Source organism: Burkholderia sp. MSMB2157WGS, from assembly GCF_001532755.1.
GTDB lineage: Bacteria > Pseudomonadota > Gammaproteobacteria > Burkholderiales > Burkholderiaceae > Burkholderia.
Genome location: NZ_LPJG01000030.1, coordinates 917,387 through 1,032,084, shown reverse-complemented (window position 1 = coordinate 1,032,084; position 114,698 = coordinate 917,387). Strand labels below are relative to the sequence as shown.

Sequence of the window (114,698 nt, the reverse complement as noted above, 5' to 3'; positions counted from 1 at the left end):
GCCACTACGCGGGGCCGTTCTTCCACACGCGCGACGATCCGTTGCAGGCCGCGCCGCTCGCGCTCGACCATCCGGAAGTCTGCGATTTCTTCTGCGACAACGCGCTGTACTGGATCGACGAATACCGCTGCGACGGGCTGCGCCTGCGCGAAGCCGACCGGATCGGCGTGTCGTGGCTGCGCGAGATCGCGGATCGCGTGCGCGCCGCCGTGCCGGCCGACCGGCTGATCCACCTCGTACTCGGCAGCGAGCGGCATCCGGCCCATCTCGCCGATACCCATTTCGATGCGCAGTGGAACGGCTGCGGCGAACGCGCGCTGCACCGGCTCACGGGGCGCGACACGTCGGCGCATGAAGGCATTTCGATGCACCAGTCGATTCACACGCTCGCCCGCGCGCTGACCGCGGCCGGCGCGGCGTACCGGCCGGCCGCGCCGGCTGACGGCATGGCCGCCGACGGCGGCCTGTCGCTGACGTCACTTGTCCTGTCCGATGGCGCATGGCGCGACGGCGGCCCGGGCGATCACGACGGGCAGGCGGCCGGTCTGGCCGGGCTGGCGCTGTCGCTGCTCACGCCGCAGATCCCGCTGATCTTCGACGAGACCGCGCGCGACATCGACCGCGCGCATTTCGTGCAGTCGGCGCTCGCGGTGCGCGCGAAGCTGATCGCGCCAAGGCTGTCCGATTGCCGGCCGCAGGACGCACGTGCGCTGAAAGCGGATGGCGACGGCGATGCCGACGCGCTGTGCGCATCATGGCGGCTCGCCGACGACGAAACGTTGACGATCGCGTTGAACCTGTCGCCCGAGGCGGTGCCGTTCGACGCGCCGCGAGGGCGCGTGGTGTTCGAGACGCCGGCGCGTGCGCGCGACCGGGTCGATGAAGGGGAGTTGCCGCCGTATTCGCTCGTCGCGTGGCTGACGGGCGACGTCAATCGCTACGCGCTGACGCACGATGTGCGTCGCATCGACGACGGTTCGTGGCGCGGGATGCGTCCGAACCTGAACGCGTGAGGCAGAGCGCGTGACGCGTCGGAGCCGGGCGCGGCCCGGCCCGCAACGCTGCCGGAAGGCGCCGAATTACCAGAACCCGCGGATGCCCGCGATGCCGTATGCGCCGTGACGGCGCGCCTCGTCGAGATGCGCGCGCGTCATGCCGCCGAGCGCGAACACGGGCATCGCGGCCTGGGCGGCCAGCGTGTCGAATTGCGCCCAGCCGAGCGTCGGCGCGCCGGGGTGGCTGAGCGTCGGCAGCACCGGCGACAGCGTGACGAAATCCGCGCCCGCACGCGCGGCCAGCAGCAGATCGTCGCGCGAGTGGCACGCGGCGGACACGCGGCGGCCGGCCGGCAGCGGCCGTTGCGCGACGGCGCGCAGGGCGGCGCCGTCGAGATGCCAGCCGGCGCCGTCGAGCCGCATCACGCCGGCTGCATCGATCGGCCCGTTCAGCATCAGGGACGCGCCGGCTGCGTCGCAGCGGGCGAGCGCCGCGGCGGCCAGTGATGCGAACGCGGCCGCGTCGAGCGATTTCACGCGCAGTTGCACGAGCGTTTCGCCGCGCGCGAGCACGGCCGACAGCCGGTGGAGAAACGCGGCCCGATCGGCAGCCGACGCGGACGCCGGTTCCGGCGTGATCACGCAGCAGCGCGGCAGCGGCGCGTTCATCGTGCGACGACGCGACGCGCGGCCGTCATTCGTCGGCCTCTTTCGCGATCTTCGGATAGACGCGCACGAGTACGATGCGCGGCCCGTTCATCTTCTTCACGACGACGTCGAAGCGGTCGAACGACACGCGCTGCCCTTCGGTCGGCAGGTCGCTGAGCGCCTGGATCACGAGGCCGCCGACCGATTCCGCGCGGCCTTCGTCGATGTCGATGCCGAGCGCCTGTTCGAGCGAGACGACGGGCAGGCTGCCCTTGCCCATCAACGTGCCGTCGTCGAGACGGCTCCAGTCGGCATCGCCCTGGCGGAACTCGTCGTGGATCTGGCCGACCAGCGCGCCGAGCAGGTTATCGAGCGTCAGGAAGCCGATCGGCTTCTCGCCCTTGTTGCCCACCAGCGCGAAGTGCGGAGCGCCCTTGCGGAAGCGGCGGAACAGTTCGAGCGCCGGCGTGTCGGGCTTCACGTACTGGACCGGGCGCACGTAGTCGGACAGGTCGTCGAGCGCGGCGCCCGCGTGACGGGCGAGCAACAGGTCCTTCAGGTGGATCAGCCCGCTCACCTGTTCGCGCGACGCATCCTCGAACAGCGGATAGCGGCTGAAGCGGTGCCGCGCGACGATCTCCATGTTGTCGGGCAGCGGCAGGTCGCGCCGCAGGCCGATCATTTCATGGGCCGGCCGCATCAGGTCCGACACGGTCATCGACGAAAAATCGAGCGAGTGCGCGAGCGTGTTCCACTCGTCGTTGCTGTACGTGCCGCGCGCCGGCTGTGCCGCATTGCCGGCCGCGCTGCGGCGGCTGCGCAGGATCAGCTTCAGCTCGTCGGTCGAATAGTGCGCGTCGCCGCCGTGGTCGGCCGACAGCCCCGCGAGCCGCAGGACCGCGTTGGCGCTGGTATTGAGCACCCAGATCGCCGGATACATCGCCCAGTAGAACGCGTAGAGCGGCAGCGCGACCCACAGGCCGACCTTCTCCGACTGGCGGATCGCCATCGATTTCGGCGCCAGTTCGCCGACGACGATGTGCAGGAACGAGATCAGCGAGAACGCGAACACGAGCGAGATCAGGTGCACGACGCGTTCGGAGTGGACGCCGACGAGGTCGAGCAGCGGACCGATCAGTTGCGCGAACGCCGGTTCGCCGACCCAGCCGAGGCCGAGCGACGCGAGCGTGATGCCGAGCTGGCACGCGGAAAGATACGCGTCGAGCCGGCCATGCACGATGCCGAGGATGCGCCCGCGCAAGCCGTGCTTGCGGGCGAGGGTCTTGACGCGCGTTGCGCGGAGTTTGACGAGGCCGAATTCGGCCGCAACGAAGAACCCGTTCAGGGCCACCAGGAACAACGCGCCGATGAGCGCGAAGATCTGTAACAAAGAATCGCTCCGGTTATGACAGGCCCATCAGTATAGAGCCGGAAAGGAATTTGTAATGTATCGACCGGCCGCTTGCTTACACCGGCGCCTCGCAGGGAATCGAGAACGTGAGCGTGGCGGCGGCGCCGTCGGCGAACACGTCGTGCGTGAACGTGCCGCCGTGCGCGAGCGCGACGCGCTGGCACAGCGCGAGCGTCCACGCGCTGCGCTTTGCATCGCGCTCGCGCAGCATCTCGCGCCGGGCGAACGATTCGAACGCGTGCGGCTGCGCGGGATCGACGAGCGCGCCGGCGTTAACGGTGCAGGTGGCGCGCGCGGTGAATTGCGCGCCGTCGCGCGTGCAGGCGAACGCGACGCGGCTGCCCGCGGCACTGGCCTCGACGGCCGTCATCAGCATGGTCCAGAGCGCCTGCGCGACGCGTTCGCGATCGACGGCGAGCGACGGTTCGCCGTCCGGCAGCGTCGTGTCGAGCGCAACCTGCCGTGCGTCGGCGAGCGCGAACCGCACGAGCGCGACCGTTTCGTCGAGCAGCGCGCGCAGCGCGAACGGCCGCGGCGCGAGCGTGAGCATGCGCGTTTCCGCGCGCGGCGCGTCGAGCACGCCGTCGATCAGCGCGACCTGTTGGTCGATGCCCGTGCGGATGCCCGCGAGCGCGCGCTGCAGGTTCGGATCGGCATGGGCGAGCTGGCGCTCGAGCACGTAGGCCCAGCTGTGCATCGCATTCAGCGGGCTGCGCAGGTCGTGCGACGCGATGGAGAGCGCCTGGTCGCGCAGGAATAGCGCCGCCTGGGCGGCGTAGTGCGCTGCGCGTTCGCGCAGCAGGTCGGCGGCGGGATCGACGGAAGTGGACGTCACGGAGCAGGCCTGTCGGAAGCGGTTGGCGTGGAAGTCACGCGAATCGCCATTATAGGGACGGTGGGCGTCACGCCGGCAGCGCGTCCTCGTCCTTTTTCCGTGCGTCGCCGTTCGGCAGCAACTGGCATGCGAGCAGGCCGGCCAGCATCAGCGCGCAGCCGACGAGCGCGCGCAGCGTCAGCGTTTCGCCGAGCGCGGCCCAGCCGGCGATCGCCGCGAACACGCCTTCCATGCTGAAGATCACGGCCGCGTGTGCGGGCGCCGCGTCGCGTTGCGCGACGACCTGCAGCGTATAGCCGACCCCGACCGACAGCAGCCCGCCGTACAGCAGCGTCGGCAGCGCGCCGCGCAGCATCGCGACGCTGACCGGTTCGACCGCCAGGCCGACCGCGAGACACGCGATGCCGCACACGGCGAATTGCAGGAACGCGAGCACGAGCGGATCGTGGCGTTTCGCGAGATGGCCGACCGCCATCACGTGCGCGGCGATGATGACGGCGCCCGCGAGCTGGAACCAGTCGCCGTCGAGCACCGCGAAGTGTTCGTCGATGCTGAGGAAATACAGACCGACCGCGGCCAGCATCGCGCCGAACCACGTGCCCGCGCCGATCCGGTGGCGCGCGAACACGCCCATCAGCGGCACGATCACGACGTACAGCGAACTGATGAAGCCGGCGTTGGCGATCCGCGTGTATTGGAGGCCGAACTGCTGCAGCGAGATCGACACGGCGAGCAGACCGCCGAGCGCGACGCCCGGCAGCAGCAGTGCCGGTTCGCGCCGGATGGCCGCGAGCTGCGCGCGCGACGCCGTATTCATCATCAGCAGCGGCACGAGCACGAGCGCGCCGAGCAGAAAGCGCAGCCCGGTGAACAGGAACGGCCCGATCACGTCGAGGCTCAGGCGTTGCGCGACGAAAGCGGAGCCCCAGATCGCGGCGGCGGCGAGCATCAGCAGATTGGCGCGGAGGTGCTTGCGGGCGTCGGGCTTCATCGGCATTCGTCTGGAGATTGCGGGCGGTGGAGCCCGCTAGTTTACGCCGAGATTGCAAGGCTGTCGGCAAACCTGCGCAGCGCGGCGGCGGCCCGGGCGTCGCGTACGCGCGAATACAGCACGACCTGCGATTGCGGCAGCGGCGGCAGCCCGAATTTCGCGCCGACGTCGACCAGCGTGCGCGGGGCGACGCGGCGCGCGAGCGGGCAGACGGCCAGCCCCGCCGCGGCCGCCGCCGTGACCGCCGCGACCCCGCCGCCCGTGAAGCGCTCGCGCCATGGCAGCCCCGCACGGTCGAGCGCGCGCAGCGCGGCGGCCCGCACGCCGCAGGGGCCGGCCAGCACCGCGAGCGGCAGCGGCTCGCCGGCGCGCGGCGTCCAGTCGGGCGCGGCGAGCCAGGCGAGCGGCTCGGTGAACAGCGGCGTGCCGTCGTCGCGCGGCGGATCCTCGCCCGGCTCGTGACGGACGATCACCGCGTCGAACCGCCGTTCGTCGTATTGCGGAAGCAGGCTCGTCGACGCGCCGAGATGCATTTCCAGCGACAGCCCCGGATCCTGCCGGTGCAGGCTCGTGAGCACGGCCGGCAGGTCGGGCACCGCGACGTGCTCGCTGACGCCGAGCGACAGGCGGACCGTGCCGGTCGAGATCGCGCCGAGCGCATGCTCGTGCGCGTCGAGCAGCGCACGGGCGGCCGGCAGAAAATGCTCGCCGTCGGCGGCCAGCTTGACGACGCGCGGCGTGCGCGCGAGCAGCGGCTTGCCGAGATGGGTTTCCAGCCGCTTCAGCTTCAGGCTGACGGCCGATTGCGTGGTGCCGAGCGCATCGGCGGCGCGCGTGAAGCTGGCGAGGTCGGCGACCAGCACGAACGCGCGGACGGCATCGAGATCGAGTACTTTCATTTCAAATGAAAATGGATGAAATATTCATCAATGACTGTTCATTATAGGTTGGCGCGCCTAACCTGACGCTGTGTTTTCGTTCTTCAACGTCACTCACCGACAGGAGCAAGACCATGCCATTCACCCGTATCGCCGTACGCGAAGGCAAACCGGCCGCCTACCGCAGGGCCCTCGTCGACGGCGTGCACCGCGCGCTGATGCAGACGTTCAACGTACCCGAGGACGACATCTTCATGGTCGTGACCGAGCACGCGGCCGAGAATTTCGTGTTCGGCCGTCATTACTACGATATCGAGCGCAGCGACGATCTCGTGATGATCCAGATCACCGCGAACAACACGCGCACGCTCGAGCAGAAGCGGGCGCTGTACCGGACGATCGTCGAGAACCTCGCGCAGCAGCCCGGCGTGCGGCGGGAAGACGTATTCATCAGTCTCGTCGAGGTGCTGAAGGAGAACTGGTCGTTCGGCAACGGCATCGCGCAATACGCCGTCTGACGTGCCGGCTTGACCCGCCACAGGGAGACAGGGCCGGATCGTCGCCTGCGCGCTTTTGGGGCGTGTACTATGGAAGTTGCTTCACGAACGACGCCGGCGCGGTCGATGCGCCGGCGATCCTTCATGTGCAGGAGCCTCCATGTCGCGTGTGCTGGAAATCGTGCTGTCGTTGTCGCTGGAAGGGTGGCCGGTCAAGGGCGCAAGCCGCGCCCGGGGCGCGCAGCGCGACTTCGGCGCCGAGCTCGTGCGTGCGTGGCGGATCTGCCCGCAGGTCCGGATGCGGCGCGGCCACGAGCGCGTGACGATCGCACCGTGCCAGATCGAGGAGGCCGAGCGGAGTCCCGGCGCGAACTGGTGGACCTGGGTCGAATCGAACGCGCATGGCACGCGGGTCGTCGCCTCGCGCACCGCGACGTTCGCCCCCGGCGTCACGCAGCGCGAACTGTTCGACGCGGAGCACGCGGGGATCGCGGTCGCCACGCCGCTGCCGATACCCGCGCCGAGCGCCGCAGCCGGTGCCGACGCACGGGCCGCCGTCGGCGGCGATGCACCGGACACCGACGAAGCGCGGTCCCAGGCGTCGGCGCTGCGCGTCGTCAGCGAACGGCGGCGCGGGCGCTGGGCCGACGACAGCGGCGTCGTGGTCGAAATGACGCTCGACGACATCACGCTGCACGGCGGCGGCGAGCCGCCGCGCCGCCACGTCGAGCTGCGCCTGGCCGCGCCGGACTGGGAAACCGTGGCCGCGCGCACGGCCGCGCTGCGCGCGTTGTTTGCCGCGGCGCGCGAACTGAGCGGCGCGTGGCCCGCCTTCGTGCAACTGACGAGCGTGATCGACCGCGCCTGTGCGGGCGGCCCGCTGGCGCCCGCGCTGGTCAAGGCGCAAACCGTCGACCTGACCGGCATCCGCACCCAGCGCGCCGCGCTGTTCGCGCTGTCCGGCGACATCACCGCGCAGTGGCTCGGCAACGAATGCGGCGTCCTCGATCGCGACGATCCCGAATTCGTGCACCAGATGCGCGTCGCGCTGCGCCGCCTGCGCACGCTGATGCGCTTCTTCCCGCGTTTCACCGACCGTCAATGGAAGGACACGCTCGGCGTCGACCTGCGCTGGCTCGCCGCGCTGCTCGGCACGGTGCGCGACTGGGACGTGTTCGCGACCGAGAGCCTGCCCGCGCTGATCGCGGCCGACGGCGGCGGCAGCGACTGGGACGGCACGCTCGACGCCGCCCGCGCGCAGTCGATGGCCGCGCGCGTCGAGCTGCGGCAGGCGCTGCATTCGGCCCGCTATGCGCGGCTGACGCTCGGCTGGCTCGAATGGCTGAGCGCGCTCGCGCTGCCGGCGGCCGACGGCGACGACGCGCCGTCGCTGCGGCGTCACGCGTCCAGGCGTGTGCGGCGGCTGTTCGGTCATCTCTACGCATCGCCGTCGCTCACGTCGCTGGACACCGCGGCCCGCCATCGGGTGCGGATCGATGCGAAGCGGCTGCGCTATGCCCTCGAATTCTTCGCGTCGCTCGCGTCGCGCCGCACGCGCAACGAGACGGTCAAGACGCTGGCGCGCGTGCAGAGCGTGCTCGGCGAGGCGAACGACGCGATGGTCGCGCTGCATCATCTCGAGCAACTGGCGGCGCCGCCGTACCAGATCGGTTTCGTGCGCGGCTACGGCGCCGCGCTCGAACAGCGGGCGGCGCGCGACGCCGAGGCGCTACTGGCCAGCCTGCGGGCGCCGAAGCTCGGCGGCAAGCCGGGCTGAGCGCCGTGCGCCGACCCTATAATGGCCGCCCGTATCCCGCACGCATGCCGATGACGACCGACGCACCGCATTCCTCCTCGACCGCCGGACCGCTCGAATTGGGCGGCGAGCTGTGGCTGCGCGCCGGCGACCAGACGCTCGGCGGCGCGACGCGCATCGCGCTGCTCGCGGCGATCGGCGACACCGGTTCGATCACGCGCGCGGCGAAGGCCGTCGGCCTCAGCTACAAGGCCGCGTGGGACGCGGTCGACACGATGAACAATCTTGCCGGCGAGCCGCTCGTCGCGCGCTCGACGGGCGGCAAGGGCGGCGGCGGCACGACGCTGACGCCGCGCGCGACGTCGCTGATCGCCGCATTCCGCACGATCGAGCGCGAGCATCGCCGCTTCATCGAGGCCGCGAGCGCGGCCGTGGCCGGCTTCGACGTCGACTGGGCGCTGATCGGCCGGATCGGGATGAAGACGAGCGCGCGCAACCAGTGGTTCGGCAAGGTCGCGTCGATCGTGCGCGGCACCGTCAACGACGAGGTGACGCTTGCGCTGCCGGGCGGGCAATCCGTCGTCGCCGTGCTGACCCACGAAAGCGCCGAGGCGCTCGGGCTGCGGGAAGGCGCGAGCGCGTGCGCGCTGGTGAAGGCGTCGTGGGTCGTGCTCGCGGTCGACGATGGCGGGTCCGAGCTGAAGGTGTCCGCGCGGAACCGGCTGTGCGGCAGCGTCGAAGCCGTCGCGGCGGGTGCGATAAACAGTGAGGTGACGCTCGCGCTCGACGGCGGCGGGACGCTGACGGCCGTCGTGACCAACGACAGCGTCGACGCGTTGCAGCTCGACGTCGGCCGGCGCGCGATCGCGCTGTTCAAGGCGTCGAGCGTGATACTGGCGGTGACGGGCTGACCGGGCAGTGCGGCTTGCCGCGGGGGCGGGGCGAAGCCGGCGCCGCACCCGTTTGCATCGCACCGGCTTCGTTTTCCGCTTTCAGCATGTGCCGCGACGCGGCGTCTCTCAGGTTTCAACGTGGCGGCCAGCGCCACGGTCACGACCACGGCGTCGCGCGTTCAGACGACGCGCGTCGGCCACTCGGCGTGCGGCGCGCTCGCCAGCACGCGTCCTTCGCTCAACTGCACGACCTGGTCGCCGAAGGCGGCGACGTCGTCGGGGTCGTGCGAGATCAGCACCATCGGGATGTCGAGTCGCGCCTGCAGTTCGGCGAGCTCATGACGCATGCGCTGGCGCATCGCGCCGTCGAGCGCCGCGAACGGTTCGTCGAGCAGCAGGATGCGTGGCTGCGCGACCAGCGCGCGCGCGAGCGCCACGCGTTGCTTCTGCCCACCCGACAACTGCGACGGATACTGCCCGGCGAGCGATTCGAGGTCGAACGCGCGCAGCCAGTACGCGACCTCCGGCGGCACCGTTTTCGCGCGCGGGTTGCGCAGTCCGGACGTGAGCCCGAACGCGATGTTCTGCCGCACGTTCAGATGCGGAAACAGCGCGTAGTCCTGGAACAGATACGCGACCCGGCGTTCGCGGGTCGGCACGTCGATGCGGCGTGCAGCGTCGAACAGCGGCTCGCCGTTCAGCGCGATCGTGCCTTCGTCGGGCGTCAGCAGTCCGGCGATCGCCTGCAGCGTCATGCTCTTGCCCGCGCCGGACGGCCCGAACAGCACGACGCGCTGCGTCGTCGCCGTGAACGACATGTCGAGCGTGAAGCGGCGCTCGGCGTTCGCGTAGGTCTTGCGGATATCGACGACGAGGCTCATTCGACCCTCCGCCGAAGCGGGCCGGCTACCGCACGGCGCCGGCGATACGGGCGGGACGGGCGCTTCATGTCAGTTGGCTCCGCCGGGCGCGCGACGGCACGAGCCAGCCGGTCGCGAGCAGCACGAGCACGCAGGTGATCGACGTCACCAGCACGAGGAAGTTGGCCGTGGCGTCGTCGCCGGCCTGCACGGCCGCGTAGATCGCGACCGACAGCGTCTGCGTGCGGCCGGGCAGGTTGCCGGCGATCATCAGCGTCGCGCCGAATTCGCCGAGCGCGCGCGCGAACGCGAGCAGCGCCCCCGCGAGGATCCCGCGGGCGGCGAGCGGCAGCGTCACGCGGAAGAACACCGCCCCTTCGCCGAGCCCGAGCGTGCGCGCGGCGCGCTCCAGATGCGGATCGACGCCCTCGAACGCCGCGCGCGCCGATTTCAGGATCAGCGGAAACGCGACGACCATCGACGCGATCACCGCACCCTGCCACGTGAACACCAGCGCGATGCCGAGCGTGTCGAGCCACGCGCCGAACACGCCGCGCCGGCCGAGCAGCACGAGCAGGTAATAGCCGAGCACCGTCGGCGGCAGCACGAGCGGCAGCGTCAGCACGGAATCGACGACGTCGCGCAGCGGCGAGCGCCAGCGCGCGAGCACGAACGCCGCCGCGACGCCGAGCACGATGTCGAGCGCGGTCGCCCAGCCGGCCACCTTCAGCGACAGCAGGAGCGGGACCCAGGCGTCATGCATCGCGATACGCTCACTTGGCGGGCTTGAAGCCGAACGTCGACAGCACGGCCTGGCCCTGCGGCGACGCGACGAAATCGATGAACGACTGCGCCTGCGCGGCGTGGCGACTGTCCTTGACCACGGCGATCGGGTAGGTGATGGCCGTCTGCGTCGGCACCGTCAGCGCGACCTTCACGCGGCCCGGCATGATCGCGGCGTCGGTGCCGAACACGAAGCCCGCGTCGACCTCGCCGCGCGCGACGTAGTCGAGGCTCTGGCGCACGTTGGCGGCGAGCACGCCCTTCGCGCTGACGGCGTCCCACACGCCGGCCGCGCGCAGCGCGCCCTCGGTGTAGCGGCCGACCGGCACCGAGGCCGGGTCGCCGTACGCGATGCGCTTCACGCCGGGCGCGGTCAGGTCGTTCAGCGACGTCGGCGCGGCCGCGTGACTGTCCGCCGGCACGATCAGCACGAGCGAGTTCGCGGCGAAATCGCGGCGCGTGCCGGGCACGATCACCTTCTCGCTCACCGCGCGATCCATCGCCTTCTGGTCGGCCGACGCGAACACGTCGGCCGGCGCGCCCTTGGCGATCTGCTGCATCAGCACGTCCGACGCGCCGAAGTTGAACAGCACCTTGGTGTCGGGATGCTGCTTCTCGTACGCGTCGCCGACGGCCTTGAATGCATTCGTCAGGCTGGCGGCCGCCGACACGACCAGTTCGTCGGCGGCGGAAGCGGGCGCGCTGAACGCGACCCCGGCGGCAAGCGTGGCGATCGGCAGCAGGCGAAGCAGGCCGCGGCGAAGCGGACGGACGGTTGAGCGCATGGAGATTCGTTTCGAATGGGTGGAAACCGTAATCGTAATATAGGGCAGGTTATAACGCTCGACATACTGCTCATGCGGCGGTGCGCATGAAATGGTCAGACGTAAAAAGGGGCGCCCGTCACGCGTGAAGCGTATGCGGCGCCGATTCGGTGCGCTGCAGCGACGACGGCTGCGACGCGGGACGGTAGTTCGGGTTGGCCTTCCAGCGCGCGCGGACGAACGGGCGCTCGTGGCCCGACAGTTGCAGCGCGACCTTGGTGACCCAGCGGTGCGACGGCACCGTGAGGCCGTGCAGCGCCACGGTGACGAGCGCGAGGCTCGCGACGACCGCCGGCACCGACCAGCGGTGCGGCGCCGCGCGCCACGAGCCGGCGATGAACGCGAGCGCGGCGATCGCGCCGACGATGCAGCCGGTGATCGATTCGGACGGCGAATGCGCGGCGAGTGCGACCCGCGACACGCCGACCGCGACGCCGGCCGCGAGCCCGAGCGCGATGCCGGCGATCCGCACCGGCGTGCGCGTGCGGATCAGCGCGAGGAACATCGCGACCGGATACACCGACGTCGACAGCATCGCATGCCCGCTGAATCCGGTGAAATCCCACGCGCGGATGCCGATGCCCCAGCCGAGGAACGCGATCTTCGTGAGCGCCACCACGCCGATCGCGGCCGCGAGCACGCCGAGCCACGCGGCCGCACGCTGCCACGAGTAGCCGAGCGCGAGCCAGACGGCGATCGTGATCGCGAGCGGCAAGGTCAGGCCGGCGCCGCCGAACGCGGTGATCATGATCCACAGGTGAGCGGGCAGGTCGAACATCGGGAAGGGAGCGGACGAAGGCGGGACAATGCTTAAATCAACGCGCGAGCCGGGAAGAACGACTACAACGGATACAAGCGACGAAGCCCCAGTATAGCGCCGCGTCCACATGAGGCCCGTTTTTTGCGCTACCGGCAACGATCGGCGTGCAGGAAAAATCCCGGAAACAATGCTATGGTGCATTGCACAAAGTCGAACGATGCATCCGTTGCGGTGCTCTGATGGCGCCCCTATTTTCCTGACTGCGAGCCCGATCGATGACCAAAAGTCTGACCAAGATGTGGCTGGGCGGCATGAAACGCATGCTGTCTCCGGCCGCCAAGCGAGCGGCGCGCGATGCGCAGCGCCTCACTCGCGATGCACTTGAGGCCGTGGCCTCGCCTGCCGTGCCCGATCCGTCCCAGCCGCGCGAATCGCGCGTGCGGCCGCGCGCGGCCGCTTGGGCGGCGGGCGAATGGACGCGCGGCGAACATCCGATGGCGCCGGCGCTCGGCCGCCTCGTCCAGAATCTCGCGTACGGGCTTTATGTGCCGCCCGGCCGCCGGCGTGGTGCGATACCGCTCGTCGTGATGCTGCACGGCTGCCGGCAGTCGGTCGACGAATTCGCGCAGGGCACGCGGATGAACCTGCTGGCCGACAAGCACGGTTTCGCTGTGCTGTATCCGGAGCAGTCGCTGCGCGCGCATTCGCATGGCTGCTGGCACTGGTACGAGGACACCGACCGCGCGGGGCGAGGCGAGGCGGACGCGGTGGCGTCGCTGGTCGACGCGCTGGTCGACGAGCACGGCTTCGACGCGTCGCGCGTCTACGTCGCGGGGCTGTCGGCCGGCGCGGGCCTCGCGTCGCTTCTTGCGCTGCACCATCCGGACCGCTTCGCGGCGGTCGCGTTGCACTCCGGCCCCGCGCTCGGCGAGGCGAATTCCGGCATCACTGCGATGGACGTGATGCGGCGCGGCCTGCGGCAGAACCCGGCTGCGGCTCTCGATACGCTGGTCGACGCCGGCGCGTATCCGGGCATGCCCGCCTTGATCGTCCAGGGCGACGGCGACCGGGTCGTCGCGCCGAAGAATGCCGACCAACTGGCCGTGCAGTTCATGCGCCTGAACGGGCTCGCCGATAGCCGGGGCGCGTTGCGCGGCGGCGAACGCGTCGAGTCGCGCGAAACGGGCGCCCGAGTGACCGACGTATGCCGCGACGGCGAGCCGGTCGTGCGGCTTTGCCACGTGAAAGGGCTCGATCACGCATGGGCCGGCGGCGACGAAGCCGTGCCGTTTCACGCGGCAGTCGGCCCCGACGCAAGCGCGATGATCTGGGCCTTTTTCGAAGCTCATCGTCGCACTGTGGCGACCGAACGACGCACCGTTTGATCGACGCTGGCCAAAGGCTAGGGGTTTTCCCTATAATTCGGGAAAACCCTAGTCCAGACCTTTGCGAGATCGAACATGTACCTGCTGAGCCACCTCTTCCTGATGCTGACCAAGAACGCCGAAAAGGCCGCGAAAGAGCGCGCCGACGCGTACCTGGCCGAAGCCACCGACATCTACGATCTCGAATTCCGCATGCGCAAGATCGATCGCGACGCGGCACTGAACCGCCCGTATTCGTTCGGCGCGCGCTAAGCGGCGCACGCGGGCCTGCCGGCCCGCCATTTCGACGATTCGCGCAAAAGGGCGCGTGCGGCACCATGCCGCACGTGCCCTTTTTGCATTCTGCCGAACCTACGTCGCGTCAGACGACCGTCAGGCGCACCGGCACGTTGTTGCGCGTGGCGTTCGAATACGGGCACACGTGGTGCGCCTTGTCGACCAGCGCCTGCGCGTCGGTCTTGTCGAGCCCCGGCAGCGATACGCGCAGTTCGATGTCGAGCCCGAAGCCGCCGGCGTCGTTCGGGCCGATGCCCACTTCCGCCGTGACTTGCGTATCGGCCGGCAGCGTCTGCTTGTTCTGGCCCGCGACGAATTTCATCGCGCTCAGGAAACAGGCCGAGTAACCTGCGGCAAACAGTTGCTCCGGATTCGTGCCTTCCGCACCCGTGCCGCCGAGTTCGCGCGGCGCGGCCAGCTTCACTTCCAGCTTGTGGTCGGCGGATACCGCGCGGCCGTCGCGGCCGCCCGTGCTCGTGGCGCTGGTCTTGTACAGAATGTTCATCGTGCAACTCCTGTCGGGAAAAGGGAGAAAAGAGGTCCGGTGAGACGGGGCGTCGCCGGCCACGAGGAAAATATAGAACACAAATTGTTAGTGTGCAAATGAAATTTGCAAGAAAATCTTGGAGCCAGTTTCTGGTCGGTCCGATGGGCTCTGAAAGCTCATGCCTCCTACGCTCCCGTGCTCCGTACGCGATCCTTGCGCAATTGGTTATAGTAGCGTCGTCGCTTTCACCTTTCTGTCGCGCCACTTTTTGCGAAGGTTGCTTAGCGGCACAGCGAAAAAATCTCATCGCCCAAATTGAACACAAGAATCAAGATGGCAATCTCTTTCTCGATTAAGACCCCGTCTGGGACCAGAAATGTCCAAGTTGAACCGGGAACCTCCATGTATTTCGTTGGTGCTAATGGAGGCGGCAAGACTAGACTTGCAGTCCAAATTGAAACCGAACTTGGCGATAAGTGTCATCGTATATCGGCTCACCGCGCACTTAGCTTGAATCCTGAGGTCGCCAAGGTTAGCGAAAAATCTGCACTAAATGCGTTGAGATATGGCTATGCCGGCGCGGAATCGCAGATAGGGTATCGCAACGTAAATCGTTGGCAGCAGAAAGCCGCGACGAACTTGTTGAATGATTACGACTTCCTGGTTCAGGCTCTGTTCGCTGAACAATCAAACACTGCACTTGAAAGCCATAAGAATGCGAGAGCGGGCAATGGTATGCCTGCGGCGCAAACGAAGTTCGAAAAGCTCGTCGAAATCTGGGACAGGCTGCTCCCACACCGGAAACTCAACATTTCTGGCGACAACATCACCGTCACGGTAGCGGGTTCAACTGGTCACTATCCGGCTCCCGAGATGAGCGACGGAGAGCGGGCAGTTTTCTATCTCATCGGGCAAACTCTAATGTCGGCTCAGGACAGCCTAATAATTTTCGATGAGCCCGAGCTACACATCCATCGCTCCATTGTTGCTGGTCTATGGGACGAGCTGGAAGCAGCACGGCCAGATTGCAGTACAGTTATTATTTCGCATGATCTTGAATTTGTTGCATCAAGAAAGGGCCAGAAGTTTGTACTGCGGGCCTACCATCCCGACACTGGATGGATAATCGAAGACATTCCCGAAGAGAGCGCATTCTCGGAGGAAGTTACGACACTTATTCTCGGTAGCCGCAGACCCGTACTTTTTGTCGAAGGTGGTACCCGCAGCATTGATAAAGCCGTCTTCCGAGCATGTTATCCAGACTGGACAATTATCCCGAGAGGATCTTGCGAGGAAGTACTGCACGCCGTCGTCACCATGCGAGCAAACGCGGCCCTCACTCGAGTTAGCTGCGCCGGCATTGTCGACGCCGATGCCTACACCGTAGAAGAAGCCGAAGCCTTTCGCGCCAGAGGAATTGAGATACTGCCGGTCTCGGAAATTGAGAATCTCTTCCTGCTTCCAGATGTGGTGAAGGCAATCGCCAAGTCAGATGGCTATGACCAGAATGAAGTAAGCCAACGGGCGGCACAAGTTCATGACGACCTGTTTGCGCACGCTACAGAGCAAAAAAATCAGCTCGACATCATATTGCGATACTGCCGTCGCAGAATTGACAGAATGCTGAAGAAAGTTGACTTAAGTGCAGCTTCCGACGTGGATGCGCTGGCGGCAACCTACGCGGAGAAAACCGGCTCGCTCGATGTTAACTCTCTCGCGAAACTCGCTCGTGATGCGATGCAAGACGCAATTGCCAAGCAAGACGTCGCCGAACTGCTCCGGTGGTACGACAACAAAGGAATTCTGACCCTCGTGGCAAAGGTGAAGGGCGTGACGAAGGACAAGTTCGAGCAATGGGTCGTCCGTGTCATGCGTAGCGGCACCGTCCCCGAAATGACCGCTGCGCTCAAGGCCAATTTGCCAATTCCCACTGCGGCCTGAACCTGGGCCTACGGCGGAAACCGCAAAACGCTCACAGAATGAGCATTCAAAGCCCAGACTAACAGCCTAAGTTGTCTCAGGCGATAAGTTAGCTAGCGGCCAATCCAGCACTTTAACCCGACAAGCCTGTAATGCCGTGCGGGTCAATGAAAAGCTGGTGTGCTGACGGTCTTGAGAACTGCACCCCAAGGCGCCCAGAAATAGGGTGAGCGGTAGATTTTTCGCGTCACACTGTCCGTCTAGCCTCCGCCGGGCGCGATGTCCGGCTGGCAGCAACACAAGCAGCCAGCGAGGCAAAGCTGCAAGTGAAACCGCCCGGTGGCGCAGGCAAGGTCGCTCGGCGCTCGAGCGTCACCGTTCGTTGGCCACCGACAACGCGTCGCGCAATTGCTGGAGGTCGGCGCGCAGCCTGATCAGGAACTCGGGGGTTTGCTGCATCGTGCAAAAGAGATCGGCGGGCACCGAGCGCGCGCGATCCTTCAGCGCACGGCCTTCCGGCGTCACGCGCACGTTGACGACGCGCTCGTCGGCCGCGCTACGCACGCGTTCGACGTAGCCGAGCGCTTCCAGCCGCTTGAGCAGCGGCGTGACCGTGGCCGGATCGAGGTCGAGCCGCGCGGCGATGTCCTTCACGGCCATGTCGTCGCGTTCCCACAGCACGAGCATCGCGAGATATTGGGGATAGGTCAGCGACAGCTTGTCGAGCAGCGGCTTGTACGCCTTCGTCATCGCGTGCGAAGTCGAGTAAAGCGCGAAGCACAGTTGCTCGTCGAGCGTCTGGGGCAGCGGAGGCAGGCGATCCATGATTCGGGGAAGCGCGGCGGATGCGCGAACGATTTGTACGCAAATTATTTTGCGCGCAAAAGACCGGATTGAACAGAGGCGACCGGATGCGGATCGTTAGAGGAAAAAGGGGAGGTCAAGGCGCGCCGGGCGACGAGCCGGCGCGAGAAACGGCGAGACGGCCGGCGACATGCGCCGGCCGGGAGAAGGGTCAGCGACCCGACATCGTCGTGGTCGCGCCCGGTTCCTGCACGCCGAAGCAGCCGCGATAGGTCGCGTAGAACGAGCAGTACAGCATCGTGACGATGATGATCGTCACCGGCATCATGATCGTCAGCGCATACGCGCCGGCGCCGAGCGCCTGCAGCAGCAGCGACAGCGCGAGCGACGTGCCGAGCGCGACGCCGAACCATAGCGCGCCGTACACGACGAACGCGCCGCGATTGCGCCAGCAGCTGACGATGCTGAAGAACAGCGCCTTCGCGGGCGGGACGTCGTGCCACGCGACCAGCACCGGCGCGAACCAGAACAGCATCGCGACCGGCAGATAGAGCAGCGTCGCGAAGAACAGCGCGCCGAGCGTGCCTTGCGCGGCCAGCGTCTCGGGCGTCGTGTTCGCTTCGTCGGCCGCGCCCATCATCACGTGGAACAGCGCGCCGCCGTCCACGAACGACGAAGCGGCGAACACCAGCACCATCGACGCGACGTAGATCGCGCCGAGCGCGAGCAGCCGCTGGGTCGCGACGGTGCCGTACGAGCGAAAGCCGTCGACGAGGATCGTCGGCATCACCGTCTTGCCGGCCACCGTGTCGCGGCACGCGGCCATGAACCCGACCGCGATGCCGGGAATGAACACCAGCGGCAGCGCCGAGCCGATCACGGGCACCATCGACACCAGCGTAATGGCGAGCAGATACGTGAAGAACAGCGTGATGAACGCGAGCGGATTCCGGCGGAACAGCCAGATGCCTTGACGGAACCAGACATAGCCCGTTTTCGCGGGCACTTCGATCAGTTGCATGCGGTTTGGATCTCGGGAAGCGCGGGCGTATGCGCGATACGCTCCCGCAGGATGCGTTCGAAATGGCCGGGGTCGTGCGGCTTGAGCATCTCGGCCGCGCGCGGCAGGTAGAAGTCGTACAGGCGCGACACCCAGAAGCGGTACGCGCCGGCGCGCAGCATGTCGCTCCAGTGGCGCCGCTCCTCGGCCGTGAACGGCCGGACCGTCTGGTAGGCGCGCAGCAGCGCATCGGCGCGCGCGACGTCGAGCACGCCGCTCGCGAGGTCGACGCACCAGTCGTTGACGGTCACCGCGACGTCGAACAGCCACTTGTCGCAGCCCGCGAAGTAGAAGTCGAAGAAGCCGCCGAGGCGCACGTCGTGACCGGTGCCGGGCGCCGCATGGGCGAACAGCACGTTGTCGCGGAACAGGTCGCAATGGCACGGCCCGCCCGGCAGCGCCGCATAGTCGTCCGACGCGAAGAAGCCGGCCTGGTGCGCGAGTTCGCCTTCGAGCAGCGTGCGTTGCGCGTCCGTGATGAACGGCACGATGGCCGGCACGTTCTCCTGCCACCACGGCAGGCTGCGCAGGTTCGGCTGGCTGCGCGGATAGTCGCGCCCGGCGAGGTGCAGACGCGCGAGCATCTGCCCGACCTCGATGCAGTGTTCGACCCCCGGCGCGAGTTCGGCTGCCCCGTCGAGCTTCGTGACGATCGCGGCCGGCTTGCCGTGCAGTTCGCCGAACAACGCGCCGTCGTCGCGCGGGACCGGGTCCGGCACCGGCACGCCGTGGGCGGCCAGATGGCGCATCAGGTCGAGATAGAACGGCAGTTGCTGCGCCGTGAGCTTTTCGAAGATCGTGAGGACGTATTCGCCGCGTGTCGTCGTCAGGAAGAAATTGCTGTTTTCGATACCGGACGGAATGCCGCGGAACGCAAGCACGTCGCCCAGTTCGTAGTGGCGCATCCATTGCGCGAGATCGGAGTCGGAAACAGCGGTGAAAACGGCCATGCGGGATGCGTCAGGTCAGGGTGTCGGCACGCGGGCGGCGTGCATCGCGACAGCAGGTGAAGGGGCGGCGCGGCGCGATCGGTGCGCGGCGCCACGGAATCAGTAGCGCAGGTTCAGCGACGGCAGGCGCGTGATCGGGATGCCCGCGTCGTGCGGCTTCGGCGACGTGTCGGGCGTCGAGCTCATCTGGTAGCGCGTGCCGAAGTTCGACTTCACGTCGATCTCGACCGGCTTGCCGCGGTCGCGGTACTCGGTGACTTCGGTGCCGTTCTTGCTCTTTTCGTGGAAGCTCGGCGTGCGGCGGATGTCGGCGAAGTCCACTTTCGACGTGACTTCGGCGCCCGGCCGGTTGATCTTGCGGAGATCGGGCAGGCCGGCGGCTTCGTTGGCCTCGGCCCGGGCCTGCGCGTCGGCGTCGGGCGTGCCGCCGGCGGCGTGAGCGACGCTGGCGGCGGCAAACGCGACGGCAGCGGCGACGAAAATGAGCGGCTTCATGATGAGTCTCCAGTGAACCTACCGATTTTAGCAAATACTGAGCGCCATCCGGCCCTTGCGCGCGCAGGGGCAGCCATAAAGGCGACGGGGTTCCGTGGTAATGTCGTCGGATCAGACGAGGTGATGAAAATGAAGAACGATTTGAGCCGCCGGCACCGTGTGCTGTCGCCCGAAAGCCCGTCGGTCGAGGCTTTCGACGATCCGATCGCCGCCGTCGCGCGGCTGTCCGCCATTTACGACACGAATACGGGCTTCCTGCGCGATGCGTTTGCGCGCTATCGCCGCCACGAACCGATCACCGAGCACGTGCGCGCGTGCTACCCGTTCGTGCGGATCCGCACCGACGTCAACACGCACGTCGATTCGCGCCGCTCGTACGGCTTCGTCGCGGGCCCCGGCGTATTCGAGACGACGGTCACGCGCCCCGATCTCTTCGCGAACTACTACCGCGAGCAACTGCGCCTGCTGTCGAAGAACCACCATGTGAAGATCGAGATCGGCGTGTCGTCGCAGCCGATTCCGATTCATTTCGCGTTTCCGGAAGGCATTCATCTCGAGGGCGAACTCGATCGCGACCGCCTGCTCGCGATGCGCGACATCTTCGACACGCCCGATCTGTCGTATCTCGACGATCGCATCGTCAACGGCACGTTCGAACCGGCGCCGGGCGAGCCGCATCCGCTCGCGCTGTTCACGGCCGCACGCGTCGACTTCTCGCTGCACCGGCTGCGCCACTACACGGCGACGTCGCCCACGCACTTCCAGAACTACGTGCTGTACACGAACTACCAGTTCTACATCGACGAGTTCGTGAAGCTCGGCCGTACGCTGATGACGGAAAGCGACGACCCCGAGGTGCGCGCGTACCGCAGCGAGTACAGCGCGTTCGTCGAGCCGGGCGACGTCGTCACGTACAACGCGAACCTCGGCGGCGAACCGGCCGAGGGCACCGCGCCGCCGCGCCTGCCGCAGATGCCCGCGTATCACCTGAAGCGCGCGGACGGCAGCGGGATCACGATGGTCAACATCGGCGTCGGCCCGTCGAACGCGAAGACGATCACCGATCACATCGCGGTACTGCGTCCGCACGCGTGGGTGATGCTCGGTCACTGCGCGGGGCTGCGCAACACGCAGCGTCTCGGCGACTACGTGCTCGCGCACGGTTACGTGCGGGAGGATCACGTGCTCGACGCCGACCTGCCGCTGTGGGTGCCGATTCCGGCGCTGGCCGAAGTGCAGCTCGCGCTCGAGCGCGGTGTGGCCGAGGTCACGCGGCTCGAAGGTGCGGAACTGAAGCGCGTGATGCGCACCGGCACGGTCGCGAGCGTCGACAACCGCAACTGGGAGCTACGCGACCATCGCGAGCCCGTGCAGCGGCTGTCGCAGAGCCGCGCGATCGCACTCGACATGGAAAGCGCGACGATCGCCGCGAACGGCTTCCGCTTCCGGGTGCCGTACGGCACGCTGCTGTGTGTATCGGACAAGCCGCTGCACGGCGAACTGAAGCTGCCGGGCATGGCCGACACGTTCTATCGCGGGCAGGTCGATCAACACCTGCAGATCGGCGTGAAGGCGATGGAGATCCTGCGCACGAACGGGCTCGACAAGCTGCATAGCCGCAAGCTGAGAAGCTTCGCGGAAGTGGCGTTTCAGTAACGACACGGCGCAACGGCGTCCGTCACGACAAAGGCCGCACGCGAACCCGGGTTCGCGTGCGGCCTCGTTCTTTTCGTTTCGATACGAAGGCCGGATGGCCTCGTGCTCAGGCGCTCAGCACTCGCCCTTCTTCGCGTGCCCCGGCGGGCAGTGATAGCCGCCATGACCGCGATGACGCTCGTGATCTTCCCACTCGCGGCGTTCCCAGTAGCGGCGGCCGTCCCAGTAGCGGTCGCCGTGCCAGCCGACGATCACCGGCGCCGGTGCGACCACGACGGGCGCGGGTGCGACGACGACCGGCGGGGGCGTGCCGATGTTGACGTCGACGTTGACGGCGTGAGCGAGGCCGGACAGCGAAAGGCCGAGGCCGGCGAAGGCGAGGGCGATCAGCGAGCGTTGCATGTTCTTTTCCGTGGTGGGGTGATGAATGGGTCGGCGCGACGCGATGGAAGCGAGGGGGACCGTTCCACCGGGGGATCGCCGCGCCGACACGATGAAGTGTGCTGGCGTGCGACGGAAAAGGCGAGTCGTGATTATTACGGAGGATTGGCGGTGCGCAGGCGCGCGACGGGCCATCCATTTGACAGTGACGGGCCGTCGGTGTGGGCGATCCCGCGACATCGCGCAGCGCCGACGGCGGGGATTTGACATTCGACCGCGCGCAGCGGCGAACGAGTATTAACAGCGCGTTACAAAGTCACGCCCGGCGGGCCGCCGGATCGCGATGCCCATGGCGTCGAAGCGCGACAGCCGGCCATCGGGCCGGCTGTCGTCATTGACCGGTTACAGATAGAACATCCGGTCTTCTTCCGGGCGCGGCGGATGATCTTCGTCCGAGCCTTCTTCCTCGCCGCTGTCCTCGTAGAACGCGAGCACCGCGTCGAGCACCTGGTCGGGGTCGTCGATCACCTGCATCAGGTCCATGTCTTCCGGGTTGATCAGGCCGTTCGGAATCAGCTGATCGCGGAACCATTGCAGCAGTCCCTGCCAGAACTCGCTGCCGACGAGAATGATCGGCACGAGGCGCGACTTCTTCGTCTGGATCAGCGTGAGCACTTCGGACAGCTCGTCGAGCGTGCCGAAGCCGCCCGGCATCACGATCACCGCATCGGAGTTCTTTACGAACGTGACCTTGCGCGTGAAGAAATGGCGGAAGCGCAGCGAGATGTCCTGATAGTGATTGCCCGCCTGCTCGTGCGGCAGCTCGATGTTCAGGCCGACCGACGGCGCCTTGCCGGCGTGCGCACCCTTGTTCGCGGCTTCCATGATGCCGGGGCCGCCGCCGGAGATCACGGCGAAGCCGGCGTCCGACAGCTTGCGCGCGATCTGCACCGCGAGCTTGTAGTGCGGCGTATCGGGTTTGAGGCGGGCAGAACCGTAGATGCTGACGGCCGGGCGGATCTCCGACAGGTACTCGGTCGCCTCGATAAACTCTGCCATAATCGTGAACATCTGCCACGATGCGCGCGCCTTCTTGGCCGTCGCGCGTTCTTGATCTGCGAGCGAACGCAGACTCGGAATCACTTTTCTCTTGTTCATAATGCCTGAAGAACGAAATCTGGAAGGTAAGACCCTGCTATTGGTTGACGGTTCGAGCTATCTGTATCGGGCTTACCATGCGATGCCTGATTTGCGTGGCCCTGGCGGGGAGCCGACCGGAGCGCTCTACGGAATCATCAACATGCTGCGCCGTATGCGCAAGGAAGTCAGTGCAGAGTATAGCGCTTGCGTGTTCGATGCAAAGGGCAAGACGTTCCGCGACGACCTTTATGCCGACTATAAGGCAAACCGCCCGTCGATGCCGCCCGACCTCGCATTGCAGGTCGAGCCGATCCACGGCGCCGTGCGCGCGCTCGGCTGGCCGCTGCTGATGGTCGAAGGCGTCGAGGCCGACGACGTGATCGGCACGCTCGCGCGCGAAGCGGAGCAGCACGGGATGAACGTGATCGTGTCGACCGGCGACAAGGATCTCGCGCAACTCGTGACCGAGCGCGTCACGCTCGTCAACACGATGACCAACGAGACGCTCGATCGCGACGGCGTGATCGCCAAGTTCGGCGTGCCGCCCGAGCGGATCATCGACTACCTCGCGCTGATCGGCGATACCGTCGACAACGTGCCGGGCGTCGAGAAATGCGGGCCGAAGACGGCCGTGAAATGGCTGTCGCAATACGACAGCCTCGACGGCGTGATCGAACACGCGGCCGAGATCAAGGGCGTGGTCGGCGACAACCTGCGCCGCGCGCTCGATTTCCTGCCGCTCGGTCGCAAGCTCGTGACGGTCGAGACGGCCTGCGATCTCGCGCCGCATCTCGAATCGATCGAGGCATCGCTGAAGAGCGACGGCGAGGCGCGCGAGCTGCTGCGCGACATCTTCGCGCGCTACGGCTTCAAGACCTGGCTGCGCGAAGTCGACAGCGCACCCGCGGAAGGTGGCGGCGCCGATGCGCCGGAAGGCGAGCCGGCCCCGGTGATCGCGACCGACGTCGTGCGCGAATACGACACGATCCAGACGTGGGAGCAGTTCGACGCGTGGTTCGCGAAGATCGATGCGGCCGCGCTGACCGCGTTCGACACCGAGACCACCGCGCTCGACCCGATGCTCGCGCGGCTCGTCGGCCTGTCGTTCTCGGTCGAGCCGGGCAAGGCGGCCTACCTGCCGGTCGCGCACCGCGGCCCCGACATGCCCGAGCAGCTTCCGCTCGACGAGGTGCTCGCGCGCCTGAAGCCGTGGCTCGAGTCGGCCGATCGCAAGAAGGTCGGCCAGCACCTGAAGTACGACGCACAGGTGCTCGCGAACTACGGCATCGAACTGAACGGCATCGAGCACGACACGCTGCTCGAGTCGTACGTGCTCGAATCGCACCGCACGCACGACATGGACAGCCTCGCGCTGCGTCATCTGGGCGTCAAGACGATCAAGTACGAGGACGTGGCCGGCAAGGGCGCGAAGCAGATCGGTTTCGACGAAGTGGCGCTCGCGCAGGCCGCCGAATACGCAGCCGAGGACGCCGACATCACGCTGCAGCTTCATCACGCGCTGTATCCGCAGGTCGCGCGCGAGCCGGGCCTCGAGCGCGTGTATCGCGAGATCGAGATGCCGGTGTCGCTCGTGCTGCGCAAGATGGAGCGTACGGGCGTGCTGATCGACGATGCGCGTCTGCAGGCGCAGAGCACCGAAATTGCGACGCGTCTGATCGAGCTCGAAGGGCAGGCGTACGAACTGGCGGGCGGCGAATTCAATCTCGGGTCGCCGAAGCAGATCGGGCAGATCTTCTTCGAGAAGCTGCAGTTGCCGGTCGTGAAGAAGACGCCGAGCGGCGCGCCGTCGACCGACGAGGAAGTGCTGCAGAAGCTGGCCGAGGACTACCCGCTGCCGAAGCTGCTGCTCGAGCATCGCGGGCTGTCGAAACTGAAGTCGACCTATACCGACAAGCTGCCGCGCATGGTGAACCCCACCACCGGCCGCGTGCACACGAACTATGCGCAAGCGGTCGCGGTGACGGGCCGTCTTGCGTCGAACGACCCCAATCTTCAGAACATTCCGGTGCGCACGGCCGAAGGCCGGCGCATCCGCGAGGCGTTCATCGCCGCGCCGGGCCACCGGATCGTGTCGGCCGACTATTCGCAGATCGAATTGCGGATCATGGCCCATATCTCGGGCGACGCGTCGTTGCTGCGCGCGTTCTCGCAGGGCGAGGACATCCACCGCGCGACGGCCGCCGAAGTGTTCGGCGTGACGCCGCTGGAGGTCAATTCCGACCAGCGCCGGATCGCGAAGGTGATCAACTTCGGGCTCATCTACGGGATGAGCGCGTTCGGGCTCGCGTCGAACCTCGGCATCACGCGCGATGCGGCGAAGCTCTATATCGACCGCTATTTCGCCCGCTACCCGGGCGTCGCGCAGTACATGGAAGACACGCGCGCGACCGCGAAGGAGAAGGGCTACGTCGAAACCGTTTTCGGTCGCCGCCTGTGGCTGCCCGAGATCAACGGCGGCAACGGCCCGCGCCGCCAGGCGGCCGAGCGCGCGGCCATCAATGCACCGATGCAGGGCACGGCGGCCGACCTGATCAAGCTGTCGATGATCGCGGTGGACGACTGGCTCACGCGTGACCGGCTCGCGTCGCGGATGATCATGCAGGTGCACGATGAACTGGTGCTCGAGGTGCCCGAAAGCGAGCTGTCGCTGGTGCGCGAGAAATTGCCGGAAATGATGTGCGGCGTCGCGAAGCTGAAGGTGCCGCTGGTCGCCGAAGTGGGCGCCGGTGCGAACTGGGAAGAGGCACACTGACGCACCCCCGGGCGCTCCCCGTTCCCCGCGGCATATTGTTGCAGGGATGCCAAATATCGAGATGGTTTGCTTGTGGTCAACGCGCAAGCTCCCGGACAATGCATGTCAGTCATGTCATTGATGCGGGGCGGCGCGCCCCGCGTTCCGGATCGGCCGCATCGAAGTGCTTCGAACTGCACATCGATGATGTCCGAACCGGTTAATCCACCGGACGGCGCGAATGCATCGCGTTTGCTTCGTCCGGCGGCAGCAGTTTCGAATCGCAAAGGGGGAATCGGATGCATCGGATCATCATCGTAGGCGGAGGCGCGGGCGGCCTGGAACTGGCGACGCGGCTCGGCGATCGTTACGGCGCGCGCGGCAATCGTCCCGCGCGTGCGCTTGTCACGCTCGTCGACCGCAATCCGACGCACATCTGGAAACCGCTGCTGCACGAGGTCGCGGCCGGCAGCATGGACCCGTTCACGCAGGAGCTCGAATATGCGGCGCAGGCGCGCTGGCACGGCTTCGAGTTCCAGCAGGGCGAGCTGTCCGGGCTCGACCGCGCGGCGAAACGTCTCATGCTGGCGCCCCTGAACGACAGCGACGGCGCGGAACTGTTGCCGGCGCGCGAGCTGGAATACGACACGCTCGTGATCGCGATCGGCAGCACGACCCACTTCTTCGGCGTGCAGGGCGCACCGGAAAACGCGATCGCGCTCGATACGGTCGGGGAGGCCGAACGCTTCCGCAAGCGGCTGATCGCGGCATGCATGCGTGCCGAGCACCAGACGCCGGCGCCGACGGCGCCGGGTGGGGCGGCCGAGCCGCGCATCCAGGTCGTGATCGTCGGCGGCGGCGCGACGGGCGTCGAGCTGTCGGCGGAACTGCGCAATACCGCGCAGGTGCTGTCCGCGTACGGGCTGCACAAGCTCGATCCGCGCAACGACGTCGGCATCGTGCTGATCGAATCGGGGCCGCGGATTCTGCCGGCACTGCAGGAGCGCGTGTCGGCGGCGACGGCCGAACTGCTCGAGAAGCTCGGCGTGCGGCTGATGCTCGGCGAGCGCGTGACCGAGGTGGCGCCCGGGTTCGTGCATACCGCGAGCGGCAAGGTGGTGCGCGCGGACCTGACGGTCTGGGCGGCCGGCATCAAGGCGCCGTCCGTGCTGTCGCACCTCGACGGCCTCCAGGTCAACAAGCTCGGGCAGCTCGACGTGCGCCGCACGTTGCAGACCTTCACCGACGACAACGTGTTCGCACTCGGCGATTGCGCGGCCTGCGCATGGCCCGGCAACGAGCGCAACGTGCCGCCGCGCGCGCAGGCTGCGCACCAGCAGGCGAGCTTCCTGCTGAAGGCGATCGGCTGCCGGCTCGAGGGGCGCCCGCTGCCCGAGTTCACGTATCGCGATTTCGGGTCGCTCGTGTCGCTCGGTCACTTCAGCGCGGTCGGCAATCTGATGGGCGGGCTGATCGGCGGCAACATGCTGATCGAAGGGCTGTTCGCACGCTTCATGTACATGTCGTTGTACCGGCTGCACATCGCGGCGCTGCACGGTTATCCGCGGATGATGCTCGACACGGTCGCGCACTGGCTGCGGCGCACGACGCTGCCGCGCGTGAAGCTGCACTGATCGCGTACTCGTCTGCTCGTGTACTCGCGTGCGGAGCGGGTGGAGAATGCGCACGTCGTGCGTGTTCGCCGCCCGTTTTTCTTTTCGATTCGCAAGGATTCGGTCGCGCGATGCACGTCGATAGGCGCAACCGCGCGGTGATTCGGCGGGCCGTCGGCAGGTTGCCACGCGATGTCGATTCGATCGCCGCCACGCGCCGTAATCGAGTCTTACACATCCGACAGTTGACGCGACAACGGATTATTGGGCATCTTGTCCGGGTTTTCGTTTGCGGCGGAGTGCCAACCGCCGCGACATCCGCGCCGCGCGCCGGTGCGATGCCCCGTCATGGCGTATCCGCGATCGTGACGGCGGCGCCCAATCGAGGAGTGCATTCATGTTGAAACCCGAAGTCGACAGCCTGGTCCCCCATGTCCCGTTCTCGCGCCGCAAGTTCATGCAGGCCGCGCTGGGCGGCACCTTCGCGGCGGCCGTGCTGCCCGTGTCGGCGCAGACGGTCACGACCGACAGCGCTGGGCTGGACGTCGACACCATCGAGATCCGCTCCGGCGATGCGAGCGTGCCGGCTTATCGCGCCCAGCCGGTCGACAAGACGAACCTGCCGGTCGTCATCGTGATTCACGAAATTTTCGGCGTGCACGCGCATATCGCCGACGTGTGCCGGCGCTTCGCGAAGCTCGGCTATCTCGCGATCGCGCCCGACCTGTTCGCCCGGCAGGGCAACGCGGCGAAGTATCCGACGATGAAGGAGCTTTACGACCACATCATCAGCAAGGTGCCGGACCGGCAGGTCACCGAGGATCTCGATGCGACCGTCGCGTGGGCCGGCAAGAACGGCGGCGACCTGACGCGTGTCGGCGTGACCGGGTTCTGCTGGGGCGGCCGCCAGGCGTGGCTGTACGCGGAACACAATCCGCACGTGCGGGCCGCCGTGGCCTGGTACGGATTCGTCGAAGGCAAGACCGACGAGATGACGCCGTTCAACCCGGTCGACCACGCGTCGTTGCTGAAGGTGCCCGTGCTCGGGCTGTACGGCGAGAAGGATCAGAACATCACGCAGGCGTCGCTCGCGGACATGCGCAAGGCGATCCAGGCGAGCGATTCGAAGCTCGCGCGCGAATCGGAGATCGTCGTGTATCCGGATGCCGGTCACGCGTTCTTCGCCGACTACCGGCCGAGTTACGTGAAAGGCGATGCCGAGGACGGCTGGAAGCGCGCGATCGAGTGGTTCCACAAGTACGGCGTGATGTAAACGGCAAGCGGCGGCAACTGCCGCCGCGGCATCGGTCGGCGCAGCACCGGCCGCGGCTTCACCGACCGCCGCGGCACCGGCCGCCGCGGCACCGGCCGCCGCTTCATCCTCGTCGCGCCGCGCGGGGGCTCAAGGATTCGGGCCGGTCGCGATCGGTCGCGACGGATCGGCGCTCCACTCGCTCCACGAGCCGGGGTACAGCGACGCGCCGTGCAGGCCCGCTACTTCCAGCGCCAGCGCGTTGTGGCATGCGGTGACGCCGGAGCCGCATTGCAGGATCGCGCGATTCGGCTCGGTGCCGGCCAGCACGGCAGCGAATGCTTCTCGCAATTCGTGGCCGCTCTTGAAGCGGCCGTCGGCGGCCAGATTGTCCTTGAAGAAGCGGTTGCGCGCGCCCGGAATGTGGCCGCCCACCCGATCGATCGTTTCATTTTCGCCGCGATAGCGATCCGGTGCGCGCGCATCGATCACGACGCGCGAGGGCGACGACACGTTCGCGAGCACGGCGGCTGCATCGACCGTCGATTCGAGCGGCGCGGCTGAGCGGAAGTCGCCGGCGGCCGGTTGCGGCACGTCGGTCGTCAGCGGCTGGCCGGCCGCTTCCCAGGCCTGCAGGCCGCCGTCGAGCACGGCAACCGAATCGTGGCCGAGCCAGCGCAGCAGCCACCACAGGCGCGCCGCGTACGCGCCGCCTTGCGCGTCGTACGCGACGACCTGCTGACCCTGCTTGAGGCCGCGGCTGGCGAGCAGCGTGGCGAGCGCGTCGCGGGTCGGCAGCGGATGGCGGCCGTTGGTGCCCGTCTTGCGGCCCGACAGGTCGCGGTCCAGGTGAAGATAGTGCGCGCCGGGGAGGTGGCCGGCTGCGTACGCGGCTTCGCCGGCGCCGGGGTCGGCGAGATCGAAGCGGCAGTCGAACAGCGCGACGCTGCCGGGCGCCGCGGCCAGGCGCTCGGCGAGATTGGCGGCGGAGATGAGCGTGGTGTAGTGAGTGTGCGGCATGACGGCTCCCTGGAGTGCAAATGGCCTGACACTCCAAGTCTAAACAAAAAAAGACGGGCCGAAGCCCGTCTTTTCGTTTGCCGGCGGCCGCGCGGCGTCGACGCGCCGCACCCGCATCACAGGTCGCCGAGGTGGCGGCGCAGGAACTCGTGGAAGTGCTGCATGCCGTCTTCCATCGGGCTCTGGTACGGGCCCACCTGCGACTCGCCGCGGGCCATCAGCGCGCGGCGGCCCGCATCCATCCGCATCGCGATCTCGTCGTCCTCGACGGCCGTTTCCATATACGCGGCACGCTCGGCCTCGACGAATTCGCGTTCGAACAGCGCGATTTCCTCGGGGTAATAGAACTCGACGATGTTGGTCGTCTTCTGCGGCCCGCGCGGAATCAGCCACGACACGACCAGCACGTGCGGATACCACTCGATCATCAGGCCCGGGTAGTAGACCATCCAGATCGCGCCGAACTCCGGCGGCACGCCGTTGCGGAACTTCAGCACCTGCTCGTGCCACTTCTGGTAGGTCGCGCTGCCCGGTTTCGCGAGGGCGTTGTGCACGCCGACCGTCTGCACGCTGTACCAGTCGCCGAACTCCCATTTGAGATCGTCGCACGACACGAAGCTGCCGAGGCCCGGATGGAACGGGACGACGTGATAATCCTCGAGGTAGACCTCGATGAACGTCTTCCAGTTGTAATCGCACTCGTGCACTTCGACGTGATCGAACTGGTACTCGGAGAAGTCGAAGTGATGCTTCGTGCCGAGATGGGCGAGGTCGCGCGCGACGTTGCGGCCCTCCGCCTCGAACAGCAGCCCCTGCCAGTTCTGCAGCGGGCTCTTGCCGAGGTTCAGGCACGGCTTGTCGGGGAAGTGCGGCGCGCCGAGCAGCTGGCCTTCCAGATCGTACGTCCAGCGGTGCAGCGGGCACACGATGTTCTGCGCATGGCCGCGCCCGTTGAGCATGATCGCCTGCCGGTGGCGGCACACGTTCGACAGCAGTTCGATCTGGTTCGTCTGGTTACGGACCAGCACGCGGCCTTCCTTCTCGGACGGCAGCGCAAAATAGTCTCCCGCCTCGGGCACCATCAACTCGTGCCCGACGTAACGAGGTCCTTTCTTGAAGAGGGTTTCGATCTCGCGCTCGAGTAGCGCCTCATCGAAATATGCAGTGACTGGAAGCTGGCTGTGAGCCGACTTCAACTGAAGCGCATCGCTCAGATTGGACATTCCCACTCCCGGTGTTAGCGTGAAAGCAGTGAACAACCCAACCATCGAAAAATCGATTTAGGGAAACGGAGAATTATACCCGGTTCGCCTCGCAAGGCTAGGATTAAGTGCCTGATTTGTGTCAATTTTTTGTCGGGCGACCGTCGAAAGGCGCACACTGTGTGCCGGAGATGGGGCCGGAATTGTGCGCGGGCGCCCACGACGGCAGGTCGGAAAATTCTCTTTTGCCGTAGAATGTCCGACTTGTTTTGAAATTTGACACCTCGTCCATGGCGAAAACCGCATCCCCAGGCGCCACGCCGCCCGGCAATGGCACCGAACCGTTGCCGGACAATTACGAGATGGCGCTCGCGGAGCTCGAGACGCTGGTTGCCCGGATGGAAGGCGGCGCGTTGAGCCTCGAGGATTCGCTGGCGGCGTATCGTCGCGGTGCGACCCTCGTTGCGTTTTGCCAACAGCAGCTCGAGAAAGTGGAGCAGCAGGTTCGCGTGCTCGACGGCGCGACGCTGAAGCCGCTTTCGTCCGGAACGGCCGCCACGGACGGCGAAGACGACGATCTATGACATTCGAACAATGGATGCGGTCCGTGCTTGACCGTGTCGAGGACGCACTCGGCCACTATCTGCCGGCTGAAACGGCGACGCCCGCGAAACTTCACGAGGCGATGCGCTACGCGGTCCTCGGTGGCGGCAAACGCGTTCGCCCGCTGCTGTGCCATGCAGCGGGCGAGCTGACCGGGGCGACGGAGGCGGCGCGCAACGCCGCGGCGGCGGCGCTGGAGATGATCCACGTCTACTCGCTCGTGCACGACGACATGCCGTGCATGGACGACGACGCGCTGCGTCGCGGCAAGCCGACCGTGCACGTGCAGTACGACGAGCCGACGGCGCTGCTGGTCGGCGACGCGCTGCAGTCGCAGGCGTTCGTGGCGCTGACCGACGCCGCTGCGCTGTCGCCGGTGCAGCAGGCGGCGCTCGTGCGCGAGCTGGCGCTCGCGAGCGGCTCGATCGGCATGGCCGGCGGGCAGGCGATCGATCTGGCGAGCGTCGGCCTGAAGCTGACGCGCGAGCAGCTCGAGACGATGCACCGGATGAAGACGGGCGCATTGCTGCGCGCGGCCGTGCGGATGGGCGCGCTGGCCGGCGAGACGCCGTCGGCGGAAACGATGGCCGCGCTGGATGTTTACGCGGGGGCCGTGGGTCTGGCCTTCCAGGTCGTCGACGACATTCTCGACGTCACGACCGATTCGGCGACGCTCGGCAAGACGGCCGGCAAGGACGCGGCGAACGACAAGCCGACCTATGTATCGATCCTCGGTCTCGAGGCGTCGCGCGAGCTGGCAGCGCAGCTGCGCGCCGAAGCGCATGACGCGCTGAAACCGTTCGGCGCACGCGCACAGCGTCTCGCCGAACTTGCCGACCTGGTAGTGAACCGGGTCAGCTGACGCGAAAGCCCGCCGCCGCGCACATGCCACGGTGCGCGCAAAAGAATGCGGGCGCGTTTGATTTCCTACAATGGAACGACGATGTACGACTTGCTGAAAACCATCGACGACCCGGCGGATTTGCGCCGCCTCGATCGTCGCCAACTGCAACCGCTCGCGGATGAACTGCGCGCGTTCGTGCTCGACAGCGTGTCGAAGACGGGCGGCCACTTGTCGTCCAACCTCGGGACGGTCGAGCTGACGATCGCGTTGCACTACGTGTTCAACACGCCGAACGATCGCATCGTCTGGGACGTGGGTCACCAGACCTACCCGCACAAGATCCTGACGGGTCGCCGCGACCAGATGCATTCGCTGCGTCAGTACGACGGCATCTCGGGCTTCCCGCGCCGCAGCGAATCCGAATACGACACGTTCGGCACCGCGCACTCGAGCACGTCGATCTCGGCCGCGCTCGGCATGGCGATCGGCAGCCAGCTGAACGGCGACGACCGCTTCTCGATCGCGGTGATCGGCGACGGCGCGATGACGGCCGGCATGGCGTTCGAGGCGATGAACAACGCGGGCGTGTCGGAAGATGCGAAGCTGCTCGTGATCCTGAACGACAACGACATGTCGATCTCGCCGCCGGTCGGCGCGCTGAACCGCCATCTCGCCCGCCTGATGTCGGGCCGCTTCTATGCGGCTGCGCGTGCAGGCGTCGAGCGCGTGCTGAGCGTCGCGCCCCCGGTGCTCGAACTCGCGCGCAAGCTCGAGGAGCATGCGAAGGGCATGGTCGTGCCGGCGACGCTGTTCGAGGAATTCGGCTTCAACTACATCGGCCCGATCGACGGTCACGATCTCGATTCGCTGATCCCGACGCTGCAGAACATCCGCGAACTGCGCGGCCCGCAATTCCTGCACGTGGTGACGAAGAAGGGCCAGGGCTACAAGCTCGCCGAAGCCGATCCGGTGCTCTATCACGGCCCCGGCAAGTTCAACCCGGCCGAAGGCATCAAGCCGTCGACCACGCCCGCGAAGAAGACCTACACGCAGGTGTTCGGCGAGTGGCTGTGCGACGAAGCCGAGCGCGATACGCGCGTGGTCGGCATCACGCCCGCGATGCGCGAAGGCTCGGGCATGGTCGAATTCGAGAAGCGTTTCAAGGATCGCTACTACGACGTCGGCATCGCCGAGCAGCACGCGGTGACGTTCGCGGGCGGTCTCGCGACCGAGGGGCTGAAGCCCGTCGTCGCGATCTACTCGACGTTCCTGCAGCGTGCGTACGACCAACTGATCCACGACGTCGCGCTGCAGAATCTGCCGGTCGTGTTCGCGATCGACCGCGCGGGCCTCGTCGGCGCGGACGGCGCGACGCATGCGGGCGCGTACGATCTCGCGTTCATGCGCTGCATCCCGAACATGACGATCATGGCCGCATCCGACGAAAACGAATGCCGCCAGATGCTGCACACGGCGCTGCAGCAACCGAACCCGACCGCGGTGCGCTATCCGCGCGGCGCGGGCACGGGCGTGGCGACGGTGAAGGAATTCACCGAGATCCCGCTCGGCAAGGGTGAAGTGCGTCGCCGGACGTCGCAGCCGGAAGGCAAGCGCGTCGCGATCCTCGCGTTCGGCACGATGGTCGCACCGTCGCTCGCCGCTGCCGAGGAGCTCGATGCAACGGTCGCGAACATGCGCTTCGTGAAGCCGATCGATGCGGCGCTCGTGCGCGAGCTGGCCGAAACGCACGATTACCTCGTCACGGTCGAGGAAGGCTGCGTGATGGGTGGCGCGGGTTCGGCCTGCGTCGAAGCCCTGATGGAGAGTGGGGTTATCCGACCCGTAATACAATTGGGCCTCCCTGACCAGTTCATCGATCACGGCGACCCCGCGAAGCTGCTGTCGCAATGCGGCCTCGACGGCGCGGGCATCGCGAAATCGATTCGCGAACGCTTTCTGAGCCCGGCGGCCGATGTCGCCGATCAGGCGAAGCGCGTCGCATGAGGCGGCGCCGCCTGCGGGCGGCGCCGGCGCGACTGGCGCAACCGGTCTTCATTGATGCGGAAAACATGGGCCTGCGGGCCCATGTTGCTTTTCCGGCTGCCGCGTGACGCGGCGTGCGCGTCGTCGGACGCGCGGCTTACAAGGATTGAACCAAGATGAACCAGATGAACCCCGCTTTCGTGATGCCCGACGTGCAGAGCACGGTGGATACCCGTCAGATCCCGATTCAGCGCGTGGGCGTGAAGGCGGTCCGGCATCCGTTGACGGTGTGTACCGAAAGCGGCGACGTGCAACCGACCGTCGGCGTCTGGAACCTCGACGTCCGTCTGCCTGCCGATCAGAAGGGCACGCACATGTCGCGCTTCGTCGCGCTGCTCGAAGAGAATCGCGCGCCGCTGACGGTCGAGCGCTTCCGCGCGATGCTCGCGTCGATGCTCGTGAAGCTCGAGGCCGAGGCCGGCCGCATCGAAGTGACGTTCCCGTATTTCGTGAACAAGACGGCGCCGGTGTCGGGCGTGCAGAGCCTGCTCGACTATGAAGTGACGCTCGCGGGCGAAAGCCGCAACGGCGACACGCGCCTGTTCCTGAAGGTGCTCGTGCCGGTGACGAGCCTGTGCCCGTGCTCGAAGAAGATCTCGCAATACGGCGCGCACAACCAGCGCTCGCACGTGACGATCGATGCGGAGCTGGCCGCCGATATGCCGGTCGAGGCGCTGATCCGCATCGCCGAGGAAGAAGCGTCGTGCGAACTGTGGGGGCTGCTGAAGCGTCCGGACGAGAAGTTCGTCACCGAGCGTGCGTACGAGAACCCGAAGTTCGTCGAGGATCTCGTGCGCGATGTCGCGCAGCGTCTCGATGCGGACGAGCGGGTGGTCGCCTACGTGCTCGAAGCCGAGAACTTCGAGTCGATCCACAATCACAGCGCGTATGCGCTGATCGAGCGCGACAAGCGGCACGTTGCATAAGCGCCGCGACGTTTCGTCGCACCAATGAGAAAGGCAGCTCGGAATCGAGCTGCCTTTTCGTTTTCCGGCTGGCGGCGTTGCGTTGCGGATTCAGCGTGCGAGCGACGCGAGATCCCAGCGCGGCTTCACCGTGAACGCGTAGTCGGCATTCGCCTGTTCGGGCCAGCGGCCGAGGCGCAGCGCGCCCGCGAGCGCGATCATCGCGCCGTTGTCGGTGCAGAGCGCGAGATCGGGATAGTGCACGTCGAAGCCGCGCTTGGCCGCGGCCGCCGACAGGGCCGCGCGCAACTGGCGGTTCGCGCCGACGCCGCCCGCGACCACGAGGCGCTTGAGCTTCGTCTTCTTCAGCGCGGCAAGCGACTTCGCGACGAGCACGTCGACGGCCGCATCGACGAAGCCGCGCGCGAGGTCGGCCTTCGCCCGTTCGAGCGCTTCGCCGTCGAGCTGCGCCGCTTCGAATTTCTTCATCTGCGTGAGCACGGCCGTCTTCAAGCCGCTGAAGCTGAAGTCGAGATCGCCCGAATGCAGCATCGGGCGCGGCAGCACGACCGCGCCCGGCGTGCCCGTTTCCGCGAGTTTCGAGACTTCGGGGCCGCCCGGATAGCCGAGGCCGATCAGCTTCGCCGTCTTGTCGAACGCTTCGCCGGCCGCGTCGTCGAGCGTTTCGCCGAGCGTCTCGTAGACGCCGACGTCGGTCACGCGCATCAGTTGCGTGTGGCCGCCGGAAACCAGCAGCGCGACGAACGGGAACGGCGGCGGCTCGTCGACCAGCAACGGCGACAGCAGATGGCCTTCGAGGTGGTGGATGCCGACGGTCGGCTTGTTCCAGGCGAGCGCGAGCGCATTCGCGATGCTCGCGCCGACCAGCAGCGCGCCGGCGAGGCCGGGGCCCTGCGTGAACGCGATCGCGTCGATGTCCTCGCGGCGCGTGCCGCTTTGCGCCATCACGTCCTCGAGCAGCGGCAGCGCGCGGCGGATGTGGTCGCGCGACGCGAGTTCGGGCACGACGCCGCCGTAGTCGCGGTGCATCGCGATCTGCGAATGGAGCGCGTGCGCGAGCAGGCCGCGCTGCGTGTCGTAGAGCGCGAGGCCGGTTTCGTCGCAGGAGCTTTCGATGCCGAGAACGAGCATGGGTACGGGCAGGGCGCGCCGTTTCGGACGCGCCGCAGATAGGTCGACGTAACCGGAAAGTATAGCAGGCGAGGGCGGGCCGGCGCTGGCGGCGGCCCGGCCCCGATGCCGGGCAGGTACAATCCGCGCCATGGAAACTTATGACATCGCCGTGATCGGCGCGGGCGCCGCCGGCATGATGAGCGCCGCGGTCGCCGGGCAGCTCGGCCGCCGCGTCGTGCTGATCGATCACGCGCCGCGGCTCGCCGAGAAAATCCGCATCTCGGGCGGCGGCCGCTGCAACTTCACGAACCTGTATGCCGGGCCCGACAATTACCTGTCGTCGAATCCGCATTTCGCGCGCTCGGCGCTGGCGCGCTATACGCCGCGCGACTTCCTCGGACTGCTCAAGCGCCATCGCGTGACCTGGCACGAAAAGCACAAGGGTCAGCTCTTTTGCGACCACGGCAGCGACGCGATCATCGACGTGCTGAAGCACGAGTGCGACGCGGGCGGCATCGCGTGGCGCCGGCCCGTCGTCGTCGACGCGGTGCGCCATGCGCCGTCGGACGGCTTCACGCTCGATACGCAGCAGGCCGGCCCGATCGCTGCGCGTGCACTGATCGTCGCGACCGGCGGCCTGTCCATCCCGAAGATCGGTGCGACCGACTTCGGCTATCGGCTCGCGAAGCAGTTCGGCCACAAGCTCGTCGATACGCGGCCCGCCCTCGTGCCGCTGACGTTCGCGCCGCAGGACTGGGCGCCGTTCGCGCCGCTGTCCGGCGTATCGCTCGAAGTGCGCGTATCGACCGGCGACAAAAAGCGCGGCGGCGAATTCGTCGAGGATCTGCTGCTGACCCATCGCGGGCTCTCCGGGCCGGGCATCCTGCAGATCTCGAGCTACTGGCAGCCCGGCGACCCGATCCGCGTCGACCTGCTGCCGCAGCGCGACACGGTGGCCGACCTGCTCGACGCGAAACGCACGTCGAAGCGCCAGATCGGTTCGCTGCTCGCCGACTGGGTGCCGTCGCGCCTCGCACACGCGTGGCTCGACACGCATCGCGTCGCGGCCGACGCGCGGCTCGCGGACCTGCCCGACAAGACGCTGCGCCAGATCGGCGACGCGCTGTCCGGCTGGACGCTCACGCCGAACGGCACCGAAGGCTACAAGAAGGCCGAAGTGACGAAAGGCGGGGTCGATACGCGCGAGCTGTCGTCGGCGACGATGATGAGCGCGCGCGTGCCGGGGCTGTTCTTCGTCGGCGAGGCGGTGGACGTGACGGGCTGGCTCGGCGGCTACAACTTCCAGTGGGCGTGGGCGTCCGGCACGGCGGCCGGGCAGGCCGCGGCCGAGTACGCGCGCGGCGCCTGACGCACCGGCCCGCGCCGTTGCGCCCGGGGGCGGCCCCGTGCCTTTGGGCATGCGCTCTGCTATACTCGGTAGTCTTTCCCTGCAAACCTTTATTCGTGTCGGATCATGACGATCATTCGCGTTAAAGAGAACGAGCCGTTCGAAGTTGCCATGCGTCGCTTCAAGCGCACGATCGAGAAGAACGGTCTGCTGACCGAGCTTCGTGCGCGCGAGTTTTACGAGAAGCCGACCGCGGAACGCAAGCGCAAGAAGGCCGCGGCGGTGAAGCGTCACTACAAGCGTATTCGCAGCCAGACGCTGCCGAAGAAGCTGTACTGAACGATTGGGCGCCGCGCGGTTCGCTGAGCGGCGCACCGGCGACTCCGCGCGGTCGGATGCGGTCGCGCAGCCGATCAGGCGGCGAGTCGCCGATGCCGGATTCGAGCAACCCGCTTGAGACACTGTCCCAAGCGGGTTTTTGTGTTGACGTCCGTTCGCGGGCGTCGGATTCACGTTTCCATCCCGGGTGAAAGATGAGTTTGAAAGAGCAGATCAGCGAAGACATGAAGGCCGCGATGCGCGCGAAGGAAAGCGAGCGTCTGGCAACGATTCGCCTGCTGATGGCCGCGATCAAGCAGCGCGAAGTCGATGATCGGGTCACGCTCGACGACGCGGGCATCACGGCCGTGATCGACAAAATGATCAAGCAGCGCAAGGATTCGATCAGCCAGTTCCAGGCGGCCGGCCGCGACGATCTCGTCGCGAAGGAGCAGGCCGAGCTGACCGTGCTGGGCGGCTACATGCCCGCGCAACTGTCGGACGCCGAAGTGGCGGCCGAAGTCCAGGCGGCCGTCGCGCAAACCGGTGCAGCCGGCCCGCAGGACATGGGCAAGGTGATGGGCGTGCTGAAGGGCAAGCTCGCCGGCCGTGCCGACATGACGGCCGTTTCCGCGCAGGTCAAGGCCGCGCTCACGAAGTAAGACCCGTTCCCGGCGCGCCCAGCGATGCGTGCGCCGGGCGCCGTATCCTCTTTTTTCGTTCGATCCCACGGTGATTCCGCATTCGTTCCTGCAGGATTTGCTGAACCGCGTCGATATCGTCGACGTGGTGGGCCGGTACGTGCAGCTCAAGAAGGGCGGCGCCAATTTCATGGGGCTGTGCCCGTTCCATAACGAGAAGAGCCCGTCGTTTACCGTCAGCCCGACCAAGCAGTTCTATCACTGCTTCGGTTGCGGCGCGCACGGCACCGCGATCGGCTTCCTGATGGAACACGCGGGGCTCACGTTCCCGGAAGCCGTGCAGGAACTCGCGCAATCCGTCGGCCTGACCGTGCCGCACGAGCCGTCGATGCGCGGCGGCGGTGGGGGCGCAGGCGGGGGCGGCGACCATCCGGCGCCCGTGTCGAAATCGGTGGCGACCGCGCTGTCCGACGCGATGACGGCCGCGTGCGACTACTACCGCAAGCAGTTGCGCGGCGCGACCGACGCGATCCAGTACTTGAAGAACCGCGGGCTGACCGGCGAGATCGCCGCACGCTTCGGTCTCGGCTATGCGCCGGACGGCTGGCAGAACCTCGAGGCCGCGTTCCCCGACTATCGCGACGAGTCGCTCGTCGAGGCGGGGCTCGTGATCGTCAGCGAGAAAACCGATGCGCAGGGCGTCGCGCGCCGCTACGACCGGTTCCGCGAGCGGATCATGTTCCCGATCCGCAATGTGAAGGGGCAGGTGATCGGTTTCGGCGGCCGCGTGCTCGGCAGCGGCGAACCGAAGTACCTGAACTCGCCGGAAACGCCGCTGTTCAACAAGGGCAGCGAGCTGTACGGGCTGTTCGAGGCGCGGCTCGCGATTCGCGAGCGCAAGTACGTGCTGGTCGTCGAGGGTTACATGGACGTCGTCGCGCTCGCGCAGCTCGGGTTTCCGAACGCGGTCGCGACGCTCGGCACCGCGTGCACGCCGATTCACGTGCAGAAGCTGCTGCGTCAGACCGACACGGTCATTTTCAGTTTCGACGGCGATTCGGCCGGGCGGCGCGCGGCCCGGCGCGCGCTCGAGGCATGCCTGCCGCATGCGGGCGACAACCGCACGATCCGGTTCCTTTTCCTGCCGACCGAGCACGATCCGGACAGCTACGTGCGCGAGTTCGGCGCGGACGCGTTCTCCGAGCAGGTCGAGCGCGCGATGCCGCTGTCCCAATTTCTGTTGAACGAAGCAATCGCCGGCAAGGCGCTCGATCAGCCGGAAGGCCGCGCGAAGGCGCTGTTCGATGCGAAGCCGCTGTTGCAGGCGCTGCCCGCGAACGCATTGCGTGCGCAGATCATGCACATGTTCGCCGATCGCCTCGACATCCCGTTCGAAGAGGTCGCGGCGCTGTCGGACGTCGATACGCGTATCGCGGCGGCGCCGCGCCAGGCGCCCGCGCGCAGCGAGCGGCGCCGCGTGACGGACAGCGAAAAGCGCGCGTTGCGCACGCTGGTGATGCATCCGCGCGTCGCATCGCAGCTCGACGACGAACAGATTGCGACCCTGCGTGCGCTGCCGCGCATCGGCGAGTTGTTCGCGGAAGTCGTCGATCATGCGCGTGCGCTGGGGGACGGCGCGGAGTTCCGGCTGCTGTCGGATGTCCTGAGGACGTCCTCGAACGCGGCGACTTACGAGGAAATCTTCCGCGAAATTCTGGACTATGATGAAAACGTCCGCGATTTGCTGTTACAGAATCCGGAAGACGAGACGGTGCCCGAGCGGCAGCGTGAGCAGGAGCGGATTGCGGGGGAGGAGCTGCAGGCAGCGGTGCTCAAGATGCGCTACGACGCCTGCTGCGACCGGCTGGACAGGCTGGCGCGGCAATCCACCTTCACCCCCGAGGAATTGACCGAATTGACGGAATTGAACCAGCAGCGAACCGACATGAAGCGTCGGCTCGGGCTGTAGGCGGCTGGGGCGCTTAGAGAGGGTTCCCCAGCGTGCTATAATATAAGGTTTCCAGCGGTTTGTTTTCCAAGCAGAGGCGAGAATCGCGATGGCAAAGACGACAGGCGGAAAGAAAGCAACAGGCAAGGGCTCGACGGAGCCGACCAAGAAGGTCACAGCGGCCAAGTCTGCTTCTTCCGCCAGGACAACGTCTTCAGCCACGTCAGCTCCTGCGGGAAAGAAAACCGCGGCCGGCACTGCTCAGGCTGCGCCGGCGCCGGCAGCCAGAACACGGGCTGCCGCCAGACCCGACTCCGGGCCGGCCAAGCCGGCGGCGAAGCGGGCAAGTGCGAAAAGCGCAAGGGACACGACTGCCGACGCGGACGAAACGGCAGTACGTACTACTCATGCACCCACGGTTCAACCGGCTGTCGTCCAGCAGCCGCGAGTCGATATAGCCGGTACGGCGAACTCCATGACCAAAAAGCTGAACGAAGTATCCGTCGAAGACGACGCAAATCAGAGCGACGAGCAGCCCGCAGCCGCGGCTGCACCGGGCAAATCCAAGGTGCGCGATCGTCGCGCCAAGGAAAAGGCGCTGCTGAAGGAAGCGTTCGCGACGAGCACGCCGGGCACGGCCGAGGAGCTCGAAGAGCGCCGCGTGAAGCTGCGCGCGCTGATCAAGCTCGGCAAGGAGCGCGGCTTCCTCACGTACGCCGAAATCAACGACCACCTGCCGGACAACTTCACCGAGACCGAAGCCCTCGAGGGCATCATCGGCACGTTCAACGACATGGGCGTGGCGGTATACGAGCAGGCGCCGGACGCGGAAACGCTGCTCCTGAACGACAACGCGCCCGCCGCGTCGTCGGACGATGAAGTCGAAGAGGAAGCGGAAGTCGCGCTGTCCACCGTCGATTCGGAATTCGGCCGCACGACCGACCCGGTCCGGATGTACATGCGCGAGATGGGCACCGTCGAGCTGCTCACGCGCGAAGGCGAAATCGAGATCGCGAAGCGGATCGAGGACGGCCTGCGCCACATGGTGATGGCCATCTCCGCGTGCCCGACCACGATCGCCGACATCCTCGCGATGGCCGAACGCGTCGCGAACGAAGAGATCCGCGTCGACGAGCTCGTCGACGGCCTGCTCGATCCGAATGCTTCGGACTCCACCGATACGGACGGCTTCTCCGCGAAGGAAGCGGAAGCCATCGAGAACGAGGACGAGGAAGCCGAAGAGGAAGAGGAAGAAGAGGAAGAGGAGGAAGACGACGGTGCCGCGCAGGCATCGGCCAACGCCGCCCAACTCGAAGCCCTCAAGCGCGCGTCGCTCGAGAAGTTCGCGCAGATCAGCGAGTGGTTCGACAAGATGCGCCGCGCGTTCGAGAAGGAAGGCTACAAGTCGAAGGCCTACCTGAAGGCGCAGGAAACGATCCAGAGCGAGCTGATGACGATCCGCTTCACCGCGCGTACCGTCGAACGCCTGTGCGACACGCTGCGTGCGCAGGTGGACGAAGTGCGCCAGGTCGAGCGTCAGATCCTGCACATCGTCGTCGACAAGTGCGGCATGCCGCGCTCGGAATTCATCGCGCGCTTCCCCGGCAACGAGACGGATCTCGACTGGGCCGAGAAGATCGCCGCGGAAGGCCATCCGTACAGCGCGGTGCTGTCGCGCAACGTTCCGGCGATCCGCGAACAGCAGCAGCGTCTGCTCGACCTGCAGGCGCGCGTCGTGCTGCCGCTGAAGGACCTGAAGGAAACCAACCGCCAGATGGCGGCCGGCGAACTGAAGGCGCGTCAGGCGAAGCGCGAAATGACCGAGGCCAACCTGCGTCTCGTGATCTCGATCGCGAAGAAGTACACGAACCGCGGCCTGCAGTTCCTCGACCTGATCCAGGAAGGCAACATCGGCCTGATGAAGGCGGTGGACAAGTTCGAATACCGTCGCGGCTACAAGTTCTCGACCTATGCGACGTGGTGGATCCGTCAGGCCATCACGCGCTCGATCGCCGACCAGGCGCGCACGATCCGTATTCCGGTTCACATGATCGAGACGATCAACAAGATGAACCGCATCTCGCGGCAGATCCTGCAGGAAACCGGCCTCGAGCCGGATCCGGCCACGCTCGCCGAAAAGATGGAGATGCCGGAAGACAAGATCCGCAAGATCATGAAGATCGCGAAGGAGCCGATCTCGATGGAAACGCCGATCGGCGACGACGACGATTCCCATCTCGGCGACTTCATCGAGGACACCAACACGGTCGCGCCGGCGGATGCCGCGCTGCATGCGAGCATGCGCGACGTCGTGAAGGACGTGCTCGATTCGCTGACGCCGCGCGAGGCGAAAGTGCTGCGGATGCGTTTCGGTATCGAGATGAGTACCGATCACACGCTCGAGGAAGTCGGCAAGCAGTTCGACGTCACGCGCGAGCGCATCCGTCAGATCGAGGCCAAGGCGCTGCGCAAACTGCGTCACCCGAGCCGTTCCGACAAGCTGAAGTCGTTCCTCGAAGGGAACTGATTTCCAGCATCCGTGCCGCGAACGCCGCCAGTATCCGCATGATGCCGGTGGCGTTCGTTCCCTTTGTCGTCTTTGTTGTTACAATGCCGGCCCGGCCTCGTTGTCGGGGCAGCGTGTAGCACGCTTTGCTTCTCGTCTGGGCCCCTAGCTCATGCTTGGTTAGAGCAGCGAACTCATAATTCGTTGGTGCCGGGTTCGACTCCCGGGGGGCCCACCAGATTCGCTTCCACGGTCGTCCGGGGAAGCTCGAAACCCGCGATTGCCGCACGGCGTCGCGGGTTTTTCTTTGGTGCGCCGCCCGAATGTGTCGAACGTATTGAACGCGTTCGTGCCGGCGCCGCGTGTCGCATCTTCGCCACCGCGGAAACACCGAAAGCGTGCCGCCGCGATATCAATCGAAGTATGCTGTAGCGCGATCCGGTCGCACGCTGGTCCGTCGCGCGCGTACCGTGGACCCGTGCCGCGCTCCGTCCGGCAGCCAGCCAGAACAAACACAATCCGACTTCGCCCGACATTGGGGGGCGGCCAACATGATCATGCTGCGTTCGTGGGGTGCGATTCTGTCGTTGCTGATGCTCGTCGCGTGCGCGAGCCTGCCGCCGCTGGCCGATCGCACGCCGACGCATGCATTCACCGATACGGACGATACGCGGCTGGGCGTCGCGTTCCAGCAGCAGGCCGCCGCTCATCCGGGGCAGGACGCGTTCCATTTGCTGACCGATCCGGTCGATGCGCTGGATGCGCGCGTGCTGCTCGCCGACCGTGCCGACCGCTCGCTCGACCTGCAGTACTACATCTGGCACGACGACCTGACCGGGCACGAACTGGCCGATGCGATCATTCGCGCGGCCGATCGCGGCGTGCGCGTGCGCGCGCTGCTCGACGATCTCGGCACCAATGCGGACGACCGCAAGCTGCTCGAGATCAGCTCGCATCCGAACATCGAGATCCGGTTGTTCAATCCGGTGGCCACGCGCCGCTTCAAGAAGATCGGCACCGTGTTCGAGTTCTCGCGCGTCAACCGGCGCATGCACAACAAGGCGATGATCGCGGACAACCAGGCGGCGATCGTCGGCGGCCGCAATATCGGCGACGAATATTTCGGCGCATCGTCGATGCTGGAGTTCGGCGATCTCGACGTCGTCGTTCACGGCCCGGTCGTGAAGGACATCTCGACGGAATTCGATACGTTCTGGAATTCGCCGTATGCGTATCCGATCGATACGCTGGTCGGGCACGACGCGGCGCCGGGCGGGCTCGATCGCGAACGCGAGCGATTGCGCGACTACCTGAGGGCGATGGAGGACAATCCGTACGTGCTCGAGGCACGGCAGCGGCTCGACCGGATCGTCCACGGGCAGGGCACGGAGCTGTCGTGGGGGCATGCGACGGTGCTGTACGACGATCCGTCGAAGATCGCGCACGCGCCGAAGGACAGCGACGGGCACCTGATGCCGCAGTTGCGCGCGCTTGCGTTGCAGCCCCGGCACGACCTGCTGATCGTGTCGCCGTATTTCGTGCCGGGCAAGGAGGTGGTCGAGCGGCTGCGCGCGCTCACGGCGCGCGGCGTGCGCGTGACGGTGCTGACCAATTCGCTCGCGTCGACCGACGTGGCGGCCGTGCATGCCGGCTACCGGCGCTATCGAAGCGATCTGGTGAACGCGGGCGTGCGGCTTTACGAGCGTCGGCCATCGGGCGACAAGAGCATTTCGAAGCAGGTCATCGTCGGCTCGTCGCGCGCGTCGCTGCACGCGAAGACCTACGTGTTCGATCACACGAGCATCTTCATCGGGTCGATGAATCTCGATCCGCGCTCGCTGAACCTCAATACGGAGATCGGCGTTTACTGCGAGAGCCCGGCGATTGCGTCGCAGGTCGCCGACGATCTGGAGGCGCGGCTCGATCGGATCGCATGGCGTGTCGAGGCGAGAACCGATCCGGCCGGAAAAGGGCGGCTCAAGTGGATTCAGACGGACGCGGACGGGAAGATCACCGAGATCGATCACGAGCCGGAGGTGTCCGCCCCGCGGCGCATGGAAGTGTGGTTTCTCGGGCTGTTTCCGATCGAATCGCAACTGTGAGCGGCATTCAGCGCCGCGCGCGGCGCTGCCGGTCGATGACGTCGGCGAATTGCATTGCCGCCGTCTCGATCGTCGCGTCGCTCAGCCCCGAATAGCCGAGGACGAAGCCGTTGTATCGGCGGCCGTCGCCGATGCAGTAGTGGCTCAACGGTTGCAGCAGCAAGCCGTGGGCGCTTGCGGCACGCGCGACGTCGGTATCGCGCAGCGGCACCGCGAGATCCGCGGAAAGATGCATGCCGCCCGGGCTTTCCCGCACGCTCAGCGACGTGCCGAGATGGCGCGCGAGCGCCGTTTCGAGGCTGCTGCGCCGGGCGGCGTAGAGCGCTCGCATCTTCCGCAGGTGCCGCGCAAAGAGGCCGCTGTCGATGAATTCGGCCATCGCCAGCTGGTCGGCCGAGTGACCGCGATGGACGAGTTCGCGCAGCGTGCGGGTGAAGTGTTCGACGAGCACCGGCGGCACCACCATGAAACCGAGCCGCAGGGCGGGAAACATCGTCTTGCTGAACGTGCCGAGATAGCACACCGGGGCATCGGCATGCAGGCCCTGAATCGCGGGCAGCGGCTGGCCGCCGTGGCGGAATTCGCTGTCGTAGTCGTCCTCGATGATCCACGCGCCGCATGCGCGGGCGCGCTCGACGAGCGCCGCGCGTCGCCGGGGGCTCATCAGCGCGCCGAGCGGGTACTGGTGCGACGGTGTCGTGTAGATCAACCGGGGCGGGCGGGTGCGCCACTGCTCGTCGGTCGGCGCCATGCCTTCGCGATCGACCTCGATCGGCACGGGATTCAGGCCGGTCGACCGGAATGCGGTCTTCGCGCCGTTGTAGCACGGGTTCTCGAGCCAGCCGTAGTCGCCGGGATTCGCGAGCATGCGCGCACAGAGCTCGAGGCTGCTCTGCGTGCCGTCGGTGATGAATACCTGGCCCGTGTCGCAGCGCACGCCGCGCGAGACGCGAATGTACGCGGCCACCGCGCGCCGCAGTTCGGGTAGTCCTTCGACCGGCCCGTACGCGAGCCGGGCTGGCGTGATGGTCTTCCATGCACGCTCGATGCACCGGCGCCACTGGGCAACCGGGAATTCGTCGAGGGACGGGAGGCCGGGAACGAACGGCAGCATGCGTTCGGGCTCGGGATCGGTATTCTCCAGCCCGTGCACGCGCGCCGACAGGTGAACCGGTGCGGGGCTGTTCCCATGGCCGGCGCTCGGCCGGCTGCATCCGTCCCATAACGTGATCGTGCCGTTGCGCGTGGCCGCGACGAAGCCTTCCTCGGCGAGGCGCTCGTATGCATAGACCGCGGAATTGCGCGCGATGCCCAGTTCGGCCGCGAGCACGCGCGTCGACGCGAGCCGCGTGCCGGGCGGCAGGTGCCCGTCCAGCAGCATGTCGCGCAGGCTCCGGTAGAGGGCTTCTTGCTGGCTATGTGTTGTCGCGCCGTCCTGTCTGGAAAGCGACGAGATGAGCAGCGCGAGATCCATGGCTGGTTCCAGAAATTTTCCTTGTGCTGGTTCTTTCGAAGATGCCGCGCGCATCGTATCGTTCATGTTCTCGCGGGGCAGGCCGGTGCACGCGCATTCCTGGCGATCGGCGCGGCTTTGCGATACGCGCGTATTTTGCTCGATTCGGCAAGCGACTGTCGATGGGCCGGGCAACCGCGCGCTCACGCCCGGATACGGCACGATGCCGACACAATTCATTTCGCACTGCAGATCTATGAACGACTGGACCACGCTCTCTTCCACGCCACGTACCACGGTTCGCCGCCTGCCCGAGCTGGCGAGCCACGATCGCACGATGCTCTACCGCATCGTGGACGACGCGTACGTCTGTCACATCGCGTTCGGCGACGGGCGGAACACGCACTGCATCCCGGCCGCGCACTGGAGAAAGGGCGACGCGCTCTATATCCACGGGTCCAACGGCAGCCGGATGATCAAGGCGCTGTCGGCCGGCGCGCAGGCTTGCGTCGCGATGACGCTGCTGGACGGCCTCGTGCTGGCCAGGTCCGCGTTCAATCATTCGATGAATTATCGATCCGCGGTGATCTACGGGCAGTTCGACGTGGTGGAAGGCAGCGAGGAAAAACTCGCCGCGCTGGATGCGTTGATGGACAAGATCGCGCCGGGCCGCAAGCACGAAGCGCGGCCGGGCAATTCGAAGGAAATCAATGCGACCGGCGTGCTGCGGATTTCGATGGCGGAAGCGGCCGTGAAGATCAGCGATTCGCTGCCCTCCGACAAGGAAGAGGATCTCGGGCTGGCGGTCTGGGCCGGGATCTTGCCGTTGAAGACGACGCGCGGCGCGCCGGTTCATGCCGACGGTCACGTGCCGGTGCCGGATTATGTCCGGAACTGGGCCGATTGAGCGGCGCGACGAGGCCGCATCGGAAGCGGCGAGACGACACGGCTTGCAGAGGACCCGCGAAGGCTGCGTAGCCTTCGCGGGTCGGCGGACGCGGTTGCATACGAGACGTCGCGCTTGCGCATCCGGTTCGGTCAATGGCTCGTCAGCGCGCGAAATCCGACGTGCTCTGGATGAACGCGTTCAGCTTCGAGATGTTCACGCTGCCGAAGCCCGTCGTCGCATCCCAGCCGGCCTTTGCCTTGTAGCCGTACGTGCCGCTGCCGTTGTTGCCGGACGTGACGTCGTGCAGCAGCGCCGCGTTGCTCGGGAAGTACTTGTAGATGCTCGACGCCGGGAACCCGAGCGTATTGTTGTTGGCCGACTGCAGCCGCGCCCAGATGCCCGTGAAGATCGGCGCGGCGAGGCTCGTGCCGCCTTCGTTGTTCAGGTAGCCCGAACCCCACAGCGTGTCGGACGTCTGGCCGTTCACGACGAGAATCGCGCCCGTGCGCAGGTCGGCGTCGAAGCCGACGTCGGGTAGCGCGCGCTTGGTCGAGCCGGTCAGGGTCGACGACTGCCACGTCGGCGCGGCCTCGTACTTGCTGTAGCCGCCGCCCGTCGACCACACGGTGCCCGGCTGCCAGCTCGGATCGTTCCAGACGATTTCGCTGTTGTACGCATTGGTCGACGTATTGGTGAACAGCGTCGTGCCGCCCACCGCGATCACGTACGGCGACGTGGCCGGCTCGCTCACCGTGTAGGTCGAGCGCGACGGCGTGCCGCTCGCGCATTCGTACGCGCCGTGGTCGCCGGCGGACACCGAGAAGGTTTGCCCTTGCGCGACCGCCTGCTTGAAGATGGTGTCGTCGGTGGCCTGCGAGCCGGTGCTGTACGCGGACGATTCGCATACGCCGAGCGATACGTTGATCACTTTCGCGACGTTGTCGGTCACGGCCTTGTTGTACGCGGCCGTGATCGCGGTGAGCGTCATCGACGGCGCGGTATAGAACACGACCTGCTTCACGCTGCCGCCGGCCGTGCCGACGATCGACTGGCTGTCGAGGTTCCATTCGACGGTGCCGTCGGTGTCGGTGTACGAACTGCCGGCCGGGCCCGTCTTCACGATGCTGCTGCTGATCGTGCCGAGGCCGTTGTTCGCGGCGAACGTATTGAGGTCGCTCACCGTCTGCGACAGGTCGCCTTCGGAGATGATGCCGACCGTGGTCTGCGAGGCCGTCGGCGTGCCGTCGCCGCCGTAGATCGACGAGAACTCGGTCGGGTTGTGCGGCACCGCCGACGCGCCGGCCGGGATCGTCAGGTTGCTGGTGTTGCCTTGCGGCTTGCCGCCCGCGCCCGTATGCATGAGCTCGACGTTCTGCAGGCCGAGCACCGCGCCGACGATGTTGCCGATCGCATTCGGCACTTGCGCGGCGTCGGTGTTCGCATACACGCTACGGCCGTTGCGCGTGAAGCGCTTGAGGGTCGTGCGGAACGCGGACTGGACGGTTCCCGCGGTGCCGGACGCGGAGACCAGCAGCCGGTTCGGCGCGACCACGATATTCACGAAGCCGGCCTTGCGCAGATGCGCGACGACGGACGCGACCTGCTGGTCGGTCGGCGCATATTGCGCGGCGAATTGCGCGGGCGTCAGAAACTGCCGGTAGTGCGGCGAACCGGGCGTATGCAGGTCGCGTAGGTACTGGTCGAGCTGTGCTTCGTTGCGCAGGTTCAGCCCGAGCACGATGTCCACCGATTCGCCGGGCGCCATGTCGATCGCGGCGGCCGCCGCGGCAGCCGTGCTCGCCGCGGGCGCGCCGGCCGTGCCGGCTTCGTTCTGCTGCACGAGCGGCAGGAAGCCCTTGGTGCGCGTTTCCGTCCAGCCGGCCGCGGGTGCGGCATGGGCGGTCGCCATGCCGAACGACGCGGCTGCGGCCGCGGCGGCGAGTGCGAGATTGACGGCGCGAATGTGCTTTTGTTTCTTGTTTGCAACCTGATTCATTTGAATTACCCCTCCGGTTGAACAACGAACGGCACGAACAACGATGGTCGACAGCGGTGCGGGTCATGCACCGCCGCTTTCTGTCGCATGCGGGCGGGTGGCACGGACGCGACAGGGCCTTTCGCCCGATCCGGAAAGCGGTTTTTCTCCGGGGGCGAAATACGGAAAACGCGGTAACGGAAAGGCTGCGCCACAGGGCGGCGCAGTCGCGCCGGATTCGGCGCGGGCGGGATTGCTAGAGCAACAGCTTCGTTGTCCTGCTCATTTGATTCGATCCTTCGGCCCGCTGCCGGATGGCAGCCGTCCAGTGAAATGCATCGGGATGCTGCACGCGCCGGCGGGCGAACCCATCATTCGGCGGCGCGTACTTCGGTGCAGCGGAAGCGAAAAACGTGGAACGGAATCGTTTGCGTGGCAGGCAATCCGTCGGATTGCTTGCATCGGACGGTATCAAGAACGAAAGTATGATGTCAAACTTTTTTTGATTATATGAAACAAAGTTAAAGCTAATAAAGCGCAATGATTTTGAAAAGATCGGTAGTGTTTTGTAATGTTCGAAACCGGCAACGCAGGTAATGCGGAAAGAGGCTCGCCGATCCTTTCCGATGCGTGTTGCAATGGCCAATCGTTATCGAGGAAATGCTCGAATCGACGGGGCCTGTCGTTCGGTGACCTGAAGGTCGTCGACGATCCGGAACAGCGCGTCGACATGCCGAAGCAGCGCGTCGCGAGAGGAAGCGTCGCCATTGTCGGCGAGCGTCCTGATGGCGTCGAGCCGAGTTTCGAGTTCGGCGAGCCGTGTGCGCGTGACGCGACTGTTGCCGACGGCGGTGGCCGTCGCATCGGATGGGTTTGCAGGTTTCGTTGGATGAGTCATCGCATTGAAATGCTCGATGAAGCGCGACAAGTCGGCCGGACAGCCGTCGCGGGAGACCGTGCGCGCCGACGGGTCGCCGGCGACGGTCCGTGCGGCGGTGTCCGCCATGGCGTCGAGCGTCGCGAGCATATGGTGGATCAGCCTGAGCAGGTCGAACGCAGCGGCCAGCAGGCAGACGAACAGCGCCGTTGCCGGCACCAGGTAAGTGGATGCACTGTGGAGCATGACGTCGGCCGTCGCGTCGCGCGGCAACGCGGCCGGCGCATGCAGTGCGTGGACGAAGAACGCGACGGTGCAGGCGAGCAGTACGGCGACGCTCGCGGCGAGGCTGAACGTCCGCCCGATCTGCCGGCCGGGCCGTGCCGACAGCGTCACCGCACGCCTCGCAGCCGGTAGCCGACGCCGCGCATCACTTCCGGCATGCCAGGCGCGCCGGCCTGTTCGAGTTTCTTGCGCAGCCGGCAGATGTGGCTGTCGACCGTGCGCTCCAGCGCGCTCACGTCGGCCATGCACGCATCGAGCAACTCGCCGCGCGTGAACACGCGGCTCGGCGATCTCGCGAGATGCGCGAGGAGCCGGAACTCCGTCAGCGTCAGCGTGATCGGCACCTCGGTACCCGCCGTGCGCACGCGGGCCAGATAGCTGTCGGTGTCGATCTCGAGGTCGCCGACGCGCAGTATGCGCATGGTCGGCGGCGCGGCGGCGCGGCGCAGGATCGCGCGCAACCGCGCGACGACTTCGGCCGGGTTGAACGGCTTGACGATGTAGTCGTCCGCGCCGGCGTGCAGGGCCTGAAGCCGGTCGAGGTCGCGATCGAACGCGGTGACGACGACGACGGGTGTATTGTCGCGCCGTCGCAGCTCGGCGAGCACGTCCCAGCCGTTTTTCTGCGGCATCTTCACGTCGAGCAGGATCAGGTCGGGCTTCAGGCGCGGCTGCACGTCGAGCGCCGCTTGCCCGTCGGCGACGCGGTAGGTGCGAAAGCCGTCGCGCTTCAGGTATGCGTCGAGGATGTCCGAGATGTCGGGCTCGTCTTCCGCAATCAGTATCAGGGAATGGGTCATGGAGTGTACCGTGCGATGTCGAACAGTCGGGGCGGCCCGTGGCCGGGCCGGGGCACGCCGTTGCGCCACGCTGCCGCACGGGGCGCAACGGCGTCGTTCGTTCAGTTCTGCGCCACGCGCTTCGACGGTGCGACGTCCTGGTCCGTCAGGCCGCCGCCGAGCGCCTTGTACAGCGCAACGGCATTGCCGAGCTCGTCGCGGCGCAGGTCGAGCAGCGCCTGCCGTGCCGCATAGAGCTGCCGCTGCGAATCGAGCAACTCCAGCCGTCCCTCGACACCCGCGCGATAGCGCAGGTTCGACAGGTCGGTGCGGCGTTCGGCCGAAGCGACCACGCGCGTCTGCGCGTCGATCTGGCGGCCGAACGTTTCGCGCCCGGCGATGCCGTCGGCGACTTCGCGGAACGCGGCCTGGATCGCGCGTTCGTATTCGGCGATCGCGCTGGACTTGCGCACTTGCGCGAGACGCAGCTCGGAACGCAGCCGGCCACCCTGGAAGATCGGCACCGTGACCTGCGGCGCGAAGTTCCACACGCGCTGACCGCCGTCGAACAGGCTGCCCATCGCGGGACTGAGGAAGCCGATCGACGACGTCAACGACAGGCGCGGAAAGAACGCGGCGCGCGCGGCGCCGATGTCCGCATTCGCGGCGACGAGATTTTGTTCGGCCTGCTGGATATCCGGGCGACGAAACAGCAGCTCGGACGGGAGACCCGCCGGCAATTGCGTGATCACCGGTTGCTGCTGAAGCGGCAGCGGCTCGGGCAGATCCTTCGGCAGCTCGGTGCCGACCAGCAGGCGAAGCGCGTTGCGCGCCTGCTCGACGGCGCGCGTGCGTGCTTCGAGATCGGCCGTCGCGCTCGCGACCTGGCCTTCGGCCTGCGCGATGTCGACGCCGCTCGCCTGGTGCGCTTCCTTCAGGCGGCGCGCGAGATCGAGCGATTGTCGCCAGTCGGCGAGCGTGCGCTCGGACAACTGGCGCTGCTCGTGCGCGAGGCGTTCGGCGAAGTACGCGTTGGCCACGCCGCCGACGAGCGAGATCTGCACCGCGCGGCGGCCGTGATCGGTTGCCAGGTAGCGCGCGAACGCGGCATCCGATTGCGACTTCACGCGGCCGAACAGGTCGATCTCGAACGCGCTGATGCCGACGTTTACGCCGTACTGGTTCTGCGTCGTGCCGAACAGCGGCGGATTCGACTGGGTGTCGTCCGACGTGCGCTGGCGCGTGAAGTTCGCGCCGGCGCCGATCGACGGCAGACGCGCGGCGCGCTGGATGCCGTACTGCGCTTCGGCGGCCTCGACGTTCAGCGCCGCCACGCGCAGGTCGCGGTTGTTGTCGAGCGCGAGCTCGATCAGGCGCTGCAGGCGGCGGTCGCCGAACATCGTGCGCCAGCCGAGATCGGCGGCGTTCGCGTGGAGATCGGCGGCAGCGGCGGCCGTGTAGGCCGTCGGCACCGGCATCGAGGGTTTGACCAGCGTCGGCGCGAGCGAGCAGGCCGACAGCGCGAGGACGAGGGGAAGAACAAGCAATCGCATGGTATCAACCTTCCTGTCCGTGAGTCGGGGCCGCCGGCTGTTTGCGGGAAGCCCGCCATGCGCCGATGCGCTCCTGGATGCTCATCACGAACACAAAGAAAACAGGGACGAAGAAAATGGCCAGCACCGTGGCGGTCACCATGCCGCCGAACACGCCGGTGCCGATCGCGTGCTGCGTCTCGGCGCTGGCGCCGGTCGCGATCATCAGCGGCACGACGCCGAGGCCGAATGCGAGCGAGGTCATCAGGATCGGGCGCAGGCGCAGCTTCGACGCCTGGACGGCTGCCTCGATCAATCCCTTGCCTTCCTCGCGCAATTGCTTCGCGAACTCGACGATCAGGATCGCGTTCTTCGCGGACAGGCCGATCACGGTGATCATCCCGACCTTGAAGAACACGTCGTTCGGCAAGCCGCGCAGCAGCACCGCACCGATCGCGCCGATCAGGCCGAGCGGCACCACCAGCATCACCGACAGCGGAATCGACCAGCTCTCGTACAGCGCGGCAAGCACGAGGAACACGACGATCATCGACAGCACCATCAGCATCGGCGCCTGCGACGCCGACTGGCGTTCCTGCAGCGACTGGCCGGTCCACTCGACCGCGAAGCCCGGCGGCAACTGCGCGGCGAGACGTTCCATCTCGGCCATTGCCGCGCCGCTCGACTGGCCGGGAGCGGCGGTGCCCGAGATCCGCGCGGACGGGTAGCCCTTGAAGCGCACCATCTGCAGCGGCGTGTCGGCCCACACCGGGCGCACCACCTCGGACAGCGGCACCATGCCGCCGGCCGCGTTGCGCACGTACAGCTTCATCACGTTGTCGATCTGCATGCGCGCCGGCGCGTCGGCCTGGATGATCACCTGCTGCATGCGGCCGGCGTTCGGGAAGTCGTTCACGTAGGTGGAACCCATCGCGGTCGACAGCGTGTCGCTGAGCGTCGCGAACGACACGCCGAGCGCCTGCGCCTTCGCGCGATCGATCTCGAGGCGGATGCTCGTGCCGGCGGGCAGGCTGTCCGGGTACACGCCGGTCACGACCTTGCTTTGCGCGGCGAGTTCGAGCAGCCTGGCTTCCGCGGCCTTGAGCGCGGCCGTGCCCTGGTTGGCGCGGTCTTCCAGGCGCATCGAGAAGCCCGAGCTGTTGCCGAGTTCGTCGATCGCAGGCGGCAGCAGGCTCATCACCGTGCCTTCGGTCACGCCGGCCATCGCCTGCTGCGCGAGCATGCCTTCCTCGAGCGTCGATGCGCCGCCGCGATTCTTCCAGTCCTTCATCACGGACCAGTTGATCGCCGCGTTCGGACCCTGGCCCGAGAAGCCGTAGCCGATCACGGAAATGCTCGACTGGATGGCCGGACGCGAAGCAAGATGCTTCTCCAGCGTCTTGACCACGTCGTGCGTGCGCTCGGCGGTCGCGTCCGCGGGCAGCAGGAAGCTGGTGATGAAGTAGCCCTGATCCTCGTCCGGCAGGAACGACGACGGCAGGCTGCGGAAGCCGAACGCCAGCGCGCCCGCAATCGCGACGAACACCAGCATCACGCGGCCCGTGCGACCGACCAGGCGGCCGACGCGCGTCTCGTACCATTTCGTCAGGCGATCGAAGCGGCGGTTGAACCAGCCGAAGAAGCCGCGCTTCTCGTGATGGCCCGGCGCGAGCGGCTTGAGCATCGTCGCGCACAGGGCCGGCGTGAGCGTCAGCGCCAGCAGCGCGGAGAACAGGATCGACACGGCCATCGACAGCGTGAACTGCTTGTAGATCACGCCGACCGAGCCGCTCGCCATCGCCATCGGCAGGAACACCGCGGTCAGCACCAGCGTGATGCCGACGATCGCGCCCGTGATTTCCTTCATCGCCTTCGACGTCGCGTCCTTCGGCGACAGTCCTTCCTCGGCCATCAGGCGCTCGACGTTCTCGACGACGACGATCGCGTCGTCGACGATGATGCCGATCGCGAGCACCATGCCGAACATCGTCAGCACGTTGATCGAGAAGCCGGTCAGCAGCATCACCGCGAAGGTGCCGAGCATCGCGACCGGCGCGACGATGGCCGGGATCAGCGTATAGCGCACGTTCTGCAGGAACAGGTACATCACGAGGAACACGAGCACCATCGCCTCGAACAGCGTGGCCAGCACTTTCTCGATCGAGATCTTGACGAACGGCGACGTGTCGAGCGGGATCGAGTAGGTCATGCCCGACGGCATCGACTTGCTCAGTTCGGCCATGCGCGTGCGGATCGCGTCCGCCGTCTTCACGGCATTGGCGCCCGGCGCGAGCTGCACGCCGGCGAGCGTGGCCGGCCGGTTGTTCTCGCGGCTCACGAACATGTAGTTTTGCGAACCGAGTTCGACGCGCGCGACGTCGCCGAGCACGACCTTCGAGCCGTCCGCGTTCGCGCGCAGCACGACCTTCGCGAATTCCTCCGGCGTGGTGAGCTGGCCCTGCGCGGTGAGCGGCACGGTCACGCGCTGGCCTGGCAGCGCGGGCAGCGCACCGAGGCTGCCCGGCGCGATCTGCACGTTCTGCTGACCGATCGCGGTCGTCAGATCGCTCATCGACAGACCGAAATTGATCAGCTTCTGCGGATCGACCCAGATGCGCATCGCGCGTTCGGAGCCGAACTGCAGCACACGCCCGACACCGTCGATGCGCCGCAATTCCTCGGACACGCTGCGCGCCATGTAGTCGGCGAGCGCGCCTTCGTCGAAGCGGCCGCTGTCGGAGCGCAGGCCGATCAGCATCAGGAAGCCGGACGACGCGGATTCGACGATCAGCCCGTTCTGGCGCACGGCGGCAGGCAGGCGCGGCTCGATCGACTTGATCTTGTTCTGCACGTCGACCTGCGCCATCTCCGGATCGGTGCCGGGCTTGAACGTGACGGTGATCTGCGCGCTGCCGGACGTGTCGGCCGACGATTCGAAGTACAGCAGGTTCTTGACGCCGGACAGCTCGCGCTCGATGAGGCTCAGCACGCCGTCGTTCATCGTCTGGGGCGTGGCGCCCGGATAGTTCGCGGTGATCGTGACGGACGGCGGTGCGACCGACGGGTAGCGTGCGACCGGCAGCTGCGGGATCGCGATCAGCCCCATCAGGATGATGAAGAGGGCGATCACCCACGCGAACACCGGGCGGCGGATAAAGAATTCAGCCATGACGGGAGGCTCCTCGTGACTCAGTGCGCGGACGCGGCGGCCGCGTCAGGCGACTTCCAGTCGGTTGCGGCAGCCGGCGCGCCGTCGGTCAGGCGTTCCATGCCTTCGACGACGATCTTCTGGCCGGCCTGCAGGCCCGACTTGATGCGGTAGCTGCGGTTCGTGAGCTCGCCGACTTCGACGGCCTTCAGATGCGCGTTGCCCTTCGCGTCGAGCACCCATACCTGCGGCTTGCCGCCGGCGCGCACGACGGCCTGTTGCGGCACCATCACGGCGTTCGCGTAGTGGGCGCGCGGAATGCGGGCACGCACGTACATGCCCGGCAGCAACTGGCGCTTCGGGTTGTCGACCAGCACGCGCAGCAGCACGTCGCCGGTGCCCGGATCGACGTTGACGCCCGAAAACAGCATGCGGCCCTTGACGTCGTAGCGCGTGTCGTCGTCGCGCAGCACGTCGACCGGCAGGCCGTTGCCGTCGGACGCTTGCGGTTGAGCCGCGAGCGCGCCGCGCAGCGCGTCGAGCGAGGCGGCCGGCTGGCGCACGTCCACGTATACCTGGTCGATCTGCTGGATGCGCGCCATCGGCTGACTGTCGCTGCTCGACACGAGCGCACCTTCGGTCACGAGCGCCTGGTCGATGCGGCCGGCGATCGGCGCTTCCACGGTTGCGAATTTCAGGTCGAGCTGGCGGCGCGCAAGCGTCGCGCGGGCCTGCGCGACGTCGGCCGCGGCCTGGTCGCGTTGCGATACGGCGTCGTCGTACACCTGGCGGCTGATCGCATCGGCCTCGACGAGCGGCTTGAAGCGCGCGGCCTGCACCTTCGCGCGCTCGAGTGCGGCCTGCGCGCGCTGCAGCGATGCGGCGGCCGTGTCCATCTCCGCCTTGAACGGCGCCGGGTTGATCTGGAACAGCGGCTGGCCCGGACGGACTTCGGTGCCTTGTTCGAACAGCCGGCGTTGCACGATGCCGCTCACCTGCGGCCGGATCTCGGCCACGCGCACGGCCGCGACGCGGCCCGGCAGGTCTTCGGTCACGTCGACGCGCGTGGCGGCCACGGTCATGGCCGCCACCGGTGTGGCCGGCGCGGCGGCCTGCTGTTCGGACGGCCCGCAACCCGCCAGCATTGCCGCCACGAGCGCGCATACGGCGCCGTGGCAGCATCGTTTCTGATTCTTCATAGCGACTCCAGGAAGCGCAGGCAGCCCACTGCCTGCTTTGACGGACCGGAGTCTGACGCGCGTAGTTGGCGTCTTTGATGCGGAAAGATGGAGATTCGATGGAGGCGGCGAATGGCGCCGAAAAACGATGGCGGCGGGGGGGCGGACGGCGCTTGGCGGAACGCTGGTTGGGGACGGCGGGCTTGCCGGGTGCGCGGGTGCCCGGCGTCGTGTCGACGTCGTGTGGGCGGCGGGGCGCGCGTGGATGCTGCCGAGAGCGGTGCGTGGCGACGAGCGCGCCATTGGCCTTGGCCGATCGCTATCGGGATCCGGCGCAGGCATCGCGCGATATCGAAGCGGACCCGGGCAGCGAATGGGCTGCGCCTTTCTTCAGGCGGTACGGGATCGCTCATCCCGATCCGGAGCGGATCGCGTTCTATCGTCTGCTCGACGAGTTTTGTCGAGTCGGAACGTGGGCTCGGACGACGCACGGGTCGATTTTCCCGTGCCGTACGTCACCCGAATTCCGTAGTACTCCTGCTGTTTTCGTGCGAATTTCCGCATTCGCTACGAAGTCCCGGCGTCAGTCGCGATCCCGCCACGCGTACGCGAGACGAAGGCCGTCGCCGAGCGTGCACTGGAAAACCTGCGCGGGCGCGACGGGCTGGTACGTGGTGGGCGAAAGCGAGCGTACCGTCACCGTCGCGCTTTCGTCCTGCATCACGCGATACTGGATCAGCTCGAGTACGGTCGCGCCGCTCGGCTGGACGGTGAGGTGCTGGTTGGCGAACGCGAGCGTATTGCCGCCGACTTCCATGAAGTCGCGTATCGCGAAGCCGCCGGACACGGTAGGCGCCGCTGCCGGGGTGACCGCCTGCTGCGCATGCTGGCACTGGTTCGGCGAAAAGATCGCGGTGACCGTCGCACCGGCAAAGAGCCGCGTGCGCAACTGACGATACGAATCGGCGCTGTCCGGTTGGGTGCTCGCGGCGGCGGCAGCGAGACTGGTTGTCGCGCCGGCAGCAACCAGAACAATGGCGAAGCGATTCAGCATTTTCCCGTCTCCGTGCGATGAAACCAACGGCACGATAGCACGGTGCATCCGCATCGTTCGGACGGTCGATTCGTAGTCGCACTACCGTTTGGCGCCGACATCCCGCAGTGCGTCCGCGGCATACGTGTTGTCGTGCGTCAGCGCGAGTTGCAGCAGCGATTGGCCGCGCCGGTCGACATGGTTCGGATTCGCGCCATGCGCGACGAGCAGCGGAATCAGCTCGAAGCGGTTGAACAGCGTCGCGAATCCGAGCGCGGTTTCGCCGGCGCCGTTCGTCTGGTCGATCGGGCAGTGTGTGTCGATCAGGCGTCGCGCGATGTCGGGTTCGTTCCTGAAGAGGGCGCCCATCAGCGCCGTATTGCCGTGGCGATCGCCAATGCACGCATCGGCGCCGGCCGACAACAGGTAGTCGAGCGCCGCGGGCTGGCCGTCGTACGACGCGAGGATCACGGCCGTATAGCCGTGGCTGTCGGTGGCGTCGAGGGGATAGCCGGCGTCGTGCAACGCGCGCAGGATATCGACGCGGCCGACGCGCGCGGCATCGAACCAGTCGTCGTCATAGCGGCGCAGCGCGGCAGGGTCGGCCTTGCCGTATGCAGGCCGGTCGGGCAGATGCGCGCAACCGGCGAGCGCGGCCAGCGCGAGCGCCGCCGCGGCCGCGCGGATCGCGTGGGTGAAGCGTTCGGATCGCATGAGGATGTCCTGATGAGGTGGCCGGCCGACGTGCGCGGTGCGAGCGCACACGTCGGCAGCGACCGTCGTCGCGGGATCAGTCGTCGCTCAGCTTCGCCGCGAGCGATTGCACTTGCTGGACGTTCGCGTGAACGGCCTGCGCGAGACGCGTACCGTAATCGGCGTCGGCCTTGTAGAAGTACGACAGCATCGCGTACTGGTTGTGCGCGTTCTTCACCTGGCCGAGATCGCCGGACAGTGCGGTGACGAGGTCGTCCTTGTCCTGCTGCGACAGGCTACGGTAGTACTCGCCCGCCTGACGGAACGGCAGCTTCTTGCGGATCGCCTCCTGCTGCGTCGTGCCGCTGAGCGCCGTGCGGACCGACCTGTACTGCGGATCCTGCGCGAGTTCATTCAGCGTCGACGGTTCGTAATTCACCTCGCCCTTGCGGTCGCCGGCATTCATCTTGCCGTCCTGGTTGTTGTTGACGACCGGCACGACCGGGCGGTTGATCGGCAGATCCATGTAGTTCGCGCCGAGCCGGTACATCTGCGTGTCGGCGTATGCGAACAGGCGATCCTGCAGCATCCGGTCTTCGGACGGCTCGATCCCCGGCACGAGCCGCGACGGCGCGAACGCCGATTCCTCGGTCGACTGGAAATAGTTGTCGGGCACGCGGTTGAGCGTCATCGTGCCGATCTTGCGTTCGGGCACGCCGGTCCACACCTTCGTATCGTCGAGCGCGTCGAAGTCGAAGCGGTTCAGGTCCTTCGGCGCGAGCACCTGCACGTACAGATCCCACTTCGGGAAATCGCCCTGTTTCAGCGCGCCGTACAGGTCGTTCGTCATCATGTTCCAGTCGCGGCCGATCGATGCGGGGATCTCCTGCGGGCGCAGGCCGTGCACGCCTTGCTGGCTCTTCCAGTGGAACTTCACGTAGTGCACGTCGCCCTGCGCATTGACGAACTTGAACGCGTGCACCGCGAAGCCGTCCATGCGGCGATACGAATCGGGCATGCCCTCGTCCGTGTACAGCCTCGTCAGCATGTGGGTCGCTTCGGGCGTGTGTGCGAAGAAGTCGAACGCGAGGTTCGGATCCTGCACGCCGGTCACCGCGCTCGGTTTGTTCGCATGCACGAAGTCGGGGAACTTGATGCCGTCGCGAATGAAGAACACCGGCCAGTTGATGCCGACCATGTCCCAGTTGCCCTGCTGCGTATAGAACTTCACCGCGAAGCCGCGCGGGTCGCGCGCCTGCTCGGGCGAGCCGCGATAGCCCATCACGGTGGAGAAGCGCACGAACACGGGCGTGCGGGTGCCGGGCGTGAAGACCTTCGCTTTCGTCAGGTCGGAGATGTCGGCGCTCGGCACGAACTCGCCGAATGCGCCGGTGCCGCGTGCATGCACGACGCGCTCCGGAATGCGCTCGCGATCGAAGCGCTGCAGTTTCTCGATGAGTGCGGAGTCCTGCAGCAGCACCGGGCCGGCGGGGCCCGCCGTTTGCGAATTCTGGTTGTCGCCCACGGGCGCGCCGGTGTCGCGCGTGAGTTCGGCGGCATGCGGGGCAGCGGAGAGCGCCACGCAGATCGCGGCGACTGCGTGCCGCAGCACGCGATGGGAGGATGAGGACATGACGATGGAACTCCTTGAATCCGATCGGTGGTGGGGAAGCCGACTGAATTAGAAGAGATCGTCAGACGATTGGCTAATTGATATTCGATATGTTTTCGATAGCCGTGGGGGCGATGCAGCGCGAACCGTCCGTTGTGCACGAAACGAAGCCGTATCGTTGCGCGCGCAAGGAGTCGTTGCGGCGCGCATGATGTATCGGTCGTGCATGATTTCTGGCGGCGCCGTCAACCGGCGCTCGTTTGCCATCCGAGCCCGAGGCTCTTTTGTATCGACACGTAGTTCTTGATCAGTTCGGCTTGCCCGGCGATCACGTTCTGCTGCGCGGACAGCGCTTCGCGTTGCGTATCGAGCAGGTCGATCATCGACGCGACGCCCGCGCGATAGCGCTGGTCCATCAGCGCGCGCGAATGCACGGCCGACGTCTGCACCTTCGTCAACGCGACGACGTGCTCGCGCTGATGCCCGTAACGCTGCAGCGCGGTGTTGGCATCCTGTAATGCGCCGAGCACGGCCTTCTGATAATTCGCTTCCGCTTCGTCGCGCGATGCTTCGGCCGCACGTACCGCGCCGCGCGTTCGTCCGAAGTCGAGAATGTTCCATTGCAGGTACGGCGCACCGATCCACGTGAAATTCTGCTTGCGGAACAGGTGGCCGGGGTCGGTCGCGCTGAAACCGAGATCGCCGAGCAACGTCACTTTCGGGAAATAGTCGGCGATGTGCTCGCCGATCTGCGCATGACTCGACGCGAGCCGGCGTTCGGCCGCGCGGATGTCGGGGCGCTGTTTCAGCAACGTGGCCGGATCGCCGATCGCGACGCTGCCGGGCAGCGTCGGCAACGCTGCGTCCGGCGTCGACAGCACGGCGTCGAGCGCGCCCGGCGCGCGGCCCGTCAGGATCGCGAGGCGGTCGAGCGATTCGGTCACCTGCGCATCGAGCGGGATCAGCGATGCGCGCGTGTTTTCGACCTGCGTCGTCAGCCGCTCGATGTCCGCATCGGCCGCGACGCCGCGCGCGCGGCGCTGCTGCGTGAGTTCGAGCATCTGCTGCTGCAATTGCGCGGTGCGCCGCGACAACGCGAGCCGTTGCTGCTGGTCGCGCAGGTCGACATACGCATTCGCGACTTCGGCCGCGATCGACACCTGCGTGTCGGCGAGATCGGCATCGACGGCTTCGGCCTGCGCGGAAGCGGCTTCGACCGCGCGGCGCGTGCCGCCGAACAAGTCGATTTCCCAGGTCGCGTCGAAGCCCGCCGAATAGAGTTGCAGCGGCCCCGTGCCGCCGAGCGACGGCGACGTGTCGCCCGACTGGCCCGAGCCGTTCGACGGCAGCAGCGAGCCGAGCGCGCCGACGTCCGGTTCGCGCATGCGGATGGCCGCGACGGTGGCCGACGATTTCGGCATCTGCGCCGCGCGCTGCTGCGAGAGCTGCGCGCGCGCCGCGCGCAAGCGTGCCTGCGCGGCGTGCAGATCGGGGTTGTACACGAGCGCCGCGGTGATCAGCTCGTCGAGCTGGCGATCGTTCAGTGCGTGCCACCACGCGCTCGGCGCGGGCGCCTCTGTGTCGACGCCGGTGGCCGGCGCACGCACGAAGGTCGGTGCATCGGGTGCGGCGGGCGCGCCGCGGTAGTCGGGGCCGACCGTGCAGCCGGCGAGCAGGCACGCGGCCGCGCACAGAGTGAGCGCGGGGCGGCGGGGCAGGGAGAAGGGTTTCATCGCGTATGACGGGTCAATGGCCGGACGACATCGGTTGCGGCCCGCGCGGCGTTCTCAGCAGCAGCGCGAGCGGCACGCAGGCGAGCAGCGCGAGGCCCAGCAGATAGAAGGTTTCGGAATAGGTCATCACGACGGCCTGGATCTGGATCTGCTGTGCCAATTGGCCGAGCGCGCGCATGTTCGAATACGCGAGATCGCCGGTGTGCGCGAACCAGTTGGCCGCATAGGCCGACAGTCGATCCTGACCGATCGGCGAGTTCGCGCTCACCGATTCGCGCAGCGCGGCCGTATGGAAGGTCGTGCGCCGATCGATCACGGTGCCGATGATCGCGAGCCCGATCGAGCCGCCGAGGTTGCGCGCCATGTTGTAGAGCCCGGCCGCATCGCCCGAGTCTTCGCGCGCGACGGCCGCCATCGACGCCTGGTTGAGCGGCATCATCGCGAGCATCTGCGCGAGGCCGCGGATCAGTTGCGACCACACGAAATCGTGGCCGACGCTCTGCGCGGTCAGGTCGATGTCGAGCATGCAGCTCAGGCAGAACAGCAGCAACCCCGCGATCACGAGAATGCGGAAATCGACCTTGCCGAGCAGACGCGGGAGGATCGGCATCACGAGAAAGGCGGGCAGCCCCGACAGCAGCATGATCGCGCCGGCCTGTTCCGCGTTGTAGCCGGCGACGATCGCGAGGAACTGCGGCAGCAGGTAGGACACGCCATACAGCCCGGCGCCGACCGCGGACACGATCACGATCACGCTCGCGTAGCGCGGGTTGCGCATCAGCGACAGCCGCATGATCGGCCGTTTCGCGAAGCGCTGCGACAACGCGATCAGGATCATCCCGACCAACGACACGATGCTCAGCGTGACGATCATCTGCGATTCGAACCAGCGTTCGCGCTGGCCTTCCTCGAGCACGACGGTCAGCGAGCTCAGGCCGATCGCGAGGCCGAGGATACCGAGCCAGTCCGCGTTGAAGAACGCACTCCATTGCGGGCGGTCCGACGGCAGGCCGAACACCAGCAGCGCCATCAGCAGCAGGCAGACGGGCAGGTTCAGGAAGAAGCACCAGCTCCAGTTCACGTTCTCCGCGAGCCAGCCGCCGAGCACGGGGCCGAACAACGGCCCGAGCAGCACGATCAGGCCGAACATCGTCATCCCGACCGGCAACTGCGACAGCGGCAGGCGCGTGCGGATGATCGTCTGCGCGGTCGGGATCAGCGCGCCGCCGGTGAAGCCCTGGCCGATCCGGCCGGCGATCATCGTCGGCAGCGAATGCGACCAGCCGCACATCATCGAGAACGCGATGAACAGCGCGGAGTTCGTCAGCAGGAAATTGCGCAGCCCGAACACGCGCGTGAGCCATGCGGCGAGCGGGATCATCACGATTTCCGACATCAGGTAGCCGGTCGAGATCCACGTGCCTTCGGTGCCGGTCGCGCCGATTTCGCCCTGGATCTGCGGCAGCGCGGAGTTCGTGATCGAGATGTCGAGCGTCGCCATCAGCGCGCCGAGCGCACCGGCCGCGACCGCGATCCAGTCGGTCACGCTCGCGCGGCCTTCGTGCGGCGGCGTGGGTGTCGTGGCGGGCGTATCAGCCATGATGCTGCTCGTCGCGGGCCGAGCGCGTATCGACGTCGACCGTCACCGACAGCCCGGGCAACAGCATGCGTTGCGCGCGGGCATTCGCGGCGAGACGGATGCGCACGGGCACGCGCTGGACGATCTTCGTGAAATTGCCGGTCGCGTTCTCGGGCGGCAGCAGCGCGAACTGCGCGCCGGTGCCGGGCGCGAAGCTGTCCACGACGCCGGACAGCGGGCCGTCCGGCAGCGCGTCGACATGCAGCTCGACGGGCTGGCCGACGCGCATGTTGCCGATTTGCGTTTCCTTGAAGTTCGCGACGAGATAGATCGAGTCGACCGGCACGACGGTCAGCAGGCGCGTGCCGGGTTGCACGTATTGCCCGACGCGCACCGTGCGGTCGCCGACGCGGCCTGCGAGCGTGCTGCGCACGATCGTGTTGTCGAGGTCGAGCTGCGCCTGGGCGGCGCTGGCCTGCGCGGCCTCGAGCTGCGCCCGTGCCTGCTGGAGCTGCGCGGTGAACGACGCGATCTGCGTGCGGGCGGCGGCGATCGACGCGTCGTTCGCGGCGAGCGTCGCGCGCGCCTGGTCGCGCGTGCTTTTCAGGTCGGCCACGCGTTCGTGCGTTTCGGCGCCGGTCGCCGCGAGCGGCGCATAGCGCGCGTACTCGTCGCTCGCGTGCTGCGCGTTGATTTGTGACACCTTCGCCTGTGCGTCGGCCTGTTCGAGATTCGCGCGCTGCTGGCTGATGTCGGCTTCGGCGCGCGCGATATCGGCGCGGCGGGCGTCGACGGTCGCCAGCGCCTGCGCGAGCGCCACCTGGTACTGGCGGACGTCGAGCCGCACGAGCGGATCGCCGGCCTTGACGGGCTGGTTGTCGCGCACGTAGACGTCGGTCACGTAGCCGGCGACCTTCGGCGCGGCAGTCATGCTGTCCGCCTGCAGGTACGCATCGTTGGTGCTCTCGATGAAGCGGCCGACCGTCCACCAGCGACCGAGCCACACCGCGCCGCCGACGGCCGCGAGCACGGCGACCGCGAGCAGGATGCGTCGCTTCGTTCCGCCGTTGCCGTTGCGCGGCGTTGTTCCGTTTTCCTGACGATCTGCTTTCTGTGGCGGGTCTTGTGGTGTCGACATGCGGGATCCAATTTATTCCAAGTGGAAGAATTATTCCAGTTGATAAAATTGTGTCAAGTAGAATGTCGATCGATCGAATGACGAGGAAGGCATGAACGAAGCGAAGAAGCTGCGCCGCACGTCGGCGGGCGGCTACGCGCGCGGCGACGAAACGCGCCAGCGGATCATCGAGGCGGCGATCGAACTGTTCGGCGATCGCGGGTTCGCGGGCGCGTCGACGCGCGAGATCGCCGCGAGGGCGGGTGTGAACGCGCCGGCGCTCCAGTACTACTTCGAGAACAAGGAAGGCGTGTACCGCGCGTGCGTCGAGACGATCGCCGAGAACGGCTGGCAGGTGTTCGCGCCGGCGGTCGGCCATGCGCGGGCGATGCTCGACGCCGACGCGAGCGTCGACGCGCTGATCGATGCGTTCATCGGGCTGCTGCGCGCGTTGTCGGACCGGATGTTCACCGCGCCGAAGACGATGAACCAGCGGATGTTCTTCGCGCGCGAGCAGGGCGGCCAGGAACCGGCGAGCGCGAGCGAAATCCTGATGAAGCGCATGCGCAAGCCGCTGAACGACGTGAGCGCCGAGTTGATCGCCCGCATCACGGGGCGGCCGGTCGACGATCCCGTCACGCGGTTGCGCGCGCTGAGCCTGTTCGGGCAGATCACGGTGTTCCACATCGCGCAGCGTTCGGCGCTGCAGTTGCTCGAATGGGACGCGTTCGACGGCGCGCGCGCGGCGCTCGTGACCGAGACGATCGCCGGCCAGACGCGCGTGCTGCTCGAGCAATGGCATGCGCAGCGCGATGCGGGGGCCGCCGATGCGGGATCCGCGCCGAAGCGCGGGCAGGGTGCCGCGGCGAAGCGCGCGACGAAGCGAGTGGCGGCGCCTCCCGCCGCGAAAAGCACGGCCCGCGTGAAGAAGCCTGCCGCGCGTTGAGCGCGGCAGGTCACGTGCTCCCGACGATCAATCCGGCTTGCGCGCCTCTGCGTCGGGCGACGGCGGCCGGGCTGCCGTATCGGCGGCATTGCGCGTATCGGCGCGCAGGTCGTTTTCATCGTGGCCGACCGGCCGCGATCCGTCCGCATAGGCCACGACGCTGCGCTGCGGATTGGCGATCCGGATTCCGCGTTCGCGAAACGTCTCCGCGATGCGCCGGTTGAATTCGCGCTGCACGCTCCAGCGCGCCGAGTCCGTGCATTGCATCTGTCCGGCCAGCGCGAGCGCCGCGCCGTCGACCTGGTCGATGCCCCAGTAGCTGAAGTCCGACAGAATGCCGTCGCGGTACTTCGGGTCGTCGCGCAACGCGGCGCCGATTTCCTTCAGCGTCGCGATCGCGCGGTCGATGTCCTCGTCGTACGCGATGCTGACCTTGACCGCCGCGTTGCCGAGCCCTCGATTCGTATTGTTGACGGTCGTCACCGAGCTGAACGGGATCGTGTACAGCGACCCATCGCCGGCGCGCAGCCGCACGGTGCGGATCGACAGGTATTCGACCGTCCCCGACACGCCGGCGAGCGTGACCCAGTCGCCGACCTGCATCGCGTTTTCCATCAGCAGGAAGATCCCGGTGATGAAATCCTGCACGAGCTTCTGCGAGCCGAAACCGAGCGCGACGCCGAAGATGCTGGCGCCGGCCAGCAGCGGGCCGACGTTCACGCCGAGTTCGCTGAGGCCCGTCAGCACGACGACGAGCGCGATCATCACGAACAGCAGCGAGCGCAGCATCGGCAGCAGCGTGCGCAGCCGCGCGGCCCGCACCAGGTTGCCTTCGCGCGTCCAGCGTTGCAGGCGGCGCTCGATCGCGATGTTGGCCGCTTCCCACACGACGAGCGCGACGATTGCCGCGATCGCGATCGTCACCAGCGCGGAGGCGAGCCGGTGGCCGATCGTGCCCGTCTCGAACGCGCGGAAGATCGGCACGCCCCAGATCTGCAGCAGCAGCAAGAGGGTCACGATGCCGAGCGCGCCCGACACGATCCGGCGCAGCAGCGGGTAGTAGCGGTACGCGTGCAGATGAACGAGCGTGCGGTCGTCCTCGCGGCGCTGGAACAGCCGCGCGAGCGCGCCGAACACGACGATCGACACCATCCGCATCGCGATCATCGCGGCGATCGAGCGGCCGCCGAGCGTGATCAGCACGCGGTAGCCGTTGTGGACGTCGAGCGCCCACACGAACCACAGCGCCATCACGATGAAGACCGAGACGGGCGCCCATGCGTCGGCGAGCGCGTTGCCGACGACCGTGAAGGTCGGACGATCCGCGCCGGCGGCACGGATCCGTGCCGCGACCGGCCGGCGACACCGCAGGATCAGCACCGAGATCATCACGTGCCCGACGAGCGCGACGGCCTTCAGCAACGCGACATGGCCGGCTTCGGTCAGGCCGAAGTTCGCGGCGATCTCGACGGCCGCCGTGCACGCGCCGACCACGATCACGATCCGCGCGATCGAGCGTTGCGCGAACCCGGCCCATGCGTCGCTGATATGCAGCAGCCGCAACTGCCGCGCGTCGGGCTGGAAGAACAGCCGGCTGACGATCGTGACGAGCCGGCAGATCACGTAGGTGTCGATCAATGCTTCGAGCGCGGATTCGATCGGCGTATCTGTCTCGACGAGCAACGACATCGTCAGGCTCGCGACGCCGACGAACACGAGCAGCGGCACCGCGCGCAGCGCGAGACTGACGAGTGCGCGCGGCATCCGGTGCAGCAGAGTGGTGTGTCGGCGCGCCTGGCCCCGGCTGGGGGAGGGCGAGGGCGCGGTGTCCGCAGCGTCGGTATCCGCGGCGTCGGCGGCCGCGGTGTCGGGCGGAGTGGACGTGTCGGGCGGCGGCGCGTGATCCTCGTCCGATGCGGCGGAATCGGGCGTGGGGCCGCGCGATGCATCGGCGCGGCGCGCGGCCACCGTCGCCAGCGCGCGTCGCAGCAGCCGCTTCGCGAGCCATTCGACGACGAGCGCTGGCAGAAGCACCGCGAGGAGGATCCCGAGCGTGCGTGTCAGGTCCGCACGCTGGTCGGCGCGCGCGAGCTTGTCGTGCCACCAGCTTCCCACCGAACCGATGTCGAGCAGCGAGCGCAGCGATTCCTGCAGCGCGTTGCCGATCTGCGCGGCCCAGCGCGATCCCTGGCGGACGAGCATCGATGCGAGCCCGTTCGACGTGAGCGCGGCCGGTGCCGCGGCAGCCGATGCGCCGCTGGCCGCGGACGCCGCGCTTGCCGGCACGGCGGGCGCGCTCAATGCGCCGACGGCTGCGATGGCGCGCAGCGTCGTTTCGACCTGCGCGCGCTCGCGCGGGTTTTCCAGCACATTCAGTGCCTGCCGCGCCTCTTGCGGCGTCAGCGCGGGCGCGGCGTCGGAGGTGGCCGACGCGGCGGCCGGGGCAGGAGCGGCCGCGTGGGCGGCCGAGACGACGGCGGCGAGCAGCCAGCCGAGGAGGATATGGCGCATGGCGTAGGCATGCGGGTGCGTCTCGTCACGCGGCCCGCGAGGCTGAATGATGGACGGAAGTTAACATGATCGCGATCGGAACCGAATAGTTCCGTCGCCGGCTATTCGAGCGGGCATGAATGATGCGGCGCGGGCGTTGGCGGGGCATGCGCGCAAGCCGTGTGCCGGCTGCCGTCCGTCCGATATCGGCGGGAACGTCCTGCTTGCGTGGCCGTAAGGCGTCTGTAACGCGTGCGTGCCGGTGCAGATCGGCGATGCGCCGCTGCGCCGCTGCGCGGGCGTTCGTCCGGCCACGACCGACGCTTGCACCGCATCGTATGAATTGGGATTCCTGATGAATCAGGCTGGCTCGTCGTGAAATACCGGCAAGACATGCTCGGCGATTTCCTCGATGACGTCGCGCACGGGTCGGTCCGATCCAGGGTTCAGCGTGACGTGGTGCGTCCCCGCCGCGCGCATCTCATGCAGGATGTCGACCAGCGCGCGCCGTCCGGTTGCATAGCCGAGCGGCAGCGCGGTGGCAGGCGTATCGGGATGCGCGGCGAGATCGAGCCGCATCGATACGCCGAATGCGCGAAATTCCGGCGACGCGAGCCGGTCGACCGCCGCGCGCCACATCGAATAGCGGGCACGCTGCGTATCCGGATCGCGGTGATACGTCATCCAGCCGATCGCATGCCGGGCGATCCAGTCGACGCTCTGTCCGCCCGAGCCGACCGCGAGCATCGGCACCGCGTCGCCGCCGCGCGGCAGCAGCGTGAATTCGGGCGCATCGGGCGGCGCGTGGTCGGGCAGCACGCGCGACGGCACGCCGAGCGCGGCCGCGACGACGTCCCAGTGCGCGCGATAGCGGTCGCGTCGGGTGTCCGCGTCGACGCCGAACGCCGCATATTCGGGCGGCCGGTCGCCCGAGCCGAGCCCGAGGATGAAGCGCCCGCTCGACAGCGTCGCGACCGACAGCGCGCCTTTCGCGATATGCAGCGGATGACGCAGCGGCAGCACGATCGCGCCGCTGGCGAGCGCGATCCGGCGGGTGCGCGACGCCAGCGCGCCGAGCAATACCCACGGGTCGAGGTGGCCGACCGGGTCGGGATAGTCGGCGCTGTTCAGCGGCACGTCGCGAATCCACAGCGCGCGAAAGCCGAGCGAATCGGCCAACGCCGCGAGTTCGAGCTGTTCGTTGAAGTCCGCGACGATGCGGCCGCTGCGAAGCAGCGGAAGCGTGAGGCCGATCGACAGCCGTCCGGCCGAGAACACACGATGCGCGATGTCGGGGCGGGCGGGAGTGGGGATGGTCATGGCGAATCCTTGGCGGCGAGGCAGCGGGAATGCGCGGCGTTCAGTGTTCGAATGCTAGCGTGTTTGCGCGATGCACGAGCGGGACGGCCAGGCCTCGCGCTACCCGACCCGCAGCGTCGCGCTGAGCGGCGCGAGCCGCGGGCGTGACGCCACGCACTGCGGCGCGCGGTCGTCGCGACCGCAGCGGCAGGCCGGCGTGCGGGAGCCGATATCGAACCGGTGCTTCGTATCGGACATGCGGCGCGTGCGGGGTGCAGCCGGCCGGTGGCGGGCGGCGGGAACGGGCGAGGCCGGCCGCTCGCGTCCGATCGCGACACCGGCCGCGCGGCGATCGTCAGGCGGCCGGCCGCTGCGCACAGCGACGACGCGACGATGCCGGCGGTGCGTTTCAGTTTCGAAACGTTCGCGCTTTCCGACGGGGTGCGATGCCTGCCCGCGGCCCGCGAGGCCTTGCGGCATGAAGCATGGTGCGCTCCTTGCATGGTTGTATGGGCCGTGAGTGCGATCGCGGGTGCAGTCGGCTCGGCAATCGCTTCAGTGGGTCGGACATATCGAAGACGGGGACAAGAGAATGAAAAAAGACCGAAACGCAACGTGTCGTGTTGCAAACATGAATCGCCGACCTGCCAGGGTATTCGCTTCGCCGTTGATTGCGGTGACGTGAGCGCGCGGCTTTACGTTCCATCCGAGTAATCGGGTTCGTTCCGAACGACGGCGTGCATGCGTGACGCACGAGTCCGACCGGTGCCGGTCGGCCGTCGCGGGCGAACCGCGTGCAGGCGGATGGCCCCGGCCCGGATCCCGGAATCGTCATGCCTTGGCGCAACGCACGTCGTCGCGCGGCGCATGCGTTTGCACGCCGCGCATTGCGCGGGCATGACGAGCGCACCGAGCGGGATCGGGTCGGGAAAGCCGGCGACGCGCCAACGTGCGCGACCGGGCGGAACACGCGGAGTCCAGGGGAGCGTCCGTCGATCGCGGCATGACGGACGTCGCAACATTGTGCTGTCAGTTGATCCACTACCCCGATGGATCAATTGTTGAAGCGCCCGTCGCCGAGCGGCGACGGGCGTCTTTTTGTCCGCGCCCGCGTGCCGTGGCGGCGGCCGGCCCGATCGCACGGCGTTCTGTATCATGTGCTGGCGTGCGTGGCGGCCCGTGCGGGCGCACGGCCTGCCGGCGCGACCGATCACGTTGCCAACATGAACGATAACGCCTTGCCCGATTCTTCCATCGACGACGCCGATCCGGCCGCGCTCGATGCGCTGCAGACGTTCGTCGAGCGTCATCCTCGCCTGCTCGTGCTGACCGGCGCGGGCATCAGCACCGATTCCGGCATTCCCGGTTACCGTGACCGCAATGGCCAATGGATGCGCTCGCCGCCGATTCAGCTTCACGAATTCCTCAGCTCCGACGCCGCGCGGCGCCGCTACTGGGCGCGCAGCATGATCGGCTGGCCGGTCGTCGGCCGCGCGCGGCCGAACGGGTCGCATGTCGCGCTGGCGCGGCTCGGCGGCGCGGGCCGGATCGAGCGCCTCGTCACGCAGAACGTCGACGGCCTGCATCAGCGCGCGGGCAGCGGCGACGTGATCGAACTGCACGGCGGCATCGACGGCGTGACCTGCCTCGACTGCGGCGCGCATCATGCGCGGGCCGCGATCCAGACCGTGCTCGAAGCCGACAATCCCGAGCTGCTGGGCGCGCAGGCCGAGCCGGCCGCGGACGGCGACGCGCACCTCGAATGGGCCGCGCTCGATACGTTCCGCATTCCGGCGTGCCCCGCGTGCGGCGGCCTGCTGAAGCCGGCGGTCGTGTTCTTCGGCGAGAACGTTCCGCGCGAGCGCGTGGCGCTGGCGTCGCAGGCGCTCGAGGCGGCCGACGCGTTGCTCGTCGTCGGTTCGTCGCTGATGGTGTATTCCGGCTACCGCTTCTGCGTGTGGGCGCAGGCGCAGCACAAGCCGGTCGCCGCACTCAATCTCGGCCGTACGCGCGCCGACCCGATGCTGACGCTGAAGGTCGAGGCGCGCTGCGCCCCCGCGCTCGACGCACTCGTGGCGCGGCTGGGGCTCGGGCGCAACGGCGACACGAAGGAGCATGCATCGTGACCGGCGCCGCTACTTCGCCCGATCCGTCCGCGCGGCTGTCGGCGCCGGCGGCCGAACGCAATCGCGGCCCGATCCTCGACGTGCTGCGCCGCGTGCTGCCCGCGAGCGGCAACGTGCTCGAAATCGCGAGCGGCACCGGGCAGCACGTCGTGCACTTCGCTCAGGAGCTGCCGGGCCTGCACTGGCAGCCGAGCGATCCCGATGCGCACGCGCGGCGTTCGATCGCCGCGTGGGTCGCGCATGCGGCCCTCGAGAACGTCGCCGGGCCGCTGGCGTTCGACGTGCGCGACACGCCGTGGCCGGTCGCGGCGCTCGACGCGATCGTCTGCATCAACATGATTCATATCTCGCCGTGGGCCTGCACCGACGCGCTGTTCGCGGGGGCGTCGCGCGTGCTGCGGCCGGGCGGCGTGCTGTTCCTGTACGGCCCGTACCGTCGCGAAGGCCGGCATACGGCGCCGTCGAACGAAGCCTTCGACCGGCAGTTGCGCAGCCGCGACCCATCGTGGGGCGTGCGCGATCTCGAGACCGTGGTCGCGCTCGGCCTCGATCGCGGGCTCGATTGCATCGAGGTCGTCGAGATGCCGGCGAACAACCTGAGCGTCGTGTTCCGGCGCCTGCCGCACGCGGAGCAATGACACGCAAGCGCGCAGCGCCGCCGGGTTTCCACTATCCTTTCGCCTGTGCGCGCGGCCCGGCTCGGGTCGCGCCCCGTTTTTTCCGGAGAATTGACTAATGGGCAAACAAGCAATCGGTGTGATCGGGCTCGCGGTGATGGGCCGCAATCTCGCACTCAATATCGAGAGCCGCGGTTACGCGGTGTCGGTGTACAACCGCAGCCGCGAGAAAACCGACGAACTGATCGCCGAATTCCCCGGCCGCAATCTGGTGCCGACCTATACGCTCGAGGAATTCGTCGCGTCGCTCGAAACGCCGCGCCGGATCCTGATGATGGTGAAGGCCGGGGAAGCGACCGATGCGACGATCGCATCGCTCAAGCCGCTGCTCGAGAAGGGCGACGTGCTGATCGACGGCGGCAACACGCACTTCACCGACACGATCCGCCGCAACCAGGAACTCGCGCAGTCGGGCCTGCATTTCATCGGCACCGGCGTGTCGGGCGGCGAAGAGGGCGCGCTGCGCGGCCCGTCGATCATGCCCGGCGGCCAGCGCGACGCGTACGATCTCGTCGAGCCGATCCTCAAGCAGATCGCCGCGAAGGCGCCGTCGGACGGCGAGCCGTGCGTCGCGTACATGGGCCCGGACGGGGCGGGCCACTACGTGAAGATGGTCCACAACGGCATCGAATACGGCGACATGCAGCTGATCGCCGAAAGCTACTCGGTGCTGAAGGACGTCGCGGGCCTGACCAACGACGAACTCGGCGCGGTGTACACCGAATGGAACCAGGGCGAGCTCGACAGCTACCTGATCGAAATTACGTCGAAGATCTTCGGCAAGAAGGACGAGGAGACCGGCAAGCATCTCGTCGACGTGATCCTCGATCGCGCCGCGCAGAAGGGCACCGGCAAGTGGACGAGCCAGAATGCGCTGGATCTCGGCGTGCCGCTGCCGCTCATCACGGAGTCGGTGTTCGCGCGCGTGCTGTCGTCGCTGAAGACCGAGCGCGTCGCGGCCAGCAAGATCCTGTCGGGCCCGGCCGCCGCGCCGTTCGACGGCGATCGTGCCGCGTTCGTCGAAGCGGTGCGCCGCGCGCTGTACCTGAGCAAGGTGATCTCGTACGCGCAGGGCTTCGCGCAACTGCGCACGGCGTCGGAAGAGTACGGCTGGAACCTCGATCTCGGGACGATCGCGAAGATCTTCCGCGCCGGCTGCATCATCCGCGCGCGCTTCCTGCAGAAGATCACCGACGCGTACGCGAAGGATCCGGCGCTCGCGAACCTGCTGCTCGACCCGTACTTCAAGGACATCGCCGCGAACTACCAGGCATCGCTGCGCGACGTCGTGGTGGCCGCGGTGAAGGCCGGCGTGCCGGTCCCGGCGTTCGCATCGGCGGTCGCGTACTTCGACAGCTACCGTTCGGAGCGGCTGCCGGCGAACCTTGTGCAGGCGCAGCGAGACTTCTTCGGCGCGCATACGTTCGAGCGCACCGACAAGCCGGGCAGCTTCCACGCGAACTGGTCGTAACCGGCTGGCGGCGGCCGCATTGTTGCGAAAATCTATTCTTTGAATAGGGTTTTTCTATCCCGGATGTCGACATTGTTGGCTCCGGGGAAACAGTGTTTTCGCTCTTTCATGGTTTTCCCTAGGTGCTGACGGGACTAAACTTTGTTCCATCGCTGCAGACATGGTGTGTGCGGCGGAGCAAAAAAATCCCGGAGGTAATCATGAAATCGCTGATCGCAACGTTCGCTGCTGCTGCTGTCCTCGCCGTTCCCGCCGTCTCGTTCGCCCAACAGAACGCGCCCGTCACCCGTGCACAGGTGAAGGCCGAGCTGGTCCAGCTGCAACAGGCCGGCTACAAGCTGGGCAGCGACCGGACCAACTACCCGGAAGGCATCCAGGCTGCCGAAGCCCGTGTGAACCCGCAACAGAACGTCGCTGCGGCCGACACGACCGGCTACGGTGCGCAACCGGCCGCCGGCCAGGAATCGGGCGCACCGGCTGCGGCCAAGACCGGCTGGCAAGTCAAGCGCATCTCGGACGGCGCACCGGTCTACAAGGGTCGTTAATGGTACGGCCGCGCTGGCGACCGGATCCGACCCCCTGTAGTACAACAGCCCGTCGTACCGCTAGTGCGGTACGACGGGCTGTTTTCATTGGCGGCGCGCGATGCGCCGCCGTTCAGTGCAGCGGGCGTCTGCCGCGCCCGATATCGCGAAACAGCGCTTCGGCCGGTTCCAGTACCTGCAGCCACGTTTCGTCGTAACCGCTCAGCGTATCGAGTGCGTCGCGCAGCCGTTCGATCGCGAGGACCGGCAACTCGACGCTGTGGCGCGTGGCGCCGGTCAGGTGCGTGACGCTCGCCAGCTGGACGAGCGCGTCGGCCGCTTCGGCGACGTCGGTCGCGAACAGCAGGTGCCGGTTGAGCAATTCGACCAGACCGCTGGAACCGGCGAAATCGTCGGCGTCGAGCTGCACGGAGAGAAACGTCGCGTTATTCATTGTCATGCTCCTCGTTGTCGTTGGATCGCGCTGCGCATCACCGAGTATAGGCGGCGATCGAAGCGGAGAATATGACGGGGCCGATACGGGCGGCGAGGGTGGCGGCACGCCGCAGGGAAATCTCCGAAGCCCCGGCCGGGCGGCCCGCCCGGCACGGCTCGCGGCCCGCCGGCGCGCCCGCGCGACGCCGCAAGATTGTTTCCGGATCCGCCAACTGTCGGAGCCTCGACCGCCACAAATGGTATCTTTGCCGATCGGGACGCGCGAAAAAGGGGCCGGTGAGCTCATTCGCGCCGACGTCCCGCTGTGGAAACTGACGGCCGCGACAGCGGTCGGATACTGGTTGATCCGGCCGTTCGGCCGGACATCGTGCGTTGCGTGCCGGGGGGCGGTGGGCGGCGCAACGACGGCAAATCCGGGAGGACCCTTGAGAGAAACTATTCCCATCCACGACGCGCTCACGCGCTGGCTGCCGCAGGCGGCGCTCGTTGCCGCGGCCATCGCGCTTGCGGGCTGCACGATGACGCCGTGGACCGACAGTTGGCAACCCACGCGTCAACCGGCGCCTACGTCGGCGGCGACGCCGGGCGTGATCGCCGGCTATTACCGCGTGAACCCGGGCGATACGCTGGCGGGCATCGCGAGCGCCTACGGGCAGCGCGTGCAGGACGTGGCCAGCTGGAACCACATGGCGCCCACCGACGCCGTGTCGCCGGGCCAGGTGCTGCGGGTCGCGCCGCCGCCGGCCGCGACCTCGTACGGACAGCCGCCCGCGGCGGCCGCCCAGCCGGGCTCGCTCGCATGGCCGGCCACGGGCGTCGTCGCGACACCGTTCTCGGCCGGCAAGACGCGCGGCGTCGTGATCGCCGCGTCCGGGCCCGACCATTCGGTGCGGGCCGCGGCAAACGGGCGCGTGGTGTACGCGGGCTCCGGCGTCAAGGCGTACGGTCCGCTCGTGATCCTGAAGCACGACAACGGGCTCATCACGGCCTACGGGCACAACGGCAAGCTGCTCGTCAACGAGGGCGACGCGGTGCGCCAGGGGCAGCCGGTCGCCGAAATGGGCACCGACGCGAGCGGTCGTTCGACGTTCGAGTTCGAGGTCCGTCAGAACGGCAAGGTCGTCGATCCGATGAACTTCCTGCCGCGCAACGGCGGCTGATCGTCGGCATCGCCACGTGTGCGCCGGGTGGCGCACACGTTCCCGCCCCCTTTCATCTTTTCCACCTTCATCCTTTCTCGAGCGTCGCGGCGCCGGACTGTCTCGCACGATTGCCGAGCCAGCAAATGCCCAATGCGAGCGCCGCCGCGCCGAACGCGATCAGCGAACACTGGATCGCGACGGGCAGGTAGCCGTGCGGCCGCGGATCGACGAACGGGTAGGGGTACCAGTTCTCCACCGCGCCGCGCACGAGCGTATAGCCGAGATAGACGACCGGAAAGCAGAGCCATGCGAATGCGCTGCGGCGCGGAATCGGCAAGCGCGGTTCGACATACAGCCAGTCGCACAGCATCACGAGCGGCACGATCCGGTGCAGTACCCAGTTGTTGAACGCCGGCGTGACGTGGCGCAGCGCATCGAGCCGCGCGAGCAGGAGCTCGTAGACGATCGCGGTGATCAGCACGTACAGCACCGCCGCGCCGCGCATCGATTCGTAGCGGGCCGAGCCGGGGCGTGCGATGCGCCATAGCCCCGCGGCCAGCATCGCGGCCGCGTAGAGGCTGCTCAGTTGCGTGAAGTAGCTGAGGTAGTTGCCGAGATGGAAGTTCGGCAGGCGCCAGTAGTCGGCGACGCTGTGCAGCGTGGTGGACACCGCGAGCAACGCGGCGATCAGCCGGTAGGCCGCAACGAAGAACGCTTTGCTCATGATGCCCGCGCGCCGTCGCACCAAAGCTTCATCGTGCCACAGCCGCCTGCGTGCGCGATGCGGATTTTCCATAGGGCGGCCCTGCGCGGCGCGCGTCGACGATACGTCGGATATTTGATCGCGTCGTGTAAAACCGGGCGCCCGTGCGGCTACAATCGCCACAGCATTGCCAGGCGTCGTCCGGTTGCAACTGGCGCCTTCCCCGAATACAAAACGAGACGAAGCATGAAAAACATCCTCGCGAAACAGACGCGCTACAGCTCGCCCGCGATCTTCTTCCACTGGGCCATCTTCGTGCTGGTCGCGCTGGCCTACCTGGCCATCGAGATTCGCGGACCGAAAGGCAGCGACAGCCGTGCGTTCTGGATGAACGTGCATCTGACGGCCGGTACGTTCGTCCTCGTGCTGTCGGTACTGCGCGTGCTGTGGCGAGTCGTCAGCCGCGTGCCGGAAGCGATTCCGCAGGCGGCGCTGTTGCGCTGGCTGTCGAAGCTCGCGCATGTCGCGCTCTACGTGTTCATCATCGCGCAGCCGCTGCTCGGCATCATGATGATCAACATGGGCGGCAAGCCGGTGTCGCTCGACTGGCTTAGCGTGTCGTTCACGCTGTTCGGCCCCGACAAGGCGCTGCGGCCGACGATCAAGGAAGCGCACGAGCTGATCGGCAACGCGTTCTATTTCGTGATCGGCCTGCATGCGCTGGCCGCGCTCTACCATCACTTCATCCGGCGCGACGACGTGCTGCGGCGCATGGCGCCCTGATCGTCCCGTTTCCGGCGCGCGAAGCACGCGGGGGCGCATGGTTGCGTTGACAACCATGCGCCCCCCGCTCGTTTACCGTCGCCCGCACTGTTCACCACGTCGAACATTCTGTAACATCTCGGCTGCCTTTACATTCCGCTTACTCGTCGCCGCGCATGCTGCACCGACATCGTCACCTGACTGCCTGGCTTGGCCTGCTCGCGATCTGGATCGCGATCGCGGCGCCGCTGGTGTCGCAGTGGCGTATCGCGCAAGCGGCGACGCCCGATGCGATCGTCTGCAGTACCGATCATGGTGCGCATCGTTCGTCCGATACGGGCGGCATGCACGGTCATGCGTTGCATCTCGACGCGTGCGGCTACTGCGGTTTCTTCGCGCATAGCCCGGCCATCGGCGCGCCTGCCGCCGCATCGGTCGACTCCATTCCCGTCGTTTCCGTTTCCGCTGCCGCATCGCCTGCCGTCGTGGCGCGCAGCGACCGCTATCCGCGCGCGTATCCGCGCGCACCGCCCGAGCGCGCCTGACGCGTTTCCCGCCGTTCCTACTTCCGCCGATATCCGTGCGGCCCGTCGAGGCCGCGTGGAGGGCGCCACTCGGGCTTTCGATCATGATCAATTTCCAGTTGCGTGCGCCGTGTGCGTCGCGCAATACCGGTGCGCGACCGCTGCCGCGCATGCTGAAACTTACCGTTCCCGCGCTGGCCGCCAGCGCGCTGGCCGCGAGCGCTACCGCGGCCGATACCCCGCATGCGGCCGGCGCGCCGGCGGACGCCGCCGCCGTGCTGTTGCCGCCCGTCGAAGTCGTCGCGTCGCCGCTGTCGACGCCGCTCGTCGTCGTCACGGATCCGAAGGCGCCGCGCCAGCCGCTGCCGGCGAGCGACGGCGCCGATTACCTGAAGACGATCCCCGGCTTCACGTCGATCCGCAGCGGCGGCACGAACGGCGACCCCGTGCTGCGCGGGATGTTCGGGTCGCGGCTGAACATCCTGGCGAACGGGATGCCGACGCTGGGCGCGTGCCCGAACCGGATGGACGCGCCGACGTCGTATATCGCGCCGGAAAGCTATGACAAGGTCACCGTCGTGAAGGGGCCGCAGACCGTGTTGTACGGTCCGGGCGCGTCGGCCGGCACCGTGCTGTTCGAGCGTGTGACGCCGCGTTTCGAGCGCCCCGGCATGCGCTTCGACGGCAGTCTCGTCGGCGGGTCGTTCGGCCGCAACGACCAGAACCTCGACCTGAGCGCCGGCACGCCGGACGTCTACGGCCGCGTGACCGCGAACCACGCGCATTCGCAGGACTACGAGGATGGCAACGGCAACACCGTGCCGTCGCAGTGGGACAAGTGGAACGCCGATGCGGCGCTCGGCTGGACCCCCGACGACCATACGCGCGTCGAGCTGACCGCCGGCACCGGCGACGGCTATGCGCGCTACGCGGGCCGCGGGATGGACGGCGCGCATTTCCGCCGCGAGACGTTCGGCCTGTCGTTCGACAAGCGGCATCTCGGCGACGTGCTCGACCGGATCGAGGCGCGCGTGTACTACAACGAAGCCGATCATGTGATGGACAACTACACGTTGCGGCAACCCGACCCGACGAGCAGCATGCCGATGCGGATGGCCGCGGACGTGCGACGCCGCACGGTCGGCGCACGGGCGGCCGCGACGTTCCGCTTCGGCGACGACTTCAAGCTCGTCACGGGCGTCGATGCGCAATCGAACCGGCTCGATTCGCGGTCGTCGATGGGGCAGCAGAACTACCGCGACCAGCCGTGGGATGCGCAGGCGACGATGTGGAACGCGGGCGTGTTCGGCGAGCTGACGTGGTATGCGAGCGACGTATCGCGCGTGATCGGCGGCGCGCGCGTCGACTATGCGAGCGCACGCGACAAGCGTGCGATGCAGCGCGGCATGATGACGAGCAAGCCGAACCCGACCTTCGACGACGATCGGACGAAAGTGCTGCCGAGCGGCTTCGTGCGCTACGAGCGCGATCTCGCGTCGCTGCCCGTCACGTGGTATGCGGGGATCGGCCACGCGGAGCGTTATCCGGACTACTGGGAACTGTTCTCGGCGACGCGCGGGCCGGCCGGCTCGGTCAACGCGTTCTCGGCGGTGCAGCCGGAGAAGACCACCCAGCTCGATATCGGCGCGCAATACAGGAGCGACCGGTTCGATGCATGGGTGGCGGCGTACGCGGGCTACGTACAGGACTTCATCCTGTTCAACTATGCGGCCGGCATGATGGGGCCGACCACGCAGGCAACCAACGTCAACGCGCAGATCATGGGCGGCGAAGCGGGCGTGTCGTGGCGGCCGGTCGCGCCGCTGCGCGTCGAGACGTCGCTTGCGTATGCGTGGGGGCGCAACGTGGCGAGCGGCGATCCGCTGCCGCAGATGCCGCCGCTCGAAGCGCGCATCGGGGTCGAATACACGCGCGGCGCATGGTCGGCGGGCGGCCTGTGGCGCATCGTTGCGCCGCAGCATCGCTACGCGCTGAACGAGGGTAACGTGGTCGGCAAGGACTTCGGCCCGAGCGCCGGATTCGGCGTGCTGTCGCTGCATGCGCAGTACAACGTCAGCAAGACCGTGCAGATCTCGGTGGGCGTCGACAACGTGCTCGACAAGGCCTACACCGAGCATCTGAACCTCGCCGGCAACGCGGGCTTCGGCTATCCGGCGAACGCGCCGGTGATGGAGCCGGGGCGGACCGCGTGGGTGCGCGTGAGCGCGAAGCTGTAGCGCGCATCGCGCATGTGCGTCGCAGCATGCGCATGCATGAACGCCGCACCGCCCGAACGGGCGGTGCGCGTCAACCGATTAGAGAACCGTATCTAGTCGGGGCGCAAACGTTCGCGAGTCGTGCTTCACTCCCGCAGTCGACACACACGGTGCGCGCGATGCGGCATGCGTGTCGATCCGGTGTCATTCGCACCGGCAGCACAATAATCAGGAGAACATGCATGGCCAGATCGATGCGTTCCAGGGTAATGGCAGGGGCAGTGGCATGCGCGATGAGCGTCGCGCCGTTCGCGGGGACGGCCGCGCTGACGACGCTCGCGACGACGCGCACGGCGATGGCGGCAAGCGCGCCCGTCGACGACTATGCGACGACGCGCTATCCGATCATTCTCGTGCACGGGCTGACCGGCACCGACAAGTATGCGGGCGTACTCGAGTACTGGTACGGCATCCAGGAAGACCTGCAGCAGCATGGCGCGACCGTCTACGTCGCGAACCTGTCGGGCTTCCAGAGCGACGACGGCCCGAACGGGCGCGGCGAACAGTTGCTGGCTTACGTGAAGACGGTGCTCGCCGCGACCGGCGCGACCAAGGTCAATCTCGTCGGTCACAGCCAGGGCGGGTTGACGTCGCGCTATGTCGCGGCCGTCGCACCCGATCTCGTCGCGTCGGTGACGACGATCGGCACGCCGCATCGCGGCTCCGAGTTCGCCGACTTCGTGCAGGGCGTGCTCGCGTACGATCCGACCGGATTGTCGTCGACGGTGATCGCCGCATTCGTCAATGTATTCGGCATCCTGACGAGCAGCAGCCACAACACGAACCAGGACGCGCTCGCGTCGTTGAAGACGCTGACCACCGCGCAGGCCGCCACCTACAACCAGAACTATCCGAGCGCGGGCCTCGGCGCGCCCGGAAGCTGCCAGACCGGCGCGTCGACGGAAACCGTCGGCGGCAACACGCATCTGCTGTATTCGTGGGCCGGCACGGCGATCCAGCCGACGCTTTCCGTGCTCGGCGTGACGGGGGCGACGGACACGAGCACCGTTCCGGTCGTCGATCCGGCGAACGCGCTCGACCTGTCGACGTTGGCGCTGTATGGCACGGGCACGGTGATGATCAACCGCGGCTCGGGCCAGAACGACGGGCTCGTGTCGAAGTGCAGCGCACTGTACGGCAAGGTGCTGAGCACGAGCTACAAGTGGAACCATCTCGACGAGATCAACCAGTTGCTGGGCGTGCGCGGCGCGTATGCGGAAGATCCGGTCGCCGTGATCCGCACGCATGCGAACCGGTTGAAGCTCGCGGGCGTGTGATCGATGGCGGAACGTGAAGGGCGCGCGCCGCTGACGCGGCGCGTGGCGATCTACGGTGTCGCGGGGCTGGCGGCGATCGCCGGCGTCGCGATGTGGAGCGGTGCGGGATCGCATCGCGGCACGGGCGTCGCGAGCGACACGCCGGATACAGCCGCGGTGGGCGGCGTGGCGGCTGCCGCGCCGCAGCCCGCCGTGCCGGCGAGTGCGGGCCTGCCGCCGTCGCTCGCCGGTTCCAGCGCACCACGGTTGCCGCTCGATGCGGGCGGGCATCTCGCGAAGTCGCGCGCGGTGCGCGATTTCTTCGACTATTGCCTGAGTGCGCAGAGCGACCTGAGCGCGGCCGCGCTCGATGCGTTGGTCGTACGCGAGATCGCCGCGCAGCTCGACGGCACGGTCGCGCAGGCCGAGGCGCTCGACGTATGGCACCGGTATCGCGCGTATCTCGATGCGCTCGCGACGTTGCGCGATGCCGGAGCGGTCGACAAGTCGGACCTGGGCGCGCTGCAGGTCGCACTGGATCAGCGCGCGTCGATCGCGTACCGCACGCTCGGCGACTGGAGCCAGCCGTTCTTCGGCGCGGAGCAGTGGCGGCAGCGCTACGACCTGGCGCGATTGAAGATCGTTCAGGATCGCTCACTGACGGATGCGCAGAAGGCCGAGCGACTCGCGGCGCTCGAACAGCAGATGCCGGCCGACGAACGCGACGCGCAGCAGCGGGTGGATCGGCAGCGCGCCGCGATCGACCGGATCGCGCAATTGCAGAAGAGCGGCGCGACGCCCGATGCGATGCGCGCGCAACTGACGCAGACGCTCGGCCCCGAGGCGGCGGCACGCGTCGCGCAGATGCAGCAGGACGATGCGTCGTGGCAGAGCCGTTACGCGGATTATGCGGCGCAGCGTGCGCAGATCGAATCGGCCGGCCTGTCGCCGCGGGATCGCGACGCGCAGATTGCCGCGCTGCGGCAGCGCGTGTTCACGAAGCCCGGCGAAGCCGTGCGCGCGGCATCGCTCGATCGTGGAGCGGGCAGCGCGCATTGACGAATCGGGTGCCGCCGTATGCGGCGGGCTTCATGCCGCGCGCGTGATGTCCCGCGGCAGATGGTGCTCGATGGTATCGGCGAGCGTGTCGAACGCGGGGCGGATGCCTTCGTGCGCGACGCATGCATAGCCGAGCAGCAGGCCCTGCCGCGCGGTGTCGAGGTTGCTGTAGTAGCTGGTGAGCGGGCGCACGATCACGCCCGCGTCGAATGCGCTCTGCGTGACCGCGCGATCGTCGCACGCGCCGGGCAGGCCGAGCACCAGATGCAGGCCGGCCTCGTCGCCCATCACCGGCAGCGCGTCGCCGAAGCGCGCGCGGATCGCGTCGATCATCAGTTGCCGGCGCTCGCCGTACAGCGTGCGCATTCGTCTGACGTGCGAAGTGAGATGGCCGTCCATGATGAATTCGGCGAGCACGGCCTGCTGCATCAACTGGCCTTCGCGATACAGCTCCGACAGCCCGGTGCGGAAGGTGTCGACCAGATGCTCGGGCACGACCATGTAGCCCATCCGCAGCCCCGGGAACAGCATCTTGCCGAGACTGCCGACGTAGATCACGCGGCCGCCGTCGTCGAGCCCCTGCAGCGACGCGAGCGGGCGGCTGCCGTAGCGGAATTCGCTGTCGTAGTCGTCCTCGATGATCCAGCAGCGGTGCTGGCGCGCATATTCGAGCAGCATGCGGCGCCGCGCGAGACTCATCACCATCCCGAGCGGGTACTGATGCGACGGCGTGACGAGCACGAGCCGCGGCGGATGCTGCATGTCGCTCGCGCGCGGGTCGAGCCCTTCCTGGTCGACCGGCACCGGCGCGAGCGCGAGGCCGGCCGCCTGCAGCACGCTGCGCACGCCCCAGTAGCAGGGCTCCTCGACCCACGCGCGATCGCCGATGTCGGACAGCAGCCGCACCGCGAGATCGATCGATTGATGGATGCCCGTCGTGATGATCACCTGGTCCGGCGAGCATTTGACCGAGCGCGCGACGCGCAGGTAATCGGCGAGCGCGCGCCGCAGCGGCCGGTAGCCGCCGCCCGGCGCATAGGTCAGCAACTCCGGATTGGCTTCCTTCCACAGCCGCGCCTGCAGGCGGCTCCACGTGCGGCTCGGGAATTCCGACACGTCCGGCACGCCCGGCATGAACGCTCCCCACTGGCGCCGCGAGACGCCCGCATGCTCGATCAACCGCCGCCCCCGCATCGACAGGCTGCCCTGCGCGTCGGGCGGCGGCGGTTCGTCCGCGACCGAAGGCGGCGCGGCGCCCGGCACCCGGATCGCGGCGGCGTCCGGCCGCGTGTCGGCCACGTAGGTGCCGCTGCCGGTCGTCGTCAGCACGTAGCCTTCGGCCGTCAGCTGGTCGTACACGTGCAGGACCGTATTGCGCGCGATCGACAGGTCGCCCGCGAGCGTGCGCGAACTCGGCAGCTTTGTTCCTGGCCCCAATTCTCCGGTCAGGATGGCCTGCTGCATCAGTTGCAGCAGTTGCCGGTACATCGGTTCGGGCGAGCTGCGGTCGATGCGGGCGGAGAGCCAGTCGGCGACGATCACGGTATCCAAAGTGGTCCTACTTGGAATATTGAAATGGTTCCCTATTGTAGAACCGTGCGCACCGTATAGTGACTCGCATCTCAAAATCAATTGTCGCGGAGCCAGGGGGACAGCACGATGAAGTCCGATGATGTGATCGTCAGTTTTCGCGGCGTGCGGAAGACCTACGACGGCGAGGCGCTCGTCGTCAAATCGCTCGACCTCGACATCCGCCGCGGGGAATTCCTGACGCTGCTCGGGCCGTCCGGCTCGGGCAAGACGACCTGCCTGATGATGCTCGCCGGCTTCGAATTCCCGACCGGCGGGGAGATCCGCCTCGACGGCGAGCTGCTGAACAACGTGCCGCCGCACAAGCGCAACATCGGCATGGTGTTCCAGAACTACGCGCTGTTTCCGCACCTGACGGTCGAGCAGAACGTCGCGTATCCGCTGACGGTGCGCAAGCTGCCCGCCGCCGAGCGCGCGGAGCGCGTCGCGCATGCGCTGAGGATGGTGCAGATGGAGCGCTTCGCGAAACGCTATCCGGCGCAACTGTCGGGCGGCCAGCAGCAGCGCATCGCGCTGGCGCGCGCGCTCGTGTTCGAGCCGAAGCTGGTGCTGATGGACGAGCCGCTCGGCGCGCTCGACAAGCAGTTGCGCGAACACATGCAGTACGAACTGAAGGCGCTGCACGAAAAGCTCGGCGTGACCTTCGTGTACGTGACGCACGACCAGGGCGAGGCGCTGACGATGTCCGATCGCGTCGCCGTGTTCGACAAGGGCATCGTGCAGCAGCTCGACACCGTCGACCGCCTGTACGAATCGCCGTGCAACGAATTCGTCGCGAACTTCATCGGCGACAGCAACCGGCTGCGCGGCACCATCGCGCGCGTCGACGGCGAATTCTGCGAATTCCGGCTCGACGACGGCACGAAGATCGTCGGCCGCCATATCGGCGAAGCCGCCGAGGGCGCATCGGCCGTCGCGTGCATCCGCCCCGAGCGCATGAGCCTCGCGGCGCACGGCGCGAACGGCGCGAACGGCGCGAACGGCGCGAACGGCGCGAACGGCACCGCCAATTGCGTGAGCGGCGAGGCGCGCAGCCTCATCTATTTCGGCGATCACGTGCGCATGCGCTGCGTGCTGCCGGGGCAGGACGAATGCTTCGTGAAGGTGCCGCTCGGCACCGGCGCGCTCGACGCGTTCTCGCCCGGCGCGCCCGTCTCGCTTGCGTTCTCGCCCGAACATTTGCGCGTATTCGCGTGAGCATGGCTAACCCGGTTTTCCGCAGCACGTCGTCAACAACAAAGCCCACTTCCACCACGAGAGGAGAGGAACCATCATGAAACGAGCAAGCTTCACCGCGCGCCGCACGGCGCTTGCGCTGGCACTGGTCGCGTTCGGCGCATCGGCCACGGCTGCCGAGCTCACGGTCGTCAACTTCGGCGGCGCGAACGGCGACGCGCAGAAGGTCGCGTTCAACCAGCCGTTCGAGAAGGCCACCGGCAACAAGGTCACGGCCGTCGAATACAACGGCGAGCAGGCGAAGGTGAAGGCGATGGTCGAGGCGAAGCACGTCAACTGGGACGTGGTCGAAGTCGAATCGGGCGACCTGAACCGCGGCTGCGACGAAGGGCTGTACGAGAAGCTCGACTGGTCGAAGATCGCGAAGAAATCCGACCTGATCCCGGAATCGCCGCAGGTGTGCGGCGTCGGCTTCTTCGTGTGGTCGACGGCGCTGTCGTACAACGCCGACAAGCTGAAATCGGCGCCGACCGGCTGGGCCGATTTCTGGAACGTGAAGAAATTCCCCGGCAAGCGCGGGATGCGCAAGGGCGCGCGCTACAACCTCGAATTCGCGCTGATGGCCGACGGCGTCGCGACGAAGGACGTCTACAAGGTGCTCGGCACGAAGGCCGGCCAGGATCGCGCGTTCAAGAAGCTCGACGAGCTGAAGCCGTACATCCAGTGGTGGGAAGCGGGTGCGCAGCCGCCGCAGTTCCTCGTCGCCGGCGACGTCGTGATGTCGACCGCGTACAACGGCCGCATCGACGCCGCGCAGAAGGAAGGCAAGAACCTGAAGGTCGTGTGGAACGGCAGCATCTACGACCTCGACTACTGGGCGATTCCGAAGGGCTCGCCGAACAAGGCGCTCGCCGAGCAGTACATCGCGTACACGCTGACGCCGAAGCCGCAGCAGGCGTATGCGCAGCACATCGCGTACGGCCCGGCGAACATCGCGGCGATCAAGTCGCTCGACGCGAAGACGCTCGCGAACCTGCCGAACTCGCCGGCCAACGGCAAGAACGCGGTGCTGGAGGACATCGGCTTCTGGACCGACCACAGCGACGAGCTCGAACAGCGCTTCGCCGCGTGGGCAACGAAGTAACCGGTCGGGCATCCTCACGGATGTCGTGATGCAACCGGCCGCGCGACGCGTCGATCGCGTCGCGCGGCATTCCGCCGGAGCGTGCCCGGCCGGAGAGAACCGTTGAATACGATGACGATTGCGCCTTCCTCGCCGTCGACCGCCGCACTCAAGCGCGAGCTGAAGGCTGCCGAGGCCCGCAAGCGCACGATGGCGCTGCTGCTGGTGGCGCCGCTCGCGATTTTCCTGCTGCTGATTTTCGTCGTGCCGATCGGCACGCTGCTCACGCGCGCGGTGCAGAACCCGGAGATCGCGACCGCGTTGCCGAACACGGTCGCCGCGCTGTCGGGCTGGGACCGCAAGACGCCGCCGGCGGACGCCGCGTATGTCGCGCTCGCGGCCGACATGACGAAGGTGGCCGACAGCGAGGCGATGGGTGCGCTCGCACGACGGCTGAACACCGAGATTCCCGGCTATCGCTCGCTCGTCGCGAAGACGGCGCGTGCGATGCCGCTGAAGGGCGACGGCGACGCGGTGCTGACGCCCGCGCAGACGCGCGCGAAGTTCGTCGACCTCGATGCGCGCTGGGGCGAACTCGCGTACTGGCAGGCGATCGCGAAGAACGGCAGCCAGGTGTCGCCGTTCTACCTGCTCGCGGCGCTCGACCACAAGCAAGACGGTTTCGGTCACATCGTGCAGGCCGATCCCGACCAGTCGATCTACCTCGCGATCTTCGGGCGCACGTTCGTGATCGGCATCGCCGTCACGCTGTTCGCGCTGCTGCTCGGCTATCCGCTCGCATACTGGATCTCGACGCTGTCGGAGCGGCGCGCGAACCTCGCGATGATCCTCGTGCTGATTCCGTTCTGGACCTCGGTGCTCGTGCGCGTCGCCGCATGGATCGTGCTGCTGCAGAGCGAGGGGCTCGTCAACAAGGCGCTGCTCGGCAGCGGGCTGATCTCGCATCCGCTGACGTTGCTGTTCAACCGCGTCGGCGTGTACATCTCGATGACGCACATCCTGCTGCCGTTCATGATCCTGCCGCTCTACAGCGTGATGAAGTCGATTCCGCCGACCTACCAGCGCGCGGCCGTATCGCTCGGCAGCCATCCGTTCGCCGCGTTCTGGCGCGTGTACGTGCCGCAGACCTATCCGGGCGTCGGCGCGGGCGCGCTGCTCGTGTTCATCCTTGCAATCGGCTACTACATCACGCCCGCGCTGCTCGGCGGGCCGAACGACCAGATGGTCAGCTACTACGTCGCGTATTTCACGAACGTGACGATCAACTGGGGCATGGCGTGTGCGCTCGGCGGGCTGCTGCTGGCGGCGACGCTCGTGCTGTACGCGGTGTACGGGCGCTTCACGCGCACCAACGTGAGCCTCGGCTGAGCGCCGGGCACAGGGAAACGGGAAGGGGATGCCCACCATGAAACTCGCCAGGCCGCTGTTCGCGCCGCACATGTCGTTCGTCGAGCGCGCGTGGTACGTCGCGTTGCGCGTGCTCGTCGTGCTGACGCTGCTGTACCTGATCCTGCCGGTGCTCGCGATCGTGCCGCTGTCGTTCTCGTCGAGCACGTTCCTCGTCTATCCGATTCCGGGTTTCTCCACGCGCTGGTACGAGAACCTGATCGCATCGGACGAGTGGCGGATGGCCGCGAAGAACAGCTTCATCGTCGCGCCGTCGGCGACCGTCGTCGCGACCGTGCTCGGCACGCTCGCGGCCATCGGCCTGACGAAGGCCGACTTCCGCGGCAAGGGGCTGCTGATGGCCGTGCTGCTGTCGCCGATGATCGTGCCGGTCGTCGTGGTCGGCGTCGGCATGTACCTGTTCTTCGCGCCGCTCGGCCTCGCGAATACCTACACGGGGCTGATCGCCGCGCACGCGGCGCTCGGCGTGCCGTTCGTCGTGACGACGGTGGCCGCGACGCTGCAGGGCTTCAACCAGAACCTCGTGCGCGCGAGCCTGTCGCTCGGCGCGAATCCGGTCACGACGTTCTTCCGCGTGACGCTGCCGGTGATCGCGCCGGGCGTGATGTCGGGCGCGCTGTTCGCATTCGCGACGTCGTTCGACGAAGTCGTCGTCACGCTGTTCCTCGCGGGCGCGGACCAGACGACGCTGCCGCGCCAGATGTTCACGGGCATCCGCGAGAACATCAGCCCGACGATCGCCGCGCTCGCGACGATCCTGATCGTCTTCTCGACGAGCCTGCTGCTGGCGCTCGAATGGCTGCGCGGACGCAATGCGCGGCGCGCGGTGTCGTAAATAGCGGCGCCGGCCGCACCGTTCGGCGGGCCGCGAGGCTACCGGTCGTTGCATCTTCAACGATGCCGCGCGCCCGACGCGGCATCGTGAAGCTTTCGTTTTGCCGACTGACGAGGCGGCCGCCTGCACGTTCGATGTGGCTCTGCAACAATACGGCTCGCGGCGCCGCGCGCTCCGTTGCCGTTGCACGGAGGATGCGGTGTCGCGCCACTTAATCCGCGACGCCGCGCGTCGCTCGTCAGCCGAGCCCATCTTGTCCGAATTCGCTTCCCCCGCCGGCGCGCACGAGCCGGCCGTCAACTGGCGCGCGATGTCCGCCGTGCTGCTGGCCGTCGCGCTCGCGACGCTCGACACCGCGATCGCGAACACCGCGCTGCCTGCCATCGCGACCGACCTGCATGCGTCGCCGGCCGCGTCCGTGTGGATCATCAACGCCTACCAGCTCGCGATGGTCGCGACGCTGCTGCCGTTCGCGTCGCTCGGCGACATCGTCGGCCACAAGCGCGTGTATGTCGCCGGGCTCGCGGTGTTCACGCTGGCGTCGCTCGGCTGCTCGCTCGCGTCGACGCTGCCGACGCTGACGGCCGCGCGCATCGTGCAGGGCTTCGGCGCGAGCGCGATCATGAGCGTGAACGTCGCGCTGATCCGCGGCCTGTTTCCCGCGCACCGGCTCGGGCGCGGCGTCGGTTTCAACGCGCTCGTCGTCGGCGTGTCGTTCGCGGTGGGGCCGACGATCGCGTCGCTGATCCTGTCGGTGGCCGCGTGGCCGTGGCTGTTCGCGGTGAACGTGCCGCTCGGCGTGTTCGCGCTCGCCGTGGCGATTCCGTCGCTGCCGCAGATGGCGCGCGGCAAGCATGCGTTCGATCCGGTTGCCGCGCTGTTCAACGTGATCACGTTCGCGTCGCTGATCTTCGCGCTCGGCGAATTCGCGCAGCGCGGGCCGCTGACGGTCGTGTTCGCGGCGGCCGCGGTGGCCTTCTCGTTCGGCTGGCTGCTGATCCGCCGCCAGGCCGGGCATCCGGCGCCGATGCTGCCGGTCGACCTGTTCCGCCGGCCCGTGTTCACGCTGTCCGCGCTGACCGCCGTGTGCGCGTTCGCCGCGCAGGGGCTCGCATTCGTGTCGCTGCCGTTCTATTTCGAAACCGTCCTGCATCGCAACGCGGTCGAGACGGGGTTCCTGATGACGCCGTGGTCGGCGATCGTCGCGCTTGCCGCGCCGATCGCGGGGCGGCTGTCGGATCGTTATCCGCCCGGGCTGCTCGGTGCGATCGGCCTGGCGTTGCTGAGTGCGGGCATGGTGTCGCTCGCCGCGCTGCCGGTGTCGCCGGGCGTCGTCGACATCGGCTGGCGGATGATGCTGTGCGGCGCGGGCTTCGGCTTTTTCCAGTCGCCGAACCTGAAAGCGCTGATGTCGAGCGCGCCGCCCGAGCGCAGTGGCGGCGCGAGCGGGATCATCGCGACCGCGCGGCTGATCGGGCAGGCGACGGGCGCGGCGCTGGTTGCACTGTCGTTCGGGATCGCGGGGCGCCATGGGCCGACGCTTGCGTTGATGCTCGGGGCGGGCTTCGCGGGCGCGGCGAGCGTCGCGAGCGGGCTGCGGCTGTTCGCGCCGTCGCATCGGGCCGGCGCACCGGTCGTGTCGGAGCGCGCGAAGGAACCGGCGGCGGAGTAGGGCACGGCACGATCAAGACCGGCGCACGGCAACCATCGCCGCGCGCCGGCCTTCATGCATCGCTCAGAACCCGCCCGACTTGATCAGCTGGTTGAGGTTCGCGATGTTCAGGCTGCCGAAGCCGGTCGTCGGATCCCACCCGGTGCCGGCCTTGTAGCCATACCCCTGATAGCCGTTGTTGCCCGACACGACGTCATAGCGCACGAGCGACGGATGCGACGGAATGTCCGCATAGAAATTGGCGGCGGGGAAGCCGAGGCCCGTGCCGTTCGCCGCGAGCAGCCGCGCCCAGAAGCCCGTGAAGATCGGGGCGGCGAGGCTCGTGCCGCCGATCTGCTGCAACTGGCCGTAGTTGTAGATGTACGCGCCCGTGCTTTGGGCGGCATCGAACGCGACGTCCGGCAACTGGCGATTGCTGCCCGACTGCCACGAGGGCGCGGGCAGGATCGTGCTGACGCCGCCGCCCGTCGCCCACAGCTTGCCGTTCGAATCGAGCCCTTCGTTCCACACCGTCTCGTTCGAGAACGCGCCGGCCGACGTCGTGTAGAGCGTCGTGCCGCCGATCGCGAGCACGTGCGGCGACGAAGCCGGCCACGACACCGTGTAGTTCGCGCCGTCCGGGTAGCCGCGGTTGTTGCACTCGTACACGCCTTCGTCGCCGGACGATACCGAGAACGTCTGGCCTTGCGCGGCCGCCGTCGTGAAGATCTGTTCCTCGGCGTCGAGCGTGCCGTCCGCGTTCGCGTCGGTTTCGCACCAGCCGAGCGAGACGTTGATCACCTTCGCGGTGTTGTCCGACACCGCGCGGTTGAACGCCTGCGTGAGCCCCGTGTTGCCGGCGGCGTTGAGGTCCGCCATGTAGAACACCAGCTTGCCGACCTGGCCGCCGGCCGAGCCGACGATCGACTGGCTGTCGAGATCCCATTCGCCCTGGCCGTCCTGGTCGTCGGCGTAGCTGCCGCCCGTGCCGTTGGTCTTGACGGTCTGCGTCGCGACCGTGCCGTAGCCGTTGCTCGACGTGAACTGCTTCAGGTCCTGCAGCGTCTGCGATACGCCGCCGATCGTGATGATGCCGACGGTCACGCCGGCCGCGGTCGGCACGCCGGTCGCGTTGTAGAGGCCCGGAAATTCCTTCGGGTAGTGGCCCGTCGCCGTGCCGGCCGCGAGCGCCTGCGGCTTCGCGACGTTGCCGATGCGCAGCATCGGCCGCGCACGCGCGACGCTTTGCAGCCCGAGCACCGAGCCGACGACGTCGCCGAGCGCACGCGGCACCTGCGCGGTCGACGTGTTGGCGAAGCCCGAACGGCCCGCGTACTGGAAGTGCACGAGCGACGTGTTGAACGCGGTCTTCACCGTGCCGGCCGTGCCGTGCGCGGAGACCAGCAGTCGGTTCGGCGCGACTTCGACGTTCACGAAGCCGCTCTTGCGCAGATAGTCGACGACCGACTTCACCTGCGCGTCGGTCGGCGCGTAGTCGGCGAGGAACTGCTCGTGCGTCAGGTACTGGCGGTAATGCGCGCTGCCGGGCCGGTTCACGTCGCGCGCCAGTTGCTTGAGCTGCGCGGCGTTGCGCAGTTTCAGGCTGACGACGACGTCGGTCGTCTCGCCGGCCGCGAGTTCGAGCGATGGCGCCGCGCTTTGCGCCATCAACTGCGGGCCGGTCAGAAAGGCCTTCGTATGGGTATCGACCCAATCCGTCGTCGCGTGCGCCGCGGCGGCGGCGAACACGATCGGTGCCACGCACGCGAGGCGGCGGGGCGACGGAAGGGGAAGGGCAAACCAGGCGTTCCTTTTCATCGGGAGTCCTTTTTTAGGAGAGGCGACGTTACTGGAACCCCCGGCCCTTGTGGGGCCGCGAGCGGTGACGAGCGTAGGGCGTCGGTGCCGTTCGGGTAGCTGCCAGTTTCCATAGCTGTCAGTTCTGACAACGCGGGCGCGCGAGTGCGTGCGCGGCGCAGTGCGCGCCGGAAGTGGCGGGGCCGGTGAGCGGAACCGGTTCTCGGTGCGACGGCGCGGCAATGCGTGTCGCTCACACGCACGCGTCGTTCGTTGCAGCATCGGAATATGCGCGAGCGTGGACGGGCGCGCCGCGCGGATGCATGGCGTTTGTGTGTCAATGGCTGCACGTCGGGTCGCACTATGTGGTCATTGGAAGCGACTCGTCAGGAACCGATTCGCGCAGGGACGCGAACGCGGCTGGCCGACCCCGAACGTTTCCCGAACTGTGGAACAGCGCATCGGCCAGTCTTGCAGGCTGCTTTCGAATCGCGCGTCGTCATCGCGGATTAGAGGAAAGACTCGAATCCGGCGTCCGCGCGAGCCGATGCGACGCACGCGCCGGCCGCGCAGGATCGAACGACGTCGTTCGCGAAATTCCGCCTTGACGCGCGCCGATCAGCGGATATCCTTCAATCCATAACCAGCCGGTTATGGATTTTGGACGATATGCAAAACGCTCAGGACACGCTTTTCAGGACGCTTGCCGATCCCACGCGCCGCGCGTTATTCGAGCGACTGTGCGCGGAGGGGGAATTGACGGTTGCCGCGCTGACGGCCCACGCGGGCGTCTCGCAGCCGGCCGTATCGAAGCACCTTGGCGTACTGAAGCAGGCCGGGCTCGTGAACGACCGTCACGAAGGCCGGCAGACGCACTACCGCGCGCAGCCGCAAGCGCTGGCCCCGTTGATCGACTGGACGAGCCAGATGGCAGGTTTCTGGCAGAGCCGGTTCGATGCCCTCGAAGATCTGCTCAAAAGGATGGATCAGTAATGAACCACGCCACGACCGAAACGCGCTCCGTCGTCGTCGACCGGGAGCTACCCCATCCGCCGGAGAAGATCTGGCGCGCGCTCACGCAACCGCACCTGATCGAGGCGTGGCTCATGAAGAGCGACTTCGCGCCCGTCGCGGGCCATGCCTTCAGTTTCCGCGCGGACTGGGGCTCGGTCGACTGCACGGTCCTCACGATCGAGCCGCATCGCACGCTGTCCTATACGTGGGCGGCCCACGGGCTCGACAGCATCGTCACATGGACGCTCACGCCGACCCCGGCCGGCACGCACCTGCGCATGGAGCAGGTCGGCTTCCGCCCCGATCAGGAGCAGGCGTACCGCGGCGCGCAGTACGGCTGGGTACGGTTCTTCGACACGCTCGAACAGGTGCTGTCGCGTCCCGACGAAGGCACGGAGGCCCGCGCATGAGTGCACCGGAACTCACACCGTCGGCGCGCATCGATGCGCTGATCGCAGGCATCGCCGACTGGCGCGGCAAGACCTTGGCCGACGTGCGCCAGACGATCCTCGCGGCGCAAGCGGGCATCGTCGAGGAATGGAAATGGATGGGCAGCCCCGTCTGGTCGTGCGACGGGATGATCGCGGTGGCGAACGCGCACAAGGGCAAGGTGAAAGTGACGTTCATGCACGGCGCGCAGCTCCCCGATCCTGACAAGCTGTTCAACGACGGCCTCGACGGCAATGCGCGACGCGCGATCGATCTGTTCGAAGGCGACAAGCTCGACAAGCGGGCGTTGAAGAATCTCGTGCGCGCGGCGATCGAATACAACCGCACGCACCTGAAGAAGAACGCGCGAGGCTCGGGCGCGAAGGCGCGCGCAGACAAGGCGGCGTAAGGCCGCGTAAGACCGCGTACGGCACGGGCGAAAAAAAGCCCGACACGAGGTCGGGCATCCAAATCGGCCGCAACCGCCCGCGAGGCGGCTGCGGCGCCTGCAACAGCCGTGCGCTTACGCTGCGAGCAGCGAGCGCAGCACGAACGGCAGGATCCCGCCGTGCTTGTAGTAGTCGACTTCGATCGGCGTATCGATGCGCAGCAGCACCGGCACGCGCTGGGTTTCGCCGTTCTTGCGATGGATCACGAGCGTGACGTCCTGCTGCGGCTTGAAGTCGTCGCCGAGGCCTTCGATGTCGTACGTCTCTTCGCCGGTGATGCCGAGCGACTGGACGCTGTCCGCGCCCTTGAACTGCAGCGGCAGCACGCCCATGCCGACCAGGTTCGAGCGGTGGATGCGCTCGAAGCTGCGCGCGATCACGGCCTTCACGCCGAGCAGCTGCGTGCCCTTCGCGGCCCAGTCGCGCGACGAACCCGTGCCGTACTCTTCGCCCGCGAACACGACGGTCGGCGTGCCGGCGTCGACGTACTTCATCGCTGCGTCGTAGATCGACAGCTGTTCGCCGCTCGGCTGGTGGATCGTCAGGCCGCCCTCGACGCGCGTGCCGTCGGCCTTCGCCGGGATCATCAGGTTCTTGATCCGGACGTTCGCGAACGTGCCGCGCATCATCACGTCGTGGTTGCCGCGGCGCGAGCCGTAGCTGTTGAAGTCGGCCTTCTGCACGCCGTTTTCCTTCAGCCACTTGCCGGCCGGCGAATCTTCCTTGATCGAGCCTGCCGGGCTGATGTGGTCGGTCGTGACCGAGTCGCCGAAGATGCCGAGCGCACGCGCGCCCTTGACCGTCGGGATCGACGCAGCCGGCTCCATCGAGAAGTCGTTGCCGAAGAACGGCGGCTCGGCGATGTAGGTCGACTTCGGCCAGTCGTAGACTTCGCCCGATTCGCCCTCGATCTTGCTCCAGAGGTCGCCCTTCTTGGTCAGCTTCGAGTAGTTGTCCTCGAACTTCTTCGGATCGAGCGCGAACTTGAGCAGCGCGTGGATTTCTTCGCTCGTCGGCCAGATGTCGCCGAGGTAGATGTCGCGGCCGCCCTTGCCCTTGCCGACCGGCTCGGTCATCAGGTCGCGCATGATGTTGCCGGCGATCGCGTACGCGACGACGAGCGGCGGCGACGCGAGGAAGTTCGCGCGGATGTTCGGGTGAATGCGCGCTTCGAAGTTACGGTTGCCCGACAGCACGGCCGCCGCGACGATGTCGTTCTTCGTGATCGCTTCGTTCAGTTCCGGCGTCAGGTCGCCCGCGTTGCCGATACAGGTCGTGCAGCCATAGGCCGCGACTTCGAAGCCGAGCTTCGACAGGTAGGGCAGCAGGCCCGTCTTCGTCAGGTATTCGGTGACGATGCGCGATCCCGGCGCGAGCGAGGTCTTGATCTTCGGATCGACCGTGAGGCCGGCCTCGACCGCCTTCTTCGCGAGCAGGCCGGCGGCCAGCAGCACGCTCGGGTTCGACGTGTTCGTGCACGACGTGATCGCGGCGATCAGCACGTCGCCGTTCTTCACGTCGACGCCGTTGCTCGTCGTGTACTGCGTGTTCAGGTCTTCCGCCTTCTTCGCGAAGCCGTTCTCCGCGACCGGCTTCGAGAACAGGTCGGTGAACGTCGACTTGACGTTGCCGATCTCGATGCGGTCCTGCGGGCGCTTCGGGCCGGCCAGCGACGGGGCGACCGTCGCCAGGTCGAGCGTCACCGTCTTCGTGTAGTCGATGTCGCCGGCCTTCGGGATGCCGAACAGGTTCTGCGCCTTGAAGTAGTTTTCGAACGCGGCGATTTCGGCCTTCGTGCGGCCCGTGCCTTCGAAGTAGTCGATCGTCTTTTCGTCGACCGGGAAGAAGCCCATCGTCGCGCCGTATTCCGGCGCCATGTTGCCGATCGTCGCGCGGTCCGGCAGCGACAGCGACTGCGTGCCTTCGCCGAAGAATTCGACGAACTTGCCGACGACCTTCTCCTTGCGCAGCATTTCGGTGATCGTCAGCACCAGGTCGGTGGCCGTCACGCCTTCGCGCAGCCTGCCCTTGAGCTCGACGCCGACGACGTCCGGCGTCAGGAAGTACACCGGCTGGCCGAGCATGCCGGCTTCCGCTTCGATGCCGCCCACGCCCCAGCCGACCACGCCGATGCCATTGATCATCGTCGTGTGGCTGTCCGTGCCGACGAGCGTGTCCGGGTAGTACACGGTGTCGGCGCCGTCGGTCTTCTTGTGGACGCCGCGCGCGAGGTATTCGAGGTTCACCTGGTGCACGATGCCGACGCCCGGCGGCACGACCTTGAACGTGTCGAACGCCTGCATGCCCCACTTCATGAACTGGTAGCGCTCGTTGTTGCGCTGGAATTCCAGCTTCATGTTCAGGTCGAGCGCGTCCTTCTGGCGGAAGTAGTCGATCTGGACCGAGTGGTCGACGACGAGATCGACCGGCACCAGCGGCTCGATCTTCTTCGGGTTCTTGCCCGTGCGTTCGGCGACGCCGCGCATGGCCGCGATGTCCGCGAGCAGCGGCACGCCCGTGAAGTCCTGCAGCACGACACGCGACACGACGAACGGAATCTCGTCGACGCGTTTCGCGGTCGGCTTCCAGTTCGCGAGCTGCTCGATGTGCTCTTCGGTGATCTTCTTGCCGTCGTAGTTGCGCAGCACGGACTCGAGCACGATGCGGATCGACACCGGCAGGCGTTCGATCTTCGTCTTCAGTTCCTTGCCGAGTTGCGGCAGCGAGTAGAACTTGCCTTTGCCGGAACCGCTGTCGAATTCCTTGAGGGTCTTGTGGAGATTGTGGGCCATGGTGATTTTCCTGGGTTTGAGGCTAGGAAACAACGTGTCCTGCAGCTATATCACATACAAGTCGACGTACTCATCGACCGGCATCGCTTCGAGCTTTGCCTGGTCCAGCGACACGTCGAGAATCGCTTGTTGCTGCTTGGCCGGGAAGCGGCGGGCGAGGTTGGTCCGGAATTTGTCGACCAGCAGCGGGATGCCGTCCGCACGGCGCCGCCGATGGCCGAGCGGGTACTCGACCGCCACTTCGGCAAGCTTCGATCCGTCCGTGAACTCGATCGTCAGCGCATTCGCGATCGATCGCTTGTCCGGATCGTGATAATCCTTCGTGAACTGCGGATCCTCGACGCATACGGTCTTCGCGCGCAGCGCGTCGATGCGCGGGTCCGCCGCGGCCGCGTCTTCGTAGTCGGCCGCGGTCAGCCGGCCGAACAGCAGCGGCACGGCGACCATGTACTGGATGCAGTGGTCGCGGTCGGCCGGATTGGCGAGCGGGCCCTGCTTGTCGATGATGCGGATCGCGGCCGCATGCGTGCGGATCGTGATCCGGGCGATCTCGTCGGTCGTGCGGCCTGCCGCGGCGAGCTGCGCGTGCAGTTGCAGCGCGGCCTCGGCGGCCGTCTGCGCATGGAATTCGGCGGGGAACGCAATCTTGAACAGCACGTTTTCCATCACGTACGTGCCGTACGGGCGCTGGAAGCGGAACGGCTTGCCGTCGAACAGCACGTCGTAGAAGCCCCAGGTCTTGGCGGTGAGCGCGGACGGATAGCCCATTTCACCGGTTTTCGCGATCAGCGCGAGGCGCACCGCGCGGGACGTGGCGTCGCCGGCCGCCCAGGACTTGCGCGAACCGGTGTTCGGCGCATGGCGGTAGGTGCGCAGCGCGTGTCCGTCGACGAACGCATGGGAGACCGCGTTGATCAGCTCGTCGCGCGTGAGCCCGAGCAGCCGGCCGACGACGGCCGTCGACGCGACCTTCACGAGCAGCACGTGGTCGAGCCCGACCGCGTTGAACGCGTTCTCGAGCGCGAGGCAGCCCTGGATCTCGTGGGCCTGGATCATCGCGACCAGCACGTCGCGCATCGCGAGCGGCTTGCGGCCGGCCGCGCGGGCCGTGCGGGAGAGCCAGTCGGCCGTCGCCAGGATTCCGCCGAGGTTGTCGGACGGATGCCCCCATTCGGCGGCGAGCCAGGTGTCGTTGAAGTCCAGCCAGCGGATCATCGCGCCGATGCCGAACGCGGCCTGGACGGGATCGAGCTGGAAGGACGTGCCGGGCACCTTCGCGCCGTTCGGCACGATCGTGCCGGGCACGACCGGGCCGAGCAGCTTGGTGCAGGCAGGGTAGGACAGCGCCTCGAGTCCGCATCCGAGCGTGTCGATCAGGCAATGACGCGCCGTCTCCAGCGCGAGCGCGCTGTCGATGCCGGGGTTCAGCACGTAGTCGACGATGTCGACGAGTACCGTATCCGGAGCAGGGCGGACGTTGGAGACCGGGGCGGACATCGAGGGGCCGAGAGGAACGTGCTTAGTTCGTTGCCGGCTTCAGCTCGTTCGCCTGCGTCGGCGCTGCGCCGCCTTGTGCCATTTCCGGCGTCACGCATTCGTCAGCGAGGCGCTCGCCGCCGTTTGCGTCGGAGAACAGCATCGCCTTGCTCGGGATCACGACCAGCTTGAAGCCGGCTGCCGGATCGTAGAACGTGTCGGCGCCCGTCGTCGTGGCCTGACGCGGCAGCTTGTAGTTCTTCTTCGCCCAGTGAACCGTGACGACCTGGTCGCGCTTCATGTCGCCGGCGAGGTCGAACGACAGACCTTCCTTGCAGGACCACTTGACCGCGCCGTCCGGTACCGGATCGACCTTGGCGGCCGCGCGCGCCTGCGCCTTCTTGCTGCGCGGGATGATGCGCTTGGCCGGCGCCGGGCGCTTGGCCGTGGCCTTCTTCGTGGTGGCCGTACCCTGGGCAAACGCGCTCGGAGCCGACACCAGCATCGTGGCGGACAAGGCGCCGATGGCGGTAGCGATCAGGAGTTTCTTCATGGAGTCAGAACCTTTCGATAATCAGTTGACAAGGGCCGGCAATCGAAACTGTCGGCCGGTTTGAAACTGCACGCGCCCCGAAAGCGCGCAGCGGCCGCTATTTTCACCTATTTGGCCGCGCATACATCAGGTTTTCGGGCTCCGTTACGTTTTTTGTCGTTTCGCAAACGTCTGTCCGGTTCGCGAAACCGCGCATGCATGAAACTCGTGTATCGGCCGGCGGCGCGCACTCAACGCGCGGCGCCCGCGGCGGCCGGGCCGAACAGCGGCGCGGCGTCGTCCGGTACGGGCTGGCCGGTGGCCCGCGCGCGGCGCAGCACCGACCAGTAATAACGATAACTCGCGCGATCGTGCAGCGTATCGCCGTGGCGCGTCGGGCCCCAGTCGGCGGCCTGCGCGGCCAGCAGGATCTCGGCGGCGAGCGTGACTTCGTCGGTGCGCGGTGCGAACGCGTCGACGATCGGACGGATCTGCGCGGGGTGGATGCTCCACATCCGCGTGAAGGCGAACTCGTCGCGCGCGCGGCGTGCGTCGCCGGCGACGACACCCATGTCGCGCACCTCGGTCGTGACGTTGTGCGACGGCGTCTTGCCGTGCGCGTGACAGGCCGCGGCGATTTCCAGCTTCGCGCGGCGGACGAGCGGGTGGTCGAACTGGCCGGGCGAGCGCATCGCGGTATCGGGGATCGCGCCGTGGTGCGCGGAGACGAAATCCATCAGCCCGAAGCTCAGCGTGCCGACCGTCGGCAGCGCGGCGAGGGCGGCCGCCTGCGCGAGCGCGCCGTGCGTCTCGACCAGCACGTCGACCGCGATCGGCTGCGCGATGTCGAGCTCGCGGCGCGTGCCTTCGATGAACGCGGTCATTTCGGCCGCGTCGGCGGCGTTCGCGACCTTCGGCAGCGTGATGTAGGCGGGTGCGCGCGCTGCGCGCAGCACGATGCGCACGTCGTCGCGCCAGTGCGGGTGGGAAAAGTCGTGGATGCGGACGCCGACGCGGCCGAAGCGGTTCTCGGCGCTGCCGAGCAGGTCGGTGACGAGCGCCGCGTGCGCGGCTTCCTGGCCGACGGCCGCGCCGTCCTCGCAGTCGAGCGTGACGTCGAACACGGGGCCCAGCTCGGCCTGCAGCGCGAGCGACTTGCGCATCAGCTTCTCGCTGCCCGCGTAGTGATCGCAGCAGGGCAGGATCGCGGGCGGTGACGCCCCGTCGTACAGCACTTGTGCAGGAGTGAGCGCGGCCATCTCGTCTACGTCAGGGAAGCGGGTCAACGTGGAGAAAATCGGATTCGGGCAGGTTCTGGGCCGGCGCGCGGCGGGCGCGGGCGGCAAAACGTGCGCGAATCGGATCGATCGGCAGGGCCGGCGGCGTGCCGGCCCGTACCGAAGCCGGGCGCCCCGAAGGTCGCCCGGCGCGATGCGTGATGCTTAGTTCTTCAGCAGGTGGGCGACGCCGTCGCGCTCTTCGAGCAGCTCGGCCAGCGTGCCGTCCATCTTCTCGCGCGAGAACGCGTCGATTTCCAGGCCTTCGACACGCTTGTACTCGCCGTTTTCGCAGGTGACCGGCACGCCGTAGATGATGTCTTCGGGGATGCCGTACGAGCCGTCCGACGGGATGCCCATCGTGACCCACTTGCCGTTCGTGCCGAGCACCCAGTCACGGACGTGGTCGATCGCCGCGTTGGCTGCCGACGCGGCCGACGACAGGCCGCGCGCTTCGATGATCGCCGCGCCGCGCTTGCCGACGGTCGGGATGAACGTGTCGCGGTTCCACACGTCGTCGTTGATCAGCTTCAGCAGCGATTCGCCTTCGGCGGTCGCGAAGCGGAAGTCGGGGTACATCGTCGGCGAGTGGTTGCCCCACACGGCGAGCTTCTCGATCGACGCGACCGGCTTGCCCGACTTGGCGGCGAGCTGCGACAGCGCGCGGTTGTGGTCGAGGCGCAGCATGGCCGTGAAGTTCTTCTTCGGCAGATCCGGCGCCGACTTCATCGCGATGTATGCGTTCGTGTTCGCCGGGTTGCCGACGACCAGCACCTTCACGTCGCGGCTCGCGACTTCGTTCAGCGCGGCGCCCTGAACCGTGAAGATCTCGGCGTTCGCCGACAGCAGGTCCTTGCGCTCCATGCCCTTCGAGCGCGGACGTGCACCGACCAGCAGCGCGACGTCTGCATCCTTGAATGCCACCTTCGGATCGTCGGTGATCACGACGCCTGCGAGCAGCGGGAACGCGCAGTCGTCGAGTTCCATCACGACGCCTTTGACGGCGGCTTGGGCTTGCGGGAGGTCGAGCAGTTGCAGGATGACCGGCTGATCCTTGCCGAGCAGGTCGCCGTTCGCGATGCGGAACAGCAGGGAGTAAGCGATTTGACCTGCGGCGCCGGTGACGGCAACGCGCTTTGCGGGCTTAGCCATTGAAAATCTCCAGGACGGGTGAAGCGTTGGACGCGAGCGAAAACGCCATTCTATGCGCGTTGTGCGTAGCGTTGCATTGAAGCAGGGCGGAGGACTCGCGATGGCGGACGCGGTGAACCTGGAGACGGCCGTGGCACGTAGCCGGGGACGCGCTGTTGCACCCGCGAACCCTTGCTCGACCGGGAGTGTAGGAGCCGTCACGCGCAAAGTCAAACGGTATCATATGTCTTATATAAGACAGATGTTTTGCGGAAATTGAGTGGACGAAAAAGTGCGGTTTGTGATGAAATGCGCGCCATGACATCGAACCAGGCGAACACCGCGAATCAGACCGGCGCAGGCGGCCCAGGGCAGCCGGGTGCGGGCGATGCCGCAGCCTCGCCCGCGGCGTCCGCGTCGCCGACGTTCAGCCCGTTATACCAGCAGATCAAGTCATTGATCACGCAAAGTCTCGAATCCGGCGAATGGAAGCCCGGCGAGATCATCCCCAGCGAAGTGGAGCTCGCGGCCCGCTACAAGGTCAGCCAGGGCACCGTGCGCAAGGCGATCGACGAGCTGGCCGCCGAAAACCTCGTGGTCCGGCGGCAGGGCAAGGGTACGTTTGTTGCAACGCACAACGAGGATCGCGCGCAATTCCGCTTCCTGCGGCTGCTGGCCGACGACGGCGCCGAGCACCCGCACGTGAGCCGCCTGCTCGAATGCCGGCGCCTGCGCGCGCCGGCCGAGATCGCGCGGCAGCTCGACCTGAAGCCCGCCGATCCGGTCGTGCAGGTGCGCCGCCTGCTGGAATTCGACGGCGAAGTGACGGTGCTCGACGAGATCTGGCTGCCGGGCGCGATGTTCCGCGGGCTCACGTTCGAGCGGCTGAGCGAGTACAAGGGGCCGCTCTACGCGATGTTCGAGACGGAGTTCGGTACGCGGATGATCCGCGCGACTGAGAAGATCCGCGCGGTGGCGGCGGATCCGGCGGTGGCCGACCTGCTGCACGTGCCGGCGGGCTTCCCGCTGCTGTCGGTCGAGCGCGTGTCCTATACGTACGGGGACCGGCCGGTGGAGGTGCGTCGCGGCTGGTATGTCACAACCGGGTACTACTATCAGAATGACTTGAGCTGACGACGTTCGGCTCAGCCGCGTGCCTTCGCGTTTCCCACGCTCGCGAAGCACGTTTCGGGCCGCCTTTGTTCTTGTTCGCGCAATTATCCAGAGCAGACTTTCGCTGCAGCGCGATATAAAAAGGCGCTAAAATCGCGGATTAGTGTGACAACATAGTAGGGGTCTAGCATGACTGACGCAGTAAGAAAGCCGAGGCCGGAATACCGGAACATCGGAATCGGCGACATCACGTTGAAATATCGCATGCCGCTGGCGGCGACATTGTCGATTCTCCATCGTATCAGCGGCGCGCTGCTGTTCCTGTTCCTGCCGTTCCTGCTGTTCCTCTTCGACCAGAGCCTCACCTCCGAGCTCAGCTTCGAAGTCTTCAAGGCTTTCCTCTCCAACATCGTCGTCAAGCTGATCGTCCTCGCGTTGTCGTGGGCCTTCTTCCACCATTTTTGCGCCGGCATTCGCCACCTGCTGATGGACGTCAACCACGACGCCGTCTCGAAGGAAGGCGGCAAGCGGACGGCCGTCGTCGTCTTTGTCGTCTCGATCGCGCTGACGATCGCCATGGCACTCAAACTGTTCGGAGCATTCTAAGAAAATGGCAGCCAATAACCGAATCGGCTCGAAGCGCCTCGTCGTCGGCGCACACTACGGCCTGCGCGACTGGCTCGCGCAGCGCGTCACCGCCACGATCATGGCGGTCTACACGGTCATTCTGCTCGTCCTCTTCTTCGGCGCGCACGATTTCTCGTACGAAGGCTGGGCATCGATCTTCGCCGCGCAATGGATGAAGCTCGCGACCTTCGTGATGCTGCTCTCCCTCTTCTACCACGCATGGGTCGGCGTGCGCGACATCTGGATGGACTACGTGAAGCCCGTCGGTGTGCGCCTGCTGCTGCAATCGCTGACCATCGTCTGGCTGCTCGCATGTGCGGGCTATGCCGCGCAGATTCTCTGGAGAGTGTAAAGAATGGCTGCAATCAAAACTTCCCTCCCGCGCCGCAAGTTCGACGTCGTGATCGTCGGCGCAGGCGGCTCCGGCTTGCGCGCAGCGCTGCAACTGTCGCGCGCGGGCCTGTCGGTCGGCGTGCTGTCGAAGGTGTTTCCGACGCGTTCGCACACGGTCGCCGCGCAAGGCGGCATCGGCGCGTCGCTCGGCAACATGAGCGAAGACAACTGGCACTTCCACTTCTACGACACGATCAAGGGCTCCGACTGGCTCGGCGACCAGGACGCGATCGAATTCATGTGCCGTGAAGCGCCGAACGTCGTGTACGAGCTCGAGCACTTCGGCATGCCGTTCGACCGCAACGCGGACGGCACGATCTACCAGCGCCCGTTCGGCGGCCACACCGCGAACTACGGCGAGAAGCCGGTCCAGCGCGCTTGCGCGGCCGCCGACCGTACCGGTCACGCGCTGCTGCACACGCTGTACCAGCAGAACGTCGAGGCGAAGACGCAGTTCTTCGTCGAATGGATGGCGCTCGACCTGATCCGCGACGCGGACGGCGACGTGCTCGGCGTGACGGCGCTCGAAATGGAAACGGGCGACGTCTACATCATGGAAGGCAAGACGACGCTGTTCGCGACGGGCGGCGCAGGCCGGATCTTCGCGGCATCGACGAACGCGTTCATCAACACCGGCGACGGCCTCGGCATGGCCGCGCGCTCGGGCATCGCGCTGCAGGACATGGAGTTCTGGCAGTTCCACCCGACCGGCGTGGCCGGCGCGGGCGTGCTGATCACCGAAGGCGTGCGCGGCGAGGGCGGCATCCTGCGCAACTCGAACGGCGAGCGCTTCATGGAGCGCTACGCACCGACGCTGAAGGATCTGGCGCCGCGTGACTTCGTGTCGCGTTCGATGGACCAGGAAATCAAGGAAGGCCGCGGCGTCGGTCCGAACAAGGACCACGTGCTGCTCGACCTGTCGCACATCGGCGCCGAGACGATCATGAAGCGTCTGCCGTCGATCCGCGAAATCGCGCTGAAGTTCGCGAACGTCGACTGCATCAAGGAACCGATCCCGGTCGTCCCGACGATCCACTACCAGATGGGCGGCATCCCGACCAACATCCACGGCCAGGTCGTCGGCACGTCGCGCGATCACAAGGAACCGGTCAACGGCTTCTACGCAGTGGGCGAATGCTCGTGCGTGTCCGTGCACGGCGCGAACCGCCTCGGTACGAACTCGCTGCTGGACCTCGTGGTGTTCGGCCGTGCGGCCGGCAACCACATCGTCGAGCACGTGAAGAACCAGAAGGAACACAAGCCGCTGCCGGCCGACGCAGGCGAATTCTCGCTGGCGCGCCTGAACAAGCTCGACAAGTCGACGTCGGGCGAATACACGCAGGACGTCGCGAACGACATCCGCTCGACGATGCAGAAGCACGCAGGCGTGTTCCGCACGTCGGAACTGCTGAAGGAAGGCGTCGAGCAGATGGCCGGCCTGAAGGCGCGCGTGGAAAACATCCACCTGAAGGACAAGTCGAAGGTGTTCAACACCGCGCGCGTCGAAGCGCTCGAGCTGGAGAACCTGATCGAAGTGGCCCGCGCGACGATGGTGTCGGCGGAAGCGCGCAAGGAAAGCCGCGGCGCGCACGCGCACAGCGACTACGAGCACCGCGACGACGAGAACTGGCTGCGCCACACGCTGTGGTACAGCGAAGGCGATCGCCTCGACTACAAGCCGGTACAAATGAAGCCGCTGACGGTCGAATCCGTGCCGCCGAAGCCGCGCACGTTCTAAGCCGAGTCAAAGGAATCCGAAATGGCAAAACGCATTTTTGAAGTCTACCGCTACGATCCGGACAAGGACGCGGCGCCGCGCATGCAGACGTACGAGCTCGAGATCCAGCATGAGCGCATGCTGCTCGACGCACTGGTCAAGCTGAAGGCCCTGGACGAGACGCTGTCGTTCCGCCGTTCGTGCCGCGAAGGCGTGTGCGGCTCGGACGCGATGAACATCAACGGCAAGAACGGTCTCGCGTGCCTGACGAACCTGAACGACCTGCCGCAGAAGATCGTGCTGCGCCCGCTGCCGGGCCTGCCCGTCGTGCGCGACCTGATCGTCGACATGACGCACTTCTTCAACCAGTATCACTCGATCAAGCCGTACCTGATCAACGACGCGCCGCCGCCCGAGAAGGAGCGCCTGCAGTCGCCGGAAGAGCGCGACGAGCTCGACGGCGTGTACGAGTGCATTCTGTGCGCGAGCTGCTCGACGTCGTGCCCGAGCTTCTGGTGGAACCCGGACAAGTTCGTCGGCCCGGCCGGCCTGCTGCAGGCTTACCGCTTCATCGCGGACAGCCGCGACACCGCCACCGGCGAGCGTCTCGACAATCTGGAAGACCCGTACCGTCTGTTCCGTTGCCACACGATCATGAACTGCGTCGACGTGTGCCCGAAGGGCCTGAACCCGACGAAGGCGATCGGCAAGATCAAGGAACTGATGGTTCGCCGCGCGGTATAAAGTTTGATGAGCGACGATTCGCATCAATCCGACCCGCACCGTCGCGCACGCCTTCGCTGGCGTGCGCGGCGGGGTCTGCTGGAGAACGACATCGTGTTCGAGCGTTTCTTCGGCAGATACGAGCATGACCTCACCGATGCAGACGTAGGCGCGTTGTCGCGCCTGCTCGATCTGAGCGACAACGACCTGATGGACTTGCTCCTCGCGCGCAAGGAACCAGAAGGCGACCTAGACAGCCCGGATGTTCACCGGCTGTTGGAGATGCTGCGCAACGTGTAATCACGTTCCGCCCGTTATCGAATCCCGTTTCTTTATTTCGATTGAGGATGTGCCATGACTCCGTCTGATGTTAAAGCCACGCTATCGTTCAGCGACAACTCGCCGAGCGTCGAACTGCCGATCTACAAGGGCACGATGGGCCCGGACGTGATCGACATCCGCAAGCTGTACGGCCAGACCGGCAAGTTCACGTACGACCCGGGCTTCATGTCGACGGCTTCGTGCAATTCGGCGATCACGTACATCGACGGCGACAAGGGCGAACTGCTGTACCGCGGCTACCCGATCGACAACCTCGCGCAGAATGCCGACTTCCTCGAAAGCTGCTACCTGCTGCTGAAGGGCGAACTGCCGAACGCGGCTCAGAAGAAGGAATTCGTCGACACCGTCACGAAGCACACGATGGTGCACGAGCAGATGCACTTCTTCTTCCGCGGCTTCCGTCGCGATGCGCACCCGATGGCGGTGCTGGTGGCGGCCGTCGGCGCGCTGTCGGCGTTCTATCACGACTCGCTCGACATCAACGATCCGCGTCACCGCGAAGTGTCGGCAATCCGCATGATCGCGAAGCTGCCGACGCTCGTCGCGATGGCGTACAAGTTCAGCATCGGCCAGCCGTTCGTCTATCCGAAGAACGAACTGTCGTACAGCGCGAACTTCATGCACATGATGTTCTCGAACCCGTGCGAAGAGTACAAGGTCAACGACGTGCTGGTCCGCGCGCTCGACCGTATCCTGATCCTGCACGCCGATCACGAGCAGAACGCATCGACGTCGACGGTCCGCCTGGCCGGTTCGTCGGGCGCGAACCCGTTCGCGTGTATCGCGGCCGGTATCGCGTGTCTGTGGGGCCCGGCGCACGGCGGCGCGAACGAAGCCGCGCTGAACATGCTCGAGCAGATCGGTTCGCCGGACAACATCCCCGAATTCATCAAGCAGGTGAAGGACAAGAATTCGGGCGTGAAGCTGATGGGCTTCGGTCACCGCGTGTACAAGAACTACGACCCGCGTGCGAAGCTGATGCGCGAAACGTGCTACGAAGTGCTGAACGAACTGGGCCTGCACGACGACCCGCTGTTCAAGCTCGCGATGCAGCTCGAGAAGATCGCGCTGGAAGACGAATACTTCGTGTCGCGCAAGCTGTACCCGAACGTCGACTTCTACTCGGGCATCGTCCAGCGCGCGCTGGGCATCCCGACGTCGATGTTCACGTGTATCTTCGCGATGGCACGCACGGTCGGCTGGATCGCACAGTGGAACGAAATGATTGCCGATCCGGAACAGAAGATCGGCCGTCCGCGCCAGCTGTTCATCGGCGATACGCCGCGCGAAGCGAAGCCGCTCAACGCACGTTAAACCGTGTGCGCCGCGAACGGCCGGCAGGCCGCTCGCGTCGGGCAATCGCAACGCCACGACACCCCGACGGGTCAGCCCGTCGGGGTGTTTTCATTTGCGCGGCCGACGCCGGCCCGATCCGGCGCGGCGCTCCAGCGACGGCGGCCGTGTGTCGAGCGCGAGCGCATCGTCGTCGGGTGCGTGGCCGTGCTGCTTGAAGAACTGCCGGTACGCGCCGGGCGTCGTGCCGCGCGCGGCGAGGAACTGGCGATTGAAGTTCGCGGCATTCGGAATGCCGCAGCGCGCGGCCACCGTCGCGATCGGCCAGTCGGTGCCGACGAGATGGCGACAGGCATGCGCGAGCCGCAACCGTTGCACGTAGCGGCCGACGCTTTCGCCGAGATGCCGGACGAACAGCCGTTGCAGCGTGCGTTCGGACAGGTGCGCGACAGCGGCGAGTGCGTCGATGCGCAGCGGTTCGTGGAAATGCCGGTCGATCGCGTCGAGCACGCGATCGAGGCGTTCGGCTTCGGGCGTGGCGGGATCGGCCGGCGATGGCGCACCGTCGGGCTGGCCGTACGCGTGCGCGGTGGCGAGCGGTTCGCCACCGGCTTCCGCGAGATCGGCAAGCGTGTCGAGCGTGGCCGCGAGCCTCGCGCGCGGCGACGGATCGAGCAACAGCGGCAGGCGAGCGCGCATCGCGCGGGCCGTCTCCACGTCGAAGCGCAGGCCCGGCGCCGCGCGCCGCAGCAGCGAGCGCAGCGGCGCGTATTCGGCGCAGCAGTCGGCCAGCCGCCGCACCCAGTCGCCGTCGAACCACACGACGAGCGCGACCTCGGGCGCGTCGCGATCGATGCGCGCGTTCGACGACCACGTATGCGGCAGGTTGGGCGGCACGAGCACGAGATCGTCGTCCGCGTAGCGCGCGACATGATCGCCGATGAAGCGTTGGCCACGGCTGTTGAGCGTCAGCGTCAGTTCGTATTCGGGGTGGCGATGCCACTCGAACGGAATGCGCGCGAGCTGACGGTGATAGACGCGGATCGAACAGCCGGGCGCGAACGTCACGTGCTCGTATTGCGGTTTCATCGCGGCCTCCGGTAGGGGGCGGGCAGCGCGCCGTGGCATGATCGTGAGCGATCGTCACCACGGAGCGATGCCATGTTTTCACATGTTTGCGTGGGCGTCGGCGATACGGCGCGCGCCTACGATTTCTACGCGCCGCTGTTCGCCGAACTCGGGCTGCGCCTGAAATTCCGCGAACCGGACGGCTGGTCGGGCTGGATGCCGGCCGATGCGGAGCGGCCGCTGTTCTTCTTCGGCAGGCCGCTCGATGGCCGGCCGCCCGAACCGGGCAATGGCCACACGATCGCGTTCGATGCGCCGACCCGTGCCCACGTCGACCGCTGTCACGCGCTCGCGCTGCGGCAGGGCGGAGCCTGCGAAGGACCGCCGGGCCTGCGGCCGCACTATCACCGCGACTACTACGGCGCCTATTTCCGCGACCCGGACGGCAACAAGCTGTGCGTGGTCTGCCATCGTCGCGAGTGACGCACGATTGTCAGGATTGTATCGATCATTGGCCGGATAGTGGTGATGGCGACCCTGCGTCGACCGTACGCTGACAGCACATCACGACACGCTTCAGCGAGGAGACGACGATGCAACTGACGATTGACGATCTGCCGGCCGCGATCCGCGCGGCCAAACGGGCGCTGCGCGCCGACTTGCCCGGTTATGCGGCCACGTTCCGCGAGCTGGAAGGCGACATCGCGCGGCAGGTCGACGCGATCCGCCGCGCGCACGCGCATGGCCGCGACGTGATTCCGGTCGTGCCGTTCGCGGATATCGCGGGCGGAAAGGTCGATCCGCGGGCGATTGCCGCGATCCGTACGCATGGCGCGGTCGTGATCCGCGGCGTGTTCGATGCGCGGCAGGCGCGCGACTGGAACGACGAGATCGGCGCGTATCTGGACGCGAACCGTTTCGCCGACCGGTTGCACGCGCGCGCGGAAGACCGCTATTTCGGCAACCTCGCGTCGGGCAAGCCGCAGATCTACGGCGTTTATTGGTCGAAGCCGCAGGTCGCTGCGCGCCAGTCGCCGGCGCTCACGCAGGCGCGAGTGTTCCTGAATCGCCTGTGGCGGCATGCGGACGGCGCACGTACGCATTTCGATCCCGACCGGGTGCCCGCCTATGCGGACCGGATTCGCCGCCGGCCGCCCGGCTCGACGTCACTCGGGCTGTCGCCGCATGTCGACGGCGGCTCCGTCGAGCGCTGGCTCGGCGCGAATTTTCGCCACGTCTATCGCCACGTGCTGGCCGGCCGCTGGCGCGATTACGATCCGTTCGACGCAGCGTTCCGTCCCGACGTCGAGGAGATTCCGTCGCCGGCCGTGTGCTCGATGTTCCGCACGTTCCAGGGCTGGACCGCGCTGACGCCGCAGGGGCCCGGCGACGGCACGCTGCAGCTGATCCCGGTCGCGAACGCGATGGCCTATGTCGTGCTGCGTGCGCTGCAGGACGACGTCGCCGACGACGACCTGTGCGGCGCGCGTCCCGGCCGCGCGCTGTCGATCCGGCCCGAATGGCATGCGCTGCTGCTCGACGCGCTGGTGCCGATCCCGCACATGGCGCCGGGCGACGCGGTGTTCTGGCACGGCGACGTCGTGCATGCGGTCGAGGATGCGCATCGCGGCAGCGGCGACAGCAACGTGATGTACATCGCCGCCGCGCCTGGCTGCGCGAAAAACGACGCGTACCTGCAACGGCAGCGTACCGCGTTCCTGCGGGGCGACAGCCCGCCCGATTTCCCGGCCGATCATTTCGAGGTCGAGTTCGACGGGCGCGCGGGGGAGGGCGAGCTGACGGCGCTCGGCCGTGCGCAGATGGGATTCGAGCCCGGCGCGTGACGCGCGGGCGGCAGGCGAAACGGCCGTGCGCGAGACGGCGAGCGGGCCGTCTGCCGAATCCGCTGCGCGGTGCGCGCAATTCGACGCAATCGGCTGTCGGTGCCGCCGAAATCGACGCGAATTGCGCAATTTGGCTTCCGATAATGGTCCGGACATCACGCCGCTGGCCCGTGCGCCGCACGGACGCGGCGCAGACCATGGAGGAGTCGATGCAATTCACGCAAGCGATCGTTCGCCGTCCCGCGCCGTCCTGCGGCGCGGGTCTCACCACCGCCGCGCTCGGCGCGCCCGACTACGACAAGACGCTCACGCAGTTCCACGCGTACTGCGACGCGCTGCGCGGGCTCGGCGTCGAGCTGACCGAACTGCCGCCGCTGGATGCGTTTCCCGATGCGCACTTCGTCGAGGACGTCGCCGTCGTCACGCCGGAATTCGCGGTGATCACGCGCCCCGGCGCGCCCGCCCGGCGCGGCGAGACGGTTCATGTCGAAGCGGCGCTCGCCGCCCATCGCGACCTGCTGCCGATGCAGTCCGGCCGCCTCGACGGCGGCGACGTGATGCAGGTCGGCAAGCGCTTCTTCATCGGCCTGACGAGCCGCACCGACGCGGAAGGCATCGCCGCGTTCGACGCGCTGGTGTCGCGCCATGGCTACTCGGTCGTCGCGGTGCCGGTCGGCGTCGGCCTGCACCTGAAATCGGTCGTCAACGCGCTCGGCGACGACACGCTGCTCGTCACGGAAGCGCTCGCCGCGCATCCGGCGTTCGCCGGCTATCGTCGGATCGCGATCGCGGCCGAGGACGAATACGCGGGCAACACGCTGCGCGTGAACGGCACGCTGATCACGCCGGCCGGTTATCCGCGCGTGCATGACGCGATCGCGTCGCTCGGCATGCCGCTGCACGTGATCGACACGAGCGAGTTCCGCAAGATGGACGGCGGCCTGACTTGCCTGTCGCTGCGGTTCTAGCCGATTGGCGCGCGAGCGCTTCGGCCGGATAATGTGGCCCCGCGCGGAACGGCAGACGTTCCGCGCATGAGCCACGACCCGACCGGAGCGAACGCGGATGACCGACAAGAAGATGCAGCTCGACAAGATCGATCTCCGGATCCTCGACATCCTGCGTACCGACGGGCGAATTTCCTACCGCAAGCTGTCGGAACGCGTGAACCTCACGCCGCGCCCCTGCCAGGCGCGCGTGGAGCGGCTCGAGGCGCTCGGCGTGATCGAAGGGTACCGCGCGGTGATCAACGCGCCGCGCGCGACCAAGCCGATCGTCGTGATCGCGCAGATCGTGCTGGCCGATCATGGGCGTTCGCAGGCGCCGTTCGAGGAGGAAATGCGCGCGAATCCGGCCGTGCTCGATTGCTGGCTCGTCAGCGGCACGTTCGATTTTCTCGTGCGGCTCGCGTGCGAGGATCTCGACGAATACCGGCGAATCGCGAACGCGTGGCTGGAAAGTCCGCGGTTCCGGATCGAGAAGATCGTGACGACGGCCGAACTGCAGGCGATCAAGCGCAGCGTCGTGTGACGCGACCGGCCCGGCGGGGCCGTTTTCAACGCGAATGACCGAGTCGATCGATTTGCATTCCAAATCAAAATGGATTGGCCTGGCCACAATCAGGATGAACACTATGGATGCTATGCAAGCGGCAGCGGAGACGGCCGCGCCGTCCGGGGCGACGCTGAAGCGCCGTCTGCAGGGCCGCCACATCGCGATGATCGCGATCGGCGGTTCGATCGGCACGGGGCTGTTCGTCGCGTCGGGCGCGTCCGTCGCGCAGGCGGGGCCGGGCGGCGCGATCGCCGCGTATCTCGCGATCGGGATCATGGTCTACTTTGTCGTCACGGGGCTTGGCGAGATGGCCGCGCTGATGCCGGTATCGGGCTCGTTCGCGATCTACGGCGAGAAGTACGTCGACGAAGGTTTCGGCGTCGCGCTCGGCTGGACTTACTGGTACAGCTGGGCGGTGACGATCGCGATCGAGCTGGTCGCCGCGCAGATCGTGATGCGCTACTGGTTTCCGGCGGTGCCGGGCGTGTGGTGGGGCGCGGGGTTCCTCGTGCTGATCTTCCTGCTCAATACGCTGTCGGTGCGTGGCTTCGGCGAATCGGAATACTGGTTCTCGCTGATCAAGGTCGTCACCGTGATCGCGTTCATCGCGGCCGGGCTGTTGATCGCGGCCGGCGTGCTCGGCAGCGGGCATACCGGCACCGGGCATACCGGCGCCGGCCATCCGGTCGGCTGGCGCAACTTCACGACCGGCGACGCGCCGTTCGTCGGCGGCGTGCACGCGATGATGAGCGTCGCGCTGATCGCCGGTTTTTCGTTCCTCGGCACCGAGCTGGTCGGCATCGCGGCCGGCGAATCGGAAAACCCGCGCACGACGATTCCGCGCGCGGTGAAGCAGATCTTCTGGCGGATCATGCTGTTCTACGTGCTCGCGATCTTCGTGATCGGCCTGCTCGTGCCGTACACCGATCCGAACCTGCTGAAGAGCGACGTGACCGACATCGGCGTGAGCCCGTTCACGCTGGTGTTCAGCCACGCGGGGTTCGCGCTCGCCGCCGGCGCGATGAATCTGGTGATCCTGACGGCCGTGCTGTCGGCCGGCAATTCCGGCACCTACGCGGCGACGCGGATGCTGTACAACCTCGCATCGGAAGGGCGCGCGCCGGCCATGTTCGCGACGCTGTCGCCGGGCGGCGTGCCGCGCAACGCGCTGTACGCGACGATGGCCGTCGGCGGGCTGTGTTTCCTCACGTCGTTGACCAACAACCAGCGCATCTATCTGTGGCTGCTGAATACGGTCGGCATCACCGGCTTCATCGCGTGGCTCGGCATCGCGGTCTGCCATTACCGGTTCCGCAAGGGGTTCCTGAAGCAGGGCTATCGGCTCGATCAACTGCCGTATCGCGCGAAATGGTTTCCGTTCGGGCCGCTGTTCGCGATCGCGGTCTGCATCGTGATTTCGCTCGGCCAGGATTACCAGGCGTTCTTCGCGGCGCGCATCGACTGGATGGAGGTGGTGTCGATCTATGTGTGGATTCCGCTGTTCGTCGCGATCTGGTGGGCGTATCGCCGCGCGCGCAAGAGCCGGCTCGTGCGCTACGAGGAGATGGACATCGGGCCGTGGCTCACGCGTTCGGTCGAGGCCGTCGACGCGGCGGCCGCGCAGCATGGGCAGCCGCACTGATCTCCCGCCGCGCCGCGCGGCGATGGAGCCGGCCGAATCGGATGGCCGGCTGCCGTTGAAACGCGTCGCGCCGTCCCGCGCGTTCAGTGTGTCTGCTGCAATTGCGCCTTCATGAAATCCACCCACGCGCGCACTTTCTGCGGCACGTGCCGCGTCGCGACGTACAACGCGTAGACGTTTTGCCGCGGAAAGCGGTATGCGGGCAGCGCGTCGACCAGCGCGCCGCTGGCGAGATCGTCGCGCACGAGCCATTCGGGCAGCAGCGCGACGCCGCTGCCCTGGCGCGCCAGTTCGCACAGCACCGACGCGTTGTCGACGACGATGCGCGGTTTCGCGTGCGGCCGGAACGCATGCTCGTTGCCCGCGCGATCTGTGAGCGTCCATTCCGCGATTCGTTCGAGCCGACTGTGGCCGAGCTGCGGCAGGCGCGCCAAAGCGTCCGGCGACGCCGGTTGCGGAACGCCGGTGCGCGCCGGCAGGTCGGGCGCCATCACGGGCAGCACGTCGTACGTGCCGAGGCAGACGCCGCGATACGGCAGGTCGCGAAAGTGCTCGTGGCGGCCGAGCCGGATCGCGACGTCGAAGCGGTCGCGCACGAGATCCGCCTGGGACGTATGCGTTTCGAGCCGGACGCGCAACGCCGGATGCCGCGCGGTAAATGCATGCAGCGCCGGGGCGAGGATGCGTGCCGCATATTCGACCGTCGATGTCACGCGCAGGATGCCCTCCATCCCGCCATGTTCGCCGCGCACCTCGTCGATTGCGCCTTCGGCTTCGTCGAGCACGCGTAGGCAGCGTCGGTAGAACCGCTCGCCGGCATCGGTCAGCTCGACGCGCCGCGTGGTGCGCGTGAGCAGCGTCACGCCGAGCTCGGCTTCGAGCTGCTTGATGTTGAAGCTGACGGCCGCGCGTGCCTGGTTCAGCGCGGTCGCGGCGGCCGTGAACGAGCCCGCCTCGACCACGGCGCGGAAGACGACGAAACGATCGAGGCTCACCATGGTCGGGGTGCGGGTCCTGTGGGCGTATGGAATCGACCGAAGGGTACCCGAATGTGCGGTCGTGTGCGATGCGTCGCGCATTGCAGCGTGGCCGCACACGATCCGATTGTCAAAATTTTTCGACCGGACCGGTCGCATCCGGCCGCTTACCGGCCCGGCTGCCGGCCTCTACAC

The 114,698-nt window shown here is 67.1% G+C and carries 99 protein-coding genes, 1 tRNA gene and 1 pseudogene (1 of these 101 cut by a window edge); 55 read left to right on the top strand and 46 right to left on the bottom strand.

What is annotated here, in order from left to right; genetic code table 11:
• Positions 1 to 1,013 carry the 3' portion of a DUF3459 domain-containing protein gene (locus WT53_RS23080; protein ID WP_034206231.1) on the top strand. 643 nt of this gene lie to the left of the window's left edge, so only the last 1,013 of its 1,656 coding nucleotides appear in the window; the start codon falls outside the window, past its left edge; its stop codon occupies positions 1,011 to 1,013.
• 66 nt (positions 1,014 to 1,079) lie between these two features.
• On the opposite strand, the gene WT53_RS23075 is transcribed toward WT53_RS23080, so the two are convergent.
• The 5 genes from WT53_RS23075 to WT53_RS23055 form a co-directional block, all read right to left on the bottom strand.
• Positions 1,080 to 1,664 carry a thiamine phosphate synthase gene (locus WT53_RS23075; RefSeq protein WP_060261674.1) on the bottom strand — a complete coding sequence of 195 codons (585 nt, stop codon included), beginning with the start codon at positions 1,662 to 1,664 and terminating at the stop codon, positions 1,080 to 1,082.
• A gap of 25 nt (positions 1,665 to 1,689) precedes the next feature.
• On the bottom strand, positions 1,690 to 3,033 hold the full coding sequence (locus WT53_RS23070; RefSeq protein ID WP_059784106.1) for a hemolysin family protein: 1,344 nt from the start codon (positions 3,031 to 3,033) through the stop codon (positions 1,690 to 1,692).
• 76 nt (positions 3,034 to 3,109) lie between these two features.
• The gene (locus WT53_RS23065; RefSeq protein ID WP_060261671.1) at positions 3,110 to 3,889 is read right to left on the bottom strand and encodes a sensor histidine kinase KdpD; all 780 of its coding nucleotides are present in this window, start codon (positions 3,887 to 3,889) and stop codon (positions 3,110 to 3,112) included.
• Positions 3,890 to 3,956: 67 nt separating this feature from the next.
• Positions 3,957 to 4,880: a DMT family transporter gene (locus WT53_RS23060; protein ID WP_059825661.1), complete on the bottom strand. Its 924-nt coding sequence runs from the start codon at positions 4,878 to 4,880 to the stop codon at positions 3,957 to 3,959.
• 41 nt (positions 4,881 to 4,921) lie between these two features.
• Positions 4,922 to 5,779, bottom strand: a complete 858-nt coding sequence (locus WT53_RS23055; RefSeq protein ID WP_059784103.1) for a LysR family transcriptional regulator — start codon at positions 5,777 to 5,779, stop codon at positions 4,922 to 4,924.
• 113 nt (positions 5,780 to 5,892) lie between these two features.
• Between WT53_RS23055 and WT53_RS23050 the strand changes: the two genes are divergently transcribed.
• From WT53_RS23050 to WT53_RS23040, 3 genes are all read left to right on the top strand, one after another.
• Positions 5,893 to 6,276, top strand: coding sequence for a tautomerase family protein (locus tag WT53_RS23050; protein ID WP_034205254.1), 384 nt, complete (start codon positions 5,893 to 5,895; stop codon positions 6,274 to 6,276).
• 139 nt (positions 6,277 to 6,415) lie between these two features.
• Positions 6,416 to 8,032 carry a CHAD domain-containing protein gene (locus WT53_RS23045; protein WP_060261668.1) on the top strand — a complete coding sequence of 539 codons (1,617 nt, stop codon included), beginning with the start codon at positions 6,416 to 6,418 and terminating at the stop codon, positions 8,030 to 8,032.
• A gap of 44 nt (positions 8,033 to 8,076) precedes the next feature.
• Positions 8,077 to 8,922, top strand: coding sequence for a TOBE domain-containing protein (locus WT53_RS23040; RefSeq protein WP_034205252.1), 846 nt, complete (start codon positions 8,077 to 8,079; stop codon positions 8,920 to 8,922).
• A 161-nt stretch (positions 8,923 to 9,083) separates the two neighbouring features.
• Here WT53_RS23040 and WT53_RS23035 read toward each other — a convergent pair whose 3' ends face one another.
• From WT53_RS23035 to WT53_RS23020, 4 genes are all read right to left on the bottom strand, one after another.
• Entirely contained in the window at positions 9,084 to 9,785 is a 702-nt protein-coding gene (locus WT53_RS23035) for a sulfate/molybdate ABC transporter ATP-binding protein (RefSeq protein ID WP_034205251.1), read from the bottom strand.
• Between the two features lie 64 nt (positions 9,786 to 9,849).
• Positions 9,850 to 10,527, bottom strand: a complete 678-nt coding sequence (gene modB, locus WT53_RS23030) for a molybdate ABC transporter permease subunit (RefSeq protein WP_034205250.1) — start codon at positions 10,525 to 10,527, stop codon at positions 9,850 to 9,852.
• Between the two features lie 10 nt (positions 10,528 to 10,537).
• Positions 10,538 to 11,332 carry a molybdate ABC transporter substrate-binding protein gene (gene modA / locus WT53_RS23025; protein ID WP_034205249.1) on the bottom strand — a complete coding sequence of 265 codons (795 nt, stop codon included), beginning with the start codon at positions 11,330 to 11,332 and terminating at the stop codon, positions 10,538 to 10,540.
• Positions 11,333 to 11,450: 118 nt separating this feature from the next.
• The gene (locus WT53_RS23020) at positions 11,451 to 12,149 is read right to left on the bottom strand and encodes a phosphatase PAP2 family protein (protein WP_034205248.1); all 699 of its coding nucleotides are present in this window, start codon (positions 12,147 to 12,149) and stop codon (positions 11,451 to 11,453) included.
• Positions 12,150 to 12,406: 257 nt separating this feature from the next.
• On the opposite strand from WT53_RS23020, the gene WT53_RS23015 reads away from it, so the two are divergent.
• Positions 12,407 to 13,516, top strand: coding sequence for a PHB depolymerase family esterase (locus WT53_RS23015; RefSeq protein WP_034205247.1), 1,110 nt, complete (start codon positions 12,407 to 12,409; stop codon positions 13,514 to 13,516).
• Positions 13,517 to 13,591: 75 nt separating this feature from the next.
• The gene (locus WT53_RS32825) at positions 13,592 to 13,768 is read left to right on the top strand and encodes a DUF3563 family protein (protein ID WP_080747669.1); all 177 of its coding nucleotides are present in this window, start codon (positions 13,592 to 13,594) and stop codon (positions 13,766 to 13,768) included.
• Between the two features lie 109 nt (positions 13,769 to 13,877).
• On the opposite strand, the gene WT53_RS23010 is transcribed toward WT53_RS32825, so the two are convergent.
• A complete protein-coding gene (locus WT53_RS23010) occupies positions 13,878 to 14,297 on the bottom strand; it encodes an organic hydroperoxide resistance protein (RefSeq protein WP_034205246.1) in 420 nt (139 codons plus the stop codon).
• Positions 14,298 to 14,612: 315 nt separating this feature from the next.
• Here WT53_RS23010 and WT53_RS23005 point away from each other — a divergent pair, with 315 nt between their 5' ends.
• Positions 14,613 to 16,220, top strand: a complete 1,608-nt coding sequence (locus WT53_RS23005) for an AAA family ATPase (protein ID WP_034205245.1) — start codon at positions 14,613 to 14,615, stop codon at positions 16,218 to 16,220.
• A gap of 351 nt (positions 16,221 to 16,571) precedes the next feature.
• Here the strand turns inward: WT53_RS23005 and WT53_RS23000 are convergent, their stop codons facing one another.
• The 4 genes from WT53_RS23000 to WT53_RS22985 all read right to left on the bottom strand — a co-directional run bounded on the left by WT53_RS23000 (position 16,572) and on the right by WT53_RS22985 (position 19,508).
• Positions 16,572 to 17,024, bottom strand: coding sequence for a MarR family winged helix-turn-helix transcriptional regulator (locus tag WT53_RS23000; RefSeq protein WP_034205244.1), 453 nt, complete (start codon positions 17,022 to 17,024; stop codon positions 16,572 to 16,574).
• A gap of 190 nt (positions 17,025 to 17,214) precedes the next feature.
• The gene (locus WT53_RS22995; RefSeq protein WP_034205243.1) at positions 17,215 to 18,024 is read right to left on the bottom strand and encodes a BPSS1780 family membrane protein; all 810 of its coding nucleotides are present in this window, start codon (positions 18,022 to 18,024) and stop codon (positions 17,215 to 17,217) included.
• Positions 18,015 to 19,013 carry a homoserine kinase gene (locus WT53_RS22990; RefSeq protein WP_034205242.1) on the bottom strand — a complete coding sequence of 333 codons (999 nt, stop codon included), beginning with the start codon at positions 19,011 to 19,013 and terminating at the stop codon, positions 18,015 to 18,017. The genes WT53_RS22995 and WT53_RS22990 overlap by 10 nt, the downstream gene beginning before the upstream one ends.
• A gap of 99 nt (positions 19,014 to 19,112) precedes the next feature.
• Positions 19,113 to 19,508, bottom strand: coding sequence for a hypothetical protein (locus tag WT53_RS22985; RefSeq protein WP_006479446.1), 396 nt, complete (start codon positions 19,506 to 19,508; stop codon positions 19,113 to 19,115).
• Between the two features lie 129 nt (positions 19,509 to 19,637).
• Between WT53_RS22985 and WT53_RS22980 the strand changes: the two genes are divergently transcribed.
• Positions 19,638 to 21,164, top strand: coding sequence for an AMP nucleosidase (locus tag WT53_RS22980; protein WP_034205241.1), 1,527 nt, complete (start codon positions 19,638 to 19,640; stop codon positions 21,162 to 21,164).
• Between the two features lie 114 nt (positions 21,165 to 21,278).
• Here the strand turns inward: WT53_RS22980 and WT53_RS22975 are convergent, their stop codons facing one another.
• Positions 21,279 to 21,566 (bottom strand): hypothetical protein, encoded by a 288-nt coding sequence (locus WT53_RS22975; RefSeq protein ID WP_059784081.1) that lies wholly within the window; start codon positions 21,564 to 21,566, stop codon positions 21,279 to 21,281.
• A gap of 381 nt (positions 21,567 to 21,947) precedes the next feature.
• Entirely contained in the window at positions 21,948 to 22,703 is a 756-nt protein-coding gene (locus WT53_RS22970; RefSeq protein WP_034205239.1) for a TIGR00730 family Rossman fold protein, read from the bottom strand.
• A 1-nt stretch (position 22,704) separates the two neighbouring features.
• Here WT53_RS22970 and polA point away from each other — a divergent pair, with 1 nt between their 5' ends.
• The 3 genes from polA to WT53_RS22955 all read left to right on the top strand — a co-directional run bounded on the left by polA (position 22,705) and on the right by WT53_RS22955 (position 28,323).
• A complete protein-coding gene (gene polA, locus WT53_RS22965) occupies positions 22,705 to 25,458 on the top strand; it encodes a DNA polymerase I (protein WP_034205238.1) in 2,754 nt (917 codons plus the stop codon).
• Between the two features lie 278 nt (positions 25,459 to 25,736).
• A complete protein-coding gene (locus WT53_RS22960) occupies positions 25,737 to 27,071 on the top strand; it encodes an NAD(P)/FAD-dependent oxidoreductase (RefSeq protein ID WP_034205237.1) in 1,335 nt (444 codons plus the stop codon).
• Between the two features lie 376 nt (positions 27,072 to 27,447).
• Positions 27,448 to 28,323: a dienelactone hydrolase family protein gene (locus WT53_RS22955; RefSeq protein WP_060261664.1), complete on the top strand. Its 876-nt coding sequence runs from the start codon at positions 27,448 to 27,450 to the stop codon at positions 28,321 to 28,323.
• A 129-nt stretch (positions 28,324 to 28,452) separates the two neighbouring features.
• Here the strand turns inward: WT53_RS22955 and WT53_RS22950 are convergent, their stop codons facing one another.
• Both WT53_RS22950 and WT53_RS22945 read right to left on the bottom strand, forming a co-directional pair.
• Positions 28,453 to 29,322: a sulfurtransferase gene (locus WT53_RS22950; protein ID WP_034205235.1), complete on the bottom strand. Its 870-nt coding sequence runs from the start codon at positions 29,320 to 29,322 to the stop codon at positions 28,453 to 28,455.
• Positions 29,323 to 29,438: 116 nt separating this feature from the next.
• Positions 29,439 to 30,545 carry an aromatic ring-hydroxylating dioxygenase subunit alpha gene (locus tag WT53_RS22945; protein ID WP_034205234.1) on the bottom strand — a complete coding sequence of 369 codons (1,107 nt, stop codon included), beginning with the start codon at positions 30,543 to 30,545 and terminating at the stop codon, positions 29,439 to 29,441.
• A gap of 269 nt (positions 30,546 to 30,814) precedes the next feature.
• Here WT53_RS22945 and WT53_RS22940 point away from each other — a divergent pair, with 269 nt between their 5' ends.
• The 4 genes from WT53_RS22940 (at position 30,815) to folE2 (ending at position 34,940) form a co-directional block, all read left to right on the top strand.
• A complete protein-coding gene (locus WT53_RS22940; RefSeq protein WP_006479428.1) occupies positions 30,815 to 31,108 on the top strand; it encodes an exodeoxyribonuclease VII small subunit in 294 nt (97 codons plus the stop codon).
• Positions 31,105 to 31,989, top strand: coding sequence for a polyprenyl synthetase family protein (locus WT53_RS22935; protein ID WP_059501205.1), 885 nt, complete (start codon positions 31,105 to 31,107; stop codon positions 31,987 to 31,989). The genes WT53_RS22940 and WT53_RS22935 overlap by 4 nt, the downstream gene beginning before the upstream one ends.
• An 81-nt stretch (positions 31,990 to 32,070) precedes the next feature.
• On the top strand, positions 32,071 to 33,975 hold the full coding sequence (gene dxs / locus WT53_RS22930; protein ID WP_034205232.1) for a 1-deoxy-D-xylulose-5-phosphate synthase: 1,905 nt from the start codon (positions 32,071 to 32,073) through the stop codon (positions 33,973 to 33,975).
• Positions 33,976 to 34,130: 155 nt separating this feature from the next.
• On the top strand, positions 34,131 to 34,940 hold the full coding sequence (gene folE2, locus WT53_RS22925) for a GTP cyclohydrolase FolE2 (protein ID WP_060261661.1): 810 nt from the start codon (positions 34,131 to 34,133) through the stop codon (positions 34,938 to 34,940).
• A 90-nt stretch (positions 34,941 to 35,030) separates the two neighbouring features.
• Here the strand turns inward: folE2 and tsaD are convergent, their stop codons facing one another.
• The gene (gene tsaD, locus WT53_RS22920; RefSeq protein ID WP_034205230.1) at positions 35,031 to 36,071 is read right to left on the bottom strand and encodes a tRNA (adenosine(37)-N6)-threonylcarbamoyltransferase complex transferase subunit TsaD; all 1,041 of its coding nucleotides are present in this window, start codon (positions 36,069 to 36,071) and stop codon (positions 35,031 to 35,033) included.
• 121 nt (positions 36,072 to 36,192) lie between these two features.
• On the opposite strand from tsaD, the gene WT53_RS22915 reads away from it, so the two are divergent.
• The 7 genes from WT53_RS22915 (at position 36,193) to WT53_RS22885 (ending at position 44,916) form a co-directional block, all read left to right on the top strand.
• Positions 36,193 to 37,422, top strand: coding sequence for an NAD(P)/FAD-dependent oxidoreductase (locus WT53_RS22915; protein WP_257127872.1), 1,230 nt, complete (start codon positions 36,193 to 36,195; stop codon positions 37,420 to 37,422).
• A gap of 105 nt (positions 37,423 to 37,527) precedes the next feature.
• Positions 37,528 to 37,740, top strand: coding sequence for a 30S ribosomal protein S21 (rpsU, locus tag WT53_RS22910; RefSeq protein WP_006479415.1), 213 nt, complete (start codon positions 37,528 to 37,530; stop codon positions 37,738 to 37,740).
• Positions 37,741 to 37,934: 194 nt separating this feature from the next.
• Positions 37,935 to 38,381, top strand: coding sequence for a GatB/YqeY domain-containing protein (locus WT53_RS22905; protein ID WP_006479409.1), 447 nt, complete (start codon positions 37,935 to 37,937; stop codon positions 38,379 to 38,381).
• A gap of 70 nt (positions 38,382 to 38,451) precedes the next feature.
• Entirely contained in the window at positions 38,452 to 40,329 is a 1,878-nt protein-coding gene (gene dnaG, locus WT53_RS22900) for a DNA primase (protein ID WP_034206230.1), read from the top strand.
• A gap of 88 nt (positions 40,330 to 40,417) precedes the next feature.
• The gene (gene rpoD / locus WT53_RS22895) at positions 40,418 to 42,835 is read left to right on the top strand and encodes an RNA polymerase sigma factor RpoD (protein ID WP_080747667.1); all 2,418 of its coding nucleotides are present in this window, start codon (positions 40,418 to 40,420) and stop codon (positions 42,833 to 42,835) included.
• 138 nt (positions 42,836 to 42,973) lie between these two features.
• Positions 42,974 to 43,052: transfer RNA gene (locus WT53_RS22890), tRNA-Ile, on the top strand.
• 313 nt (positions 43,053 to 43,365) lie between these two features.
• On the top strand, positions 43,366 to 44,916 hold the full coding sequence (locus WT53_RS22885; protein ID WP_034205227.1) for a phospholipase D family protein: 1,551 nt from the start codon (positions 43,366 to 43,368) through the stop codon (positions 44,914 to 44,916).
• Between the two features lie 7 nt (positions 44,917 to 44,923).
• Here WT53_RS22885 and WT53_RS22880 read toward each other — a convergent pair whose 3' ends face one another.
• Positions 44,924 to 46,390: a PLP-dependent aminotransferase family protein gene (locus WT53_RS22880; RefSeq protein WP_034205226.1), complete on the bottom strand. Its 1,467-nt coding sequence runs from the start codon at positions 46,388 to 46,390 to the stop codon at positions 44,924 to 44,926.
• A 235-nt stretch (positions 46,391 to 46,625) separates the two neighbouring features.
• Here WT53_RS22880 and WT53_RS22875 point away from each other — a divergent pair, with 235 nt between their 5' ends.
• Positions 46,626 to 47,276, top strand: coding sequence for a pyridoxamine 5'-phosphate oxidase family protein (locus WT53_RS22875; RefSeq protein WP_060261658.1), 651 nt, complete (start codon positions 46,626 to 46,628; stop codon positions 47,274 to 47,276).
• Between the two features lie 142 nt (positions 47,277 to 47,418).
• Here the strand turns inward: WT53_RS22875 and WT53_RS22870 are convergent, their stop codons facing one another.
• The 7 genes from WT53_RS22870 to WT53_RS22845 form a co-directional block, all read right to left on the bottom strand.
• Entirely contained in the window at positions 47,419 to 49,254 is a 1,836-nt protein-coding gene (locus WT53_RS22870) for a protease pro-enzyme activation domain-containing protein (RefSeq protein WP_034205224.1), read from the bottom strand.
• A gap of 235 nt (positions 49,255 to 49,489) precedes the next feature.
• Positions 49,490 to 49,879 carry a hypothetical protein gene (locus WT53_RS34215; RefSeq protein WP_230624805.1) on the bottom strand — a complete coding sequence of 130 codons (390 nt, stop codon included), beginning with the start codon at positions 49,877 to 49,879 and terminating at the stop codon, positions 49,490 to 49,492.
• Positions 49,880 to 49,882: 3 nt separating this feature from the next.
• Positions 49,883 to 50,506 carry a hypothetical protein gene (locus tag WT53_RS22865; RefSeq protein WP_034205223.1) on the bottom strand — a complete coding sequence of 208 codons (624 nt, stop codon included), beginning with the start codon at positions 50,504 to 50,506 and terminating at the stop codon, positions 49,883 to 49,885.
• A complete protein-coding gene (locus tag WT53_RS22860) occupies positions 50,503 to 51,195 on the bottom strand; it encodes a response regulator (RefSeq protein WP_034205222.1) in 693 nt (230 codons plus the stop codon). Before WT53_RS22860 ends, WT53_RS22865 begins: the two co-directional genes overlap by 4 nt.
• A gap of 101 nt (positions 51,196 to 51,296) precedes the next feature.
• Complete coding sequence (locus WT53_RS22855; protein WP_034205221.1) at positions 51,297 to 52,727, bottom strand: efflux transporter outer membrane subunit; 1,431 nt, start codon at positions 52,725 to 52,727, stop codon at positions 51,297 to 51,299.
• 4 nt (positions 52,728 to 52,731) lie between these two features.
• A complete protein-coding gene (locus WT53_RS22850) occupies positions 52,732 to 55,875 on the bottom strand; it encodes an efflux RND transporter permease subunit (protein ID WP_034205220.1) in 3,144 nt (1,047 codons plus the stop codon).
• Between the two features lie 20 nt (positions 55,876 to 55,895).
• Positions 55,896 to 57,053 carry an efflux RND transporter periplasmic adaptor subunit gene (locus WT53_RS22845; protein ID WP_034205219.1) on the bottom strand — a complete coding sequence of 386 codons (1,158 nt, stop codon included), beginning with the start codon at positions 57,051 to 57,053 and terminating at the stop codon, positions 55,896 to 55,898.
• A gap of 281 nt (positions 57,054 to 57,334) precedes the next feature.
• Here WT53_RS22845 and WT53_RS34210 point away from each other — a divergent pair.
• Positions 57,335 to 57,490, top strand: a pseudogene (locus tag WT53_RS34210) (APH(3') family aminoglycoside O-phosphotransferase); the annotation flags it as partial.
• A 125-nt stretch (positions 57,491 to 57,615) separates the two neighbouring features.
• Here the strand turns inward: WT53_RS34210 and WT53_RS22840 are convergent.
• The 6 genes from WT53_RS22840 to WT53_RS22815 all read right to left on the bottom strand — a co-directional run bounded on the left by WT53_RS22840 (position 57,616) and on the right by WT53_RS22815 (position 64,820).
• A complete protein-coding gene (locus WT53_RS22840) occupies positions 57,616 to 58,086 on the bottom strand; it encodes a VirK family protein (RefSeq protein WP_034205218.1) in 471 nt (156 codons plus the stop codon).
• 81 nt (positions 58,087 to 58,167) lie between these two features.
• A complete protein-coding gene (locus tag WT53_RS22835) occupies positions 58,168 to 58,779 on the bottom strand; it encodes an ankyrin repeat domain-containing protein (RefSeq protein ID WP_034205217.1) in 612 nt (203 codons plus the stop codon).
• A 76-nt stretch (positions 58,780 to 58,855) separates the two neighbouring features.
• Positions 58,856 to 60,391: a catalase gene (locus WT53_RS22830; RefSeq protein WP_060261655.1), complete on the bottom strand. Its 1,536-nt coding sequence runs from the start codon at positions 60,389 to 60,391 to the stop codon at positions 58,856 to 58,858.
• A 224-nt stretch (positions 60,392 to 60,615) separates the two neighbouring features.
• Entirely contained in the window at positions 60,616 to 62,103 is a 1,488-nt protein-coding gene (locus tag WT53_RS22825; protein WP_034205216.1) for an efflux transporter outer membrane subunit, read from the bottom strand.
• Between the two features lie 13 nt (positions 62,104 to 62,116).
• Positions 62,117 to 63,703, bottom strand: coding sequence for an MDR family MFS transporter (locus WT53_RS22820; protein ID WP_034205215.1), 1,587 nt, complete (start codon positions 63,701 to 63,703; stop codon positions 62,117 to 62,119).
• Positions 63,696 to 64,820, bottom strand: coding sequence for an HlyD family secretion protein (locus tag WT53_RS22815; RefSeq protein WP_034205214.1), 1,125 nt, complete (start codon positions 64,818 to 64,820; stop codon positions 63,696 to 63,698). Before WT53_RS22815 ends, WT53_RS22820 begins: the two co-directional genes overlap by 8 nt.
• A gap of 91 nt (positions 64,821 to 64,911) precedes the next feature.
• On the opposite strand from WT53_RS22815, the gene WT53_RS22810 reads away from it, so the two are divergent.
• Positions 64,912 to 65,745 carry a CerR family C-terminal domain-containing protein gene (locus WT53_RS22810; protein WP_034205213.1) on the top strand — a complete coding sequence of 278 codons (834 nt, stop codon included), beginning with the start codon at positions 64,912 to 64,914 and terminating at the stop codon, positions 65,743 to 65,745.
• Between the two features lie 27 nt (positions 65,746 to 65,772).
• Here the strand turns inward: WT53_RS22810 and WT53_RS22805 are convergent, their stop codons facing one another.
• Entirely contained in the window at positions 65,773 to 68,256 is a 2,484-nt protein-coding gene (locus WT53_RS22805; RefSeq protein ID WP_034205212.1) for a mechanosensitive ion channel family protein, read from the bottom strand.
• Between the two features lie 339 nt (positions 68,257 to 68,595).
• Positions 68,596 to 69,555, bottom strand: coding sequence for an LLM class oxidoreductase (locus WT53_RS22800; protein WP_034205211.1), 960 nt, complete (start codon positions 69,553 to 69,555; stop codon positions 68,596 to 68,598).
• A gap of 1,202 nt (positions 69,556 to 70,757) precedes the next feature.
• Between WT53_RS22800 and WT53_RS22790 the strand changes: the two genes are divergently transcribed.
• The 4 genes from WT53_RS22790 to WT53_RS22775 all read left to right on the top strand — a co-directional run bounded on the left by WT53_RS22790 (position 70,758) and on the right by WT53_RS22775 (position 74,353).
• Complete coding sequence (locus WT53_RS22790) at positions 70,758 to 71,660, top strand: NAD-dependent protein deacetylase (RefSeq protein ID WP_034205209.1); 903 nt, start codon at positions 70,758 to 70,760, stop codon at positions 71,658 to 71,660.
• Positions 71,657 to 72,298 (top strand): DUF938 domain-containing protein, encoded by a 642-nt coding sequence (locus WT53_RS22785; protein ID WP_034205208.1) that lies wholly within the window; start codon positions 71,657 to 71,659, stop codon positions 72,296 to 72,298. Before WT53_RS22790 ends, WT53_RS22785 begins: the two co-directional genes overlap by 4 nt.
• A gap of 97 nt (positions 72,299 to 72,395) precedes the next feature.
• Positions 72,396 to 73,808, top strand: coding sequence for an NADP-dependent phosphogluconate dehydrogenase (gndA, locus tag WT53_RS22780; RefSeq protein ID WP_021160879.1), 1,413 nt, complete (start codon positions 72,396 to 72,398; stop codon positions 73,806 to 73,808).
• Between the two features lie 200 nt (positions 73,809 to 74,008).
• A complete protein-coding gene (locus WT53_RS22775; protein WP_034205207.1) occupies positions 74,009 to 74,353 on the top strand; it encodes a DUF4148 domain-containing protein in 345 nt (114 codons plus the stop codon).
• A gap of 112 nt (positions 74,354 to 74,465) precedes the next feature.
• Here the strand turns inward: WT53_RS22775 and WT53_RS22770 are convergent, their stop codons facing one another.
• Complete coding sequence (locus WT53_RS22770) at positions 74,466 to 74,786, bottom strand: hypothetical protein (protein WP_011694691.1); 321 nt, start codon at positions 74,784 to 74,786, stop codon at positions 74,466 to 74,468.
• 427 nt (positions 74,787 to 75,213) lie between these two features.
• On the opposite strand from WT53_RS22770, the gene WT53_RS22765 reads away from it, so the two are divergent.
• Positions 75,214 to 75,948, top strand: a complete 735-nt coding sequence (locus tag WT53_RS22765) for a peptidoglycan DD-metalloendopeptidase family protein (RefSeq protein ID WP_034205206.1) — start codon at positions 75,214 to 75,216, stop codon at positions 75,946 to 75,948.
• Between the two features lie 67 nt (positions 75,949 to 76,015).
• Here WT53_RS22765 and WT53_RS22760 read toward each other — a convergent pair whose 3' ends face one another.
• A complete protein-coding gene (locus WT53_RS22760) occupies positions 76,016 to 76,654 on the bottom strand; it encodes a Pr6Pr family membrane protein (RefSeq protein ID WP_034206229.1) in 639 nt (212 codons plus the stop codon).
• 225 nt (positions 76,655 to 76,879) lie between these two features.
• On the opposite strand from WT53_RS22760, the gene WT53_RS22755 reads away from it, so the two are divergent.
• From WT53_RS22755 to WT53_RS22735, 5 genes are all read left to right on the top strand, one after another.
• A complete protein-coding gene (locus tag WT53_RS22755) occupies positions 76,880 to 77,416 on the top strand; it encodes a cytochrome b (protein ID WP_034205205.1) in 537 nt (178 codons plus the stop codon).
• 155 nt (positions 77,417 to 77,571) lie between these two features.
• Entirely contained in the window at positions 77,572 to 77,940 is a 369-nt protein-coding gene (locus WT53_RS22750) for a DUF2946 domain-containing protein (protein ID WP_034205204.1), read from the top strand.
• Between the two features lie 83 nt (positions 77,941 to 78,023).
• Complete coding sequence (locus WT53_RS22745; RefSeq protein ID WP_060261652.1) at positions 78,024 to 80,156, top strand: TonB-dependent copper receptor; 2,133 nt, start codon at positions 78,024 to 78,026, stop codon at positions 80,154 to 80,156.
• A 221-nt stretch (positions 80,157 to 80,377) separates the two neighbouring features.
• The gene (locus WT53_RS22740; RefSeq protein ID WP_060261649.1) at positions 80,378 to 81,472 is read left to right on the top strand and encodes a triacylglycerol lipase; all 1,095 of its coding nucleotides are present in this window, start codon (positions 80,378 to 80,380) and stop codon (positions 81,470 to 81,472) included.
• Positions 81,473 to 81,475: 3 nt separating this feature from the next.
• Positions 81,476 to 82,510 carry a lipase secretion chaperone gene (locus WT53_RS22735; RefSeq protein ID WP_060261646.1) on the top strand — a complete coding sequence of 345 codons (1,035 nt, stop codon included), beginning with the start codon at positions 81,476 to 81,478 and terminating at the stop codon, positions 82,508 to 82,510.
• Between the two features lie 30 nt (positions 82,511 to 82,540).
• Here the strand turns inward: WT53_RS22735 and WT53_RS22730 are convergent, their stop codons facing one another.
• On the bottom strand, positions 82,541 to 84,061 hold the full coding sequence (locus WT53_RS22730; RefSeq protein ID WP_060261641.1) for a PLP-dependent aminotransferase family protein: 1,521 nt from the start codon (positions 84,059 to 84,061) through the stop codon (positions 82,541 to 82,543).
• A 108-nt stretch (positions 84,062 to 84,169) separates the two neighbouring features.
• Between WT53_RS22730 and WT53_RS22725 the strand changes: the two genes are divergently transcribed.
• The 5 genes from WT53_RS22725 to WT53_RS22705 all read left to right on the top strand — a co-directional run bounded on the left by WT53_RS22725 (position 84,170) and on the right by WT53_RS22705 (position 90,334).
• Positions 84,170 to 85,297 (top strand): ABC transporter ATP-binding protein, encoded by a 1,128-nt coding sequence (locus WT53_RS22725; protein ID WP_060261639.1) that lies wholly within the window; start codon positions 84,170 to 84,172, stop codon positions 85,295 to 85,297.
• A 76-nt stretch (positions 85,298 to 85,373) separates the two neighbouring features.
• Positions 85,374 to 86,420, top strand: a complete 1,047-nt coding sequence (locus WT53_RS22720) for an ABC transporter substrate-binding protein (RefSeq protein WP_059784016.1) — start codon at positions 85,374 to 85,376, stop codon at positions 86,418 to 86,420.
• A 111-nt stretch (positions 86,421 to 86,531) separates the two neighbouring features.
• On the top strand, positions 86,532 to 87,788 hold the full coding sequence (locus WT53_RS22715) for an ABC transporter permease (protein ID WP_060262129.1): 1,257 nt from the start codon (positions 86,532 to 86,534) through the stop codon (positions 87,786 to 87,788).
• A 37-nt stretch (positions 87,789 to 87,825) separates the two neighbouring features.
• Complete coding sequence (locus tag WT53_RS22710; protein WP_027782591.1) at positions 87,826 to 88,662, top strand: ABC transporter permease; 837 nt, start codon at positions 87,826 to 87,828, stop codon at positions 88,660 to 88,662.
• 253 nt (positions 88,663 to 88,915) lie between these two features.
• A complete protein-coding gene (locus tag WT53_RS22705; RefSeq protein WP_034205197.1) occupies positions 88,916 to 90,334 on the top strand; it encodes an MFS transporter in 1,419 nt (472 codons plus the stop codon).
• Between the two features lie 63 nt (positions 90,335 to 90,397).
• Here WT53_RS22705 and WT53_RS22700 read toward each other — a convergent pair whose 3' ends face one another.
• Positions 90,398 to 92,131 carry a protease pro-enzyme activation domain-containing protein gene (locus tag WT53_RS22700; RefSeq protein WP_034205196.1) on the bottom strand — a complete coding sequence of 578 codons (1,734 nt, stop codon included), beginning with the start codon at positions 92,129 to 92,131 and terminating at the stop codon, positions 90,398 to 90,400.
• A 648-nt stretch (positions 92,132 to 92,779) separates the two neighbouring features.
• Here WT53_RS22700 and WT53_RS22695 point away from each other — a divergent pair.
• Genes WT53_RS22695 through WT53_RS22685 form a run of 3 tightly spaced genes read left to right on the top strand, consistent with a single transcriptional unit; the run spans position 92,780 to position 93,962 of the window.
• The gene (locus WT53_RS22695) at positions 92,780 to 93,103 is read left to right on the top strand and encodes a helix-turn-helix transcriptional regulator (RefSeq protein WP_059784011.1); all 324 of its coding nucleotides are present in this window, start codon (positions 92,780 to 92,782) and stop codon (positions 93,101 to 93,103) included.
• Positions 93,103 to 93,534: an SRPBCC domain-containing protein gene (locus WT53_RS22690; protein WP_034205194.1), complete on the top strand. Its 432-nt coding sequence runs from the start codon at positions 93,103 to 93,105 to the stop codon at positions 93,532 to 93,534. The genes WT53_RS22695 and WT53_RS22690 overlap by 1 nt, the downstream gene beginning before the upstream one ends.
• On the top strand, positions 93,531 to 93,962 hold the full coding sequence (locus WT53_RS22685; RefSeq protein ID WP_034205193.1) for a DUF1801 domain-containing protein: 432 nt from the start codon (positions 93,531 to 93,533) through the stop codon (positions 93,960 to 93,962). The genes WT53_RS22690 and WT53_RS22685 overlap by 4 nt, the downstream gene beginning before the upstream one ends.
• A gap of 114 nt (positions 93,963 to 94,076) precedes the next feature.
• Here the strand turns inward: WT53_RS22685 and acnA are convergent, their stop codons facing one another.
• The 5 genes from acnA to WT53_RS22660 all read right to left on the bottom strand — a co-directional run bounded on the left by acnA (position 94,077) and on the right by WT53_RS22660 (position 101,231).
• Positions 94,077 to 96,794, bottom strand: a complete 2,718-nt coding sequence (acnA, locus tag WT53_RS22680) for an aconitate hydratase AcnA (protein ID WP_060261636.1) — start codon at positions 96,792 to 96,794, stop codon at positions 94,077 to 94,079.
• 45 nt (positions 96,795 to 96,839) lie between these two features.
• Positions 96,840 to 98,291: a bifunctional 2-methylcitrate dehydratase/aconitate hydratase gene (locus tag WT53_RS22675; protein ID WP_059837499.1), complete on the bottom strand. Its 1,452-nt coding sequence runs from the start codon at positions 98,289 to 98,291 to the stop codon at positions 96,840 to 96,842.
• Between the two features lie 22 nt (positions 98,292 to 98,313).
• Positions 98,314 to 98,823, bottom strand: a complete 510-nt coding sequence (locus tag WT53_RS22670) for a hypothetical protein (protein ID WP_034205190.1) — start codon at positions 98,821 to 98,823, stop codon at positions 98,314 to 98,316.
• Between the two features lie 230 nt (positions 98,824 to 99,053).
• Complete coding sequence (locus WT53_RS22665) at positions 99,054 to 100,061, bottom strand: CoA ester lyase (RefSeq protein WP_060261633.1); 1,008 nt, start codon at positions 100,059 to 100,061, stop codon at positions 99,054 to 99,056.
• A 183-nt stretch (positions 100,062 to 100,244) separates the two neighbouring features.
• A complete protein-coding gene (locus tag WT53_RS22660; protein ID WP_006487742.1) occupies positions 100,245 to 101,231 on the bottom strand; it encodes a malate dehydrogenase in 987 nt (328 codons plus the stop codon).
• Positions 101,232 to 101,519: 288 nt separating this feature from the next.
• Between WT53_RS22660 and WT53_RS22655 the strand changes: the two genes are divergently transcribed.
• From WT53_RS22655 to gltA, 7 genes are all read left to right on the top strand, one after another.
• Positions 101,520 to 102,344: a GntR family transcriptional regulator gene (locus WT53_RS22655; RefSeq protein WP_080747666.1), complete on the top strand. Its 825-nt coding sequence runs from the start codon at positions 101,520 to 101,522 to the stop codon at positions 102,342 to 102,344.
• Positions 102,345 to 102,512: 168 nt separating this feature from the next.
• Positions 102,513 to 102,929: a succinate dehydrogenase, cytochrome b556 subunit gene (sdhC, locus tag WT53_RS22650; protein ID WP_034205188.1), complete on the top strand. Its 417-nt coding sequence runs from the start codon at positions 102,513 to 102,515 to the stop codon at positions 102,927 to 102,929.
• A gap of 4 nt (positions 102,930 to 102,933) precedes the next feature.
• Positions 102,934 to 103,302, top strand: a complete 369-nt coding sequence (gene sdhD / locus WT53_RS22645) for a succinate dehydrogenase, hydrophobic membrane anchor protein (RefSeq protein ID WP_006487767.1) — start codon at positions 102,934 to 102,936, stop codon at positions 103,300 to 103,302.
• A gap of 3 nt (positions 103,303 to 103,305) precedes the next feature.
• Complete coding sequence (gene sdhA / locus WT53_RS22640; protein WP_060261629.1) at positions 103,306 to 105,081, top strand: succinate dehydrogenase flavoprotein subunit; 1,776 nt, start codon at positions 103,306 to 103,308, stop codon at positions 105,079 to 105,081.
• Between the two features lie 21 nt (positions 105,082 to 105,102).
• On the top strand, positions 105,103 to 105,804 hold the full coding sequence (locus WT53_RS22635) for a succinate dehydrogenase iron-sulfur subunit (protein WP_006479352.1): 702 nt from the start codon (positions 105,103 to 105,105) through the stop codon (positions 105,802 to 105,804).
• 6 nt (positions 105,805 to 105,810) lie between these two features.
• On the top strand, positions 105,811 to 106,083 hold the full coding sequence (locus WT53_RS22630; RefSeq protein WP_034205186.1) for a succinate dehydrogenase assembly factor 2: 273 nt from the start codon (positions 105,811 to 105,813) through the stop codon (positions 106,081 to 106,083).
• 54 nt (positions 106,084 to 106,137) lie between these two features.
• Entirely contained in the window at positions 106,138 to 107,439 is a 1,302-nt protein-coding gene (gltA, locus tag WT53_RS22625) for a citrate synthase (RefSeq protein WP_034205185.1), read from the top strand.
• Between the two features lie 90 nt (positions 107,440 to 107,529).
• Here the strand turns inward: gltA and WT53_RS22620 are convergent, their stop codons facing one another.
• Complete coding sequence (locus WT53_RS22620; RefSeq protein WP_060261626.1) at positions 107,530 to 108,507, bottom strand: AraC family transcriptional regulator; 978 nt, start codon at positions 108,505 to 108,507, stop codon at positions 107,530 to 107,532.
• Between the two features lie 72 nt (positions 108,508 to 108,579).
• Between WT53_RS22620 and WT53_RS22615 the strand changes: the two genes are divergently transcribed.
• The 5 genes from WT53_RS22615 to WT53_RS22595 all read left to right on the top strand — a co-directional run bounded on the left by WT53_RS22615 (position 108,580) and on the right by WT53_RS22595 (position 113,526).
• A complete protein-coding gene (locus WT53_RS22615; protein WP_060261620.1) occupies positions 108,580 to 108,969 on the top strand; it encodes a VOC family protein in 390 nt (129 codons plus the stop codon).
• 110 nt (positions 108,970 to 109,079) lie between these two features.
• Positions 109,080 to 110,330: a DUF1479 domain-containing protein gene (locus tag WT53_RS22610; RefSeq protein WP_059783999.1), complete on the top strand. Its 1,251-nt coding sequence runs from the start codon at positions 109,080 to 109,082 to the stop codon at positions 110,328 to 110,330.
• A 209-nt stretch (positions 110,331 to 110,539) separates the two neighbouring features.
• On the top strand, positions 110,540 to 111,298 hold the full coding sequence (locus tag WT53_RS22605; RefSeq protein WP_060262124.1) for a dimethylarginine dimethylaminohydrolase family protein: 759 nt from the start codon (positions 110,540 to 110,542) through the stop codon (positions 111,296 to 111,298).
• A 97-nt stretch (positions 111,299 to 111,395) separates the two neighbouring features.
• The gene (locus WT53_RS22600; RefSeq protein ID WP_034205181.1) at positions 111,396 to 111,860 is read left to right on the top strand and encodes an Lrp/AsnC family transcriptional regulator; all 465 of its coding nucleotides are present in this window, start codon (positions 111,396 to 111,398) and stop codon (positions 111,858 to 111,860) included.
• A 103-nt stretch (positions 111,861 to 111,963) separates the two neighbouring features.
• Positions 111,964 to 113,526: an amino acid permease gene (locus WT53_RS22595; RefSeq protein WP_060261618.1), complete on the top strand. Its 1,563-nt coding sequence runs from the start codon at positions 111,964 to 111,966 to the stop codon at positions 113,524 to 113,526.
• Between the two features lie 83 nt (positions 113,527 to 113,609).
• Here WT53_RS22595 and WT53_RS22590 read toward each other — a convergent pair whose 3' ends face one another.
• On the bottom strand, positions 113,610 to 114,524 hold the full coding sequence (locus WT53_RS22590; protein ID WP_059783994.1) for a LysR family transcriptional regulator: 915 nt from the start codon (positions 114,522 to 114,524) through the stop codon (positions 113,610 to 113,612).
• Positions 114,525 to 114,698 lie beyond the last annotated feature (174 nt).

Bases quoted from the DNA above. Each gene is read 5' to 3' on its own strand.
- WT53_RS22805 (WP_034205212.1), bottom strand. From the start codon at position 68,256: ATGCGCCATATCCTCCTCGGCTGGCTGCTCGCCGCCGTCGTCTCGGCC.
- WT53_RS22875 (WP_060261658.1), top strand. From the start codon at position 46,626: ATGAACGACTGGACCACGCTCTCTTCCACGCCACGTACCACGGTTCGC.
- WT53_RS22700 (WP_034205196.1), bottom strand. From the start codon at position 92,131: ATGAAAAGGAACGCCTGGTTTGCCCTTCCCCTTCCGTCGCCCCGCCGC.
- WT53_RS22935 (WP_059501205.1), top strand. From the start codon at position 31,105: ATGACATTCGAACAATGGATGCGGTCCGTGCTTGACCGTGTCGAGGAC.
- WT53_RS23060 (WP_059825661.1), bottom strand. From the start codon at position 4,880: ATGAAGCCCGACGCCCGCAAGCACCTCCGCGCCAATCTGCTGATGCTC.
- WT53_RS22605 (WP_060262124.1), top strand. From the start codon at position 110,540: ATGCAATTCACGCAAGCGATCGTTCGCCGTCCCGCGCCGTCCTGCGGC.
- WT53_RS32825 (WP_080747669.1), top strand. From the start codon at position 13,592: ATGTACCTGCTGAGCCACCTCTTCCTGATGCTGACCAAGAACGCCGAA.
- WT53_RS22590 (WP_059783994.1), bottom strand. From the start codon at position 114,524: ATGGTGAGCCTCGATCGTTTCGTCGTCTTCCGCGCCGTGGTCGAGGCG.
- WT53_RS22870 (WP_034205224.1), bottom strand. From the start codon at position 49,254: ATGAATCAGGTTGCAAACAAGAAACAAAAGCACATTCGCGCCGTCAAT.
- WT53_RS23010 (WP_034205246.1), bottom strand. From the start codon at position 14,297: ATGAACATTCTGTACAAGACCAGCGCCACGAGCACGGGCGGCCGCGAC.
- WT53_RS22610 (WP_059783999.1), top strand. From the start codon at position 109,080: ATGCAACTGACGATTGACGATCTGCCGGCCGCGATCCGCGCGGCCAAA.
- WT53_RS22975 (WP_059784081.1), bottom strand. From the start codon at position 21,566: ATGCAACGCTCGCTGATCGCCCTCGCCTTCGCCGGCCTCGGCCTTTCG.
- WT53_RS22860 (WP_034205222.1), bottom strand. From the start codon at position 51,195: ATGACCCATTCCCTGATACTGATTGCGGAAGACGAGCCCGACATCTCG.
- WT53_RS22690 (WP_034205194.1), top strand. From the start codon at position 93,103: ATGAACCACGCCACGACCGAAACGCGCTCCGTCGTCGTCGACCGGGAG.
- modB (WP_034205250.1), bottom strand. From the start codon at position 10,527: ATGCATGACGCCTGGGTCCCGCTCCTGCTGTCGCTGAAGGTGGCCGGC.
- WT53_RS22800 (WP_034205211.1), bottom strand. From the start codon at position 69,555: ATGACCATCCCCACTCCCGCCCGCCCCGACATCGCGCATCGTGTGTTC.
- WT53_RS22740 (WP_060261649.1), top strand. From the start codon at position 80,378: ATGGCCAGATCGATGCGTTCCAGGGTAATGGCAGGGGCAGTGGCATGC.
- WT53_RS22655 (WP_080747666.1), top strand. From the start codon at position 101,520: ATGCGCGCCATGACATCGAACCAGGCGAACACCGCGAATCAGACCGGC.
- WT53_RS22885 (WP_034205227.1), top strand. From the start codon at position 43,366: ATGATCATGCTGCGTTCGTGGGGTGCGATTCTGTCGTTGCTGATGCTC.
- WT53_RS23035 (WP_034205251.1), bottom strand. From the start codon at position 9,785: ATGAGCCTCGTCGTCGATATCCGCAAGACCTACGCGAACGCCGAGCGC.
- WT53_RS22720 (WP_059784016.1), top strand. From the start codon at position 85,374: ATGAAACGAGCAAGCTTCACCGCGCGCCGCACGGCGCTTGCGCTGGCA.
- gltA (WP_034205185.1), top strand. From the start codon at position 106,138: ATGACTCCGTCTGATGTTAAAGCCACGCTATCGTTCAGCGACAACTCG.
- WT53_RS23055 (WP_059784103.1), bottom strand. From the start codon at position 5,779: ATGAAAGTACTCGATCTCGATGCCGTCCGCGCGTTCGTGCTGGTCGCC.
- WT53_RS22630 (WP_034205186.1), top strand. From the start codon at position 105,811: ATGAGCGACGATTCGCATCAATCCGACCCGCACCGTCGCGCACGCCTT.
- acnA (WP_060261636.1), bottom strand. From the start codon at position 96,794: ATGGCCCACAATCTCCACAAGACCCTCAAGGAATTCGACAGCGGTTCC.
- modA (WP_034205249.1), bottom strand. From the start codon at position 11,332: ATGCGCTCAACCGTCCGTCCGCTTCGCCGCGGCCTGCTTCGCCTGCTG.
- WT53_RS22725 (WP_060261639.1), top strand. From the start codon at position 84,170: ATGAAGTCCGATGATGTGATCGTCAGTTTTCGCGGCGTGCGGAAGACC.
- WT53_RS22970 (WP_034205239.1), bottom strand. From the start codon at position 22,703: ATGAACAAGAGAAAAGTGATTCCGAGTCTGCGTTCGCTCGCAGATCAA.
- WT53_RS22665 (WP_060261633.1), bottom strand. From the start codon at position 100,061: ATGGCCGCGCTCACTCCTGCACAAGTGCTGTACGACGGGGCGTCACCG.
- WT53_RS22815 (WP_034205214.1), bottom strand. From the start codon at position 64,820: ATGTCGACACCACAAGACCCGCCACAGAAAGCAGATCGTCAGGAAAAC.
- WT53_RS22790 (WP_034205209.1), top strand. From the start codon at position 70,758: ATGAACGATAACGCCTTGCCCGATTCTTCCATCGACGACGCCGATCCG.
- sdhD (WP_006487767.1), top strand. From the start codon at position 102,934: ATGGCAGCCAATAACCGAATCGGCTCGAAGCGCCTCGTCGTCGGCGCA.
- WT53_RS22635 (WP_006479352.1), top strand. From the start codon at position 105,103: ATGGCAAAACGCATTTTTGAAGTCTACCGCTACGATCCGGACAAGGAC.
- WT53_RS22825 (WP_034205216.1), bottom strand. From the start codon at position 62,103: ATGAAACCCTTCTCCCTGCCCCGCCGCCCCGCGCTCACTCTGTGCGCG.
- WT53_RS22810 (WP_034205213.1), top strand. From the start codon at position 64,912: ATGAACGAAGCGAAGAAGCTGCGCCGCACGTCGGCGGGCGGCTACGCG.
- WT53_RS22950 (WP_034205235.1), bottom strand. From the start codon at position 29,322: ATGCCGCACACTCACTACACCACGCTCATCTCCGCCGCCAATCTCGCC.
- WT53_RS22995 (WP_034205243.1), bottom strand. From the start codon at position 18,024: ATGCAACTGATCGAAGTGCCCGCGAAAACGGGCTATGTCTGGTTCCGT.
- sdhC (WP_034205188.1), top strand. From the start codon at position 102,513: ATGACTGACGCAGTAAGAAAGCCGAGGCCGGAATACCGGAACATCGGA.
- WT53_RS23040 (WP_034205252.1), top strand. From the start codon at position 8,077: ATGCCGATGACGACCGACGCACCGCATTCCTCCTCGACCGCCGGACCG.
- WT53_RS22695 (WP_059784011.1), top strand. From the start codon at position 92,780: ATGCAAAACGCTCAGGACACGCTTTTCAGGACGCTTGCCGATCCCACG.
- WT53_RS22745 (WP_060261652.1), top strand. From the start codon at position 78,024: ATGATCAATTTCCAGTTGCGTGCGCCGTGTGCGTCGCGCAATACCGGT.
- WT53_RS22855 (WP_034205221.1), bottom strand. From the start codon at position 52,727: ATGCGATTGCTTGTTCTTCCCCTCGTCCTCGCGCTGTCGGCCTGCTCG.
- WT53_RS22905 (WP_006479409.1), top strand. From the start codon at position 37,935: ATGAGTTTGAAAGAGCAGATCAGCGAAGACATGAAGGCCGCGATGCGC.
- WT53_RS22960 (WP_034205237.1), top strand. From the start codon at position 25,737: ATGCATCGGATCATCATCGTAGGCGGAGGCGCGGGCGGCCTGGAACTG.
- WT53_RS22675 (WP_059837499.1), bottom strand. From the start codon at position 98,291: ATGTCCGCCCCGGTCTCCAACGTCCGCCCTGCTCCGGATACGGTACTC.
- WT53_RS22710 (WP_027782591.1), top strand. From the start codon at position 87,826: ATGAAACTCGCCAGGCCGCTGTTCGCGCCGCACATGTCGTTCGTCGAG.
- sdhA (WP_060261629.1), top strand. From the start codon at position 103,306: ATGGCTGCAATCAAAACTTCCCTCCCGCGCCGCAAGTTCGACGTCGTG.
- WT53_RS22985 (WP_006479446.1), bottom strand. From the start codon at position 19,508: ATGAAGCCGCTCATTTTCGTCGCCGCTGCCGTCGCGTTTGCCGCCGCC.
- WT53_RS23045 (WP_060261668.1), top strand. From the start codon at position 6,416: ATGTCGCGTGTGCTGGAAATCGTGCTGTCGTTGTCGCTGGAAGGGTGG.
- WT53_RS22620 (WP_060261626.1), bottom strand. From the start codon at position 108,507: ATGAAACCGCAATACGAGCACGTGACGTTCGCGCCCGGCTGTTCGATC.
- WT53_RS23075 (WP_060261674.1), bottom strand. From the start codon at position 1,664: ATGAACGCGCCGCTGCCGCGCTGCTGCGTGATCACGCCGGAACCGGCG.
- WT53_RS22660 (WP_006487742.1), bottom strand. From the start codon at position 101,231: ATGGCTAAGCCCGCAAAGCGCGTTGCCGTCACCGGCGCCGCAGGTCAA.
- WT53_RS22685 (WP_034205193.1), top strand. From the start codon at position 93,531: ATGAGTGCACCGGAACTCACACCGTCGGCGCGCATCGATGCGCTGATC.
- WT53_RS22770 (WP_011694691.1), bottom strand. From the start codon at position 74,786: ATGAATAACGCGACGTTTCTCTCCGTGCAGCTCGACGCCGACGATTTC.
- WT53_RS22775 (WP_034205207.1), top strand. From the start codon at position 74,009: ATGAAATCGCTGATCGCAACGTTCGCTGCTGCTGCTGTCCTCGCCGTT.
- WT53_RS22670 (WP_034205190.1), bottom strand. From the start codon at position 98,823: ATGAAGAAACTCCTGATCGCTACCGCCATCGGCGCCTTGTCCGCCACG.
- gndA (WP_021160879.1), top strand. From the start codon at position 72,396: ATGGGCAAACAAGCAATCGGTGTGATCGGGCTCGCGGTGATGGGCCGC.
- WT53_RS22850 (WP_034205220.1), bottom strand. From the start codon at position 55,875: ATGGCTGAATTCTTTATCCGCCGCCCGGTGTTCGCGTGGGTGATCGCC.
- WT53_RS22940 (WP_006479428.1), top strand. From the start codon at position 30,815: ATGGCGAAAACCGCATCCCCAGGCGCCACGCCGCCCGGCAATGGCACC.
- WT53_RS22990 (WP_034205242.1), bottom strand. From the start codon at position 19,013: ATGGCCGTTTTCACCGCTGTTTCCGACTCCGATCTCGCGCAATGGATG.
- WT53_RS22750 (WP_034205204.1), top strand. From the start codon at position 77,572: ATGCTGCACCGACATCGTCACCTGACTGCCTGGCTTGGCCTGCTCGCG.
- WT53_RS22715 (WP_060262129.1), top strand. From the start codon at position 86,532: ATGACGATTGCGCCTTCCTCGCCGTCGACCGCCGCACTCAAGCGCGAG.
- WT53_RS23000 (WP_034205244.1), bottom strand. From the start codon at position 17,024: ATGGATCGCCTGCCTCCGCTGCCCCAGACGCTCGACGAGCAACTGTGC.
- WT53_RS22615 (WP_060261620.1), top strand. From the start codon at position 108,580: ATGTTTTCACATGTTTGCGTGGGCGTCGGCGATACGGCGCGCGCCTAC.
- WT53_RS22845 (WP_034205219.1), bottom strand. From the start codon at position 57,053: ATGAAGAATCAGAAACGATGCTGCCACGGCGCCGTATGCGCGCTCGTG.
- WT53_RS22945 (WP_034205234.1), bottom strand. From the start codon at position 30,545: ATGTCCAATCTGAGCGATGCGCTTCAGTTGAAGTCGGCTCACAGCCAG.
- WT53_RS23005 (WP_034205245.1), top strand. From the start codon at position 14,613: ATGGCAATCTCTTTCTCGATTAAGACCCCGTCTGGGACCAGAAATGTC.
- WT53_RS22955 (WP_060261664.1), top strand. From the start codon at position 27,448: ATGTTGAAACCCGAAGTCGACAGCCTGGTCCCCCATGTCCCGTTCTCG.
- WT53_RS22980 (WP_034205241.1), top strand. From the start codon at position 19,638: ATGAAGAACGATTTGAGCCGCCGGCACCGTGTGCTGTCGCCCGAAAGC.
- WT53_RS22840 (WP_034205218.1), bottom strand. From the start codon at position 58,086: ATGCTGAATCGCTTCGCCATTGTTCTGGTTGCTGCCGGCGCGACAACC.
- WT53_RS22760 (WP_034206229.1), bottom strand. From the start codon at position 76,654: ATGAGCAAAGCGTTCTTCGTTGCGGCCTACCGGCTGATCGCCGCGTTG.
- WT53_RS22880 (WP_034205226.1), bottom strand. From the start codon at position 46,390: ATGGATCTCGCGCTGCTCATCTCGTCGCTTTCCAGACAGGACGGCGCG.
- WT53_RS22600 (WP_034205181.1), top strand. From the start codon at position 111,396: ATGACCGACAAGAAGATGCAGCTCGACAAGATCGATCTCCGGATCCTC.
- rpoD (WP_080747667.1), top strand. From the start codon at position 40,418: ATGGCAAAGACGACAGGCGGAAAGAAAGCAACAGGCAAGGGCTCGACG.
- folE2 (WP_060261661.1), top strand. From the start codon at position 34,131: ATGAACCAGATGAACCCCGCTTTCGTGATGCCCGACGTGCAGAGCACG.
- rpsU (WP_006479415.1), top strand. From the start codon at position 37,528: ATGACGATCATTCGCGTTAAAGAGAACGAGCCGTTCGAAGTTGCCATG.
- WT53_RS23020 (WP_034205248.1), bottom strand. From the start codon at position 12,149: ATGTTCGACCTGCCCGCTCACCTGTGGATCATGATCACCGCGTTCGGC.
- polA (WP_034205238.1), top strand. From the start codon at position 22,705: ATGCCTGAAGAACGAAATCTGGAAGGTAAGACCCTGCTATTGGTTGAC.
- WT53_RS22820 (WP_034205215.1), bottom strand. From the start codon at position 63,703: ATGGCTGATACGCCCGCCACGACACCCACGCCGCCGCACGAAGGCCGC.
- WT53_RS22835 (WP_034205217.1), bottom strand. From the start codon at position 58,779: ATGCGATCCGAACGCTTCACCCACGCGATCCGCGCGGCCGCGGCGGCG.
- dxs (WP_034205232.1), top strand. From the start codon at position 32,071: ATGTACGACTTGCTGAAAACCATCGACGACCCGGCGGATTTGCGCCGC.
- WT53_RS22755 (WP_034205205.1), top strand. From the start codon at position 76,880: ATGAAAAACATCCTCGCGAAACAGACGCGCTACAGCTCGCCCGCGATC.
- WT53_RS23015 (WP_034205247.1), top strand. From the start codon at position 12,407: ATGACCAAAAGTCTGACCAAGATGTGGCTGGGCGGCATGAAACGCATG.
- WT53_RS23050 (WP_034205254.1), top strand. From the start codon at position 5,893: ATGCCATTCACCCGTATCGCCGTACGCGAAGGCAAACCGGCCGCCTAC.
- WT53_RS22595 (WP_060261618.1), top strand. From the start codon at position 111,964: ATGGATGCTATGCAAGCGGCAGCGGAGACGGCCGCGCCGTCCGGGGCG.
- WT53_RS22735 (WP_060261646.1), top strand. From the start codon at position 81,476: ATGGCGGAACGTGAAGGGCGCGCGCCGCTGACGCGGCGCGTGGCGATC.
- WT53_RS22830 (WP_060261655.1), bottom strand. From the start codon at position 60,391: ATGTCCTCATCCTCCCATCGCGTGCTGCGGCACGCAGTCGCCGCGATC.
- tsaD (WP_034205230.1), bottom strand. From the start codon at position 36,071: ATGCTCGTTCTCGGCATCGAAAGCTCCTGCGACGAAACCGGCCTCGCG.